This is a genomic window from Flavobacterium defluvii (assembly GCF_900129555.1).
Lineage (GTDB): Bacteria > Bacteroidota > Bacteroidia > Flavobacteriales > Flavobacteriaceae > Flavobacterium > Flavobacterium defluvii.
This window is the reverse complement of the sequence record NZ_FQWC01000010.1, coordinates 57672-149952: the sequence shown is the minus strand read 5'-3', so window position 1 is coordinate 149952 and position 92281 is coordinate 57672. Positions and strand designations below refer to the sequence as shown.

The following is a 92281-nucleotide window of genomic DNA, read 5'->3' as shown; positions in this document are numbered from 1 at the left end:
TGAGTTACGCAAAAGTACAATTTAAAGTCATTTTACACAATTTATCACTAAATAAAACTAAAAAAATTTGTTTTACAACACAGAATCTTTTCTTTCTAATTCTAATTGCTTTAAAATTTGAATTGGATTGTTTGACAGTTGTTCATCAATAAATTCAAATAAAATATGAACAATTCCGTTGCAGCCAAGCTGTAAGCCAAGCTCAATATCATCTTCATTATTAGTATTGTAGGTAATTAATTTGTTTTGTTTTTGATGAATGGCAAGCAGTGCTTTTCGCAAAGCATCGCCTTCCAGACATCCTCCGCTTATAGCGCCCGTGAGTTCGCCATCTTCTGTAACAAGCATTCTCGCTCCGGGCTGACGATATGATGAGCCTTCTACTTTAACAACGGTTGCCAAAGCTGCTTTTTTCCCTGTAGATTCTGCTTTAGAATATGCCTTTAAAATTTCGCTGATTTCCTTCATAAAATAAATAGACATCAATAAATTTTGAATTGATGTTTCGATAGTCTAAAAATAAAAAATATTCTAAACTTAAATGGATTTAGCTCATTTAAGTTTGGAATATTTTGGTTTTGATTCGAGTATTTTTTAAATTCTAAAACTGATTTTATTTTTTTAAATCTAAAGTATAATTCAGTTTTGATTTAATTATTTTTTTATCTCTGTCGAGCATATAAATTTTTGTAGTATCTGAGCTAAGGTAACCATAATACAATTGTTTTTCTAAAGGTTTATCCCAATTTAAAATAAAAATGGTTCCGTTTGGATCGTTTTCCAAACCTCTTTCGGTATTAAAATTTCCCGTTTCAATAAATTCTTTTTCAGGCGATTTTCCTTTATAAATACTAGAAACTTCAAACTTTTGTTGTTCCATAGTTCCGTTTCCCTGGTAAATTTTAAGAACAGTTTGTATTCCGCTGCAATCTGCACAAGGCAGTAAACCTTCATAAACCAAAACATTTCCGCTTGTAGTTTTTTCTGTTTTTACAGCTGTAGAGTCTACTGAGGAAGACTTTGTTTCGTCTTGGTTTTTCTTTGAATTGCAAGATGCAAATTGAATTGCTATTGCTAATAAAACGAATAGGTTTTTCATAATCATTAATTTATTGCTTTTTCAAATATACCAAATTTTCTTACATTATAAAAAGACCCTTTTTAAAATTAATACTTAACAAACTCTAAACGATTATTTCTTACTGTAGTACTTTTTGTATTATGAAGTTTTGTATTTTTATCAATAGCAAAATATTGTATTTAACTAAAATAAAAAGACTAGATGGGAAAATTTGTAATTACTACGAGAGCCAATGGTGAGTTTCAATTTAATTTGAAAGCCGGTAACGGCCAGACCATTTTAACCAGCGAAGGCTACACAACAAAAGCTGCGGCTTTAAACGGAATTGAATCTGTAAAAACAAACTCGCAGGAAGACAGTCGTTATGACAGAAAAGAATCTGCAAGCGGAAAACCATACTTTACTTTAAAAGCTGGAAATGGCCAAATTATTGGTTCAAGCGAAATGTATGAAAGTACTTCGGCAAGAGATAATGGAATCGAATCTGTTAAAAAGAATGCTCCTGATGCTGATACTGATGATCAGACATCTTAATTACAAATTACATATAATTAAAAACGAGGTCCTTAAGACCTCGTTTTTTTTATAAGTGACCAAACTTTTTTTTGTATAGGTTTAGTTCTTCTTCTGTTTTATTTAAAAGTTTTTCGAGAAGCTTTATTTTATCTTCATAAAGCTCTTTTAAAGCTTCATCGTTGTTTGAATTTATTAATATGCTTCCGTTATTACTGTTTCCTTTTACGGTATTAATGTTGTTGAAATATCTTTGACTGTCAAAACTAATTATATCCTCGACGCTGACTTCTAAAATTCGGGCTATTTCTACTAATTTAACGTAGGATAAAATTGTTCTTCCTTTTTCAATTTTGCTATAACCTGCCTGTGTGACACCGAGTTGATCTGCCATATATTCCTGAGTATAATTTTTTAACTCTCTAATGCTTTTTATTTTATTTTTTATTGAAGTTGCCATAAGTTTGATTTGGGGAGGGGCGTGTATAGCTGAAACAGCCGCAACTAAACTTAGGGGGGCATTGCAGCTATATCTTTTATTTGGAATCAAAAAATCTGTTTTATCGTAGGTTGATAAGCCAGGTTTTTTATTTTTTTCTAATTATAATTATAAAACCATAAATCAGAGCAACAACCATAAAAATTAAATCGTTTTCTGAGATTTCATTCAATAGCTGATTCATTCTGATATTTAGTTTTGGGGATTTTTTAAAATTCGTTCGTATTCAAAATGTAAATACTGATCGATTTGTTTTCCGATTATTGGTCGGTCTAAAGCATTGATTTTTACTTTAGTTTCTTTTTTGTAAATGTCTTTTACAATGACAAAATAATCAAATTCGGTTTTATTATGAAACCGTAAAATAATGAGAAAAGTGTAGCAGAGTAAAGCTGGAATTACATAATACAACTCTGTTAATTTGGTAAAAATCATGCAGTAATAAGCTGAAGCTGTAACTGCGATAAAAGAGCTGTTTTCAAAAAGATAGGATTTCTTTTTTTTGAGCAGTCCGAGTTCTACAATTTCATTAAAACTGTACTGCCATTGTTTTGACCCGTACTGAAACTGTACCTGGTCCTGGGTGAGGAAAATGAACATAATAAATAAAAATTAAATCTTTTTAAAGAAAGCTTGGTGAGAGAGTTTCTTTAAAATTGTTTTCGGCTTAAATGAATGTATTAAGAAATGCTGCAGTGGTCAGCAGCACATCCTTTCGCAATATTACGCATAATCACCTTTTTTTTCTTACAAACCAGCTTATAGAATATAACCAGAGGTTGTAATTCAATCTAATTATAAATTTTTACTTATATTTTAATTAACCATTATAACGTTTTACTTACATTAAAAACCATGCAAAAAAGCCACTCCTTTTACGGAATGGCTTTAGAAAAAAAGCAAAAAATTATTTTAAACCTTCGACTCCGTTATGAGTTGGAATAACTTGTTTTATTGTTCCATCCGGATTAAAATCTAATTTATCAATACACACTTCACGATGAAATCCTCCGGCGTCTCCCATTTTTATTCCTGTTGGATATGAAAAACGATGATATGTTATAAACCATTCTTCTTTGTTTGGAATCTGCAATACCGAATTATGTCCTGTTGCATGAATCCCAGCTTCTGGTTTTCCCTGAATGACAATGTTATTTTTGGGAATTTCGATTGGTCCCAAAGGCGATTTTGAAGTTCCGTATCTCACTTTATAATTTGGACTTCTCGTATCGTCTTCACTCCACAAGAAATAATAAATTCCTTTTCTGTAAATTACATACGTTCCTTCGCGAAATGTGTCATCAACCGTAATTACTTTTGTGCTTTCCGGTTTTATCGAAATCATATCTGGATTTAATTCGGCGACAGCCATATAACCATTTCCCCAATACAAATAACTTTTCCCAGTTTTAGGATCTGTAAAAACATCCGGGTCAATTTCCTGACCTCCGTTAACTCCTGCCGGTCTTGCAGCAATTAATGCTTTTCCGCTGTCTTTAAATGGTCCGGTTGGATTGTCTGAAACGGCCACACCTATTTTTTGTGCCGCTGTGAAATAATAAAAATACTGGTATTTGCCTTTTATTTTTTTCTCTACAATACACGGCGCCCACGCATTTCGGTTTGCCCAGCTTACATCTTTTCTAAGATCGAGAATGATTCCTTCGTCTTTCCAATCAGTCAAATTATCGGATGAAAAGGTTTTAAAATAATTGCCCGACCAGCCGTCAAATCCGTCGCTTGTTGGATAGATATAATATTTTTTTGTTTTGTTTGAATACAGAATTTCAGGATCGGCATAATAACCTTCGAGAACTGGATTATTATTGATTTTTGGAAATTTCGCAGGTAATCCCCATTTATTAGTAATTCTTTTTAATTCAGAGCGTGTAATCGGTAAAATCGTTCCGTGACGCGGATTAAAATCCATAGAAATATCATTATCAATAACCTTGAAATTTTCTAAATCGGTAGTTTTTGTAAACTGATATCTTCCTTTTGTGTAAACATCATACATCAGAATATATTCATCTGAATTGTTGAGTTTGAAAACGCTCGAACCTTCGACACCGTGTTTTGTCTGCTGCAGATAATTATCATTTTCAGTCCATTTTCCTGAAGTTAAATCGGTTGTTGTGGCCACTTTTATTCCTGCCGTTTCGGTTTCTGTTTTATAGAAAAGATGGTAAACTCCGTCTTTTTCAATTATATCTCCGTCGATACAGGCTCTTTCTGATTTTGGAACAAATAATAATTTCGGAGCACTTTCTAAACCTGTGAAATCCTTATTCGCGTAAGCGTAATAAATTTTATCAGGACCTCCGGCATACTGCAGACTAAAATAAATTAAATACTTTCCGGCTTTGGTGTCATAAATTGTCTGCGGTGCCCAAACACGTTTTAGGTTTTCATTTCCGGGAAAAGTAGTTTGAATATTCACTACGCTGCTTTTCCAGTTTACTAAATCGGTGCTTTTTAGCAAAACCATCGCACGATTGCTATCCCAGCCTTTTGAAGAAGTCATATCGGTTAACACCATATAAAAGGTTTTTCCGTCTTCGCCGCGCAAAATATGCGGATCGCGAACGCCTCCGGTTGAACTGATTGTTTTGCTGTCTAAAACCGGTTTGTTATCATTAAGATGATAATAATGATAACCATCTGCACTTACGGCGAAACGAACTGCTTCTTCTTCAACAGAATTTCCTGTGAAATAAACAAATAAATAGGCTGTTAAATCTTTCTCGGCAATTGCGGGCGGAATTCCTTTTGTATTCTGGGCTTGTAAAAAATTAAAAATCGATAAAAATAATACAAGGCTAAACTGTGCTTTCTTCATTATTTTTTACTTTTTATTTGATATAAAACGGAACTGTGCGGTTTTAAATCGGCTGTAATTGTTGTTGATGTTGTTTTGGATTTTTCGTTTGTCCACATATTTAAAACTTCAGCAGAACCTGAAATTCCAAGATCAGAAAGATTTACTGAAACATTCTGAGACACTGAATCTGAAATATTAAACAAAGCCAGATAAATACTTCCGTCTTTTGCATTTTTTGAAGTCACGGCAATTTGCCCGTCTTTTTGGAAAAGCTGTTTTACGTCTGTGCTTTCGTTATGCATTTTTACGACATTTTTATTCGTCAATAATGATAATGTAAAAGCGTCGTTGCTTGGTAAATCTCCGCCAAAAAACAACGGTGATTTAAAAATATTGAAAAACGTAATCAGCGTATATTGCTCGTCTTTGGTTAAACGTGTCATTCGGTCTTCACCTCTTTCTCCTCTTATCGAAATTCGGCCAAGCGGAATCATATCACAGTCCGGCCATGTTCCCGGTGCGATATACGGATACCACTTTTGTGCAACATCCATTAAATGTGTAATATGCGGCCAAGTGTCCCAAACGTCGTCTACCATACGCCACATATTAGCGTGTGTGGTTACGTGTGGCGCGGCTTCAATTGGCGTTTCTCCAGGCGAAGTGCTTAAAACAATTTTACGTCCGCAGTTGTCGATCGCATTTCTGATTAAGTTGATTTCGCCTTCGTGATACGGTCTTGACAAATCATCAATTTTAATAAAATCTACGCCCCATTGTGCGTACAATTCAAAAATAGAATTATAATATTCCTGCGCTCCCGGTTTGTCTGCTACAACCGTATAATTATCTTTCAGCCATTCGCATTGCAAAGCTGTTGAATAAACCTGATCTGCCGTAATTCCGTTTGTGCCTTTTATAGGCAGTTTGTCTTCAACGGCTTTTTTTGGAATTCCGCGCATAATATGAATTCCGAATTTTAATCCTTTTTTATGAATATAATCTGCCAAAGGTTTAAATCCCTGTCCATTTTTTGCTGATGGAAAACGGTTTACAGCCGGCAAATATCTTCCGTATTGATCGATTACATAACGTGGATCTGTTTGGTTGTAACCTCCTGCTTTGTCGTTTTCTACAAACCAACGAATATCTACAACGACGTATTCCCAGCCAAATTGTTTTAGGTTCTTTGCCATATAATCGGCGTTGGCTTTTACTTCGTGTTCTTCAACAGTTGGCCCGTAACAATCCCAGCTGTTCCAGCCCATTGGCGGAGTTTGTGCCCATTGTTTGAATTCGTCTTTTTGGAAGGTTTTCTTTTGTGCATTGGCTGAAGTGGTAATTAAAACAACTCCTGCAAACAAAGCAGCTATATTTTTTATCTTCATATTTAATAAATGTAGATTACACATTTTAAATGTAATGAATTATTTTTAAACACATAGAAACATAGATTTCATTGCTTATCAAAGTCTACAGAAAGAAACCAGTTTCTAACACATAGCTTACTATGTTTTTTTGAAATAAGTGAAATACCTAATTTTTTATTCTCAAAATCAATGTTTCTATGTGTTTAAATTTTCTACTTAACGTTAATCGCAACTTCAACCGGTTTTAACCATTGACTAGTAAACGTAACTTTAATAGGCTGGGCTTCTCCAGTAGATTGAACGTATGCCGCAATATGTCCGTGAAATACACGCTGAACATTATCTGTATAGTCTGTCATGTCGCTGTTGTTTCCGGCTTCAAGTCCTAATAAAATTCCCGGGCCGTTTATCGTGCAGGTTACTTCGTTATCTGAAAGCATTACCGGAAGTCCGTTTTGATCTTTTACCTGAACCATTATTTTAGCAACGCCTTTGTCTTTTGAGATTGTTATATTTTTATCAGCAATCGTTAATTCAACTGGTTGCTGCGTTGATGTTATGTTGAATCTACTAACTTCTTTATCATCTTTGCTTAAGCCAATTACTTCTAATTTTCCTGAAGCAAAAGGAATATCCCAATAAATAATTCCGGTTTTTTCGTCGTAAGGTTTCGTTTCGCCCACTACTTTTCCGTTTAATTCTAAACGAGCTTTTGCAGCGTTTGTATAACAAACTACGCGTATTTTTTCTCCGTCTTTGTAGTTCCAGATTGCCCACGCATCTTTAGAAATATCTTTTTCATTTGTTAACGGATAAGTTCCAATATAAGCCATTGGTTTATCTGACCAAAGTGACTGACGGAAATATCCTCTCGGCTTGATAACGCCTGCAAAATCAACTAAACCAGAATAAAATCCTCTTGAAGGCCATCTTCCCGATTCTCCTAAATAATCAATTCCTGTCCATAAAAACTGTCCGAAAATATGTTTGTTGTTTTTTACAGCAAGCCAGGGTTCCATATCATGAACATTTTCACTACCGTAAATTACTCTTTTAGGATATTTCTCGTGATCGCTTTGGTATTTACTTTCTGTATAATTGTATCCTGTAATGTCTAAAGCGCCCGGATATTCGGTTTCGTTAGACATGGCAACTCCTGCTAAACCAGCCGTTGTTGGTCGTGATTTATCGTATTTTTTTACTGCGGCAACTAAACGTTTTGCAATGGCTCCAAGACGCATGGCATCCGGAGCATCTTTTTTGTAACCTCCATAAGCTGCTTGTCCAAAACCGTCTTTTCCTTTATCTAAAACCGGATGCGAATACGGATCGTTTGGATAATCAACTTCGTTACCAATACTCCATCCAAAAACAGATAAATGATTGCGGTCACGACGAACAAAATCTTCTAAATCTTTTTCTGCATATTCTGCAAAAATATCAAATGAACCTTCGAAGCCCGGAGTTCCGTAATTCCAGCCTTCAAGCCATTTTCGTTTTGGAAATTCCCATTCGTCATAAGCCTCATTTAAAACTAATAAGCCTAATTCATCACAAAGTTCATAGAAAACCGGAGCTTGCGGATTATGACTTGTACGAATGGCATTTACGCCAATTTCTTTTAATGTTTTTAATCTGGTTTCCCAAACTTCACGAGGTACTGCCGAACCTAAAACTCCGGCATCGTGATGCAGACAAACGCCTTTCATTTTCATCCATTTTCCATTCAACGCAAAACCATTATTGGGATCGAAAGTAAAAGTTCTAAAGCCTGTTTTGGTTACGGTTTGATCGATTTGTTTTCCATCTTTTAAAACCGTTGTTTTAAGCTGATATAAATTCGGGTTTTCCAAATCCCAGATTTGTGGATTTTTCACGTTTAATTTGGTCGAAATTTTTCCGTTTTGATTTGCTGCAACCTCAACTTTTGAAGAAGATTTTGCAACCGATTTTCCATCTTTCGAAATCAATTCATTTACAACCGTAAGACTTGATTTTGAAGCTGAACCGTTTTCTACATCAACCTCAACATTTAAAGTTCCCGTTCCGTTTTTCACTTCTGGATAAGCATAAACGCCCCATTGTCCGATATGAACCGGATTTGCGTATACCAGCCAGACATTTCTGTAAATTCCTGAACCAGTGTACCAGCGTGAATCGGCACTTTGACTGTGATCTACGCGAACAGAAATGGTATTTTCTCCTCCAAATTTTACATATTGTGTAGCATCATAAGCAAATGAAATATAACCATTTGGACGTTTTCCTAAAGAATGTCCGTTGATAAAAACTTCACTTCTGTTGTAAACGCCTTCAAAGTATAAATAGACTTTTTCGCCGCTTTTGCTCTGCGGAATATTGATTGATTTTCTGTACCAAGCAATTCCACCCGGTAAGTATCCTTGACAGCTTGCCAGCGTTGGGCTTAATTGTCCTTTTACGCTCCAGTCGTGCGGAACGTTTACTGACTGCCATTTGCTGTCGTCAAAACTTGTATTTTTTGCATCTGGAGTTTCCTGAAGATTGAATTTCCAGTTGTCGTTTATTTTTTGTGAATCTCCAAATGATATTTGGCTGAATGCCGATATACATGAGAAGAGAAATACGGGTAATATGATTTTTTTTCTAAACATTTTTTTAAAGGTGCTATGGTGCTGAGATGCTAAGGTTCTAAGTTTTTTGTTTCAGGTTTCAGGTTTTAAGCTGAACTTGAAAATTGGAACGTTCCTTCGACTTCGCTCAGGATGACATTCGTTTGTCAGGCTGAGCGAAGTCGAAGCTTCGTTATACAAATCCGAAACTCTAATATTGAAGTTCTCCAACGAAAGTCACTACTGATCTTGCCGGAATCTCAAGATTATCTATTTTCTGAACATTATTTCTTTTTAAGTTTGAATTTTCAGATGTTACGTAAGGCGTTAATTCATTGTTTTTTAACGTTCCTTTTGATAATTCGAACTTGTATTTTTGAGCAGATTTTCCGCAGTTTACGGCCACTACAATTAGTTTTTTATTTTGAACATCTTTGTAAGCCGTCAGCATTACATCGTTTGCTGCATCTTGTTCATTTTGGTTTGGAATATCAATTCTCTGCATTCCGGGACGTACAAAAAGAGAATAATTTCCTAAAGCCCAAAGCAGTTTTGAATCGTGAAATTCTCCGTCGTTTCTAACATAATTAGGTTCAGTTCCTCCGTTACTTTTTCCATCATCCAAATAAATTAAACCGTCTTTGTAATCTACTCGCGTTATAGATGTCCACCATTGCCATGAAGCGGCGTTGGCAACAGCAATATCGTTGTGAATTAAACGTGCAACAAATAAAGCAGTCTGCATTCCTAAATCTCTTCCTCCGCCCGAACCGCCCGGGATTTCATTTTCTCCCGGATTTTCTAAAATACAGTATTCAGACTGCCAATATTTTAATCCCGGATTTTGTTTGATGCTTGCTGCTATTAATTTTCGGCTCAAAACCTGTTTGTCGATTGGCCAAGTTGTAAAATAGCTGTGACCCAAAATGACATTTTTTACATTGGGAAATTTTGAAATGTTGGTCTTTGTTTTTCCGAAGAAATAATCGATTTGATTGTCTCGTTTTTCGGCATTTACATTTTCATATAAATAGTTGATTTGTCCAGCTTCTGCAATTACAATTTCGGTGCTCATTTTATTGGCTTTGAGCTTTTCCGAAAGTGATTTTGTTAAAGCATAGATTTCGTCGTTTGTTGCTGGTGTTCCTTCCTGACTGTTTGTAGTTCCGTTATTCGACATCCATTCCCATTGCGGCTCGTTTATCGGACTTACATAATCGAATTTGATTCCTTCTTTTTTTTCCAATCCCTGAATACTTTGAACTAAGAAATCGGCAAATTTTGGAATTGCACCATCTTTTAGATTCAGTTTATTCTTTTGAGAGGCAAAAGATAATCCGTTATTGGTCATAGAAACCGGCGGACTATTTGTAAAAATCAGGAACTTTTCAACTCCTCTTTTCTTTGCGGCTTGTAAAAACCATCTTTGCCCTTCTTGTTTGGAAAAATCGTAAGTTCCATCGGCATTCAAAAAACATTCACTTCTTCTCCATTCGTCAGAAACTTTACTGTTTTCGCCTTGTTCTGCACTTCCTGCGCCAAGATTAAATCTCCAGATCGAAAGTCCAATTCCTTTTGGATTTCCTTCAGCATCGATTTCTTTACTGAAAAGTAAATCGGCAATGGCATTCTTTTTTTGCTCTGGCCAATTTTTCCCCACAAACTGAGTTCTCCAGGCATCTGAACCTCCAAAACCGTCCATGGTTTGTACAACATTATCTGTGCTGATGGTAACGGTTCGCTGTGCAAATGACAGCGAACTTGTTATCAATAAAAGCGAGATATATATTTTTCTCATTTATATTTTTGTTTTCAATTATTCTCAAACTTGTCATTTCGACGAAGGAGAAATCTACGCAAGTAACTCCGTAATCTAAATCTCCAATCTTTGGCGAGCTACTCGCGGAGATCCCTCGTTCCTCGGGATGACAAGATTGTAGTAAACCTTTGTTACTTTATCTCTTTGAACCTTTATTTATACGTCCCTACATAAGTCACAACTGCCCTTGCCGGAATTTCAAATCCCGCCGCATCAACTGCAGTTCCTTTTTTCAGACTCAAAGTTTCAGAAGTTGTATAAGGTGTTAATTTACCATCAACTAAAGCTCCTCCGCCAAGATTTAATTTATAGGCTTTCGCCGATTTGCTGATGTTAACTGCAACTACAACTAGTTTTTTATTTGCTGCATCTTTATATGCGGTTACCATTACATCATTCACGGAAGTGGCATTATCTACACTCGGAATTTGCACTCTAACCATTCCAGGTTTTACGAAAAATGAAAAATTTCCTAAAGCCCAAAGCGTTTTTGAATCTCTTATATAACCATCGTTTTTACAATAATCTGCATTTCCTGCTCCGTTACTGGCACCATCATCTACGTGAATTAATCCGTCTTTGTAATCGCCGCGGCTAATGGCTGTCCACCATTGCCATGAAGTAACGCCGCCAACTGCAATATCTGTATTTATAATTCTTGCTGTCCAAAGTGCCAGAGACATTCCTAAATCTCTTCCAGCTCCTGCTCCGCCTGGTAATTCCGCAGTTCCGGGACTTTCAAGAACACAATATTCTGATGACCAAAGGCTGATATTTCCTGCAGCCTGAACTCTCGAAGCAGCTAATTGTCTTGAAGAAACCATTTCGTTTAACGGCCATGCCTGCCAGTAACTGTGTGCAGAAATGGTTTTCTTTACATTGCTTAATCCGCTGATTTTTTTGGCTGAATTGGCTCCAAAGAAATAATCAACCTGGTTGGATCTGCTTTCTTTTCCTGAAACGGTTTTATATAGCGGTTCATAAGCTCCAGCTTCTCCAACCACAATCTGAGCTTCTAATCCTTTTGACTGCAATTTTGGAGATAATGTATTTACAAAACTGTAAATATTAGCATTCGTTGCCGGAGAACCTTCCTGATTTGTTCCGTCCCATTCGTATTGCGGCTCATTAAACGGACTGACATAATCGATTGTTAAGCCTTGTTCAGTTTTTAATTTATCTAAAGAGTTTACCCAGAAATCAGCCAGATCAGGCATTTTTCCATCTTTTAAATTGTAAAATTCTTTGATGGTCGCGTGTGCTTTTCCGTTTTGAGTTAAATACACCGGAGCACTGTTGGCGAAAGCCAATAATTTTTCTACGCCGCGTTCTTTGGCCGCTTTCATAAACCAAACCTGTCCGGCTTGTTTGTTCATGTTATAATTTACACCATCTGTTGTAAAACATTCTGTACGTCTCCATTCATCGGTAATATCGCTGGCATCACCTTGTTCTGCACTTCCAGCGCCAAGATTAAAACGCCATAATGATAATCCGATTCCTTTTGGGTTTCCATCGGCATCAAAATCTTTACTGAACAATAAATCGGCTATTTTATTTCTTTTATCTGAAGGCCAGTTTTTCCCAATAAAATTACACTGCCACGCATCTGAAGCTCCGAAACTTTCCATTGTTTGGAGATTGGCGTCCAGATTAATTTTTAATTCCGTAACTGCAGCTTCTGAATTTGAATTTCCATTATTTTCAGAATCACAGCTAACGAAAAAAGTGTTTGCGAAAAGCAAGCCTGCACACAGCAGACTTACCTTATTTTGTGTTTTAAACTTCATCTTAATAACCAGGATTTTGTTTGATTAAACCGTTGCTTAAGTCGATTTCTAATTGCGGAATTGGCCACAATAAATGTTTCGCCGGATCAAAATTGATTCCTTTATCCTGAGATTCTCTTGTATTTGTAGTTTCATACGGATCTGTAGAATTCAGATTGTATTGTACAAAAGTTCCGTTTGGTCCCATTAAAGATTCGATTACCGGTCTTCCTGTTGTTGGATCTTTTTCACGACGAATATCAAATAAACGTAATCCTTCAAAAGCTAATTCTAAACGGCGCTCTTTGTAAATTTGTCTTAAAAGAGTTGGCCCTGAAATTCCTGTTTTTGGTGCTAACTGAACACGAGCTCTAATGATATTAATATCTGCCAAAGCATCGCCGCCTGTATGATAATTGGCTTCTGCCCTTGTTAAATACATTTCTGCCAGACGAATCAACGGAATGTTTAATGGTAAGTGTCCGTCTTTTTTGTCTAAAGCACGACGTGTAGCAATCGGAATATAATATTTGCGGCAGATACGTCCTGATTTATTATCATTTAAACTGAATTTGTGTGTTGGGTTTAAAACCTCATCTCCATAAGCGGCTTCTCCCCATTTTGTGATGGTGCTTTTGCGGCGAATTTCATCATTTTCAGATAAATAAGCGTTTTCTAAATCGCTGGTTGGCATACACCATCCCCAACCGTCTAATACGTCCTGAGCGTCATTACTCGGGAAATATTTTTTGTCTTCGCCTCTTGCACCTGCCAAAGTTGGTAAAGCGGCTCCTAACGATTTATCTTGTACAGATGAAGATTGTGCTTCAAGAATTGATTCTACTCCGTTGTGGTTATTTACATTCCAGATATTTAAGAAGTTAGCTTCTAATTGAAAAGGTCCTTCTGTAATTACTTTATTTGAATATAATTTGGCATCGGCCCATTTTTCCTGAAATAAAGTTACACGGGCCAATAAGGCGTAAGCAGCCCATTTGTTTATTCTTCCGTCTTTTTTTACCGGTGCGCTTTCTAATCTTGATGCAGCTTCTTTTAAATCGGCTTCGATTTGAGCATAAACTTCTGCCGCAGAACTGCGCTGTAACGTCAAATCGCCTGTTCCTAAAGATTTTGTGTACAACGGAACTCCGCCAAAAAGATTGACTAATTCGTAATAACAGTAAGCACGAACGAATAATGATTCTCCCATGTATTGATTTCGCTGTGCTTCGGTAATAGGCGAATTTGCCATTTTCTCTAAACCAATATTTGCTGACTGAATAGTGTAAAAATGAGCCGTATAAATGCTGTTCATATCTCCCATATTATCTGGCGTAATGATATATTGCGAACAAGGTCTGTGTGCAGAATTATCCTGTCCTGTGTTTCCCATCCAGGCATCATCTGTTGCCATTTCGTTGGTAACTCTCGGCGCTGTTAATGTCCACCAGTCTTTTGCTAATAATAAACGCTGAGTTAATTCATTAGCATAATTTTCGCATTCCTGCGCAGTTTGAAAATAGTTTTCTAAAGTCTGCGTTCCTCTTTCTTCTTTTTCGATAAAATCGTCACAAGAAACTGTAAATGCCGCTAAAGCTATTATAGATACTAGTATTTTTTTCATGATCGTTTTGTATTAAAATGCAACATTAAGACCCATCAGAATTGTTGGCTGTACCGGATAATTCCATCCTCCAAAACCTGATCCTTTTACTCTGTCTCCCGTATTAGGATCTCCTCCGGCAACTTCAGGATCAACTCCTGTATAGTTTGTCCATGTCCATAAATTTTGTCCTGATAATGATATTCTCAGTTTATCTAAACCAAATTTGTTGTAAAATGAATAACCTAACTGAAGGTTTTTCATGCGTACGAAAGAACCGTCTTCTACATAAAGAGATGAGAATTTCGTAAAGTTCTCGTTGTTATCGTCTTTTGATAAACGCGGAACATAGTTTGAAGTTCCTTCTCCGTGCCATGCCATTTGTTCTAATCCGCTTACTTTGTTGGTTAAACTTGCACCGTTGTATAAATCTGAAATATTTTGGTTTACAATATCATTTCCAATACTTGAGTAAAAGTTTGCTATTAAATCAAAGTTTTTGTAACCAAAATTCAAATTCAAACCTATTGTATAATCTGCCCATGGAGAACCAATTTTTGTTCTGTCTTTATCATCCAGTTTTCCATCGCCGTTTACATCTTTAAAACGAATATCTCCAAGCTTTGCATAAGGCTGTAATTTTGTTCCGTGTTCATCAGTATGAGAATTTAATTCTGTTTGATTTTGGAATAAACCATCCGCAACATATCCGTAGAAATATCCCGGTTCTTCGCCTTTTACTGTTAAAGTTCTGTTGCTTGCGCCGTATAGTTTTTCTCCATCAGAAGATAAAGACAGCATTTCTACATTTACAGTTGTAAAAGTTAAATCTGCTCCATACGAGAAATCGCCTTTTTTATCTTTATACGAAATCAATAAATCGATACCGCTTGACTGCATTGAGCCCACGTTTGTCCACATGGTAGAATATCCGGGAAATCCGCTGTAAGTAGGAAATTGTTTTAAGAATAACATATCGTGTGTTTTCTTTTGATAGTATTCTAACGATCCTGAAAGTTTGTTTTTCCATAATCCGAAATCAATCCCAAAACTCACATCTTCTACCGTTTCCCATTTAATATCTTTATTTGCCATTGAAGAAGGATAAGAAGTATCGACAACCTGTCCGTCTATTACATAAAATCCCTGCCCAATATTAGACTGATAAACCGCACTTGGTAAATTTTGGTTTCCTACTTTTCCCCATCCCGCTCTAAATCTTAAATCGCTTAAAACATCTTTTGTTTTCTCCATAAAACCTTCGTTTAAAATTCTCCAGGAAACTGATGCCGAAGGGAAATTTGCCCATTTATTATTGGCCATGAATTTTGAAGATCCGTCACGTCTGAATGTTCCGGTGAAATAATATTTTCCGTCGTAGTTATAAGAAAAACGAGAGATATAAGACATTAATGAACTTGACCAGCTGTTTCCGCCGCTGTTTCTGTTTTTGGTTGCAGCGTTTAGTTCTCTCATCGATTCAGAGTTGTTAGGCACACCTTCTCCATAACCCCAAACATCGTTTCCGTTGTATTCTTCCATTGTATTACCAATCATTAAAGAGGCGTTGTGTTTTTCGGCAAATGTTTTAGTGTATGTTGCTGTATTCTGCCAGGTCCAGTCTACATTATTTGTTGCTCTTCTTTCGATCGTATTTATTTCTGCTTTTTCGTGTGCGGCGTCGATTACGAAATCTGGGGTAAATTTGCTCCAGATTTTATCTCCAACCTCTACAGAAGCCTGTGTACGAATTACTAAACCTTTTATGGGTTCGTATTGTAAATATCCGTTTGTGTTTAAATTATATTGATCTGTATAATCATCATAACGTTTTACGGCTGCAACAGGATTCCATATATACGATGGTGAACGTGCATAAATACTGTATTCGTTTTCTAATCCTGTTAACTGATCGGCAGGTTTGTAAATTGGCGTAATAGGATCAATTTTGTCAAAATCTGCCCAGTTGCCCGGAGCTCCCCAAGTTTCGTAACGCGGGTTTAAAGTAATTCCTGCAGAGAATTTATCTGTAAATTTAAAATCATTGGCAATTCTCATCGTTACTCTTTCCCAGCCGCCTACGCCGTACATAGAATCTGAATTGTAATAATTTATGCTTGCTGCATAAGTGTGTTTGTCTGATCCTCCGCTTACGCCAAAAGAAGCATTTGTAACAGGCGTTCCGGTTCTAATTCCTGCTCTCCACCAGTCTGTTGTTTTTCCTTTGTATTGAGAAGGATTTGGCAGATAATCTGAATATCCGGAATTGTTGTAAGCTGTATTCATGATTGTCGCATAACTTTCGGCGTCGGCCATATTATAGGGATTATTCATGATCTGCATACCTGAACTTAAGTCAAAATTGAATCTTGCTTTTCCAACTTTTCCTTTTTTAGTCGTAATCAAAATAACTCCGTTTGAGGCACGTGAACCGTAAATTGCACTTGCCGAAGCATCTTTTAAAACTTCCATCGATTCAATCTCATTATTGCTCAAGAAATTGATGCTCGTTCCCATCGGAATTCCGTCCACAACATATAGCGGATCTGTACTTAAGTTTACTGTAGAAATTCCACGAATTAAAACTCTTGGCTGCGCGCCCGGACCACCTTGACCTGTAACCTGAACTCCGGAAACTTTTCCCTGCAAAGATTCTGTTACATTGCCAACTGTCATCGTTTGTAATTCTTTTCCTTTTATAGAAGAAATTGAACTTGTTACATCGCTCTTTTTTACAGCGGCATAACCTACAACAACAATCTCGTCCAGGGCCTGACTTGATTCCTGAAGTACAATATTTATTTCTGTTTTCTCAGCAATTGATACTGTCTGAGAAGTAAATCCAACAAATGAAAACTCGATCTGCGAACTTTTGTTAGGAACATTGATCACATAGTTTCCGTCGAAATCTGTTGCTGTCGATGTCGAAGTTCCTTTTACAATTACATTTACACCCGGAATTGGCACATTGGCTTTATCCTTAACGGTTCCTTTTATTTTTATTTGTCCAAATGATACAGCAGTACACAAAAGGGCAATAAAAAACCATATATATTTAAATTTCATATTAAGATGTTTTATTCATTAATGTTGTGAAAGTGTGATAACAAATTATTTTTTTGTTATAAAAACTCTCTCTAACTCTGTATCAAGAACTACTTTATAGACTCCGGCAGCAGCAGGATATTTAGCATTTCCGTTTTCGCCCGGTGACATGGTGCAAATACCATTTTTAATTAATCTCCAAGACGGATTCCACCATTGACCTGTAAAAGTCGCTTCCATAGTTCCTGTTAAGGTATATTCTCCCACTAATTGATAAGGGTTATTTGGATTATTTGCCAAATGCAATCCTGTTTGAACCCAAGCGGTCCATGTATCCCAATCTGCACCCTGAATTCCTCCGCCGCAAACACTCACAAAAGGTCGTCTTAAAGCTTCATCATCATGCCATAGTCCGTTAGCTATATTTGCCCAGACTTTGCTTGAAGGCGTGTATTTTGTGGCCGTATATTTTAAAGTATTTGGATTTACTTTGATAACATAATATCCTTTTGTTGGCAGAATAATTGGTGATGAATTAACATCATCTGCCAATTCACCGGAAGTATTTAAACCAAAACAATGCGGTGCAAAATCTGATTCCTGACCTAAGAAATAAATTTCTTTATTGTCTGAATCTGCATAATATTTGAATTCAAAATCCTGTCCGTTTTTCTCATGAAAATACATCGGTACTCCAACTGCATCTGTCGTAAGATTTGTTCCTTTTGGTTGATCGCATAGATAAATTGCCGGATATTCGTTTGTAGCAACAATATTTACGCTTAAACTTCCTGTGTTCGGAATTGCAAATTTGTCTTTTGCTGTAATTGTCAATACATAATCGGCAGCCGTTACTGGCAGCGTATACGTTTTATTGAATGTATACGATTGCGGTGAACCGGTTAACTGAACAGTTTCGTCGATACCAAGAGCATCACATTTTACCTGAACATAATCGATTCCTGAATCGTCGTTTACCACAAAAATTACAGGCATTTCGTTGCTTGTTGAAAGCAGGATTACAGCTCCTTCTTTTGGCGTAATCATTGTGATAGATGGTGCAGCAAATTCTCCGTCAAGACGTAAATTAATTTCTTCATTTACTTCATTTCCGGAAACGTCTGTAATAGTTAATTTTATTTTGAAAGATTCTGAAGTTCCTCTGTTTGCCGGAACTTCGAAGAAATAACTCAAATCGTATGATTTTAAAAGCGGGTCTGTTGCAAACGAAATTACTTTATCAAGAGATAATTCCGGAATTTGAATTTCGACACTTTTTAATCCTAAGTCGTCAGCCAGAGCGGCTTTGATTTCAAATTTTCGGCTTGGTGCACCATAAATTTCTTTTGTTGATACAACCACCGTAGGATCATCAGAACTTGGAAATTCTGATTCATTATTCTGACAACCGGTAAGAATGGCAAAAAAGGCAAGAAAAAATAAAAATAGATTTTTTTTCATTTTCTTAATTTTTAAGGTTTAGGTTTAGTTAGTTTGTCTTTGCTAAAAGCAAAAGTGGTTTAAAACGCGTAGGTTATTTTTTGAAGTTTTGTTATCTGTTTTTGAGGCAAAACTTACAGCAAATGATTATCTGGTTATTTTCATGTTAAGTTGAGTTTGGTTAATTGTTAGTATATTTTTTCTCTTTTTTTTCTTCTATAATCTTTCTTCTTAATAAGTTTTCCTGTTTGTTATTTAACCCGCAGTTTTTTACGCCGCGGGTATGATAAGTAATATTGTAAAAAACCAACTCTTACTTTAAGTTTAAAAAAGGCTCAATTTTTTAAACTGATAAAAAAACTTATCGAAACAAACACTTATTTAATAGTAATGTGACTAACTCATTACTATTACTGCAAAGAAATGTTTAATTAACACTTTTAAGGAGGGGTAAAATGGAAAAAAAAGGAGGTCAAAATTGCAATTAACCATTATTCAGGGTTAAAAATTACGAACTACAAAAAAATACCTGCATAATTTTAAACATTACATAATTATTATTTTTAACCGCTTTTGTAACTAAAACGTTTGAATTTATACAAAGAAAATACTGTATCTGTTACAAAAGAGTAAAGACAATGAGTAAAGATTGACATTTGGCGGATAATTTATTTGATAATATTAAGATCTGAGTTAAAAGAACTCTTGTATTTTTTTATGTATTCTGATGGCGTCATTCCAAAGAGTTTTACAAACTGCTGCCTGAAATATTTTGGGTCTTCAAAACCAACTTCGGCACTGGCCTGCGTAATATTCATATCTTCGGTAAGCATTAACATAGCTGCTCTTCGAATACGAACCGAACGTATAAAAGCATTTAAAGTCTGACCCGAAATAATTTTGATCTTGGTGTAAAGTGTTCTGTGGCTCATTCCCATTTCGAGCGCAAAGTTTTTAATTGTAAAATCTCTTTTATGAATATTGGCTTCGACAATCTCAATACATTTTTTTAGCATTTCCTGATATTCTACGGGAACTTTCTGCGTGTTTTCTTTTAATGTAATACTATCTAAAAAGTATGTTCGCAAGTTGCTTCGGTTTCGCAATAAAGATTCAACACGTGCTTTGAGAATATCATCATCAAAAGGTTTCATAATATAATCATCGGCACCGTCGTTTATTCCCTGTAAATGTGTTTCAGGATTTTTTGAAGCCGTAAGTAAAATTACCGGTATATGAGACAAGTCATTGCTTTCTTTAATTTTTCGGCACAATTCCAAACCGTCCATTTCTTCCATCGTAATATCGCTGATTACAAGATCCGGCATGTGTTTTTTAGTTAATTTTAAACCTTCTTCTCCATTTTCGGCACTGTAAACGATATAGTTTTCAGAGAATAATTTTATTAGATAAGCCCGGATTTCGGCATTATCATCAATAATTAAAACCGTCCGTTTTTCAGTAAGCATGATTTTTTGGAAATCACTTTCTGAAACTACAATATTTGCAGATGCATTATTTTCTTCGGCATCATCAATTATTAATTCATCAAATAACTGGCTTCTTTTTGGCGCTTCGTTTGTAATTTCAACATTTTCAAAATGAGAGTTTCCTTTGAGAAAAGTCAATTTAAAGATGCTTCCCTTTCCAATTTCACTTTCGCAGCTTACTTTTCCTTTGTGTTTGTCTACGAAATATTTGACAATAAAAAGTCCTATACCGAAACCAGTGCCTATTGAAACTTTTGAATTGATTTGTTTGAATTTTTCGAAAATAACTTCAATATCTTTTTTCTCGATTCCGTCACCATTATCAGCGATTTCAAGGAAAACTTCATTATCATTTTCTGTTACTATAAGATTTATTTCGCCGCCAACTGGCGTATATTTAAAAGCATTTGACATTAAATTGAATAACGAAATCTCAATTTTTTCATAATCGCCTATAATCACAATTTCGTGGTCCGGAATTGTAAAATTATAATCGATATTTTTATCTTTTGCCTGATTTACAAAACATTGAAAAACTTCGTTACAAAGGCTATTTACATTTATTGGAGATAAACGAAGCGAATCGGCATCATTTTCTGCTTTTCTAAAAAGTAAAAGCTGATCTACCAAACTTAAAAGTCTTCTGGCATTACGGTGTGCAATAGCCAAATCACTACCCGAAGAACCATTTTGAACATTTTCTTTCTGAACCGCTTTTTTCAGCGGATTTATTATCAGCGAAAGCGGCGTTCTAAATTCATGCGAAATATAAGTAAACATTGACGATTGCTTTTCGGCGATTTCTTTTTCTTTCTTGCTTTCCAGTTCGGCAATTTTTACTTTATACTTTAATCTCTCTTTGTTTTTATGATAATCCAGATAAAGAAAAAGAATTCCTCCAATTGCAGCTAAATAAAGCGTGTAAGCCCACCAGGTTCTGTACCACGGCGGCAAAACCTGAATCGAAACGAGGCTGACTTCATTATTCCAGCCGCCTTTAAAATTGGTTGTTTTTACTTTAAAAGTATATTTCCCTTCGGGAAGTCTTGAGTAATTTGCTTTTCGGGCCTGCCCCACATAATTCCATTGTTCGTCCCAGCCGTCTAAAAAATAAGCATAATTTATTTTATCGGCATTATTATAATCCAGAGCCACAAATTCTAACGATAATGCGGTTTGATCATATGCCAGTTCAACTTCTTTACCCTTTTCAGCATCTGTTGTAACTTCGACTTTACTCTCTTCAATTGGCTGATTGTTGACATAAAAATCAGTCAGTAAAACATTGTTTCTCTGGTTGAATCCTTTTATCGCTTGGGGAAAAAAGATGTTGAAACCGTTTATGCCGCCAAAAAGAAATTCTCCGGTTGACAACTGAAGTCCGGCATTAAAACTAAACTGATTACTTTGAAGTCCGTCGTTTACAGAAAAATTACGAAAGGTTTTTCTTTTTTTATCAAATCGACAAACGCCATTATAGGTACTCATCCAAAGATTTTCTTCTTTATCTTCCAGTAATCTTAAAATAGTATTGGATGGAAGCCCATCATCTGTTGTAAACCTTTTAAATTTATTCGTTTTTCTGTCAAACAAAAGTAAACCGCCTTCCTGCGTTCCCAGCCAAAGATTTTTGTCTTTATCTTCATGAATACAACGAACAGGATTTCCAATTAAAGTTTTAGTTATCTTTTTAGTATTTTTTTCGATTGAAAATAACGAAGTGTAATTTCCGCCCCAAAGTTTTCCGTCACTCGTTTCTGTGATGGATTGCAGATTGGTAATATTTTTATCAAAAAGCACAAAATTGTTTTGCGTTCTGTCAAAAAGATACAAAGCGCCTTCGTTAGTCGCGCTTGCCCAAATATTAGCTTTCGAATCTTTAAAAACAAACCAAATGTTTTTCTCAACTTGTTTAGTATATGGATTATAACAAGAGAATTTCGTTACCGAATTACTTTGTTTATTGATTCGATTTACACCGCCAGCCCATGTAGAAAGCCAGATATCATTATTAGTATCTCGTATTATTCCCGTAATAAAACTGCTTGAAAGTGCATTGCTGTAGTTTATATAAGTGTTATTTTTTCGATCCCAATATTTTAAACCGGCACCGTCTGTACCAACCCATAAATTCTTTTTTTCATCTTCGCAAAAAGATAAAATAAAATTTTCGGCTGGATCATTTGCATTGTATCGAATACTCTTAAAATATTTTGGCGTATTGCTGAGCATACTAATTCCGCCTCGTAAAGAACCAAACCATTTATTACCTGATTTATCTTCGTACAAACTCCAAACCGAATTACTTTTTGCCAGTTGATTATTTTTAACCGAATTATATGGCACCGCTTTTTTATTGTTTCCAATAACCTGAAAAATTCCGCAGCCATCTGTTGTTAGCCAGATTTCTCCTTTTTTATCTACGAGAATATCGGTAACACTACATTTGTTTGAAAAATAATTTTGAGAAAGAGTTCCGGTTTTGGTATTAAACAGAAAAAGTCCCTCGTCGGTTCCAAACCAAAGATTTCCTTCTGAAGAAAGTTTCATCGCTTTTAAGCCAATAGAAAGCGGAAAAACAACTTGCAGCTTTTGTGAATTATAAGTGTAATTACAAAGCCCGACATTTCGAATATAAACCCAGCTGCCCGATTTATTTTTATTTTCCTGAATGGCTATCGCATCGTAATTATTAACGTTTATTTGATTTCCTAAAACCGTAAGCGGAATTGGTTTCCCTACAAATGAACCATTTTCGAAAGCGACTAATCCTAAGTTTTGAGAAGCAATTAAAAATAATTTATCAGAAACCGAGCGCATCTGATGCACAATATCTTTTAAGGTTTTTGTTTTTCTATCTGGAGAAGAATATTCGACTGCGTGAAATGTTGCCGAAGTTTTGTTGTAAATGCAGACTCCGTTATTTCCTCCAACCCAAATATTATTTCTCGAATCACCTTCGATATTATAAATCGCATTAAACAACAATGATTTTGGATCGTTTATCCGGTTTCTAAAAACTTTAAAACTATAGCCGTCATATCGGTTTAAACCATCGTATGTTCCAAACCACATAAAACCTTCGCTGTCCTGAAATATCGTTGTTATGGAATTATTTGATAATCCGTCTGATATATCCAGAAACTTAACCGGATAATCTTGCGAATATCCCAAAAAAGAAAATCCAAACAGGAAAAGATATAAAACAAAATGCTTCAAAGTGTAATTTTTAAAATACTTGTAAAAAATACAATTATAAGCTAATTTGGTAGTATTTTACAAAAATCACTATATAAAAGTCATATTTCCGTTTTTGTTTATAGGATTTTATCGATGTTATTTTCTTTTAATAAAGGTATACCTAATAATTTTTGCCCTTACGAAGAACAAAGCAGTATCACTAAACATTGATTTAGTAAATAAAATTGCTTTGTTTCTCTCAATAATTTCAATCTGTGCGAATCTGTTCTATATGTAAAATCCTTGAGCCAAATTTTTTTCGTATATTTGAATTTTACAATTCACAAATATGAAATCCCTAAATTCATTTTATCAGGATATTACCGAAGGATCAACTGTTGAACTTAATTCATTACTGCCAAATGATATTCAAAAAGAAATTGGCCACTTTAATGTTTTTGATATAAAAGAACTTTTAGAACGTTTACAAGGAAAATCTCCAATGCCTTATGACAGAAGAGCTTATTACAAAATAAGTTTAATAAAAGGCCACAATAGAGCGGAATATGCTGATAAAGTAATCGAAATAGAAAAGCAAGGATTATTATTTGCAACGCCAAAAATTCCGTACAATTATGTCCCGCAGGATACTAATCAGGGCGGACAGTTTTGTGTATTTACAAGTGAATTTTTATCGAAAAGTAAAAGCGGAATTGATCTGGACGAACTTCCTATTTTTGCTTCAGATGGTTATCCTATTTTTCAGTTATCAGATGAAGAGGTTCAGGAAGTCGCTTTGATTTTCAACAAAATACAAAAAGAAATTAATTCTGATTATATTTATAAATACGATTTAATCAGAAATTATGTGGCTGAACTGATTCACTTTGGACAAAAATTACAGCCCATTACAGCACTTTATTCTAAACACAATTCGGCGGCACGGGTTTCGTCTTTATTTGCTGAATTATTAGAAAGACAATTTCCTATAGAATCTCCGCGACAGCGATTGGAACTTAGAACTGCCAAAGATTTTGCCGCCAGATTGTCGGTACATGTCAATCATTTAAATAAAGTCTTAAAGGAAAATACCGGAAAAACAACAACAGAATTAATAAGCACGAGATTAACAAACGAGGCGAAAATCCTTTTAAAACAAACCGACTGGAATATTTCTGAAATTGCTTATTCACTTGGTTTTGAAGAATTAGCGCATTTTTCTAACTTTTTCAAAAAGCAAACTTCTTTAACACCGATTGCTTTTAGGAGTTAATTTTAGATTGCTGATTTTAGATTGTAGATTGTAGATTACCGCAAAGCTTGTCCTCCTGAGCGGAGTCGAGGGATCGCATGCTAAATCCATGCAGTATGTTCTACGGTGCGTGTCCTTCGACTTCGCTCAGGAAGACATAAAATGAGAATTTAAATTTTTAATTATCAATTTTTAATTTTTAATTTTCATTCCCCTGATTTGAATTTTGCAAACATCGGTTTGATATTTACAATTCCCCACATCTGCTTTGCTCCTACCTTTGTCTTATCAATTTAAAAGATAAAAAAGATGAATTTATCAAACAATAAAATTTTAATAACAGGAGGTGCAAGCGGAATCGGGCTTGGGCTTACCGAACGATTTATTCAGGAAAACAATACCGTAATTATCTGTGGAAGAAGAGAATCGGTTTTAAACGAGGTAAAAGCAAAATTTCCTTCAGTAATTACAAAAGTTTGTGACTTGTCTTTAGAAGAAGAAAGAATCGAGCTTTATAAATGGATCACAGAAAATCATCCTGATTTAAATGTATTAATTAATAATGCAGGAATTCAAAAATGGATGTCGATAACTGATACTGATTTCTACGAAAGTATGAAAGCGGAAATCAGTACTAATATTGAAGCTCCATTACATTTAACTTCCTTATTTATTGAGTTAAAATCTTTGACAACAGTAATGAATGTAACCTCTGGGCTGGCATTTTCTCCTTTTGCAAAAGTTCCGGTTTATTCGGCTACAAAAGCATTTTTTAGATCGTTTACACTTTCACTTCGTCATTTGCTAAAAGCAAAAAACATCGAAGTAATCGAAATTATTCCACCAGCCTTAAATACTGATTTAGGCGGAATTGGATTGCACGATGCACATCCAAGCGTAAGCAGTTTTATAGAGTCTATTTTTGAGCAGTTAAAAGAAGGAAGACAGGAATTGACTTTCGGAACCAGCGAAACAAGATTAAATGCAAGCGCAGAAGAATTAAGAAATCATTTTAATGCAATGCATTCCTAATTAATTTTATTAAACACATAGAGACATAGTTATTGTAAACGCATAAAAGGCATTTCATTTATTTAAACAAACATAGAAATGCGACTAAAAGAAACTTCATTTATCTTAATTACAAACCGCTATGTGTTAGAAACTGTTTCTTTTTCTAATCTTTTTAAATCAAATAATTTCTATGTTTCTATGTGTTTAAAAAAAATCACATTGTGCGAGGTCTTCGACTTCGCTCAGACTGACAAGACAACAAACAACAAACTATCAACCATTAACAATTAACATTTAACAATCAACCATTAACAATTAACAATATAAAAATGGCAGTAAATACAAAAATAGCTCTGGTTACCGGAGGCAGCAGAGGTTTAGGAAAAAATATGGCAATTGCAATTGCTAAAAAGGGACTTGATGTAATTATAACGTACAACAGTAAAAAAGAAGAAGCTGATACTGTTGTAAAAGAAATCGAAAAATTAGGACAGAAAGCGGCGGCACTTCAGTTAAATGTAGCCGAATCGGGAACTTTTGATGCTTTTTTTGAAGCAGTTAAAACAACTTTAAAAAACACATTTAAAACCGATAAATTCGATTTTTTGGTAAACAATGCCGGAATCGGAATTCATAATTCTTTCATTGGAACTACGGAAGCTGAATTTGATCAATTGAGTAATATTCAGTTTAAAGGCCCATTTTTCTTAACGCAAAAAGGACTAAATGTAATGAATGACGGCGGCGGGATTGTAAACATTTCGACTGGTTTGGCAAGATTTTCATTTCCCGGTTATGCAGCTTATGCTTCTATGAAAGGCGCAATTGAAACCTTAACAAAATATCAGGCAAAGGAATTAGGCGCAAGAAAAATCAGAGCCAATGTGGTAGCTCCGGGTGCAATTGAAACTGATTTTGGAGGCGGAGCTGTTCGTGATAATGAGCAATTAAACCAGCAGATTGCATCAGTAACAGCTTTAGGAAGAGTTGGTTTACCAGATGATATTGGGGGTGTTGTTGCCTTTTTATGTACTGAAGATGCTCGCTGGATAAATGCTCAAAGAATTGAAGCTTCTGGCGGAATGATGCTGTAATAGATACAATATTTAAACCCGACAAGTTATTTGTCGGGTTTCTTTTTAAAGTAAATTTGTTACTACTTTTGTGCTAGCTGAATGGTTCTAATCAAATTTCCTTCTGCATCAAAAACAAGATTAAAATTCTTTCCTTCTTTTTTGGCTTTTACTTCATAAGTTTTGTTGTTTTTATCGTCAACAACAGAATATGCTTCTTTTATAGGCACATTTACGACTTTAGCTTTAATCTTAGCTTTTGATTTTGATTTAGTATTCGAAACTGGTTTTGGTTGTTCTAAATAATTAGCATTTAAATAAACTTGTATGTTTTTTGGTAGTTTTGCGCTTGAAATACTCTCTTTATAAGCTTTAAGATTTCCATCACTATCATAAACAGCATAGGCTTGTGTTTTGGCATTAGTAATAAATTTTGCAACAAACCTGATATCGCTGTCATTTTTACCCATTTCCATTGTCCAGTAAGGATTTTTTTTGGGATATTGTTTTGTAAACGCAGCCTTTATTGTTTCTGAGGGCTGCAGCATACTCGTTTGTGCTGATAGAAAACTACAACACAAATAAATCATCATTAAAAAAACTTTTTTCATATCTACATTTCATAAAATTATCCAGTGTAAAAGTAATACTTTTACTACAATAAAATAAAAATTTAGAATAAAAAAACAAAACCCGATAAGAAATAAAATCTTATCGGGTTTGCCGTTTTAAATATAATTGAATTAGTAAGTGTTCTTAATTTTTTTCGATAATGACATCGAAACCACCATTTTGATCGAAGACAACATCATAGAATTTAGAATCTTTTTCTATGCCCACTTCATAAGTTGTTTTATTTTTATCATTTACAACAACTGCAATTTCTTTTATTGCTTTTTGTGAGTAATTTTTCTTTAAATAATTCTGTGCTTTTTGTGGCAGCTGGCTTAACGGAATTTGCTGCTCAAAAGCCTTTAAAACACCTAAATTGTCATAGACCGCAAGTGCTTTGGTATTTTTATCTGTATTGAATTTTGCTTCGTATCTAATTTCATCATTATCATCACCTACATAATCAATTGACCAAACCGGCACCTTGTTTGGATATTCTTTTTCAAAAGTAAATTTTACTTTTTCCGGCGGCGTTACTACTTCATTTTGAGCACTCAACAAACCACTGCAGAATAAAATTATTAGTAAAAGTATGTTTTTCATGATTTGAGTATTAAATTAAACATCAAAACAACGTAATAAAATTATTACTTTTAAAATAATTTCCAAATATTTTTTAATAAAAAGAATATTACTTTTTCAGTCTGTCGGTCAATTCCCTTTTGTAGGTTATTCCAATAGGTAATTTTTCATTTTTAATACTAACAAAATCTTTTTCAGTAGTGTCAATTTTGTCCAAAGCCACAATATAAGATTTATGTATACGCATAAAATTTTTCTCCGGAAGACATTTTTCAAGCTCGGTTGTAGTAATCGAAGCGAGATAAGTTCGTTTTGTAGTATGAAGTTTTACATAGTTTCCAAAACTCTGTGCGTACAAAAGCTGATCTAGTTCGATGTCGATAAAATAACCGTCAATTTTTACAGAAATAGAATTTACTATAGCTTCTTCTTCCTTTGCTTTTACATTTTCTGTTGAAAAAAAGCGGTCAACAGCTTTCAAAAATCTTGGAAAATAAATAGGTTTCAGCAAATAATCAATCACTCCGTAATCGTAACTTTCAAGTGCAAATTCAGAATAAGCTGTGGTTAAAATAGTTTTAGGATGATTGGGAATAATTTTCAATAATTCCATACCTGAAATTTCCGGCATATTAATATCCAAAAACATCAAATCAACTTTATTTTCTCTCAGATAATCCATTGCTTCAATGCCGTTATATCCCTGAAAAACCAATTCTAACTGCGGATTTTGTTTTATATAATTGGCTAAAACATAATGCGCTGCCGGCTCATCATCAACAATAATGCATTTTTTAGGATCTCTCATTACCAAATCTTTTCAACTGCAGTTTTAAATCAACAATATAAGTTTTTTTGTTTTCCTGAATATCGAGTGTATAATTTTTACCAAAAATTAAATTCAGTCTTTCGATCGTATTTTTTAATCCAATTTTGGTAGAAACAACATCCGTTTGTTTTGTCGGAATTGAATTTACAACATGAAGATGAAGCTGTCCGTCTTCAACAGTAATAAAAATTTGAACGAAGCATTTTTCAATCGCACAGGTTCCGTGTTTAAAAGCATTTTCAATAAATGCAATTAAAAGCATTGGCGAAATTTTATAGGCATTTTCGTTGTCGACTTTAGAATCTAAAGTAATATCACAGCGATAGCCAACACGTTCTTTTTCAAGCTGAACATAACTGTTTATAAACTCTAATTCGTCTTCTAAAGATACGCATTGTTTACTGTTACTTTCTAATTGATAACGCATTAATTGTGAAACCTTCATGATTAAATCCGGTGTTCTGTCCGGAAATTCTAAGCTGATTCCGTAAAGCGTATTAAAAGTATTAAATAAAAAGTGCGGATTTAATTGTCCTTTTAAAGAATTCAACTGCATTTGGTTGAAAAGCAATGCTTCTTCTGTACGTTTTCTGTGGATTCTGTAAAATTTAAAAACAATAATTGGACTTAAAATACAAACCAAAGTTCCCAAAACGCTCGCCAGTTGGTACAAATAACTTCTTTGATGCGAGTTTTGATAAAAATAAAGATTTTTAAACATATCCAGCATGGTAATCTCATACAAAACTATCGAGAAAACAAGAACGCCAAAAAGCGTTAAAAGCAGATAAGTAAAGGGACGACGGGTTTTGAATAGTATTGGAAAAAGAAAGAAACGATTGAACTGGGCGTGCATATACAAAATACAGTAAAAGAAAATGCCCATTAATACAGATGTCAAAGAACTAAATAACATCCAGTCGTTTTTTAGGGTATATATGGTGAAGGAAAACGCGACGACGGCAATTTCCTGCCACCACTTGTTATCCAGAATATTATCAAATTTTATGCTCATTTTTTCAACTTAAATAGTTCACAAAGTACGGACAAATATTTAATTATTATTTCTAAAAAATGACCAATTGAATTGGTCATTTTTAATTGCAGTACATCACTAAACCTGACTTTTATCAGCATAAGAGAAATAAATTTGTCGCATAATTTCACACTTGAGTTTATGTATTTCAAAAAAATTACCTTATTATTTTTCTTGATTTTTGCCTCAATCGGTTATTCTCAAACCTTGTCTTTAAAAGAAGCAATAAAAACAGGGCTTGAAAATTACGGGTCGGTCAAAGCAAAAAGCAATTACACCAATGCTTCAAAAGAACTCTTAAAACAAACTCGCCGTGATTACCTGCCGAATCTTAATTTATCGGCACAGCAGGATTACGGAACCGTAAACGGACAAAATGGACCATTATACGGATTTGGTGGTTTAGGAGTGGCTTCATCAGGACTTCCGCTACCTGAACAAAACTGGAATTCGGCTTTTGGCGCACTTTATCTGGTTAACATGAACTGGGATTTTTTCACTTTTGGAAAAACTCAGGAAAAAATCAATTTGTCTAAAATTGATGTTCAGGCTAAAGAAAAAGATTTACAGCAGGAAAAATTCCAGCAGGAAATCAAAATTTCTGCTGCTTATTTGAATTTATTAGCGAGCCAGAGATTGTTGATTTCGCAGCAGAAAAACCTGGATCGTGCCGAAGTTTTCAAAAAGACAGCGGTTGCGAGAGTTAAAAACGGATTATTGGCCGGAGTAGATTCTACATTGGCTACAGCCGAAGTTTCAAAAGCTAAAATAGCTTTAAACCTTGCTCGTAACTTCGTAAAAGAACAAAACAATAAACTGGTTGATTTAATGGGCGTTGCACCACAGGATTTTGTTGCCGATACACTTTTTGTAACGCAGATTCCGAAAGAATTAATTAAGGAAAATGCAGCAACAGACAGTCTGCATCCATTATTACAATACTATAAAACAAAAATTGATTACAGCAATCAACAAGTTAAATTGTACAAACGTTTTTATTATCCAACGATGAGTGCTTTTGGTGTTCTACAAACCAGAGCTTCGGGATTTAAAAATAGTTATGCGACAGACCAGCATGCTTTTAGCAGAAATTACTGGGATGGCGTAAATCCGGATCGTACCAATTATTTGGTTGGAGTTGGAATTACATGGAATTTAACAACCCCTTTTAGATCCAGCAAACAAGTAAGTGCTCAGAAATTTGTTTCTCAGGCTTTACAGGAAGAATATAATCAGGCCGACAGAGAACTGAAATCGCAATTGACTTTTGCTGAAGATAAAATCAAAATTACGCTTGAAAATTATGCCGAAGCGCCAATTCAGGTTGATGCCGCAAAAAGAGCTTACATTCAGAAATCGACTTTATATAAAAACGGTTTAACCGATTTAACTGATTTGACACAAACGATTTACACTTTAAACCGTGCTGAAATCGATCGTGATATTGTCAATAATAATGTATGGCAGTCGTTCTTGCTGAAAGTTGCTGCAACGGGCAATTTTGACTTATTTATAAATGAATTTTAATTATAGATCTCAATGAATTTAATACGCTTTGCACTCCGCAAACCCATTTCCATATTAGTATTGGTTGCGGGTCTATTTTTCTTCGGAATTGGTGCCATCAAAGACATTAAGGTAGATATTCTGCCAAAAATGAATTTGCCGGTTATCTATATTGCGCACCCGTTTGGAGGTTACACACCAGACCAGATGGAGGCTTATTTTGCCAAAAACTACGTAAACGTTTTACCATTTTCTAACGGTATCAAATCCGTAGAAACCAAAAATATTCAGGGGTTAATGATCATGAAATTAACCTATTATGAAGGAACCAACATGGCTCAGGCTGCTGCCGAGTTAAGTGCGCTTTCAAACCGTATTCAGGCGGCTTTTCCTCCGGGAACACAGCCTCCGTTTATCATTCGTTTTGATGCTTCTTCATTGCCAATTGGGCAACTGGTTTTGAGCAGTAAAATACGTTCAAACAACGAATTACAGGATTTAGCCAACGTTTACGTTCGTGCTTCCTTTACTTCTATTCCCGGTTTATTATCTCCGGCTCCCTTCGGCGGAAGCCCAAGAACTATTGAAGTAAACGTAGATCCGGATTTATTGCGTTCGCACAATATGACACCAGATCAAATTGTAGAAGCAATTCGTGTAAACAACCAGACGGCTCCATCAGGAAACGTGCGTATGGGCGATAAAAACTATATTACGCCAACCAACAATACGATTAAAGAAGTTAAAGATTTCGAACAGATTCCGTTATTCAAAGGAAGTGTTCAAAACTTAAAATTAGGTGATGTGGCAACGGTAAAAGACGGTGCCGACATTACAGCGGGTTATGCTTTAGTAAACGGAAAACGTTCGGTATATATTAGTATTGCAAAAGCCGGAGATGCTTCGACTTGGGATGTAGTTCAGAAATTGAAAAAAGAACTTCCTAAAATTCAGAGTACTTTACCGGAAGATGTACAATTATCGTATGAATTTGACCAGTCGGTTTATGTAATCAACTCGGTTAAAAGTTTGATTACCGAAGGTATTATCGGAGCGGTTTTAACGGGATTAATGGTTTTATTATTCTTAGGAGATAGACGTGCCGCTTTAATCGTAATTATGACGATTCCGATTTCGGTTATTTCGGGAGTTTTATTCCTAAAACTATTTGGACAGACAATCAACTTAATGTCTTTATCAGGATTGGCTCTTGCTATTGGTATTTTGGTGGACGAAAGTACGGTTACGATTGAGAATATTCACCAGCATCTCGACATGGGAAAACCAAAAGCACTCGCAATTTGGGATGCCTGTCAGGAAATCGCTTTGCCTAAATTATTGATCTTACTATGTATTTTGGCGGTATTTGCGCCGGCCTTTACAATGGTTGGTATTCCGGGAGCATTGTTTTTACCTTTGGCTTTAGCAATTGGATTCTCGATGGTTATTTCATTCCTGCTTTCGCAGACATTTGTTCCTGTAATGGCCAACTGGTTAATGAAAGGACATGAAAAACACGCACATGGACCGGAAATTACTGATGACGAAGCTGAATTTAATGATTGCGGTTTAACTCCGGAATCTGAACAAAATCTGATTACTCAGAAAAAGGGGTATGTAGAAAGAGAAGACACCAATAACAATGGAAAAATAAGTCTTTTTGAGCGTTTTAAAATTCGTTTTATGAGAACTCTCGACCGCTTATTTGTACATAAAAAAATAACAACGGTTGTTTATCTGGTTTCTGCTATATTACTAGCGGTTACATTGATTACTTTTATTGGTAAAGATGTATTCCCAAAAACCAATTCAAGTCAGTTTCAGCTTAGAATGCGCGCTCCCGACGGAACACGTTTGGAAAGAACAGAAGAACAAGCCATCATTGTTTTGAAAGAATTGAAAAAAATGGTGGGTAAAGAACATATCGGAATTTCTTCTGTTTATGTTGGACAACACCCGTCTTTATTCTCAATTAACCCGATTTACCTTTTCATGGCGGGTTCTCACGAAGCTGTTTTCCAAGTGAGTTTGAAAGATTATGAGGCTGACATGGATGAGTTTAAAGACGAATTTAGAGCCAGACTTAAAAAAGTACTGCCTAATACTAAAGTATCTTTTGAACCAATCGAATTAACGGATAAAGTTTTAAGCCAGGGTTCTCCTACTCCAATCGAAATTCGTATTGCGGGGAAAGACAAAAAACGAAATGAATTGTATGCCAATCAAATCGTAGATAAACTAAAAGCAATATCATATTTCAGAGACGTGCAGATTGGTCAGCCAATTCACTATCCGGCAATGAATATTGATATTGACAGAACCCGTGCTGCCGAATTAGGAGTTGATATGAACGATATTTCACGTTCGCTTGTAGCTTCTACCTCATCATCACGATATACGGAAAAAAATACATGGGTTGACGAAAGAGCGGGATTATCATACAACGTTCAGGTTCAGGTTCCTTTGAATAAAATGAAAAGCAAAACTGATATTGGAGAAATTCCGGTATTAAAGAACTCGCTTCGTCCGGTTTTAAGTGACGTTGCTAAAATTACACCAACTGTAGTAAGTGGAGAAAATGACAATTTAGGGGCCATGCCGTACATTACTGTTACTGCCAACATCAACCAGACCGATTTAGGAACGGCTACAAATGATGTAAGCAAAACAATTAGTTCATTAGGCGAATTGCCGCGTGGTTTGTTCATAACGCCAATTGGATTAAGTACTGTATTGACAGAAACATTAAGCAGTTTACAATCAGGATTATTGGTTGCCGTATTTGTAATCTTCTTAATGTTGGCCGCTAATTTCCAGTCGTTCAAAGTTTCGCTGGTAATTTTAACAACTGTTCCGGCCGTAGTTTTAGGAGCTTTATTAATGCTGACTATTACAGGTTCTACGCTTAACTTACAATCGTATATGGGAATCATCATGTCGGTTGGGGTTTCGATTGCCAATGCCGTTTTATTAGTCACGAATGCCGAACAGCTTCGAAAAATAAACGGAAATGCTTTAGAATCTGCGAGAGAAGCGGCAGCGCTGCGTCTTCGTCCGATTATTATGACTTCTGTTGCTATGATTATGGGTATGTTGCCAATGGCAATTGGTCACGGCGAAGGAGGCGATCAGGTTTCTCCGTTAGGAAGAGCGGTTATTGGTGGATTATTATTTTCTACTTTTGCCGTATTATTAATCCTTCCACAGATATTTGCGTGGGCACAAGAAAAAACAACGACACAATCTGTTTCTTTAGATCCTGAAGACGAAGAAAGCATCCATTATATTTCATCAATAAGTAAGTCGAAAGTTGGAAAGTCGTAAAGTCGAAAGTCATAACACGTTGGGTACAATTATTTTAACACATAGAAACATAGATTTTAGTTTTAAATTAAAAAAGGTAAAAGAAAAAACTAGTTTTCACACATAGCTATGTTTTTTATTAAAAGTGAAATGCCTTATACACGCAAAGAAAAGCTATGATTCTATGTGTTAAAAAAATTACACACAAAGAGTTAAAACATATTCATTATATAAAACCAAAAAATGAAAAATAAAATACAATATAGCGCGCTGTTTTTCGCAGCATTATTTTTCCTGAACAGCTGTAATTCTAAAAAAGAAGAACCGGTTGTGGCAGAAATCGAACCTAAAACAGAAACGTTTCTTTTAGAAAAAGAAAAACTGAGCACAGAATTGCGTTTGCCAGCCGAATTAACCGGTTTTCAACAAGTAGACTTGTATGCAAAAGTGAGCAGCTTCGTAAAAACATTAAAAGTAGATATTGGTTCTAAAGTAAAAAAAGGACAGCTTTTAATTGTTTTAGAAGCGCCTGAAATCACTTCACAATTAGCTGCAGCCGAATCGAGACTAAAATCTATGGAAGCGATTTATGCAACCAGCAAAAGTACTTACAACCGTTTGTATGAAACGAGCAAAGTGGAAGGGACGATTTCTAAAAACGATTTAGAAATGGCAAGTGGTAAAAAGAATTCTGATTACGCACAATATCAGGCGGCAATTGCAGCTCATAAAGAAGTTTCGATTATAAGAGGATATTTAGAGATTCGTGCGCCTTTTGACGGGGTTGTAGCAGCAAGAAACGTAAACTTAGGAACATTTGTTGGTCCGGCAGGAAAAGGATCTGATTTGCCTTTATTAACGATTCAGGAACAGAGTAAATTACGTTTAGCGGTTTCGGTTCCGGAATTGTACACAGGATATTTACACCAAGGCGACGAAATGAGTTTTAACGTAAAATCGTTACCGGAAACTTTTAAAGCTACCATTACCAGAATGTCTGGCGCTTTAGACTTAAAACTGCGTTCTGAAAGAGTCGAAATGGACGTTCATAATACAAAAGGAAATTTATTACCTGGAATGGTAGCCGAAGTTTTATTACCGCTTAACGCAAAAGACAGCACATTTGTAGTTCCGAAATCAGCAGTGGTGAGTTCTGCAGAAGGTTTATTTGTAATTAAAGTGGTAAACCACAAAGCAACAAGAGTTGATATTAAAAAAGGTAGAGAAATCGACGACAAAATCGAAATATTTGGCGACTTAAACCCAAAAGACAAATTGGTTAAAATTGCCAGCGAAGAAACTAAGGAAGGCGATGTCATAAACGAATAACCTGCGTTTAGCCTTCATTTTAGTGATTACCAATTACTGTACGCTTAATGCGGCATTTTAAAATAGTTACTGGTTTTAAAATGCAAAATCTAAAATTTGCCTTGAAGGGCAGTTCTTCTTTAATTGGAGGGACTGTCCTTTTTTTGTTTTAATAAAATCAGGTAAAAGTACTTGGTTGTTGAGATTTGTAAATTGATATTTTTGATAAAGAATAATACGAAATAAACATTCGCTACTTTGTAACGAGTATATAAAAGTTACAGGAAATAGCACGAAAAATACAGTAAAAATTACTTAACTAAAATAACATTTAATAGAAATCAACAAGTATGACAGGTGAAGAATTAGATATAAATTTGCATAGACTTTTGAGACATTTAGACTCAATTAAAGATACATTACCAATGAGTATTTTACTTTTAGAACCTCATAACAAAAAAGCAAATACAAAGTTTAAAGAATTTATTGAAAAAAATGCTGAAGAAATAGAAGATGAAAATGGAAATAAATCTCTATCATTAGAATTTGAACAATCTCGCATTTTTGATCAATTGGCTAAAAATTCTGAAATTTCAAATTTGGCCATGAAAATAATACCTGAAAGTCTATTTGTTTCATTAATATCACAATATGATGCTTTTTTAAATCAGCTATTAAAAACATTATTTAAAATTAGACCAGAATATATAAATAATTCCGAAAGAGAACTTTCGTTTTCTCAATTGAATGAATTTGATTCAATCGAAAAAGCAAGAGAGTATGTTGTTGAAAAAGAAGTAGAAACTATTCTTCGTAAAAGCCATAGTGAGCACTTTGATTATTTAGAAAATAAATTGGCTATTACACTTCGTAAGGATTTACCAATATGGCAAACTTTCATTGAGATTACCGAAAGAAGAAATTTATTTGTCCATTGTGATGGTATAGTTTCTAATCAATATTTAAAAGTTTGTAAAGAAAATAAATGTGATCTAACAGGAATAGAATTAAACAAAAGATTAAACATTTCTAGCGAGTATTTCAACAAAGCATATAAATGTCTTTATGAATTATCAACTAAGCTAACTCATACAATATGGAGAAAATTAATTAAAGAAGATATTGAATTTGCTGACGAACAATTAAATGAAATTTGCTATAATTTAATTACAAATGGTCAATATAGTCTTGCAGATATACTTTTGGATTTTGCTTGTAAACAAACAAAATTTTATAATGATTCTGCAAAAAATTATTATATAGTTAATAAAGCACTTTCAAAGAATTTACAAGGAAAGACAGATATAGCAAAAGAAATAATTGAAAGCAAAGATTGGAGTGCAAGTAGTGATAATTTTAAACTTGCTCATTTAATTATAATGGAAAAATTTGATGATTCTTATTTACTTATGAAAAAAATTGGTAAAAATGGAGAAGTCAATAAAGATCATTATAAAATTTGGCCATTATTTTATAAGTTAAGACAAGAAGAAAAATTCAAAGAGACTTTCAAAGAAATTTTTGAAGAAGACTACACTGTTCTTGAAGTACCAAAACGTCCAATTCAAGAATTAATTGGAGAAGTAATAGAAAATAATCCTAACCTTTTAAAAAAGGCTATTAAAAGCAAGACTGCTAAAAGCAATGTTACAAATTCAGGTTCTAACAAAAAAACTATTCCCAAAAAAACTGTTAAAAAACCAATATCAAACAAACCTTCACTAGCAAAAAAAGAAACAAGCCTTACAGAAATAAAAAGTGATAATCTAAATTAAATCTGCTAAACGATCGCGCAGATATATCTCCGAAACGATAGCGCGGATTTGTAATCCGTGCCTGCAAAGCGAGAAACATATTTTATCTTTCATAACTAAAAACCTCGACTTTTATAAATCGAGGTTTTTACATTTCACAAACTCTACTCCTCACTCAAATAAGGATTCAAAATTTCCGCCAATTGATTGAGCCAATAATAATTGTCTTCAAAATTGGTTAGTCAAATTTGGAGGGTGTCGTGTTGTCGCATTACGGCGAGCGCTAAAATGCAATTTACTTGTCTTAAGATTTTAGTCCTATCTCCTTTTTTTTCAAAAATGAATAATGTCAAAAAGTTGCTCATTGCTTAATTTTAATTTAATATTACACGAGTTAACAAACATTTTTATGAAAACCTTTATCCCTTTACTATTTCTTCTAATACTCACATCTTGCAATAAAAATCATTCAGATGAAAAGTATGAAAAGAAAATAGTCGAAAATAAATATTCAATATTCATTCCAGAAAGTCTAGGAGCAACAGCTGAATTAAATAATATAGCTTCAATACAATTTCAAAATTTAAGTGAAGACTTTTATGTTATTGTTCTAGACGAAACAAAAGAAAGTTTTGCGAATGCTGTTAAAAATAATCCAACAAGTATTAGTCCTGATTTAGAAGGATATTATAATGTTATTGTTAGTCATTTTAAAAAAATAACCCAAAAAGATTTTAAAGTATACGCCATAGAAAAAAAGAAAATCAATTCTTCAAATGCAATTGTATTTTCAATGTCGGGAATGAGCGATAATTATCCTGCATTTTATAGATATGCAATTATTGAAGGTGATCAACGATACTACCAAATCATGTCTTGGACCAATATTCCGCAAGAAAAAAAATATACTGAAAGAATGAATAAAATCATTGAATCTTTTAGTGTTGAAGAAACTAATTCTTCTATAAATAAAAGTCTTCTTGCCAAAGACAAGACAAAAAAGGAAAAATTAGAATTAGAAAAAAACAACTCAACAGAGATTAGCTATGAAAAACCTGATGATGAAATTCAAGAAATTGGCAGCTTATTTAGACCAGAAATTATGCAACAGGAAAAAATTAAACTAAGTAATGGAAAAAGTAATTATCAATATACCTTAACTAATAGTGACTTATTAGATAAAGACCTAGAAAACATAAAAAATCATTCAAAAAAAATCACAATTAATTATTACAATTTATTAAAAAGAACAAACAACCCGTTTAGTTATAACAAAATTATTGTAAAAATAATTCATAGAAATAATAAAATTGATCGTTTTGAATATTCAGAAAAGGATATAAAAAATATTTCAATGTAAAAAAACCTCGACCTTAAAAAAATCGAGGTTTTACATTTTAAAAATCTTACTCCTCACACAAATAAGGATTCAAAATCTCCGCCAATTCATTAAGCCAATAATAATTGTCTTCAAAATTGTTTAGTCCGATTTGGAGGGTTTCGTGTTGTCGCATTACGGCTAAAGCTAAAATGCAGTTTACTTGTCTTAATACTTTAGCCATATCTTCGGGATCTATAATATGGTTAAAAAAATCAAGCAGCCTTGTTTCGGCTTCTTTGGAAAGTGTGTTTGTTTTCATAATTGTCGTAAAATTAGGAATATAAAAACCCTTGCATTTTAGTGTTCCTAATACTTACGACAGTATTTACGGTCGTTTCCGATACCGCACACATTATGCAAGGGCAAATCTTTTTTAATTTCAAAGTCGTAATATTTAGGAAACCCAAATATACGAAAACTGTTTAAAAAGAAAGATTTTTCTTTCAAATTATATATTATTACTATCAAATATAAGAAATCTATTTTCGACAAGTATTTATCGCATTTTTGTCATTTCGAGGAACGAGAAATCTCCACAAGAAACTCTGTAATCTAAATCGATAATCTTTGTCGAGCTGCTTGTGGAGATTTCTCGTTCCTCGAAATGACAAACTGGACGGAAAAGACAATCATTTTTCAGGCTGAGAGAAATCGGATTCCCGCATTCTAAATCGCCAATCTTAATAGAGCTACTTGCTAAGATTTCTCCTCACGTCGAAATGACAAACTGGAAGTAAAAAAGACCAAATACATTTCAGGTCGAGCAAAGTCGAAGCCCGCAATATTTATCAAGAAAAAAAATGCAAGACCAAAATTGATCCTGCATTTTTAATAATTTGATAAATCAAAAGAAAACAACTTTTTACGCTCTCTGACGCTCGTGTATTCCTTCTTTAATTTCTTCCACCATTTTTTTATTAAAAGCGGGTAAATCATTCGGGTTTCGGCTGGTTACTAATCCATTGTCTACGACAACTTCTGAGTCTTCCCATTGAGCTCCGGCATTTTTCAAATCGTTTTTAACAGAAAAGAACGATGTTACTTTTCGACCTTCTAAAACATCGGCATCTACCAGAATTTGAGGTCCATGACAAATAGCGGCAACTGGCTTTTTACTTTCAAAAAACGAACGTACAAAATTTACTGCAGCTTCTTCCCTTCTTAATAAATCAGGATTTATTACTCCTCCAGGCAGCACCAAAGCATCGTAATCTGCTTCATTTGCCTGATCTAATACGACGTCAACATCATATTCGTTGCTCCAATTTCCGTCTTTCCATGCTTTGATAGTTCCAGATTTTAAACTAATGATATCTGCATTCCACCCCTGCTCTTCCAGATAGGCTTTAGGCGATGCTAATTCTGATTCTTCAAAACCGTTTGTGGCTAATATGGCTATATTCTTTTTCATAATTTTAAATATTAAAACATTATTAATTCGATTTAAGTTAAAATTAGTTATTTCAGCCAGCCAGCGAAAACAGACGATGTTAAACCTTTCTTTAATAAAAGTTAATTAATTGAATTTCAATTTATTATTAAAAATTAAATTGAAATTATATAAGATTGAGATCAGTTCGTTTTATTATTTTATACGATGCAATCATACTTTTGTGCCTTTGTAATATTTGCAAAATTAAATTCGACTAAAATTGGAATTGCAGTTATAAAACTTTTTTTTTGTTCTTTATTATATGTAATAAAATATTCAATTTTGTCTTAATATTACATCAGCTAAAAACCAGAAAATAACTTATGAAAAAAATTATTGCTTTACTATTTCTTGTAGTTCTTTCTTCATGCGATCAGAATCATTCGAATGAAAAATTTGAAAAGAAAACAGTCGAAAATAAATATTCCTTATCTGTTCCCGAAAGCATGGGTGTAACAACAGAATTAAATGATGTTGCATCACTTCAGCTGCAAAACCAAATGGAAGATTTTTATGTAATTGTTATAGACGAATCCAGAAAAGATTTTTTGAGCATTGTCGAAAATAAAGTATTAAACACAACTCCGGATCTTGACGGATATTTTAATATCATTTCTGATCATTTTAAACAAGTAACCGAAAAAGATTTTAAAGTATATGATATTCAAAAAAAGAGAATAAACTCTGCAAAAGCTATTGTATTTTCAATGACAGGAAATATCGATAATAATACTGTTTTCTACAGATATGCAATTGTTGAAGGTAAAGAACGCTATTATCAAATCATGTCCTGGACCAGTGCTAGACAAGAAAAAGAATACACCGACAGAATGAACAAAATTATCGAGTCTTTTAATGTCGAAGAAACTGGATATACAAAAGGTAAAAGTCATTTGGCTAAAGATAGAACGAAAAAGTAATAGAAATCCCAAAGCAAATGATCAGAATTGAATTTGAAGAACCTAATGTAGAAATTTGCAATTGCTGTAATAATGAAATTATTAAGTTAACCCGATTTGTGTACAAAGACGAAGATGCATTTGCTATTTATTTTTTAAAATTCACTAAAGGACATGATGAAAAAGTTGTTACCGGAATAATTAGTATTGGTGATTGGGGAACAAATGATGAACCAAAAAATAGATTCGCTTTTCCTTTTAGACTTTGGACTGATGAAAATGATTATCAAGTTGGTTTAATTGACAAAGAAGAATCTCCTTGGAAACAAGAAATATTGGGTTCTATTTTAGACCGAAAAGAAGCATTAGAACATCCATGGATTGATGAAGTTTTTCATATCACAGATCATATTGTAGATGAAGATAAAACAGTAATTGACTATTTTTTTGATTGATTTTCTACCTCAAATCTTTCTTAATTACCAAATATTTCAAATCGGTATTTCCAGCATTTTTGATTCCGTGTTCTACGTTTGACGGACAGTAAAGACTGGTGTTTGGTCCGACAGCTATTGTTTTTCCGTCGAGATAGAATTCGGCGGTGCCTTCCAGAATATAGAAAAGTTCTTCTTCGATGTGTTTGTGAGGTGCGTGTGTTGATTTTCCGGGTTCGACAATACTCATTTTAAGGGTGTTTTCCAGAGTAAAATCTTTATCGGCAAACCAATATTGATATCCCACTTTTGTTTTCGTGGCTTTGTCTAACTCAAAATGATTGACACACTTTTCGATTGTGTATTTTGGTTGTGCGGTTTCTTTTTTGGTTTCCTGAGAATAGGTTTGCTGGAGAAATAAAACTGCAATTGTGGTTTTTATTATGGTTGTTGGTTTCATTTTTTTATTGTTATGTTACGAAAAAATCTCTTTTGTTTAAACTGGACTGAAGTCCAGCCCTACAATATAAATCATTCCTTCGGAATTTTATTCCGCCTTAAAAAAAGAGCCAAAGGCTCGATCTATTTTGTAGAGCTGGACTTCAGTCCAGTTTAATAATCGAATCATTCCGCCGTAATTCTCTAAAAAAAATCACATTGGCTCTTAAAAATCCTTCAGTAAAGGATATACTTTTTTAAACTTGCTGAATGCAGTTTCATATACACTTTTATTTTCAGTATTAGGAAAATAGGTTTGTCCCGTTTTGTTATCATTTGCAATCTCCTCGCCAATTGATTTTAATCCTATCAGAACAGCTCCCCAGGAAGATCCTTCGATAGTTTGCGAAGTTTCAACCTGCATCTGAAAAATATCAGCAACCATTTGGAGCCACAGTTCGCTTTTGCCAAATCCGCCGCTGGCCATAATTTTTGTTTCTTTTCTATGTTCGGCATCCGGAATTAAAATTTCTGTGATTTGGAACAATCCAAATAAAATTCCTTCTAAAGTGGCTCGTACCAAATGTGCTTGTGTGTGGGTAATCTGCATTCCTAAAAGTGTTCCCTGAGCCGAAGCATCCCAAATTGGCGCACGCTCTCCCAATAAATAAGGCACAAAAAGTAGTCCATGAGAACCTGCGGGAATTTTTGCGGCTTCTTCAATAAGAACTTCTAAAGGTTGATCCGTTTTTAGCAGACTTTCTTTTAGCCATTGTAAAATTATCGCACCATTACTAACAGCGCCTAAAACAAGATACTGATTATCTGTCAAATGATAACACTGTGTGCGCATTTGGTCGTCAAGATACGGTTTGTCAATAGGAAGCCGCACTGCTCCGCTTGTACCAATAGTTAAAGCAATACAATTTTTGTTCATGGCGCCTGTTCCAAGATTGGCCAGCGCACCGTCGCCACCACCAATTATATAAAGAAAATCATCAGAAATTCCTTTGCATTGGTGGGTGACCTCGCAAACTGTAGACAGTTGATGAGACTTTATGTTTAAGAAATCTAAAATTTCCTCATCCCAATCTAAAGTATGAATGTTTAACAATCCGGTTCCGGAAGCCATGGAAGTATCTGCATAATATTCATTGGTCAAATGATGCCATATATATTCTTTTATACTGATGAATTTATAAGTTTTGGAAAAAAGTTCAGAATCAAATTCTTTAAACCAGGCAATTTTTGCAAAGGGAGAAAAAGGATGAATTGGTATTCCGGTTTTTTGATAAAAGTGTTTCCCCTGATCTGAATTTTTAAGTTTTTCGGCAATTCCCGCAGCTCTGTTATCTGCCCATAAAATAGCATCTGTAAGTGGTTTTCCATTTTCATCAATAGCAATGACACTTTGCATTGCCGAACTAAAACTGATAAACTGAGGCTGAATTCCGTTTGTAATCTCGTTAATACATTCCTTTACGGCTTGCAAAATTTCGTATGGTTTTTGAACGCTCCATTCCGGCTTGGGATGATACATTTCGTACGACTTATCAATTTGTCGAAGCACATTTCCCTGTTTATCAAAACAAACGGCTTTTGTAGCTGTTGTTCCTATGTCAATGCCAATATACAATGCTTCCATGTTATTTATTTGATCCATAAATTTAAAAGTAATACACCAATTAATCCCATTACTCCTATAATTGTTTCTTAAGCATTTTTGAATTTGTCTCGTAAAAATATTACTTTCTAAATTGAAAAGTCGGCATTTAAAATTTTATATGTTAAATAAATTTATTAAAGCTGCTTAGGAAAATTATAAAAAAGATTATAGTGGAGAGCCGGACTAAACGTTCTTTTGAAAACGGAATTTCTGCTCCTAAAAAAATCTTAACTCAACTTTGCAGAATATCAGAAATAAAAACTACTTTTAAAAACGCTTCAAAAGCAACTTTTTAAACCTTTCTATAATGCTCCCACTTAAAATAAAATTACTCCTTACGTTTGTTATTACTTTAGCTTTTACAAATTTTATATCCGCCCAGACATCAAAAGAAAAAAGCCATTCCATAATAGCAAAAGAGGCAGTTCTCACAAAATTATCAGATCAATTCAGTTTTACAGAAGGACCTGCTTCGGATAAGAAAGGAAATATTTATTTTACAGATCAGCCTAATAATAGAATCATGAAATGGTCGGTTAAGGGCGAACTTTCTGTTTTTATGGAAAATGCAGGAAGAGCTAACGGTTTGTATTTTGATCACAAAGGCAATCTTTTGGCTTGCGCCGATGAAAAAAATGAGCTTTGGAAAATTGACAAGAATAAAAATTATACTGTAATACTAAACAACTTCGAAGGAAAAAGGCTGAATGGTCCCAATGATCTTTGGGTTGATCCAAAAGGCGGTATCTATTTTACAGATCCTTTTTACCAAAGAGATTACTGGACACATACCTCTAAAGAAATAGAGAAAGAATCTGTTTACTATTTATCTTCGGATAAATCCAAAATTATCAACGTTGCGAATGACCTTGTAAAACCTAATGGCATTATTGGAACTTCGGATGGGAAAACTTTATACGTAGCAGATATAGCAGCAAATAAAACGTACTCTTATACAATCGAAAGTAACGGTTCTTTAGGCAAAAAAACGCTCTTTACTGAATCAGGTTCTGACGGAATGACAATAGATGAGTTCGGGAATATTTACTTATGCGGAAAAGGAGTTACCATATTCAATCCACAAGGAGAAAAAATAGCTCATATTGATGTTCCTGAACCTTGGACAGCTAATGTTTGTTTTGGAGGAAAAAAATTTAAAACATTATTCATCACTGCCAGTAAAAGTGTTTATACGATAGAAATGAACGTTCGGGGAATGAAATAATTGATAAATAATCTTCTTATTGTTGTTGTTTATTTCTAATACTTGCCCGATTTGGATAGAAATTTCATTTATTTTTTTTTAGACTGGACTGAAGTCCAGCCCTACAATATTGGTAGAGCCACTGGCTCTTTTTTTTGATAATAACAAGAAAAATTCCGGAGGAATGTCCTATATTGTAGAACTGGACTTCAGTCCAGTTAAGCATAGAATTTTTTTATTTTGTTTTGCTGCATAAAAATTATGAAAATGACAAAATCTTATCAATCTTTCCGACAGCTATCGGAAAAACAGTATCCTTTTGCGGTCTCGTTAAAGAAACTAGACCACAAAAAATACAGTATCGACGGGACAAATGGTCTTGAAAAAACAAAAATGTTCTGCTCCTTAAAAAAATAATACTGATAAAATCTCAATAAAATAAAGGCTTCACAAGAAATTTTAAAAACTCTTATCGCACGATAAGAAAATATTATGATAAAAATATTTTGAAATTCGAAAATCCGCCATACATTTGCCTAACAGTGTTAAACAATTTAATACTCGAATATAATGGCTAGCAAAGATCGAATTTTAAGACAAAAAGAAGAGACAAGAAATAATATTCTTGGCGCTGCTTATGATATCGTAAAAGATGAAGGCTGGAATGGTTTGAGTATGCGTAAAATTGCCGACAGAATCGAATATACTGCTCCTATTATTTATGAATATTTCTCAAATAAAGAAGCAATTTTACAAGAGCTGACTGGTAAAGGTTTTATTAAACTAACTAAAGAGTTACAAACTGCAATAGATAAGTTTGAAAAACCCGAAGATCAATTAGAAGCCATGTGGATGACTTACTGGGACTTTGCTTTTACTAATACTGAAATGTATCAACTCATGTTTGGTGTTCAAATGACATGCTGTGCACAGCGATGTTCGGCTCAGGAGGGACCTTACAAACTATTTACTCAGGTTATTGCTGAAGTTATGAAAGACAGCAACCCGAGTGAAGATATCATAAAACAAAAATATTTTACTTTCTTTTCTGTAATTCATGGCTTAATTGCCATCAACATCATTAACAAAAGTGATATTTTAGAAACAATAAATGCACAGATTTTGAAAGATGCCATTGGTGGTATCATCAAATCTATACAATAAAAAATTTTCAATTTTACTTAACAGTGTAAAATAATTTAAACGGGATAATGTAAAATCCTTTTTTTTATAACGATAACTTAACACTGTTAGAAAATTTAATAAAGATAATTAAAACTCTTTTTTTAGATTTTTACTTAACAACGTTAGATAATTTAATACTGATTAAAGTAGAATTAAAAAGACTCACTGTATGGAAATTTGCGCTCATTTACTTAACAATGTTAGATAATTTAATTTTATTAAATATGAATCCCGAGAATGCCAGAATACCAAAGAATTTAATCCGAGAAAATGTTCAACCAATTAAAACCACTATGAAAATGAAAAATGTAATTATAACCAGTTTTATTCTGGCCTTAGTTTTAAGCAGCTGTGCCGATAAAAATCAGGCACCTACTGCTCCACCTCCACCGGTTTTACCAGTGTTGGCTATTACAAGTGCAAACACTACAACTGACTCTGAATATCCTGCTTCTATACAAGGAACTGTTGATGTTGAAATTCGTCCGCAAGTGAGCGGAAACCTTGACAGAATTTTTGTTGACGAAGGAGCTTATGTAAGCAAAGGACAAACATTATTTAAAATCAATGAGCGTCCATTTCGTGAGCAGTTAAACAATGCTTTGGCAAGTCTTCATGCTGCAGAAGCAGCTTTAATCAATGCCAATTTAGAAGTTGACAAATTGACTCCGCTGGTACAGAACAAAGTAGTTTCTGATTATCAGTTAAAAACAGCTAAAGCTTCTCAAAAAATCGCTGCTGCCAATATCGAACAGGCAAAAGCAATGGTAGGTTCTGCTAAAATCAATTTAGGTTATACAAACGTAACGGCTCCAGTTAGCGGGTACATTGGAAGATTACCTAAAAAACAAGGAAGTTTAGTTTCTGCTTCTGATGTTGAGCCACTTACAACTTTATCAGACGTTCACGAAGTATTTGCTTATTTCTCTTTGGGTGAAACTGATTTCATCAACTTTAAAGAGCAGTATAAAGGAAGCTCACTTGGCGATAAAATCAAAAAATTACCTCCGGTTACTTTGATTTTAGCAGACAATAATGCGTATCCTCAAACTGGAAAAATCGATATGGTTGACGGTCAGTTTGATAAAACAACCGGAGCAATCACGATTAGAGCAACTTTCCCAAATGCAAACGGAACACTTCGTTCTGGAAACACAGGAAAAATCCGTTTAGGATTACAGCACGACGATGCAATTTTAGTTCCACAGTCGGCTACAGTAGAAATGCAGGACAAAGTATTTGTTTTCACTGTAGGGAAAGACAACAAAGTAACTAAAATGCCTATAACAGTTGTAGGTAAAAGCGGAACTAATTATTTAATTAAAGAAGGTGTAAAAACCGGTGACCAAATCGTGTTGAGCGGTATCGACAAACTTCAGGACGGACAAGCGATTCAGCCTGAGAAATCAACTAAAGTTGCCGAAGTAACTAACAAAAAATAATTCTAAAACACAATGTTCAAAATATTTATACAAAGACCTGTACTGGCAACCGTAATTTCCATTTTATTGGTTATTCTGGGAGTATTGGGTTTAACTAAACTGCCTTTACAACAGTTTCCTGATATTGCGCCTCCATCGGTTTTGGTAACAGCGGTATATCCGGGAGCCAACGCAGAAACGGTTTTACGTTCTGTAGCACCTTCTCTCGAAGAATCTATAAATGGTGTAGAAAACATGACGTATATGAGTTCTACTGCCAGCAACGACGGTACTTTGGCAATTACTGTTTTCTTTAAACTTGGAACAGATGCCGATCAGGCTGCGGTAAACGTACAAAATCGTGTTGCTCAGGCAACAAGCCAATTGCCAGCCGAGGTTGTTCAGCAAGGTATTATCACCGCAAAACAACAAAACAGTTTTATCATGGCAATTGGTATGTATACCGATGATGAAGCTAAATACGATCAGACTTTTGTTGCCAACTATGCTCAGATTAATATTATTCCGGAGTTAAAACGTATTCCGGGTGTAGGTTCTGCCAGTATTTTTGGGGGTGTAAAAGATTACTCAATGCGTGTTTGGTTGAATCCTACACAAATGTCAACTTATAAAGTGACTCCAAATGAAGTTATGGCTGCCATTCAGGACAAAAGTCTGGAAGCGGCTCCGGGAAAATTTGGAGAACGAAGCAAAGAAGTTTTTGAATACGTTATTAAATATAAAGGGAAATTAACTAAACCTGAGGATTATGAAAATATTGCTATACGTTCTAATGCAGATGGTTCAGTACTTCGCTTAAAAGATGTTGCGAGAGTTGAACTTGGAGCATATTCTTATAACAGTTTAACTCGTTTAAATGGTAAAAAAGGAATCGTAATTGGGGTTATCCAGTTAGCTGGATCAAACTCAAATGATATTCAGATTGCCATTAACAAAATGATGGAAAAAGCTTCTAAAGATTTTCCAACAGGCATCAAACACAACATTTTCTATAGTACAAAAGTATCTTTAGACCAATCAATCGAACAGGTTGAGCATACATTACTAGAAGCTTTTATACTTGTATTTATTGTGGTATTTATCTTCTTGCAAGATTTTAGATCAACATTAATCCCGGCTATTGCTGTACCTGTAGCAATTTTAGGAACGTTCTTCTTCATGCAGTTATTCGGATTTTCGATCAACTTATTAACGCTTTTCGCATTAATTCTGGCGATTGGTATTGTGGTCGATGATGCCATTGTGGTAGTCGAAGCGGTGCATGCGAAAATGGAGCATAAACGTTTGTCTCCAAAAATCGCAACCCATGAAGCAATGCACGAAATAACGGGTGCTATTATCTCGATTACGCTGGTAATGGCTGCTGTATTCCTGCCGGTTGGTTTTATGGAAGGCTCAACAGGAGTTTTCTACCGTCAGTTTGCCTTTACTATGGCAATTGCAATTGTAATTTCGGCTGTAAATGCCTTAACATTGAGTCCGGCGCTTGCTGCATTATTCTTAAAAGATAATCACGGAGCACACGATCACGATGCGCCTTATGAGAAAAAAGGATTTAAAGAAAAATTCTTCAGTGCTTTCAACAGCAGTTTTGAATCTTTGACTAATCGTTACGTAGGCGGAATTAAATTCTTAATCAGAAGAAAATGGTTAAGCATGGGCGGACTTGCTTTAATTGTTGTTGCTACGATTGTAATGGTAAAAACAACTCCTGCAGGGTTTATTCCAACAGAAGATCAGGGATTTATTGCAATTGCGGTAAATACACCATCTGGAACATCTTTAGACGGAACTCAAAAAGTGATGACTGAAGCTGAAAATACTTTAAAAGCATTAGACGCTTCACGATTTGTAACCGCAATTTCTGGTTTCAACTTATTGACAAATTCTACAAGCCCGTCTTCGGCAGTTGTATTCGTATTGCTTAAACCAAACGAAGAACGCGGCGAAGTAAAAAACATTGACGAAATCATGAATCAGGTTCGTGGTAAACTGGGCGCTATTTCTGGCGGAAGTTTCTTCGTATTCAGTTTCCCAACTGTACCCGGATTTAGTAACGTTGAGGCTTTAGATTTGGTTCTTCAGGATAAAACTGGAGGAAAACTGGATAAATTCAGTGGTATTTCTCAGGAATTTATCGGAGCATTAATGAAACGTCCTGAAATTGCTGTTGCCTTTACATCTTTTAAAGCTGATTATCCTCAATTACAATTGGAAATCAACGATGAAAAAGCAAATCAGTTAGGTGTAAATGTAAAAGACATTTTACAAACCATGCAGGCATATTTTGGTAGTGCTCAGGCATCTGATTTCAACAGATTTGGTAAATATTACCGTGTGGTTGTTCAGGCCGATATTCAGGACAGAGCTGATCCAACAGCAATTGACAGAGTTTTTGTAAAAAACAAAACAGGCGAAATGGTACCAATAAATACTTTAGTAAAACTAACCCGTATTTATGGTTCTGAAACCGCATCACGATACAATTTATTCAATTCAATTTCTATTAATGCCATTCCGAAACCTGGGTTTAGTTCCGGAGATGCTATTAAAGCAATTGAAGAAGTAGCAGCACAACAATTGCCTGCAGGTTACGGGTTTGAATTCTCGGGTCAGACTCGTGAGGAGATTTCGTCAGGAGGGCAATCGGCAACAATATTCTTACTGTGTTTGATATTCGTTTATTTCTTACTTGCTGCACAGTACGAAAGTTACATTTTGCCATTGGCCGTAATCTTGTCAATCCCTGCAGGTATTTTTGGAGTATTCGCTGCTATTGGATTAACTGGAATCGAAAACAACATTTACGTACAAGTTGCGCTTGTCATGCTGATCGGGCTTCTCGCTAAAAATGCCATCCTGATTGTGGAATTTGCGGCACAGCGAAGAAGATCAGGACAAGGATTAATTGCAGCTTCTATCACCGCAGCAAAATTACGTCTGCGACCAATTATCATGACGTCTCTTGCTTTTGTGGTTGGTTTAATACCAATGATGAGTGCCAAAGGTCCATCAGCACAAGGTAACCATTCCATCAGTATTGGGGCAGCCGGAGGTATGCTTTCAGGAGTAATTCTAGGTTTGTTTATCATTCCTGTTTTATTCATCATCTTCCAGCATTTACAAGAAAAGGTTTCTGGAAAACCAGTTGCCGTAATTCATAACGAAGAAAACTAATAAATGGAAAACTATATCACAACCATACTTGTCGCCATCATATTTGGCATCGGATATATATCGTACAGAATCTCAAGAGATCTTGAAACTAGAAAAGATACTTGTACAGAAATTTAATCTGCTAGTGAGATTTAAAAAAATATATTTTAACACATAGAGACATAGAATTGTATGTCTAAAAGAGAGATTAGAAGAAACTAGTTTCAACACATAGCAAAACTATGTGCATTTAAAACAAGTGAAACGCCTTTCTAGAGCCTCAAAAAACTATGTCTCTATGTGTTTAAAAGAATAAACCCAACGGGTAGAAATTTAATAAAAAGACTAATGAAAAATCATATAACCAAAATCGTGACCTTCGCCATTCTGATCACGACCTTAATATCCTGTAAAGTTTCGAAGGATATTGAAACTCCAAAAGATGCATTTCCTGAAAATTTCAGGAATGCATCAACTTCGAGTGATACATCAAGTATTGCTGATGTGGAGTGGAAAAACTTCTTTACAGAAAAAGATATTATCAAGTTAATCGACAGCGCCGTTGCAAGAAACAACGATTTGCAGATTGCCGAAAAAAACATCGAAATTGCACAATATCGTTTTACACAATCTAAATGGGGTAATGTCCCTCAGGTTAATTTGTTTGTAAACGCAAGCACAAGCAATCCGTCTGACAATAGTTTTACAGGATTGAACTTAAATCAGGCCATTGGCGCCAAACATATTGATGATTATTCTGCAGGAGCTTCACTTTCGTGGGAAGCTGATATTTGGGGGAAAATTAGAAACCAAAAGAAAGGAGCTTACGCAGGATATCTTCAGTCTGAAGAAGTTAAAAAAGCATTACAGACGAATATTGTTGCTAATGTTTCCAGAGGATATTACAATCTTTTAATGCTTGATGCGCAATTGGATATTGCCAGACAAAATCTAAAATTAAATGATAGTACTACCAATATTATCAAATTAAAATACGATGCGGGTCAGGTTACAACTTTAGCGATTCAGCAGTCTGAAGCACAAAAATTAAACTCAGCGCAGTTAATTCCTTTATTGGAGCAAAACATTGCGATCCAGGAAAATGCGTTAAGCGTTTTAACCGGTTCTTTTCCAAATGCAAAAGAAAGATCAGTTAAGTTAAGTGCTATTGAAGTAAAACACAATACAGCAATAGGAGTTCCTTCTTCATTAGTAAGCAGAAGACCTGATGTAAAAAGTGCCGAATTGGCTCTTAAAGCTGCCAACGCAAATGTCGGTATCACGAAAGCGGATTTATACCCAGCTCTCAGAATTACGGCTCAAGGCGGCGTAAACTCTTTTGAAACCAGCAACTGGTTCAACATTCCGGCTTCTTTATTCGGAACTGTTGCCGGTGGTTTAACCCAGCCCATTTTCAACAACAAAAGATTGAGAACGCAGTATAATATCGCTGTCGCAGAAAGAGAAAAAGCGGTTTTAGCTTTTAGACAATCTGTTTTGGTTGCCGTTAGCGAAGTTTCGGATGCTTTGGTTAAAGTAGAGAAATTGCAGCAACAGGAAACTTTCCTTAAAGAAAAAGTAAAAACATTACAGCAGGCAATTAAAAATGCCAACCTTTTATTCAAAAACGGTATGGCAGAATATCTTGAAGTTTTAACCGCGCAGGCAAATTTATTGCAAAGCGAACTGGAACTTGCTGATATTAAAAGACAACAGCTTACAGCCAATACAGAATTGTACCGTGCTCTGGGCGGTGGCTGGAAATAATATACCCAATTACCCGTTAATTATTTATTTTTTGAGAGGAAAAGCGCTGTGAGACTTCGGTTTCATGGCGTTTTTTTATTTGAAATTAACCGCAAAGAACGCAAGGTTTTACGCGAAGAACGCAAAGTTTTTTTGAATTTCCCGCAAAGACGCGAAGTCGCAAAGATTTGTTTTTCACGCAGATTTATTTTTTAAAGTGCGCCTCTGCAACTTTGCGAGAGCCATTATTCAGTTTGCATCAAACAAAAAACTTATCTAATTTTAGTCTTTCGCAAAAGCAAAAACAAAATGACATCTGACCAACAGAAATACCTCAATCAATTAAAACAAACCATTGAAAATTACTATCCTATTTCTGAAGAATCATGGAAATTGATTGAAAACATAACAGAATTTCAAACTCTTAAAAAAGGAGAAACAGTATTAGAAAGCGGAGAAATCGCCAAAAACCTTCATTTTATTGCAAAAGGAATTCTGAGAGCTTTTATAACCGATCAGCACGGAAATTTCTACAATAAAAATCTCTTTATGGAAAATTATTTTGCCGATTCTAAAGTTTCCTTAATGCTGCAACTGCCTTCTAATTTTACGATAGAAGCACTTGAAGACTCTGTTATCATCAATCTGAATTATAAAGAATATATTTCACTGATTAATGAAAATGACGATCTCAAAAACTTTTATATTGCTCATTTAGAAAAAAACTGGATTATTGATAAAGAAGAAAGAGAAGTTGCTTTGGTAATGCAAAATGCTACAGAACGATATGGAAAACTATTGGAAAAACATCCAAGTATTGCAGATCGGGTTCCGTTACTGCATATTGCATCGCATTTAGGCATTACGCCAACGCAGTTAAGCCGAATCAGAAAAAGTCTGGAAAAAGATTTGTAAATCAACATATGTAAAGGCTTTCCTGAAAAACTCAGTTTATCTTTGTTTTATAATTCAAACTCGTTATTTACAATGAACAATATAAATCTTATCAAAGACAATATTGATAATCTCACAACTCTTTGGAAAACCGTTGCAGCTCCTCTCCTTTCGTATCATACTGCCGGTTTTTTAGAATTTTCTCAAATTAAAAACTCGGGCTGGCCAAACCGCTTATGGTTTAGAGAAGATATTACCGAAAAAGATTTTATTCAGATTATGGAAATCATGGAGAAAAATCCGGGTTTAGTAATTCCCTATTGGGATATTTTTGGAAGTGATTCTAAAGATCTTTTTGAAAAAAACGGCTTTAAAATCAGAATTGAATTGATGGCCATGGCTTTAAAACTGGGCGAAAAATTTCCACTTCAAAACAATCTCACATTTAAAAGAGTTTTAAATGAAGAAGATGCCAAAACCTGGTCAGATATTTATCCGTTGTCTTTTAGTTATGTAATCAGCAAAGAAACTCTGGTTCATAATTATGAAAATGCCAAGTTTTATTTAGTTCATTTTGAAGAAAAAGCAATTGGAACATTAACTCTTTTTCAAACCGGAAATATTATGGGAATACACGGCGTTGGCGTTATTTCCGAAATGCGTAAAAAAGGTTTTGCAGAAGAAATTATGAAATTTGCCATAAACGAAGCCATTGATGCCAATTGTAATTATGCACAATTACAAGCTTCAGCTTTAGGAAAAGGTATTTACACCAGATTAGGTTTTGAGGATTTGTTTTTGATTACGAATTATCAACTGATGTAAATTTGAAATTTTAAAATTTAGATTCTAATTTGTCATTGCGAGGAACGAAACAACCGCACTAATTATATGCACTATTTAATTTAGCTTATGAGATTGCTTCGTTCCTCGCAATGACATGCTTTGTGTTAAATCTAAAATCTACACTCTAAAATCAAAAATCAAAAATCTTGTCCAAAATGCCCCTAAAATAGTCGCAAATAAGTATTTCATGAGAAAATAAGAATAGTACATTTGTAATACATTAACTAATAACTATTTAAAAATAAACCACATGAAAAAAGCAAAGATTATTTTTTGGATTACAACCACTATTATTTTTCTATTTGAAGGCGTTATGCCAGCATTGACTTCGCAGACAGAATTAGCAAAAGAAGGAATCAGACATTTGGGCTACCCTGAATATTTTGGAAATGCACTGGTTGTGTTCAAAATTCTGGGGGTTTTGATTTTAGTAATTCCATCTGTTCCTAAAAATGTAAAAGAATGGGCTTATGCCGGATTTGGTTTCGATTTTATATTTGCTTCAATCAGCCATTTTGCAGTTGATGGTATTAATTTTCAGTCTTTCTTCCCATTAATCTTTTTAGTTATTTTGGCTATTTCTTATATCTATTATCATAAAATAGAGCGACTTAAAAATATCGCCCTGTAAACTTATAAAATCCGGAAACGATGATAGAAGTTTTCAAAACAAATGTTCAGGAAGTCGAACAATCGATTATGATTGTGGGGAAACTTCTTGAACATTTTCCAAACAGCGCTATCAATTTTGATCTCGAGGACTGCGATAAAATTTTACGTGTTCATGGTTCGGCAATTTCAAATCATAAAATAATCGAAGTCCTTAATTCGCATGGTTTTCATTGCGAAGTACTTCCCTAAAATCACAATTTATTGATTTACATAATATTGCAATAAAAATCGTATTTTTGAGATACTAACATCTAAAACACAAAAAAATGAATTTACCAGCAGAACACCAAACCATAATGCCTTATTTGATTCTTAACGGGGCATCGCAATTTATTGATTTTACAAAAAAAGTTTTCGGGGCTTCGGAAACAAATTCGAAAGCACTTCGCGAAGACGGAACCATAATGCATGCCGAAATTACCTTAAATGGAAGCACTATTATGGTAACCGACGAAACTAAAGACTGGTCTAAACAAACAGCTAACTTATTTGTATATGTTCTTAATGCCGATAAAACGTATATAAAAGCATTAGAAAACGGTGCCGTTTCGTTAATGGGATTAAGCGATCAGGATTACGGAAGAACCTGCGGTGTTACAGATCCGTTTGGCAATGTCTGGTGGATTACCTCTGTAAATTAAATCTAAAAAATCAATAATATGAATACAGATGTTCAAAAAAATATTGTTGAAACATTCAAAAAATTAAATGAGATATTCTCTAAATTTTCTGAAAACGAAATAAATCAAATTCCTTTTCAGGGAAGCTGGACACCTGGCCAAGTTGTACAGCACATTATTTTGGCATGTTCAGGTTATCCTAAATTATTTGGAGGAAAAACAGAAAAAACAACCAGAAAACCAGACGAAAAAATAAAAGATATAGAAGGACTGTTTTTAAACTTTAGCATAAAAATGGATTCACCGGTTTTTCTTATACCTGAAAAAAAAGAATACAGTAAAAATGAACTTAGTCTGGAATTACTAAGAATAGAATCTGAATTACTGGATTGTGCCGAAAAATATGATTTGACACTAACCTGTCTGGACTTTCAGGTACCGGGTTTTGATAAATTTACAATGTATGAATGGATTGATTTTGCACTCGTACATACACAAAGACATACACACCAATTGAATACTATTTTTCAGTACCTAACTAAACTCTAATTGAATGAGATCAAAATCTAATACTATTTTAATTTCTGGTTTATTGGCAGGCACTTTGGATATTCTGGCCGCAATTTTAATTTATTCTGTTATCTTACATAAAACAACAGCCGAAAAAATTCTGCTGTCGATTGCCAGCGGCGTTTTTAAACAACACGCTTACACCAGCGGCGCACAAATGATGGTTTATGGTTTGCTCCTACACTATTTTATTGCTCTGGCTTTTGCTTATTTTTATTATAAAATATATCCTCATGTACCGCTTTTGCGAAAAAATATATTTTTGTCGGGATCTGTATATGGAATTTTCGTTTGGATTGTAATGAACCTGATTGTTCTGCCTGCAGTATTTCCAAAACTTCCATCAAAAGAATTCGATCTCCCATTATTGATTTCAGTTTTAATCCTGATATTTTGTATCGGCATACCAATTGCTTTTATAACTAAGAAGGGTTATGAGTTGTGAATTGTGAGTTGTTTGATTATAACCGTAATTTTAACGCTGAGTTTTTTTACAGGCTGCGTTTTTAATGTTAAAGTTCGAAAAGCTTGATCGACATTGACATAGCTTGCAAACTTCGTGGTTTGATAAAACCCTAACTTATTGAAAATCTTAGCGTGCTTTGCGTTAATACTATGATTAAAACATGAAACGTTAAACCTGAAACAAAAAAGCGAAATCAACACAGTAGCTGATTTCGCTTTTTTATTTAATAAACTAAAATTCTAAACTCTTGTTCTTCCGCTTATTAATGAAATAATAAACAATACTAAGAATATAAAGAATAAAATTTTTGCTATACTGGCGGCTCCGGCGGCAATTCCCCCAAAACCAAAAATTCCGGCTACTATAGCTAGAATTATAAATGTAACTGTCCAACGTAACATAATATTTAATTTTAAATTATAAATATGACTTTTCTGCAAGTCTGATTTGTTTGTATATCAAAGTTCTATTTTACTTACAAAAACCATTAACTCAAAAGGTTGCAATTTTTATCGCAATCAATTAAAAATCATAATTTTATCGATCGCTTTTAGAATTTCAATTTCAACCTTATACAATTCCCACCTAAATGCTTTTGAGTTAATTTTTTGATCGATTGAGTTAATCCTCGCTTTGTTCCCAAGGTAATTTTAACCTATAGAAATTTAGATATGGAAGCAGTAACTACTCAAAACACTTTAGCAACAAAACTTGGTGTCATTTTAGAGAAAACAGATAGGCCCTTTGAAGAAATGGGTGTATTGAATCCTGCCATATATCAAGATGGAAATAATGTTCATATGTTTTACAGAGCTGCAAAAAGAGGAAACTTCTCGACAATTGGATATTGCCGTTTTGAAGGTCCGACAACTTTAGCAGAACGTCATACAGAACCATTTTTTGTACCTGAATATATTTATGAAATTCACGGTGTAGAAGATCCGCGAATTACAAAAATCGACGACAAGTTTTATCTGACTTATGTAACATATGATGGTATTAATGCCTGCGGAGCTGTTGCAGTATCCAAAGATTTGGTTTCTTTTAAAAAGAAAGGGATTATTACTCCAAAATTTATTTTACATGAATTTAAAAACCTAATTCGCAATCATTTGCAAAATCCAGGTATTGCAAGAATATTGGCTTTTAATACCGCTAGAAATTATCCTTTAAGCGAAACCATAAAAGAAAATTTATTGGTTTGGGATAAAAACGTAGTTCTTTTTCCGAAAAAAATAAACGGAAAATTTGTGGCATTACACCGATTGTTTCCTTCAATTCAGATAGTTTCATTTGAAAAGAAAAAAGATCTGACTGTAGATTTTTGGAAAAGTTATTTGAAAAATCTGCCCGAACACATTATGATGGAACCCAAATATGATCACGAAACAAGTCATATTGGTCCGGGCGCTCCGCCAATTGAAACTAAAGATGGATGGCTCTTAATTTATCACGCTGCCGAAAAACGCGAAAAAGGTCTTGTTTATCATGCCTGTGCCGCATTATTAGATCGAAATGATCCGAGCAGAGTAATAGGCAGATTACCAAGTCCAATTATTACGCCATCTGAATATTATGAAAGACATGGTTATGTAAATTATGTTGTTTTCCCAACAGGAACAGCCATTTTTGATGACCAATTATATATTTATTACGGTGCCGCCGATGACAAGATTGCGGTGGCTACTTTGAACCTTAACGACTTATTAACCGAGCTAAAACAGAATCCCAATGAAGACGATATCGAATAAATCAAAAATAGTTTTTCTTTCTACATTTCCTCCAACTCAATGTGGAATCGCAACTTATACTCAAGATACAATTAAAGGAATTACCGATGTTTTTGGTAAATCGATAACTTGTGAAATTTGCGAACTGGTCGATAAGCCAAAAACGAACCCTACACAAGCCTATACTTTAAACACAAAAGAAAAAGCTGAATATGCTAAAGTTGCGCAGCAAATTAATGAAGATGAAAATGTAAAGTTAATTCACATTCAGCATGAATTTGGTTTATTTGGCGGTAACTACGGCGATCATTTACTTGATTTTTTAAATGCAGTTAAAAAACCGGTAACTTATACTTTTCACAGTGTTATTCCAAACCCGAATAACGAATTAAAAACATTTGTAAAATTACTTTTAAGCTACAGTAACTCTGTTTTTGTAATGACAAATCAGTCAAAAGAAATTTTGATTAAGGATTATGATGTTGATGCTGATATCATTACAACCGTACCACACGGAACGCATATAGTAATTTATGAAACTCCGGAACAGGCAAAAGAAAAATTCGGTATACAAAATAAAATCGTTCTTTCTACTTTCGGACTTTTGGGAGAGGGAAAAAATATCGAAACCGGTTTACAGGCTTTGGCCAAAATTGTCGAAAAAGAACCGGATGTATTGTATTTAATTATTGGAAAAACGCATCCAAATTTGATTAAAGATGGCGTCGACGCTTATCGTGATAAACTGGAAGCACTTGTTGATGAATTAAATTTACGCAACAATGTTCGTTTCATTAACCAATATTTAGATACCGAAGAACTGTTAGAATATTTAAAAGCAACTGATATTTACTTATTTACATCAAAAGATCCAAACCAGGCCGTTAGCGGTACTTTTGCCTATGCCATGAGCTGTGCATGTCCGATGGTGGCATCAAAAATCCCGCATACAAGAGAAGTTCTAACTTCAGACTGTGGTATTCTCGTTGATATAGGAAACGTAGATCAATTTGCAGAAGAAACATTAAAATTAATCGCAGATGAGAATCTAAGACATGAAATGGGAATTAATGCATTTACTAAAATGAGAGCTTCGTCTTGGGAAAATGCAGGATTAACACACATGAATACGTATAAAAAACTAATTGAAAATCCATCAGATATTAAATACAGTTATCCGGATATTCAATTAAGACATATCAAAAGATTAACTACTGATCTGGGAATTATTCAGTTTAGCAAAATTTCGATTCCGGATCTTGAATCAGGTTATACTCTAGATGATAATGCACGTGCGCTGATTGCATTTTGTATGCACTATAAACTAACAAGAGACAAAGATGATCTTCCTTATATTTTAATTTACCTGGATTTCATCGAAAGATGCCAGAGACCAAAAGGAGATTTTATCAATTATGTTGATAAAGAAAATCGTGAGCATGTTGAACAAAATGCCGAAGTTAATCTGGAAGATTCTAACGCAAGAGCAATCTGGGCGCTTGGAACTGTAGTTTCTAATGCTGATATTCTTCCGGAAAACATCTCAAAAAAAGCAACAAAATGCTTACTGGATTCTTTAAAATGGGCAGAAAATATTCAATCACCAAGAGCAATTGGCTTTGCTACAAAAGGGTTATTTTTATATCACAATGCCATACCTAATTTATATGTTGCCGCAATTATCAATAAATTAAATGCAAAACTATTAGCAAATTACGAAGATACAGCTACAGAAGACTGGCAGTGGTTTGAAAATTATTTAACATATGGAAACGGAATTCTGCCGGAATCAATGTTGTACGCTTATTTAATTACAAACAAAGCCGTTTACAAAAAAGTTGCTTTAGATTCGTTAGATTTCCTAATGTCTAAAACATTCATTGACGGAAATTTCAAAGCTATTTCAAACCAAAGCTGGTATCACAAAGGTTCAGAGCCGCAACAATATGGAGAGCAGCCGATTGATGTTACATACACAATTCAGACTTTAAATGCATTTTACAATGCTTTTAAAACTCCAGAATATAAACACAAAATGAAAACTGCATTTAACTGGTTTTTAGGTAAAAATCATTTAAATCAAATTATGTACAATCCGGTAAGCGGAGGTGGTTATGATGGTCTTGAAAAAGATAATGTAAACTTAAATCAAGGCGCAGAATCTACTGTGTGCTACTTAACGGCAAGATTATTAATGGAAAAATTTGCACTTTCAGAGTCAAAAGTTATTCCCTTAATAAAATCCAGAACCGGAGTAGCAATCAACTTATAAATAAAATCCAATCAAAGAAATTCCAAATCCGAATTTGAATTTGGAATTTCAAATTTAGGCATTCAAAATTTGGAATTTATAAAAGCAATAGACTGACCAAAATTCTATTAAACCCGGAAAATCCCTTTCTTAATGAGAGGGATTTTTTGTTTTACAGCCATAATTTTTCTTAAAATAAAAATAAATAAATTTGCCTATCTACTAATAGGTAGTATATTTGTATTAAAAATATACAACTATGACAACACGCGAAGTAATTGTAGACAAAGCAGATCAATATATTAGAAACAAAGGGTATAATGCTTTTAGTTTTAAAGATATTTCAAATGATATAGGCATAAAAACAGCATCTATACATTATCACTTTCCAACCAAATCAGATCTTGGCGTAGCAACAATCAAAGAACATATCGCCCGTTGTGAGGCTCTGAAAGAAAGAGTTGCAAATGAATCTCCATTAGTAAAACTTGAGGCTTTTATAGACGTACAGGCACAGATAAAAAGAGAAAATAAAGTTTGTATCGTAGGCTCATTAGCTACAGATTTAAATACTCTTGATGAATCTATAAAAGCTGAACTTCAAAAATTTGCTCAAATTGTAATTAACTGGATTACGGAGATTTTAACCGAAGGAAAGGAACTCAAATTATTTGATTTTGAAATGCAGCCAAGAACAAAAGCCATAATGATTATAACCAATATGGTGGCCATTGTACAGCTTTCAAGACTTACCAGCGATGATGATTTTGATTTGGTAAGAGAAACGATATTAACAGAATTAAGACCTAAAAAATAATGAAAAGAGTAGTAATAACAGGATTAGGAGCAGTAACTCCTATTGGGAATAATGTTCAGGAATACTGGAATTCTTTGATTAACGGAATTAGCGGTGCGGCTGCCATAACAAGATTTGACACGACACAATTTAAAACCAAATTTGCCTGCGAAGTTAAAAATTTTGATGCTTCGCCTATTTTTGAGAAAAATGAAATTAGAAAATATGATCTTTTTACACAATACGCTTTATATGCGGCTCATGAAGCTGTCAAAAATGCCAATATTGATTTTGATTCTTTAAATAAAAACCGAATTGGCGTTATCTGGGGCTGCGGTGACGGAGGTATTTCTACATTTGAAGAACAAATTGGAGAATATATAAAAGGAAACGGAGCACCAAGATTTAGTCCGTTTTTTATTCCGAAAAGAATTGTCAATATTGCTTCGGGCGCTATTTCTATCAAATACGGACTTCGTGGTATTAATTACACAACTGCTGCGGCTTGTTCAGCCAGTAATACGGCCATTATCGATGCGTTTAATTATATTCGCTGGGGAAAAGCCGACATGATTATCAGCGGAGGTTCTGAAGCTTCTGTTTCAGAATCATCAATTGGCGGTTTTAATGCCTCAAAAGCATTGTCTACATTAAATGATGATTATACAAAAGCTTCTCGTCCTTTTGATGTTACCCGAGATGGATTTGTTTTGGGTGAAGGCGCCGGCGTTGTAATATTAGAAAGCTATGAACATGCCAAAAAAAGAAATGCTGTAATTCTAGCCGAAATTGTAGGCGGAGGTTTAGCAGCAGATGCTTATCATTTAACAGGAACACATCCAGAAGGTGAAGGAGCTGTTATAGGAATGGAACTTGCTCTTGAAGAAGCCGGAATTTCTCCAAACGAAATTGATTATATTAATGCACATGCTACTTCTACTCCAACCGGAGATATGAGTGAACTGAAAGCTGTAGAAAAAGTTTTCGGAATAAATCCGAATGCCAATATCAGCGCCACAAAATCAATGACAGGACATTTACTTGGCGGTGCCGGAGCAATTGAAGCCATTGCGTGTATAAAAGCCGTTCAGGAAAATATAGTTCCGCCCACGATAAATACACAAAATGTAGAACCAGAATTTGCAGACAAATTTAACCTCACACTCGGAAAAGCACAATCAAGAGAAGTTAATTATGCCATGAGTAATACATTTGGTTTTGGCGGGCATGTGGCAAGCTCTATATTTAAAAAATTTACAGAATAACGATTATAACATATTTAATTTTTAAAAAAGCTGTCTCACAAGTTGGAGCAGCTTTTTTTATTTTAAAAATTCTCACAACGCAGTATTAGTGCAAATATTGTGATTTAATGAAAATTATATAAGGGTCAAAAAAAGTTTTGTAAAGTATTTTAACAAGTACAGTAGTAACTTTCATATATGAATTAAAAAGCTACAAAAACTGTTAAATAATTGATTTTCAAATTACACCTAACTTAAAAACAAAACATTTTGATTCTCAGCTTAAAAAATACATTCGAACAAATTGGAAACGCAACGGTGTTTGCCAAGAGGTTTTTTAAGGAAGTCTTTATCCCTCCCTATGAGGTAAAAGAGTTTTTGAAACAATGCTATTATATTGGATATAAATCATTGCCTCTTGTTGCCATTACAGGTTTTATTATGGGTTTGGTACTTACACTTCAGTCAAGACCAACATTGGTAAAATTTGGAGCCGAAAGCTGGCTTCCGGGTATGGTGGCACTTTCCTTAATTAGAGAAATAGCTCCTGTAATTACAGCCTTAATATGTGCCGGAAAAATTTCCTCCGGAATTGGAGCCGAACTCGGTTCGATGAAAGTAACCGAACAAATAGATGCCATGGAAGTTTCTGCTATTAATCCCTATAATTATTTGGTAGTAACGAGAATTTTAGCCTGTACATTAATGGTTCCAATCCTTGTGTTTTTTGCAGATGCAATAGGAATTATTGGTGGATATGTTGGAATTAACATTCATGGCGATGTCAATTTCTACCGCTATTTAACACAGATTATTCAGTCACTGGAATTTTTAGATGTAATTCCGGCAACGATAAAAACTTTCTTCTTTGGCTATTTTATAGGAATGATTGGGTGTTACAAAGGATTTAATGCCTCAAACGGAACAGAAAGTGTGGGCCGCGCTGCAAACTCAGCCGTAGTTACAGCCTCTTTAAGCATATTTATTATCGATATGGTTGCCGTACAAATAACCGATTTATTTTTTTAAAGATGATTAAGGAAGAAAAAAATACTCAAACAAAATCAAAAGATAAAAAACAAACTCCAATCATTGAGATTAAGGATTTGCACAAAACTTTTGGCAAAGATAATACGATTTTAAAAGGCGTAAACCTAACTGTAAACAAAGGCGAAGATTTGGTCATTTTGGGACGCTCTGGCTCCGGAAAATCGGTAACTATAAAATGCATCGTGGGATTAATTGAACCCGATCAGGGCGAAATATCTGTTTTTGGAGAAAATGTGCTTAATCTTTCGAAAGAAGAGTTAAATAAAATAAGAGTTAAAATTGGCTTTTTATTTCAAAGCGGCGCCTTATACGATTCAATGTCGGTAAGAGAAAATCTTGCTTTTACATTACGTGCACACAGAAGAGATTTAAACGATGAAGAAGTAGAAAATGAAGTCGCAGATGCTCTGGAAAGTGTTGGTCTGGCCGATGCTATTGACAAAATGCCTTCGGAATTATCCGGCGGAATGCGAAAAAGAATAGGCTTGGCAAGAACACTGATACTAAAACCGGAAATCATATTGTATGATGAGCCAACAACAGGATTAGACACCATTACTTCAAAAGAAATAAGCGAATTAATTCTGGATATCAAACACAAGCAAAAAACCTCATCAATCATTATTACACACGATATGGCGTGCGCTAAAATGACGGCTGATAGAATTATGGTCCTAAAAGACGGTGTTATTCATGCCGAAGGAACTTACGAAGAATTAGAAAAAAACGAAGACGAATGGGTACGCTCATTTTTTGAATAAAAAAGCAAAATAAAATAGTAGAAATCATGGAGAAGCAATCTGGATATACTTGGAAATTAGGAATGTTTGTAACAATTGGATTGTTACTTTTTATAATGGCCATTTATTTTATTGGAAAACAAAAAAACTTATTTGGTTCAACATTCAATATAACATCACAATTTAAAACGGTCAGCGGTCTCGAAGTAGGAAACAATGTACGTTTTTCAGGTATCAATATTGGTACAGTCGAAGAAATCAGATTAATAAACGACTCTTCGGTAGTTGTTTCGATGGTTATCAAGGATGAAGTACGTGAATTTATAAAAACCGATGCCCGTGCCAGCATTGGTTCTGACGGGTTAATGGGTGATAAAGTACTTACTATTTCTCCGGGAATGAAATCTCAAAAGTCAGTTGAAAACAACGGGGCAATTGCTTCTATAGACGGAGTTGAAATGGCAGACCTGATGAAAAGCGTTAAGAAAAGTGTTGACAATATTGGTGTCATTTCTGATGAGCTTGCGATTTTCAGCCATAGTATGAATAACGGAAACGGTGCTTTGGCAAGATTGGTACGAGATGATAAAATGGCCAACAGCGTTTCGAATACGCTTTCGAACCTTGAAAGCGGAACAAAAGGTTTCAGCGAAAATATGGAAGCCGCAAAAAGCAATTTCCTGTTTAGAGGTTACTTCAAGAAAAAAGAAAAAGAGAAAGAGAAAAAACAGGAAGAACTAAAAGAGAAAAAAGAAGAACAGCAGGAAAAAGCGGCTAAAGAAAAAGAAGCCAAAGCCAAAGAAGAAAAAGAGAAACAGGAAAAAGCCAAAGAAGAAAAAGAAAAGCAGGAAAAACAAAAAGCCGAAGACGCAAAAAAAGATGCTGAAAAGAAATAATAAAAATCTGCGCCATGAATACTTCATTTAAAAATATAAGCCTCAAAATTCTCAAATGGACAGGAATAGTAATTGCAGGGATCCTGCTTTTACTTTTTTTGCTTCCAATATTATTTCCCGGAAAAATTGCCTCAGAAGTTAAAAAAATTGCAAACGAACGTTTAGACACCAAATTAGAATTTTCTAAATCCAAACTTTCATTTTTTACCCATTTCCCTTCGCTTACAGTTTCATTAGATGATTTATCAATGACTGGTTCTGCACCTTTTAGTAATGATACTTTATTAAAAGCAGATCAGGTTGCTTTTGGAATAAATCTTAAAAGATTAATCTTCGACAGTGAAGTAAAAATAAACAAATTATATGTTTCTGATGCTTTAATAAATGTAATGGTAAATGAAAAAGGTCAGGCCAATTATAATATTTATGTCGCACCAGAAGATCGAAAAAACGAAAAAGAAGATCCCAATGCACCAGAAGAAGGAACAGCCATAAAACTTGAAAGAATTGATCTCGAAAATTGTCATGTAAAATACAATGACCGTTCTGCCAAAGTTTTAGTCGATGCAAAAGGTTTTAATTACATCGGAAAAGGAAATCTAAGCGATGATATTTTTGATCTTAATACTGATGCTAAAATCGATACTTTGGATTTTTATTATAATAGAACTGCATATCTTAGAAAAAAAGCCGTACGTGCCGATCTAATTACCAGAATCAATACACATGCGCTTTCGTTTATACTTCAAAAAAACGAATTACAAATTAATAAATTGCCGCTAAAATTTACCGGTTTATTTACTATTCTTAGAGACGGGTATAAAATCAATATAAAAGCCGCTTCAGAAAATACAACTGTAAAAGATTTGCTTTCTGTTATGCCGCCAGAATATCTAACCTGGCTTGATAAAACCGAAATTTCCGGACGAAGCGATCTTGTAGTTTCATTTAAAGGTGATTATAATGTTCCAAAAAAACAAAAACCAAATTTAGCTTTTAATTTAAAAATAAAAGACGGAGCGGTAAATTATAAGGATGCTCCAGTTCCGTTAAAGGATTTTCAAATGGATTTGAATGCTATTCTGCCTTCGCTGGATCAGGAACAATTATTGGTCAATCTGCGAACTTTACGATTTAAAGTAGGCGAAAAAGATTATTTCAATGCCTATTTACACAGCAAAGGTCTAAGCGAAATGAACATTAATGCCAGCGTAAAAGGTGCTCTTGACCTTGCCGTTGTCGATGCTGCTTTAGGTTTAAACACAATTGATTTAAAAGGAATTTTAAAAACCAATATTCAGGCACGCGGACTTTTCAGCACTTCAAAAAAATTATTTCCAAAAACTATTGGCGGAATTTCGCTTAGAAACGGATGGTTAAAAACAGACTCCTATCCTAACCCAATTACAGATATAACATTTGTAGCCAATGTTTTAAACAAAGCCGGAACTTATGAAGATTTAATTGTGGCCGTTGCACCTGCTTCATTTGTTTTTGAAGGAAACCCGATGTATGTAAACGCCACTTTATCAGACTTTAGTGATTTAGCATATAATGCTAAAATTAAAGGCGAACTGAATATTAGCAGAATTTATAAGGTGTTTTCTCAAAAAGGACTTGATGTAACCGGATATGCAAAAGCCGATTTGTCTCTTAAAGGAAAACAAAGCTATGCCACAACAGGACAATACAGCAAACTGGATAATCGCGGAACAATTTTGCTGAAAAACATAAAAGCTACTTCAGAATTATTTCCTAAATCATTTTTTATCAAACAGGGTAATTTCCGTTTTCAAAATGAAAAAATGTGGTTTGAAAAATTCAATGCTTCTTACGGAAAATCTGATTTTGATATTAACGGTTATCTTTTAAATACAATAAATTATTTTTTGGAATCACACGGAACTTTGAGCGGTAACTTCAACATGAAATCGAAACTGATTAATGTTGATGAATTTATGGCACTAAAAAAAGGTGAAAATAAAGACCGAAAACTTGAAGTAGAATATGCCCAGGAAGATCATCCAAAAATGAGTGGTGTCGTCATGGTTCCACAAAATTTAAATGTTTCGCTAATGGCAAATGCAGACAAAGTAGAATATAATGGACTGAACTTAAACAAACTTACAGGAAAAGCAGGAATAGCAAAAGGAAGTTTTTATTTAGAAAATGCAGCTTTTAATATCATAGACTGTATTCTTGGAGTCAATGCGACATATAAAGACGAGTCTCCTACTTCTGCACACTTTGATGCTCATTTTACAGCCAAAGATTTTAGCGTTCAGCGCGCTTATAAAGAAATCCCGATGTTTCATGATATGGTTACTGCTGCCGAAAAAGCGCAGGGAATAATATCTGTCGATTATAAAATAAAAGGGGATTTAAACGGAAATATGGGACCTATTTATGAGTCACTCGAAGGAGGCGGAACTATTAATCTGCGTGATGTAAAAATTAAAGGTTTGAAATTATTCGAAAGCGTAAGTTCTCACACCGGACAAAAAAGCCTGGACGATCCGAAAATGGAAGGAATTGAAATCAAATCAAATATTGATAACAATCTTATTTCTATAGAGCCTTTTACATTTAGTGTAGCCAGTTTTCGACCAACAATTAAAGGAACTACAAGTTTTGACGGTCTTCTTGATTTAAGAATGCGTCTGGGACTTCCTCCTGGAGGTATTATTGGTTTTCCTATTGTAATTACAGGAACGCATGAAAATCCAAAAATTAAAATTTTTAGTAAAACAGGACAAAAAATCATTGGAGCTGTTTATGACGAAAAGAATAATAAAGTGATAAAAAAAGAAAAAGCAAGTAAGAAGAAATCCTAATTATAGTGCAATGAAAAAGAAAAAACAAAATGGCGGAAGTGCATTTGAAAGATTTGCTTCAAAAGTATCAAAAGCAGCAGGAAGCACACCAGCTTTTATTGGGGCTTTTGTAATTGTTGCAGCATGGGCAGTTTCAGGACCAATATTCAATTATTCTGAAACCTGGCAGTTAGTTATTAATACCGGAACCACAATCATTACTTTTTTGATGGTTTTTTTAATCCAGAAAGCCCAAAACAAAGATTCGCTGGCGATTCAGTTAAAACTAAATGAGCTGGTTGCTTCAAATGAACTTTCGAGCAACAGTCTGGTTGATATTGAAAACATGACCGAAGAAGAAATGATAATTATTCAAAAATATTATCACCGCCTAGCCGAGCTAGCTAAAAAAGAAGAAAGTGTACGAACTTCTCATTCTGTTGCCGAAGCACATTCGCAGCATGAATACAAAGATAAAAACAGAACCAAAAACCGTACTGCACGAAATACAACTAAAAAATGAAATTACGCTCTACAGAAACCTTCTGGCCTCTAATAAGTGCCATGGACCATAGTTATCCTTCGATTGATTCAGATATTAATACCGAAATTCTAATAATTGGCGGAGGAATAACAGGCGCTTTAATGGCTTATAAATTAATTACTCAAGGAAAAAAAATTGTACTGGTTGACCGCCGCGATATAGCAAACGGAAGTACAGCCGGAAGCACGGCTTTGCTGCAATATGAAATTGATGTTCCGCTGCACGAATTAATAAAACTAAGAGACGAAAAATGTGCTGTAGAAAGTTACAGAAACGGTAAAAAAGCCATTTTTGATCTCCGTAATATAATTGACACGGTAGAAAGTGACTGCGGATTTGAGTTTAAAAAAAGTATTTATTTTACCTCATACAAAAAAGATATTCCGTTTTTAAAAAATGAATTTAAAACTCGTAAAAATTTTGGTTTTGATGTAAGCTGGCTCAATAAATATGAGCTTGAAAAAATGGGATTAAATGCTCTCGCTGCAATAGAATCAAAAACAGCGGCTGTAATGGACCCGTTTAAGCTCGCAAACGACTTAATTTCTTACTGCCATCAAAACGGAATGAAAGTTTATGACAGAACCAATATTACTTCTATCCAGACACCAAAAGGGAAATGCATTGCCCACACCGAAAATAAATTTACCATAACTGCAGATCATGTTGTGTATTGCAGCGGTTATGAAAGTACAGAAACTGTCGAAGAAAAAATTGTAGATTTAAAAAGCACTTATGCACTTGCCTCTGAAGTTGTTCCAGAACTGCCTCCCATTTTAAAAAATGCAGTAATCTGGGATACTGCCTCTCCATATCACTATTATCGCGCAACTGTAGACAATAGAATTATTATGGGCGGCGGTGATGAAGAATTTAGAGATGCAAAAAAACGTGACAAGCTGATTCCAAAAAAAGAATCTTCTTTGGTTCGTCAGTTCAAAAGACGTTTTCCAAATGTAGATTTCAAATTAGATTATTCATGGGCCGGAACTTTTGGAGAAACGAAAGACGGGCTTCCTTATTTTGGAAAACCAAACCCTAAGAAAAATATTCATTATGTTTTAGGTTTCGGTGGAAACGGAATTACCTTCAGCGTAATTGGCATGAACTCAATCGTTGATTCTATAAGAAACAAAAAAAATCCGGATTTGGAGTATTATAGGTTTGGGCGTTGAGAAAAGGTTCTGAGGTTCTGAGGTTCTGAGCTACTAAGATACTAAGGTTCTAAGTTTTTAGCATTAAATTAAAAGAATCTAGAACCTTAGAATCTTAGAACCTTAGTATCTTAGTACCTTAAACAACAAGCTCCATCTGAATATTACAGCGTTTATAAGGTGTTTCTAAGCCAAATACTTTTTCGAAACCCAGTTTGTAATATAAATTTATAGCAGGTTTTAAGATTGTATTACTTTCTAAATAAATCTTTTTTGCGCCGAGTTCTTTGGCAGTTTTTACAATCGCCTGTCCTAACAACCAGCCAATATTTTTTCCTTGTGCTTTTGGAGAAACGGCCATTTTTGCCATTTCAAAATCATATTCCGGGTTGTTCATTTTAATCAAAGCGCAAACGCCAACTGGTTCGTCCTTATATAAAGCAACCAGGATTTTGCCTCCTTTCTTTAAAATATATTCATTTGGATTATCCAGTGCTTTGTAATCAGCTTCTTCCATTTCAAAATAAGTCGAAATCCATTCTACATTTAAGGCTCTGAATGCTTCCTGATATTGAGGTTTATATTCTACAATTTTAACATCTTTGCTTTCGCGGAATTTTTTCTGTTCGCTTACTCTTTTAAACATTGATTTTTGTTCGAGCAAAAATTCCCATTCTTCAAGTGCAGCCCAAAGATTGTGTTTAGATTCAGCAATTAAACCGTCTATGGCAACATCAATATCTTTTAACTGTTGCTGCATGTTTTTTGCAAATTGAAGTCCCTTGTCGGTTAAAACAACATTGTTTTTTCGTTTGTCATCTGTTTTCAGACTTTCCTGTACTAATCCAGCAATAGTCATCTCCTGAATAATCTTGCTTACCGAAGGCTGCGAATGCCCAATTTCATTTGCAATCTCTGTAATAGTCAGTTCTCTTTCTTCTGAAAGTGTATAAAAGACTGGGAACCATTTCGGAACAAAATCTGCTCCATACAACTCATAAATCTTAGAAGCATCATCTGTAATAAATGCCGTCATTAAACGTAAACGACTTCCTAAAGCTGCTTTGCCTACTTTATCAAAAAATTCCATATTATAATTAATTATATAACTAGTTATGCAAATGTATAAAAAAATCTTTTATGTATAAGATTTTTTGAGGTGAAACAAAGGTTCAAAGGTACAAAGGTGCAGAGGTATAAATTAATAAACTTTGCACCTTTGTACCTTTGTAACTTTAAATAAAAAAACTAAGACTCTAAGTTTGGAGCCTCTAATTTTATTTAGAACCTCAGCAACTCAGAACCTTAGTATTTTAGTATATATCTTGCTTAATAGCTAGCGACATTATTTTTTTGAAGGGTCAAAGGTGGAGAAGTATAAAGGAACCAAGGGTTTTCAATCTTTATGATTTACTTCTTTTAACCTTTCTAATTCATTTATAAAACCTTTGAACCTTTGTAACTCAAATCAAGCTGTAATAGCCAGCGGATTCAAATTAAATTTATATTCTTTTGGGCTGCAATTGAATTTTTGTTTAAAGATTTTAGAAAAATAGCTTCTGCTGGTAAAACCAATACAGTATACAATTTCAGAAATATTTAAATCCGAAGTTCTGATTAAAATTTCGGCTTTTAAAACACGCATGTGTGTAATATAATCATTCACAGTTCGGTTATGGATCATTTTAAAACCTTCCTGAAGTTTATTTGGCGAAAGCCCTGATTTTTTGCTTAATGATTTTATGGTAAAAGCTTCTTCCGGGTTTGCTTTTATAATCTCCGAAAGCTCTTTTATTTCTTCCATTTCTCTTAAAGTCAAACAGTTTGTTTCTTTTGAAAAAGCATTTAAATCATCAGTATGCTGCTGAATTTCCATTGCCAGAATAATTCTCAAAATTCCTTCTTTTAATAAATTTCCAACAATTCCGGTTTGTGTTACGGCATTTAACTGCTCAATTTTTTCACTAATTTTTAAATTGTACGAACCGGCATAAAAGAATTCTTCATTAAGGTTTTCCTGAAAAAATGTTTCTCTAACCATTTGGTTCAAAGAATTTGCCTGAGTTGGTTCTGGCTGGTTACCAACAATTATCAAAGTAAATTTTGTCTTTTTGTCTTTTTCAAAATACAAAACATTATCCTGATTTAACTTTGAAGTTACAATCGCAGTCTGAAATGTTTTTAGCTTATGTTCTTCGCCATGTATTCCAAAACTATGTGAAAGATTTCCTTTAGAACAATATGCAAAATACAATGGTGAAGAAATTCCGTTTATTACATTCAGTTTTAAATCTACCGAAAAAGTCATATCAAACTGAACATAAGAAATATTGTCGTTAAAAGAGGCTCCGCTTATAAAACCTTTTGCAAAATTGTTATTTACTTCTAATGTATAATCATCAACGTCAAAAGTTACATTTCCGCCGAAGTTTGCATTCAATTCTTCAAATATGTTTTGAATTTTCTCTGTATGTATAGTAACTATTTTCATTTGTTTTCGATTTAAATTCTGTAACTTTAAATAAGATTTTAAAATCCGTCTTATTACGTTTATAAAGCAATTTCAAAGTTCGCTCAATCGTAAACCAAAAATGTTATATAATTTTCTTCAATTGTTTTATAATTACTTATCAATGATAATTTTAACTCAAACGAAATATTTCTTAATTCAATAAATGAAAAGCTACTCTTTCTCTCCCATAAGTTCAAAAGATTCTAACATATTGATTTTAGGCACAATGCCAGGAACAAAATCTTTAGAACTCAATCAATATTATGGACACAGCCAGAATAATTTCTGGAAATTTCTATTTGCTATTTTTAATGAAGATTTCTCTGCCGATTATGAAACTAAAAAAGCACTTTTATTAAAAAACAAAATTGCTCTTTGGGATGTTTTACAATATTGTGACAGAGTGGGAAGTTTAGACAGCGCCATAAAAAACGAAATCGCCAATGATTTTGAAACGTTTTTAAAACAGCATCCTAAAATACATACCATATTATTTAACGGACAAAAAGCGGCAGCTTTCTTTAAAAAGTATGTTCATTTAAAAAAAGACTACAGACTTATTACACTTCCATCGACAAGTCCGGCAAATGCGGGTAAATCTTTTCAGTCAAAATTAGATGAATGGAATATTATCAGCTCTTTATAGATAAAAATAACCGCAGATTCACGAATTATTGAGAACTTAACGAAAAAATCATGAATTCGTGACTATAAAAAAATCTAAATATTGAAATAATATAACTTTTGAACTTTAAAATATAACACGAAATTTCTCAACATGCTATAATTTTACAATCAAGAAATCAAAGCCATAGTTTAGAAAGATTAATGAGATTTGAGGCTTTTTAAAAAAATTATAGATATTACTAAGACAAACTTATTACAAGTTTAGATTATAAAGAGAACATTGGTTATGTTAGTTTATTTTTGAGAAAAAAGCTATTCTAAATTTTTAGGGTAGCTTTCTTTTTTTACTTTTAATACAAATATTCCAATTATGAAAATTCAAACTTACTACAATCATATCCGATTTTATACTCCGCACCATTTTGTGTATTACCCGGTTTTAACGGTGTTTTTGGCCTTTAGTATTTATTTTGCCTTTACGACAAATGATTGTCTTATCTGGTCATTTATAAGCGTTGTTTTTGTGTTTCTATTCTTTCTTGCTTTTATGCTTAGACAGCATTATGCGCTTACATTACAAAACCGCATTGTACGTCTGGAAGTTCGTTATCGTTATTTTACCCTTACCGGAAAAAGACTGGAAGAATTTGAACATAAATTAACCGACGATCAGATATTTGCGCTTAGATTTGCACCCGATGATGAAATTCTTCCGCTTCTTGAAGATGCATTAAAAAACAATCTCAGCGGAGATGCTATAAAAAAAGCAATCGTTCACTGGCGCGCAGATTATAATAGAGTTTAGGGAATTTAGATTTTAGATTCTTCTTTTGGCTTTTTATAGTTAAACAAAATGTAGAACAAAAATAAATCTAACCATACAATTGCTAAGACAATAAAAAATATGTCTATAATATTCGGATGCAGGTAATTGGGATGATAGAAATAACGATCAAGCGTTTGGAATTTTTCGTTTAAAACTTTTCTATCAAAATTATTTTCGATTCCGTTTAAACGTCTTTCCTTATTTTTAGCATATTCAAAAACCTGCAAAGTCAATCTCTTCGGATCAATACTAGATTCGATATTATATTTTTTAAATAAACTATCCAGTTTTTGAAAGTGATTTTTTAGCGAATCCTGCTTAAATTTATACAACAAATTATATCGCTTTACTGCCGCATCATATTGCTGTTTATCGATTGGCAAATCATTTATTGGTTTGTAAAGTGATTTATTTTCAAGGAAAATACAAATTTTATCGTCGTATTCCGGATTTACTTCTACGCCTTTAAAAATAATTTGTGTACTGTCGCCAATAACCTTTTTTTTGATAATTCTCTCTTTTACAATATTGATATCAAGCCCTGTAAAATTAAAAACAGAATCTGTTTTTTCAGAAACTTTATTAAATGTTTCTGTAAGTACTTTTAGTGTATCTATGCTGTAATAAGTTGTTTCAGAACCAAATTGGTCGTGATATAGCAATACTTGCTTTTCTTCTTTTATAACCGGATAAGGTTTTGGATATAATATATTTTCGAAATTAAATAATTTCTCAGAATAATAAGACGTGTAATTGTATAAGAACGGATGTAAAACATTTAGTAATTCTTTGTCTTTATTATAACTTTTTTCCGGTAATTCACTTTTTAATTTTGCATTTTGGCCAAAACTAAAACTGATAAAAAATGTTACAGATGCAAAAGATATAAGCAAAAGAACAAAACCAATCTGAAGCATTTTCGCAAAAGAATACTGCTGCCTTGCATGATTATTAAGTAAAAAAATCAAAAAGAAAAACAAAAAGATACAGGTCACGAAAAAATGCGAAATAGAAATATCATCATAAAACTTAAACCTGTAAAACTCCGAATAAATATCTATTTTCTTAATTCCTTCAAACGTAAAATAGCCGTATAAAAAATAGGCTAAATGAATTACTGCTAAAATTATAAAAGACTTAATGAAGTATTGTTTTAAGGTTTTGTTCATATCAAATGGTTTATACTCAAATATAAACAATAGCAATGACAATAACAAAATTCAATTTCAATGACAATTTCAATGACAATTTCAATGACAAAATTTAATGGCAATGGCAAAATTCAATTTTAAATTTAAATCATTGCTATTTGATATTGCTAATGTTTTTGCCATTATATTAACATTTGTATCATTCTTACAAAAATAAAAACCATACATATTTGAAAATCAAAATAATAAACTAAATAAACAGTAAATTAAACGTTATTTTTTCCTACCTTTAATTGTTAAAATTTCATTAATAAACCTAAAAATCAATCTTATGAAAAAATTAGTTTATTTTTTGATTATTCCACTTTCCTATTTTTCGATCAACGCGCAAACAACAGCCGAAATAACAGAAGATAATATCTTAACTATAAAACAAAATAATTCTGATGAACTCCAGGATTACAGTGCCGAAGACCTGCCCTGGCACGGACGGCGTTTTAAAGTTACAGCAGGAGGATTTTTCCCTATAAATAATACCGAAGTTGAAGTGAACGGAACAAATGGGAAAATTGGAACTGATATTGATTTTGAACGGGATTTAGGTTTCCAAAATAATACGGTTTCTTTTTTTGGAACTTTTGAGTGGCGTGCTTCGCGAAGATCACGTTTTAATCTGGAATATTTTTATCTAAAAAGATCTTCAGAAAAAACGCTTGAAAAAACAATTGAATTTAAAGATCATACTTATCCGGTCGATGCGCGTATTTCTGCATTTATGGATAACGAAATGATACGATTTGCTTATGGATATGCTATTATTTCTAAGCCCAAATATGAACTTGGTTTATTAATTGGTGCTCATATTATGCTTGCCGATGTTGGTATACAATTACAAGCAAACACCCAGGAGTTAGAATATCGCGATGCTGTTAATTTTACGGCTCCACTACCCGATATTGGAATCTGGGGTGAATTTGTGCTTGGAAAAAAAGTCGGTCTTTATGCTAATGTGAATTATTTTGCTCTCAAAATTGATGATATCGACGGCCGCATTATAAGCTACAATTTATCTGTTTTGTATAATGTCTATAAAAATTTTAGCCTAACGGCGGGTTATACAGGTTTAAACATTAGAGTCGATGTAACAAGACCCAAAATTGATGGTTTCTTTAAATGGGGTTACAACGGTCCTACTTTAGCCGCAACGTATAGTTTTGGAAACCATGTAAAATTCTACAAACATTGAGTTTTTGTTACAGGTTTAAAGTTTCAGGTTTCAGGTTCCTATAGGGATCTAAAAGTTTAACCGCAAAGTTCGCTAAGTTTTTAATGCAAAGCACGCTAAGGTTTGTTGATAAGCTGCATTTACAATGCTAAAGCTCGCAAAGCTTTAGCAACACAAAGCTTTGCGAACTTTGCCGTTTTATAAAACCTTACATATAAAAAAATCTTTGCGTGCTTTGCGTTAAAAAAATCATGCGCATACATTTAAATGAACTTATATAACTTATATGGTTTAAGAAAAAAAACAAACCCGATACCTTTTTCAAGATATCGGGTTCATCCACTCAAACTTAACTCAAAAATAAACTAAACTAACTTATTTATCGATTGGAGTAAATTTTATAGCTGTTCCTCCACCAGCTGCCAATTTGATATTTAAAACGGTTTGGTTATTTACCTTTTGTTTTGAAATGGTAACAGGATAAGGATTTGTTTTATAGTTTGCTCCTGCTCCATCTGCATAGATTTCTGCTTCGTATTCTTTTCCTTTGTCTAAGAAAGATAACGTTACTTTTAGATCTCTCGCATCTTTGTTTGTAATAGAACCTAAATACCAGTTTTTCTCGTCCCAGTCTTTACGAACGATTGTGGTGTATTCTCCAATTTTAGAATCCAGAACTTTTGTATCTGACCAAGTGCATGGAACATCTTTTATGAATTGAAATTCAGGTTTATCAACATAATTTTCAGGTAAATCTGATGCCATTTGCAACGGACTGAAAATGATTACATACAATGCTAACTGATTTGCTAAAGTTGTTTGTACTCTTGCTCCGGAAGGTGTTTTATAATCAAAATTAAAATTCCCCGGTGTGTAATCAAACGGTCCCGAAAGCATTCTTGTAAACGGTAAAGTTGTTAAATGCTGAGGCGTATTTCCACCGTCAACAGACCACGCATTGTATTCCTGACCTCTTCCGCCTTCCTGAGACATAAAGTTTGGATACGTACGCTGAATTCCGGTTCCTTTTATCGGCTCGTGATTGTCGATCATGATGTGATATTTGGCTGCCGTTTCGATTACTTTTCTGTAATGACGAGACGCATACTGGCTGTCGTGCCATTCTTTTTTGTCCAGATATTTGTTTACATAACCTGTTTTGACAGAATTCACACCCATTTTTTGATACAATTTAAAGGCATCTTCCAGCTGGCTTTCATAATGTTTAGAAGCGCCAGCTGTTTCATGATGACCTATTAATCGAACATTTTTTATGGCAGCATATTTTGTGATTTCTTCCAAATTAAAATCTGGATAAGCTTTTACAAAACTAAATGCTTTGCCATCGGCAGTCCAGTCGCCATCCCAGCCCTCGTTCCAGCCTTCTACCAGAACGCCGTCAAAATTGTTTTTCGCAGCAAAATCAATATATTCTTTTGTATTTTTTGTTGTAGCACCGTGTTTGGGTCCTTGCCCCCAGGTGAATTTTTCTAAGTGCATTCCCCACCAGATTCCAATGTATTTAGATGGTGTAATCCACGAAAGATCTTCAATTTTTGAAGGTTCGTTTAAATTCAGCATAATTGTTGAAGTCGCAACTTCTCCCGGAGTTTTACCCACAACAACGGTTCTCCAAGGTGTTTTAAAAGGTGTTTCAGCGTATACTTTTACACCATCTGCCCACGGCACTAAATCACTTTTGTATTGTTTATCACTTGTTTTTAAAAGTGTCATCGAAGCAAAATCTGTTAAGTTGGCTTCGTGAATCGCCACGTATAAATTCTCTTTTGTTTCAAAAGTTGCCGGAGTATTTATGGTATCTGTTTTGCTGATTGGTGTTTTGCGGTATTCACTTTCGTAATAACTGTTTTCGCGGTGTACCGGAATCCACCAAACGTCATTATTTGATTTGAAAGTGAATTGTGTGATTTCGTTTGAAATTTTCACTTTTCCTAAATTCGGCTGTTTTGGAAATTCATATCTAAATCCTACTCCGTCATCAAAAACCCTGAAAATAATATCAACTAAACGCTCTTCTCCTTTTGCTTCTTTTAAGTGAACAATCAATTCGTTATGGTGATCACGAACTTTTTTGAATTCTCCCCAAGGCTGTTCCCAGGTTTCATCAGCAGATTTTTCTTCGGTAGAAACCACTTCAAAACCATCTGTCATTTTTTGAATTCCCTGAAATTCAAATCCTAACAATGAAGGTTCTATAACAGATTTTCCGCTGCTTGTAAAACTGTATTGAGGCTGCCCGGACTGCGTTAATTCAAAGGTGAGTTCCGTTACTTTTCCAGGCGAATTGATTTTGTATGTTTTTTTAGTACCAGCACTGCAGGCGTAAATTAATATTGACGCTAAAGCAATTATACAGTATCTATATCTTATGTTTTTCATTATTTAATTGTATTAATTACAACTCTTATTTTATTTCGTTTATTAACTGTTTTGCTTTTGCTGGCTGCATAGAAACAAAATAATTAAAAGCCTGATCCAGTTTATTCTGAGCTTCGGTATTACCTTTCTTTTCTACGCGCAGATTATACATTTTGCTTATATCCGGAAACACAGATTCGGTGTTTTTAACTCCGGCAAATGCTTTTACTTTTTCGATGTATGTGTAACCAAATTCTACTGTTGGTTCGAACATAGTTCCTTCTCCAAAGTCATTCCAGGTAATTAACTGCAGGTAGTTTAAATTGGCATTTTTAGCCAGAGAAAGTGTTTCGTCGAGCGTTGCCCCGTTGTTGTGGTCAATTGTCCATCCAATCGCTGCTCCGCCTCCGCCTTCGGCATAAAAATCTTTAAACCCAGGATAAGCACTTCCTATTGCTACAGAAAGTTTTGGTTTTGTATTGGTATAAAAATTTGTTAGATATGTACTGTTTTTATAAACCCACGCATATTCTCCAGATGCATTTGCTCCGGCTTCTACAGATTGGTCCCAAAGGGTTAAAAAGGTAGGTTTAGTAGTTATACTATTGAAAACGTTTGTCCATTCGGCAGGCGTTTGCAATACAATTGGTCCAAAATTCAACAACAATGGTTTTCCGTTTACTTTGATGTAGTTTGCATCATCAAAATAATTTTTCTCCATATAAGCCAAATCTGTTTTTGCTGCACTGGTTACAGAAATTGCTTTTCCCGCATTGACAACATTTGTTGTAACTCTGTCTTCGTAAACAATGGCATATTCTAAACCAACTTTATCCAGCATGGCAATAAGCTGCTCTGTATTTTCTTTTACCATGCGGTAATCGTTAACGTCATAAGTTCCGTACCAATCGATTAAAACACCATCAATTCCTGAATATTTCATCAATAATAAATGATTTTCAATCACATTTTTGTCTCCCGAATGATATGGCCCGATAAGCGGATAATAATAAGAGGCTATTTCTCTGCGATTATTTGCACCTATAGTATTTGGATTTTTGTTTGCCATTGTCCAGTGGTATCCCCATTTTTTATCGGCACTGCTTTCATTGGTTTCAAACCAGGGCATATAGTGTACATAAATTTTGGTGCTGTTTGTTTTTTCAATTGCAACCGGTTTAAGCACTTCTGGTTTTACTGGTTCTTCGGGACTTTTGTCATCGCTGCTGCATCCGGAAACGACTACAAGATTCATTATCCCAAAAAACAATAATGTGATATATCTTTTCATATTGATGTTTGTTATTTTATTTTTTGCTGCAGATTATAGCAATTAAAAAAGTTTCTATGCTATAAATATGTCAGCCTTCCACGACTAACCAACATGGAAGACTGACATTCAGTTCTAATTTACCGGGTACCCAGGATTTTGTACCAGGTTTTTATTTGTTGTTAAAACTGTACTCGGAATTGGGAAAATTGCTCTGTAAGCAGGCGTTGTTCCTTTTTCCCACCATGGCTGGAAGAAAGTTCCAAAACGAATATTATCGGTTCTTCTTCTTCCTTCAAAAGTGAATTCTTTAAGCAATTCCTGATCTATAAAGTTAAGATCGATTGTTGCCGGCATTTCTTCTCCGGCACGGGCTGTAACTTGTTGTACAAAAGGTTTTGCTAAATCCGGAGAGCCTAAACGAACGTAACATTCTGCCTGCATCATTAAAATTTCGGCATAACGAATTACTACTAAATCGTGATCGCGTTCCCATGTTTCTCCGGCTTTCATTTCATATTTTCCTAAACGAACACCTTCGTTTTCTTTAGCATCAGTAATACTTGTAACTTCTTCTGTATAGGTTAATGGTTCTCCATTATCCATTGTTATTACAGTTCCTGTTGCTAAATTGATCTGATCTCCTGCGATCATACATTTCTTTCTTTTGTCTGTATCGGCAAAAGCTGAATAAACTCCCGGCTGTGCGCACATTCCGTTGGCACTCCAAGGATAATCTCCAACTGGAGAAATTGTCAATTTATGAAGGTAGTGACATGACATTGAGTTCATGTAGTTTCCAACAGTTCCTGCTTTTGAATCGTAAGGAATTGCGAAAATAATTTCAGGAGATTTCTCATTTTGTGTTGCAAAATTGGCAAAGAAATCCGGAGCCAGTGTATAACCTGAAATTTTTTGGCACATGTCGATACAATCCTGCCAGCGCTCTACCCCTATGAAAGCTTTTGAGTTAAGATATAATCTTGCTAAAAGTGCATACGCCACATTTTTTGTCATTTTAGAATACACTACATTTCCAGTTAAATGCGGGATTGCGTCTGTTAATTCTTTTTCAACAAAATCATAAACTTGTTTTCTTGTAGAGTTTGAAGGCAAAGCTGTGTCTGCAAAGTTTACTACGATTGGCACATTTCCGAATAGATCTAAAAGATTGTAATAGTAATAAGCTCTCAAAGCTTTTAATTCAGCATAAATTGGTGCTTTTGCATTATCTGTCAATGACGATTTATCGATTTGATAAATGATAGAGTTGATTTTTGCAATTCCGGTGTAGTTGTAACGCCAGGCCGAAAGAATCATACGGTTGTCTGCTTTCCAGGTATGTCTCTGCGCATCCTGATATTGTCCGCCATCGTACCAGTTTGTTCCTCTGGTAGGGATTGTAGCTTCATCAGAAACGGTTTCATTCAAAAAGAATACGTATTCGCAGGTTGGGTAATTGTTTGAAATTCCATCAGCGAAACCTCTTAAAGAAGAATATGCTCCTCCAACCAATGCATCAATTTCTTTTGGCGTATTTCCAAAATTTCCATCTTCTACTCTATCATATAACTGTTCGTCCAAATCCGTACAAGATGATATCGTAAAAAGCATGCTTACTAATATTGCTGCTGTTATTTTGATTTTCATTTTTTATATTTTTGAGTTAATCGCTTAGTTATTCAGCGTGAAATTTAATCCAACAGAAATTGTAGTTGGTCTTGGATAATTGTTGTATTTATCGATACCAGGCGCTGCTAATCCTGTTTGGTCAACACCATCCTGAGCATTTAAACCAATCTCCGGATCTACACCTTTGTAACCTGTAATTACAAACAAATTTTCTCCCATGATGTACATTCTTAATTTTGAATTTTTGAAACCTAACGGCATTGTGTATCCAAGAGAAAGTGTCTGTAATCTAAAGAAAGAAGCATCTTCGATCCAGTAATCAGAATATTTAGGAGAAGAAGTAATGCCGCTTCCTAAGAAATCATCCGGTACATTGTAAGATGGTAATCTTGTTGGATCGTTCAGCATCATGTTTGTAGCGTTTAAAGCTTTTTGTCCAAACATTCCGTAACCTGTAACACCAAGATCAAAATTTCCGTAAGTAAAATTCATTCCGATACCCATAGTTAAATCTGGCTGAATATTTCCTAAATCTGTTTTATCAGCATCAACTAAAGCACTTTCTGCCACAACATTTCCTGCTGCATTGTAGTACTGAATTTTTCCGTTTGCATCAAGACCGGCATTTCTGAATCCCCAGAAAGTTCCAACTGGATATCCTTCTGCAATAATTTGAGAATACTGACCAGACATACCTGCTAAACCGTGTAATGAACCGCTGTAAATAACATCAGTTTTATACGTTGGATTTGATAATTTTTCGATTTTTTGAACGTTGTGTCCCAATGTTAAATTAGCATTCCATGTAAATTTATCTCCTCTTACGATATCAGCATTCAAAGTAAGCTCAACTCCTTTGTTAGACATTTCACCCACGTTTGCCAGCATTGTTCCCACTAAATATGGAGGCTGAGGCACTTCGTAAGTGTATAATAAATCGTGAGTGTTTTTTTGGTACCATTCAAATGATCCTGTGATTCTGTCAAAAAGACCAAAATCGATACCCACGTTTATTTGTCTTGTAGATTCCCATTTCAAATCAGGATTTGGGTTTTGTTTAGGAGAATAAGCTAAGCTCCATGTTCCTGTAACCGGATCATAGTAACTGTCATTTCCAACTCCTAAGATTGAAAGTGATTTGTATTCACCAATTCCGTCCTGGTTACCTGTAACTCCATAACCTACTCTTAATTTTAAAGATCCTAACCAGTCTTTTGTACCGCTCATAAAATCTTCGTTAGAAATTTTCCATGCTGCAGATGCAGATGGGAAAGTTCCCCATTTATTGTTTTCTCCAAAACGGCTTGATCCATCACGTCTTACTGTTGCAGTAAGCAGATATTTTCCGTCGTAATTGTAATTTGCACGAGCGTAGAATGAAACAAGGTTTGATTTTCCTTTATAAGAATAAACATCTCCTAAACGATAGTTGTAACCTGCACCTAAATTATTGTAGCTAAAAGCATCTGTTACGAAACCTGAACGCTGTGCTCCAAAACCTTGGTAAATATTTTCAAGATAAGAATAACCTGCCAATGCGCTGATATTATGTTTATCGATAACTTTTGAATAGTTTACATACAGTTCACCTTGTGCGTTTGTATATTCAGCGTAAGTTCTTTGTGCATAACCAGCTTCAGTTCTACCTTCCATAATAGCGTATGTTGGTTTGTAAGTTCCGCCTGCTACTGCATTGTGTTCTAACGAAATATTAGCAACTGCCTGAAAATCGTTTAAGAATTTAACTTCAGTTTTAAAATAACCTAAAAGTCTGTGTCTTTCGTTATCAACTGTTCTGTTTGTTAAAATTTCAACCGGATTTTCGTAGATATTTCCTCCTACAGATGTAAAGTTTCCATTAGCATCATAAACCGGAATTGTTGGGTTTAAGTTGTAAGCACGCTCAAAAATTCTGTAATCGATTGGGTGCCATTTGTCGATATTGGCAAATAAACCAACATCAAATTTTACATCTTTATTGTCTCCAAGAAATTGGTAAGCACTTACGTTTCCGCTGATTCTTTCTAAACCAGATTTTTTAATAACTCCTTCGTTATTTAAATATCCGATAGAAGTTCTAAAACCGCTGTCAGCTTTTCCCGAATTGATACTTAAAGTATGAGATTGAGAAACTGCAGTCTGCTCGATAGCTTTTTGCCAGTTTGTATTTCCACCATAATCAACAGCGTCCATGTTTCCTGTTTGGCGAACATAACCTCTCCATTGATTGGCAGATAAAAGATCTAAATTATCATTAACATAACCAATACTTGATGAACCGTTATATACTACAGAAACACCTTTTGTTCCTGATTTTGTTGTAATAATAATAACCCCGTTTGCTCCTCTTGAACCATAAATAGCGGTTGCAGAAGCATCTTTAAGAACGTCAACCGATTTAATATCTGAAGGCTGAACTACATTGATATCAACACCGGCAATTCCGTCAACTACAATAAGCGGACTGTTGCTTGCTGTTAATGAAGTTCCTCCACGTAAACGAATTGTTGAACCTGCAGCAGGATCTCCAGAAGGACGAATGATATTTAATCCGGCCACTTTTCCCTGTAAAACCTGCTCTGTAGAAGAAATGGTTCCTTTTACTAAATTATCAGATGTTACTGTAGAAATTGCTCCCGTTAAATCAGATTTCTTTTGTGTTCCGTATCCAACAGAAACCACCTGAACTTCGGCCAATTGATAACCGTCATTTTGTAAACGAACTTCTAATTTTGATGAAGCTGCTGTGATCTGCACTTTTTGAGTGGTTGAACCGATGAATGAAACTTCGATTGTACCTCCTACGGCTACCTCAAGACTAAATTTCCCGTCAAAATCTGTAGTCGTTGCATTTCTAGTTCCAGACTCTATTACCGATGCGCCCGGCAATACAGTACCTGTATTGTCATAAACGGTACCCGTTACCAGCTTTTTTCCCTGAGCAAACATTCCTGCCGAAATAAAAAGCATGAAAATCATGAATACCAGCGATTTAGTAGTCCACATTTGATGCAGGACTATTCTTTTATTTTTACTATTCATTAGAATGATGTTTTAATTTGATAGTGAATTATTTGTCTAAGGTTTTAAGCGGAATCGTTGTGTCTGAAATTGTTTTGTCTTTGTTGTCTTTAACTAAAACATGAATTTCACTTAAAACAGGAGAATCCTTAAGTTCTGAAACCAAATTGACAAATCCTTTTATCTCTGCAGTACCTCCGCTAAACTCACCAGAAATTGTTTTTGCACCAGCTGTAATAGTATAAATTAATTTGTTTACACCCGGCTCGTTGTTTTTTCTGTAGATTCCTAAGAAATCTTTCTGGCTGATTTGTAAAGGGAAAAATCCAAATACCGGCGGCGGTGGCGGTACATAAGCTCCTGCATATAAAACCTGATCCGGAATTGTTCCTGCCCAGTTGTCTTTTACCATAAGGAAAACTAAATTTTCCATTACGTAACCATCTGGTGCATTGTAGTATGTTTTTGGAACTAAATCCATTTTGTAGAATCCGTTTCCTAAGTCTTTTAGTTTGGTTTTTTCAACAATGTCCGGTAACCATGCCTGATATTCTTGTTTAATATCCCAATTGTTTAATCCACTATGAAAGTGAACGCTTGTAGCATCAGCAAATCCGGGTGCTAAATTGGCATTAAATAAAATACTTACACCTTTATCCAAAGTTGGTTTTGTTGGATAAGCTCTGATTAACTCATTTGCAGTGTAAAAAGATGAAAAATCAGTATATGGCATATTGGCCACGTCACTTTGTTTAGATCCGTTTTTGTTTTTTAAACGAAACCAAAATCCTGCACTTGCTGCAATCTCTTCAGGAGTTTTAGAAAAATATAAAGTTGGCGTAAGAGTAAAACTCCACATTTTATTTCCTTCATAGTGCAGTTTTGCAAAATCAGATGAGTTTTCCCAGTTTCCTGCATCCGGTTCAGATGGAGACCAAATCCAGATATATAAATCTTCATTTTCTAAAAACGTAGTTCCAGAAAGGTCAAAGTACCATGTAACCTGCTCATCATATTTGTACACAACCGGAAAAGATGACATCGGTCCAACAGCTCCTGCGGCTTCTTGTGCCTTAGTAAAATTAGGAGCCATCAAAAGGGCAAGTAAAATTGTATATAGAATTTTTTTCATATTACTTCTTAGTTAATAGCATTTAATTTGAATACATAAGTCACAAACGGAGTTCCTCCTGAAGAATGCACTAACTGAAATTCCATTTCGTCATTGCTTCCAGGAACTGATGTTACTCTAAGTTCGTCTGTTTTTTGAGTTTTTGCAGCGTCGCTGTACAAGTAGATTTTTACTGCGCTTGCATTGGTTTGCTGAAAATCTGAGCTTAATGCCCAATACCCTTTTGGTGCAAATAAAGGCGGAACATTGCCTGTTACTTCATAACTTGTTGGTCTGTTTTTTTCGTCTACGCTAAAATTAATTTTAAAATCTTCGTAGTTAAAAAAAGTACTCAAGTTTTCTTCACTTGGTTCGATCTTATTTGCCTTTGCAAATTCATCAACCATTTTCAGATTTGTTAATCCCCAATTTCCATTTACTTTTTCATAAATCGTAATCGGATCAACGTAGCTTCCATCTTCTGTATTGTCGCAGCCAATTGCGAAAAAACACATAAACAGAGCTAACCAATAATAACTTTTACTTCTCATAAATTTTTGGTTTTTGTTAGTTTTTCATCCCTTAAAAAGGACAGTACGAAGCTAGATGTTAAATAAATCTAAAAAAAAATATCTGTAAAAAATCAAGATGAATTTCAAACGTTTTCGTAATTAAAATATTGATTATCAATAGTTTAAATTTTAGTAAAAAACATAAAAATCAAGGTCTTGTTTAGATGAAAAACGTTGTGTAAATAATGGTAAATATGACAATATGAAAATTTTATGTGAATATTTTTTCAGTATACATATATATAATTGCTTTTTATTGTATAATTGCAAATTATTAGAGTACTTTTAACATTTTAAGACCCACTCAGAGACTTATATTGCAGTGCTTTAGAAGAAAATCATTAAAAAAGCTGCTCACGATTTTCTAAAACTGCTAATCATCAGTTTTTAATTAATTTTGCTTTAAACGAATTAACTCAACCATAAATTATCTTACCCTAAAACCACAACCAAACCATGCAAAAAATATTTGTACTGTATTTTTTCATTGCGGGTTTTTCTCTAACTGCGAAAGAGACAAATCCAATTCTTGAAGAATTAGATAATGTACTGCTCAAAAAAGAAGTTTACTTAAAACAGAAATATCGCAAAATTGAAGCGTTAAAAAGAAATGTTTCAAAATTTACTGTAAGTCAAAATAATGAAGACCTTTACAATACTTATATGTCGTTGTTTGAAGAATACAAATCATTCAAATACGACTCTGCCTATTATTATTTAGAAGAAGCAAAAATCAAAGCCAAGGTTTTAAAAGATCCTAAATATTTGGCAAAAAGCCGAATTAAAGAAGGTTTCGTTTTACTTTCATCAGGATTGTTTAAAGAAGCCATTGATACACTAAATGTAATCGACGATCAAAAACTCGATCAAAAAAACAAATTTGAATACTATAATATTAAAGCCCGCGCTTATTATGATCTAGCCGATTATAATCGCGATCAGCGTTTTAATATTCATTATGTACAGCAGGGAAATCATTTTCTGAAAAAGGCTCTGGAATTAATTGGAACCAATTCTAATGAATATTGGGCTGCCGAAAGTCTTAAACGTTTAAAGCAGCAAGACTGGCGAGGCGCTGAATTTGCTTTTAGTTACTGGATTAACAATTACGATTTACCTCCGGATTATTACGGAATTGCAACCTCAAGTCTTGGTTATATTTATTCAGAAAGAGGTTATACAAAAAAAGCAATTCATTATCTCGCACTCGCCGCCATTGCCGATGTTAAAAACGCGACTAAAGAAACGGTTGCGCTTCGAAATCTGGCCAATGAACTCTTTAAAATGGGTTATCTGGACAAAGCGAACGAATATATTAATATTGCAATGGATGACGCTACTTTTTACAACGCCAGACATCGTAAAATTGAAATCTCGTCGATATTGCCTATTATTGAAAAAGCGCAGTTAAACAACGTAAAAGATAAAAATGACAAATTAGAAAGGATTATTATTCTTTTGACGATTTTAACACTGATAATCGTTTTGTTTTCAATAATTATTTTCAAGCAATTAAAAGAAAAAAATAAAGCGAGAAAAATAATGGCTTCATCATATGCCCAGCTTCAGGAAATGAATATAAGTCTGAGTGAGGCAAATGCAATTAAAGAGGAATATATTACGTATTTTATTAAGGCAACTTCTGCTTTCATCAATAAGATTGATCATATTCAGAAAAGTACGCTGCATAAAATCATTACAAAGAAAACCGATGAAGTTATTGCGAGTTTAAAACGTTATAATGTAAAAGAAGAAAGAGAAAATCTTTTCCATCAATTTGATGAAATCTTCCTGAAATTATTTCCAACTTTTGTGACCGATTTTAATAATTTATTTCCTAATGATCATAAATGTATTGTAAAGAAAGGCGAACTTTTAAACACGGAACTTCGCATTTTTGCCTTATACCGATTAGGAATACAAGACAGCAGTCAAATGGCTGAATTTCTGGAACTTTCTGTAGCTACCATTTATACGTATAAAACCAGAATTAAAAGTAAATCGGACTTTAAAGATACTTTTGAAGAGAAGATTATGGCGATAAAGACTATTTAAGGTTTTGAGATGCTAAGGTTCTAAGGAACTAAGTTTTTTTTACACAATCTTGTCATTTCGACGAAGTAGAAATGACAAACTCTAACTAAAATTTTAAATTAAAAACGGCCACGAATTCACGAATTATTTAAATACAAATTCGTGAATTCGTGGCCGTTTTATTTTATTTACTCAGCAGATTCTAACTGCAATATCATATTTTGGTAATATCTACTTAGTGAAAACAATTGCTCTGCAAATATCATAATGGCCAGCGGAATGAAGAAAAAAATGGTTAGATCTCTTTCGTATAAAAAATACGTGGTAATCATAAAAATTCGAGTGTATTCAAGGTAATAAATCCATTTTCTTTGTTCTAATATGGCTCCGCAGTTTATTAAAGTGATAATAACAATCGACAATACAAAAATCTTATCATACGCTTCTAAAACATCAAAATAATACGTAAAAACAGTCAGCAATAAAGTGCAGACTCCCAATTGAATATAAAGGTAATTTCTAAATCGAAGTCTTTGATGCGGATTGCTTTTATCTTGTAGAAAACGTTTTTCTAATGTTGGACGAATATCCTGATCCATGTGGGCGGGACTTCCAAAAACGGCTTTCCATCTGGCTTTAAAACCTTTTGAACGTCGCCATAATTCATATATTTCAAAATAATAATGAAAATGCTGCCAAAGGAAGCTATAACTTTTTAGCGGATGAGTTAATCCGTATTTTGGTTTTTCTTCTTCTGTCTGGAAAGTTCCAAAAAGACGATCCCAAAAAGTAAACATATCGCCGTAATTTTTATCAAGGTATTTTTCATCAGAAGCATGATGAACTCCATGAACAGAAGGTGTTACAAAAACATATTCGAGCCATTTTATTTTACCAACTAGCTGTGTATGGGTAAAGAAAGAATAAGCACCGTGAACAATGAGCATCGTAATTACCATTGTGGGATGAAAACCAACGAACGGAAGCACACACCAAAATCCCGTTCGGATTATGGCCTGAAAAGTGGTAATCCTGGCAGCGGCCGTAAAATTAAATTCTTCACTATGATGATGTACAATATGTGCTGCCCAGAAAAAATTGACTTCGTGCCCTAATCTGTGATACCAATACCAGACAAAATCTGTGGCAAGAATTAAGGCAATCCAGACTAAAAAATTACTCGGAATTTCAAAAATCCTGTAATCGTCATAAATCAAATAATACAATTGATAGAAGCTTGCGGCAACAAACAAATTAATCAACCGTTCTGCAATTCCAATACTGATATTCGATACAGAACTTTCATAATTAAAAATTTCAGGTCTCTTTTTTCGTTGTGCAAGCTTATATTCCAGAAATAAAAACAGGAAGAAAGCGGGCATTGCAAAGGCAAGAAAATTAATGTTTTTCATTTTTAAAAATTACTTTAATATTGATATGAACTAAAAAAAAGACATTTTCATCAGTCAAAAAACGTATTTAACTGATGAAAATTATCTGATTTTTATTTTAAAAAATTTAATTCTGCTTAAATTTTGGAGCCTCTAAAGCTACTTCTTTAACAGATTGTGTTTCAGCTACTTTTTTCAGCGCAATTATGTAAGCCGCAATTCTCGGACTTACGTCGTATTTTGCTGAAACTCTAAATACCGTTTCAAAACCTTTTTCTAAAATGTCTTCTAAACGTTTATTTATTTGATGAATTCTCCAGGATTCCAAAAGTGAATTTTGAAGCCATTCAAAATAAGAAACCGTAACTCCGCCGGCATTTGCTAAAATATCCGGAACCACTAATACATTTTTACCTTGCAAAATTTCATCAGCATCAGAAGAAACAGGTCCGTTTGCCGCTTCAATGATTATTTTAGCACGAACATCATTTGCATTTTTCTTTGTAATAACATCTTCTTTTGCAGCCGGAATCAAAACATCAACATCTAAAAACAATAATTCTTCATGTTTTATAGCTACTGAATTTGGATATCCTTTTATCGTTTTATTATTAAGATTATAATATAATATCAATTCCGGAATATTGATTCCATCCGGATTGAAAAACGCTTCCGAAACATCACTTACCGCAACTATCTTAACTCCTTTTTCATATAAAAACAAAGCCGAATGCAAACCAACATTTCCAAATCCCTGAATCGCAGCAGTTGATCTTGCCGGTCTGATTTTTAATTTTTCAAGCGCCAGCAAAGTAATAATGCTTACACCTCTTCCGGTTGCTTCTACTCTTCCAAGCGAACCTCCGGAATGCAAATGTTTTCCGGTTACTACGGCGTGAATTGTTTTTCCGTGAACTAATGAAAATTCATCCATCAGCCAGCCCATTTCGTCTGGTCCAGTTCCCATATCCGGAGCGGGAACATCTTTTTCCGGACCAAAAATATCGGCTAAAGCTTTTGTATATGCTCTTGTAATTCTTTCTAATTCTGTTTTAGAAAGCGTTTTTGGATCGCAAATAATGCCGCCCTTTGCACCTCCAAACGGAATTCCTGTTACGGCAGATTTCCATGTCATCCAGGCTGCCAGTGCTTTTACCTCATCGAGATTAACGGCATTGTCATAACGAATTCCTCCTTTTGACGGACCTAAAGCCGTATTGTGAATTACTCTGTATCCTTCAAAATTCTGCTCGCTTCCATTATCTAATGTTATAGAAAAATTTACCACAATTTGTTTTTCCGGACGCTGCAGCTTTTGTCTAATAGACTCATCTAATTTTAAAATATCGGCTGCTATATTAAACCTGTCAATCATAGATTGAAAGGGATTCTGTTTTATAATTTCTGCACTCATAGTATTTATTTTTAATTTTTTGGATTATCAATTTGGGTTTAATAAAATGTTTTGTTCTAAATAAAATCAACAGCAGCACATGCAACACGGAATTTTGGTCTGGCAGCAATGCATCATCGTATGTATGTTTCTATTTGATCTCATTTTATTTTTATTTTAATGGTTCCTAAAAAAAGCCTTTCATGGTGCATGAAAGGCTAAAAAAAAATAACTAACAAGTACTTTCTCTATTAACGCCATTTCATCGCACGGGTCGACATGCAGCACATCGTCAAACTGCACATAAACGGGATGATATTTTGGACATAGTTTTTCATTGTTATTGCAAATCTATAAAATATTATTTATAAATTCTATAGAATTAGTCGAGTTTATTTTATAAAAATATAAAATTAACATTAAATCCATTGTAAATTAATGATTTAAGAGATTAAAAAAAACACTAAAATTGTGATTTTACGATAAAAACAATAGCGATTAGAGCTAAAATCAGTCCTAAAATATTAATTTTAGATAGTTTTTCTTTGAAGAAAAGTAGTCCAACAAGACTTCCTAAAACAATCACACCCATGTTCATTCCTGCAAAAACAGTTGATGGATTTTCGGCGAAAGCCTTATGTGCCTTTAAATAAAATAATATATTTCCGAAGTTGAAAATCCCGACTAAACCTCCAAAAAGGATATTTTTATAATTGAGTTGGACTTTTTTAATGGCAGCATCATAAACCACAATAAGCAAAGAAACTGCCAATGAAATATCAAAAACGATAAACAAAGAAGTTGTATAAGGCAAAGCAGTAAAAAGTGCAATTTGCTTAAAAAGAATATCGATAATCCCGAAACCTAAAAAAACTGCTGCGGGATACATCCATTTGTTTTGATCGTTTCCTGATTGTTTTTTTAAGATGAATAAAAGTGCTATAAATCCTATTATCAATCCGATAACTTTATATGAATTGAATTCTTCTTTGAAAATCAGCCAAGCTGCAATTATCGGAATAAACAGAGACAAACGCTGTGCAGCATCTGTTTTTACAATTCCCATGTGTTTTATTGAAGTAAATAAAAACAGAAAAACGATTGGCAGTAAAATACCAACTGCAGTATAAATATTCCAGGGCGCATCGGCATGAACTACATTTAAATCCGGGCTAAAGGTAAAATAGCAAAGTAATATTGCCATTATATAATTAAAAGCTATAATCTGAATTGGATTTGCATTGTATTTACGGGTTATTTTGAAGATTACACCAACCGTAACACTGCACAAAATGCTTAGAATAAGAAATAACATAGAATTAAATTTTGTTTACAAAATTAGTTTTTTATAATATCTGGTTTGCTATAAATCTTTGTC

General features: G+C 34.2%; 71 protein-coding genes. 37 read left to right on the top strand and 34 right to left on the bottom strand.

All coding sequences use genetic code 11. The features are described from left to right. Window positions 1–72: 72 nt before the first annotated feature. Complete coding sequence (locus BUC29_RS18955; RefSeq protein ID WP_244160853.1) at window positions 73–483, bottom strand: XdhC family protein; 411 nt, start codon at window positions 481–483, stop codon at window positions 73–75. A gap of 130 nt (window positions 484–613) precedes the next feature. Then, complete coding sequence (locus BUC29_RS18950) at window positions 614–1099, bottom strand: copper resistance protein NlpE N-terminal domain-containing protein (protein ID WP_073417786.1); 486 nt, start codon at window positions 1097–1099, stop codon at window positions 614–616. A 183-nt stretch (window positions 1100–1282) separates the two neighbouring features. Here BUC29_RS18950 and BUC29_RS18945 point away from each other — a divergent pair, with 183 nt between their 5' ends. Continuing rightward, window positions 1283–1615: a YegP family protein gene (locus tag BUC29_RS18945; protein ID WP_073417784.1), complete on the top strand. Its 333-nt coding sequence runs from the start codon at window positions 1283–1285 to the stop codon at window positions 1613–1615. Between the two features lie 49 nt (window positions 1616–1664). Here BUC29_RS18945 and BUC29_RS18940 read toward each other — a convergent pair whose 3' ends face one another. From BUC29_RS18940 to BUC29_RS18890, 11 genes are all read right to left on the bottom strand, one after another. Next, entirely contained in the window at window positions 1665–2054 is a 390-nt protein-coding gene (locus BUC29_RS18940; protein ID WP_073417782.1) for a helix-turn-helix transcriptional regulator, read from the bottom strand. A 231-nt stretch (window positions 2055–2285) separates the two neighbouring features. Continuing rightward, entirely contained in the window at window positions 2286–2693 is a 408-nt protein-coding gene (locus BUC29_RS18935; RefSeq protein ID WP_073417780.1) for a hypothetical protein, read from the bottom strand. A gap of 307 nt (window positions 2694–3000) precedes the next feature. Further along, window positions 3001–4932: a glycoside hydrolase family 43 protein gene (locus tag BUC29_RS18930; RefSeq protein ID WP_073417778.1), complete on the bottom strand. Its 1932-nt coding sequence runs from the start codon at window positions 4930–4932 to the stop codon at window positions 3001–3003. Continuing rightward, window positions 4932–6302 (bottom strand): glycoside hydrolase family 27 protein, encoded by a 1371-nt coding sequence (locus BUC29_RS18925; RefSeq protein WP_073417776.1) that lies wholly within the window; start codon window positions 6300–6302, stop codon window positions 4932–4934. Before BUC29_RS18925 ends, BUC29_RS18930 begins: the two co-directional genes overlap by 1 nt. Window positions 6303–6496: 194 nt before the next feature. Next, window positions 6497–8917 (bottom strand): glycoside hydrolase family 2 TIM barrel-domain containing protein, encoded by a 2421-nt coding sequence (locus BUC29_RS18920; RefSeq protein ID WP_073417774.1) that lies wholly within the window; start codon window positions 8915–8917, stop codon window positions 6497–6499. Window positions 8918–9086: 169 nt separating this feature from the next. Continuing rightward, window positions 9087–10673 carry a glycoside hydrolase gene (locus BUC29_RS18915; protein WP_073417772.1) on the bottom strand — a complete coding sequence of 529 codons (1587 nt, stop codon included), beginning with the start codon at window positions 10671–10673 and terminating at the stop codon, window positions 9087–9089. A 173-nt stretch (window positions 10674–10846) separates the two neighbouring features. After that, complete coding sequence (locus BUC29_RS18910; protein WP_073417770.1) at window positions 10847–12484, bottom strand: glycoside hydrolase; 1638 nt, start codon at window positions 12482–12484, stop codon at window positions 10847–10849. A 1-nt stretch (window position 12485) separates the two neighbouring features. After that, on the bottom strand, window positions 12486–14087 hold the full coding sequence (locus BUC29_RS18905; RefSeq protein WP_073417768.1) for a RagB/SusD family nutrient uptake outer membrane protein: 1602 nt from the start codon (window positions 14085–14087) through the stop codon (window positions 12486–12488). Window positions 14088–14099: 12 nt separating this feature from the next. Continuing rightward, window positions 14100–17132: a SusC/RagA family TonB-linked outer membrane protein gene (locus BUC29_RS18900; RefSeq protein ID WP_073417766.1), complete on the bottom strand. Its 3033-nt coding sequence runs from the start codon at window positions 17130–17132 to the stop codon at window positions 14100–14102. 45 nt (window positions 17133–17177) lie between these two features. Beyond that, window positions 17178–18572: a hypothetical protein gene (locus BUC29_RS18895; protein ID WP_073417764.1), complete on the bottom strand. Its 1395-nt coding sequence runs from the start codon at window positions 18570–18572 to the stop codon at window positions 17178–17180. A 647-nt stretch (window positions 18573–19219) separates the two neighbouring features. Beyond that, window positions 19220–23260 carry a two-component regulator propeller domain-containing protein gene (locus tag BUC29_RS18890; RefSeq protein ID WP_244160851.1) on the bottom strand — a complete coding sequence of 1347 codons (4041 nt, stop codon included), beginning with the start codon at window positions 23258–23260 and terminating at the stop codon, window positions 19220–19222. 310 nt (window positions 23261–23570) lie between these two features. Here BUC29_RS18890 and BUC29_RS18885 point away from each other — a divergent pair, with 310 nt between their 5' ends. From BUC29_RS18885 to BUC29_RS18875, 3 genes are all read left to right on the top strand, one after another. Beyond that, entirely contained in the window at window positions 23571–24494 is a 924-nt protein-coding gene (locus tag BUC29_RS18885) for a helix-turn-helix domain-containing protein (protein ID WP_073417762.1), read from the top strand. A 288-nt stretch (window positions 24495–24782) separates the two neighbouring features. Continuing rightward, window positions 24783–25505: an SDR family oxidoreductase gene (locus tag BUC29_RS18880; RefSeq protein ID WP_073417761.1), complete on the top strand. Its 723-nt coding sequence runs from the start codon at window positions 24783–24785 to the stop codon at window positions 25503–25505. 311 nt (window positions 25506–25816) lie between these two features. Continuing rightward, window positions 25817–26581, top strand: a complete 765-nt coding sequence (locus BUC29_RS18875) for an SDR family oxidoreductase (RefSeq protein WP_073417760.1) — start codon at window positions 25817–25819, stop codon at window positions 26579–26581. A gap of 62 nt (window positions 26582–26643) precedes the next feature. Here the strand turns inward: BUC29_RS18875 and BUC29_RS18870 are convergent, their stop codons facing one another. The 4 genes from BUC29_RS18870 to BUC29_RS18855 all read right to left on the bottom strand — a co-directional run bounded on the left by BUC29_RS18870 (window position 26644) and on the right by BUC29_RS18855 (window position 29598). Further along, a complete protein-coding gene (locus BUC29_RS18870) occupies window positions 26644–27171 on the bottom strand; it encodes a hypothetical protein (RefSeq protein WP_073417758.1) in 528 nt (175 codons plus the stop codon). Window positions 27172–27316: 145 nt separating this feature from the next. Beyond that, window positions 27317–27775, bottom strand: coding sequence for a PepSY-like domain-containing protein (locus BUC29_RS18865; RefSeq protein ID WP_073417756.1), 459 nt, complete (start codon window positions 27773–27775; stop codon window positions 27317–27319). A gap of 88 nt (window positions 27776–27863) precedes the next feature. Beyond that, on the bottom strand, window positions 27864–28562 hold the full coding sequence (locus tag BUC29_RS18860) for a LytR/AlgR family response regulator transcription factor (protein ID WP_073417754.1): 699 nt from the start codon (window positions 28560–28562) through the stop codon (window positions 27864–27866). Further along, entirely contained in the window at window positions 28549–29598 is a 1050-nt protein-coding gene (locus tag BUC29_RS18855; protein ID WP_073417752.1) for a sensor histidine kinase, read from the bottom strand. The genes BUC29_RS18860 and BUC29_RS18855 overlap by 14 nt, the downstream gene beginning before the upstream one ends. 162 nt (window positions 29599–29760) lie before the next feature. On the opposite strand from BUC29_RS18855, the gene BUC29_RS18850 reads away from it, so the two are divergent. From BUC29_RS18850 to BUC29_RS18825, 5 genes are all read left to right on the top strand, one after another. Next, window positions 29761–31146: a TolC family protein gene (locus BUC29_RS18850; protein WP_073417750.1), complete on the top strand. Its 1386-nt coding sequence runs from the start codon at window positions 29761–29763 to the stop codon at window positions 31144–31146. Window positions 31147–31158: 12 nt separating this feature from the next. Then, entirely contained in the window at window positions 31159–34449 is a 3291-nt protein-coding gene (locus tag BUC29_RS18845) for an efflux RND transporter permease subunit (RefSeq protein ID WP_073417748.1), read from the top strand. Between the two features lie 222 nt (window positions 34450–34671). Continuing rightward, entirely contained in the window at window positions 34672–35757 is a 1086-nt protein-coding gene (locus tag BUC29_RS18840) for an efflux RND transporter periplasmic adaptor subunit (RefSeq protein ID WP_073417746.1), read from the top strand. Between the two features lie 329 nt (window positions 35758–36086). Further along, window positions 36087–37511 (top strand): hypothetical protein, encoded by a 1425-nt coding sequence (locus tag BUC29_RS18835; protein WP_073417744.1) that lies wholly within the window; start codon window positions 36087–36089, stop codon window positions 37509–37511. A 388-nt stretch (window positions 37512–37899) separates the two neighbouring features. After that, window positions 37900–38850 carry a hypothetical protein gene (locus BUC29_RS18825; protein ID WP_139260552.1) on the top strand — a complete coding sequence of 317 codons (951 nt, stop codon included), beginning with the start codon at window positions 37900–37902 and terminating at the stop codon, window positions 38848–38850. Window positions 38851–38896: 46 nt separating this feature from the next. Here the strand turns inward: BUC29_RS18825 and BUC29_RS18820 are convergent, their stop codons facing one another. Both BUC29_RS18820 and BUC29_RS18815 read right to left on the bottom strand, forming a co-directional pair. Next, on the bottom strand, window positions 38897–39130 hold the full coding sequence (locus BUC29_RS18820; protein WP_073417738.1) for a hypothetical protein: 234 nt from the start codon (window positions 39128–39130) through the stop codon (window positions 38897–38899). Between the two features lie 603 nt (window positions 39131–39733). Next, window positions 39734–40282: a type 1 glutamine amidotransferase domain-containing protein gene (locus BUC29_RS18815; RefSeq protein WP_073417736.1), complete on the bottom strand. Its 549-nt coding sequence runs from the start codon at window positions 40280–40282 to the stop codon at window positions 39734–39736. A gap of 344 nt (window positions 40283–40626) precedes the next feature. Here BUC29_RS18815 and BUC29_RS18810 point away from each other — a divergent pair, with 344 nt between their 5' ends. Together BUC29_RS18810 and BUC29_RS18805 are read left to right on the top strand one after the other, a co-directional pair. Continuing rightward, a complete protein-coding gene (locus tag BUC29_RS18810; RefSeq protein WP_073417734.1) occupies window positions 40627–41223 on the top strand; it encodes a hypothetical protein in 597 nt (198 codons plus the stop codon). Between the two features lie 17 nt (window positions 41224–41240). Next, window positions 41241–41657: a hypothetical protein gene (locus BUC29_RS18805; RefSeq protein ID WP_073417731.1), complete on the top strand. Its 417-nt coding sequence runs from the start codon at window positions 41241–41243 to the stop codon at window positions 41655–41657. A 4-nt stretch (window positions 41658–41661) separates the two neighbouring features. Here BUC29_RS18805 and BUC29_RS18800 read toward each other — a convergent pair whose 3' ends face one another. Both BUC29_RS18800 and BUC29_RS18795 read right to left on the bottom strand, forming a co-directional pair. Beyond that, window positions 41662–42096 carry a cupin domain-containing protein gene (locus tag BUC29_RS18800; protein WP_073417729.1) on the bottom strand — a complete coding sequence of 145 codons (435 nt, stop codon included), beginning with the start codon at window positions 42094–42096 and terminating at the stop codon, window positions 41662–41664. Between the two features lie 204 nt (window positions 42097–42300). Next, on the bottom strand, window positions 42301–43737 hold the full coding sequence (locus tag BUC29_RS18795; RefSeq protein WP_208610055.1) for a gluconokinase: 1437 nt from the start codon (window positions 43735–43737) through the stop codon (window positions 42301–42303). Window positions 43738–44047: 310 nt separating this feature from the next. Here BUC29_RS18795 and BUC29_RS18790 point away from each other — a divergent pair, with 310 nt between their 5' ends. The 12 genes from BUC29_RS18790 to BUC29_RS18735 all read left to right on the top strand — a co-directional run bounded on the left by BUC29_RS18790 (window position 44048) and on the right by BUC29_RS18735 (window position 56520). Further along, window positions 44048–44965, top strand: a complete 918-nt coding sequence (locus BUC29_RS18790; protein ID WP_073417727.1) for an SMP-30/gluconolactonase/LRE family protein — start codon at window positions 44048–44050, stop codon at window positions 44963–44965. Window positions 44966–45514: 549 nt separating this feature from the next. Further along, the gene (locus tag BUC29_RS18785; RefSeq protein ID WP_073417725.1) at window positions 45515–46108 is read left to right on the top strand and encodes a TetR/AcrR family transcriptional regulator; all 594 of its coding nucleotides are present in this window, start codon (window positions 45515–45517) and stop codon (window positions 46106–46108) included. 245 nt (window positions 46109–46353) lie between these two features. Next, window positions 46354–47571: an efflux RND transporter periplasmic adaptor subunit gene (locus BUC29_RS18780; protein WP_073417799.1), complete on the top strand. Its 1218-nt coding sequence runs from the start codon at window positions 46354–46356 to the stop codon at window positions 47569–47571. Window positions 47572–47583: 12 nt separating this feature from the next. After that, window positions 47584–50748 carry an efflux RND transporter permease subunit gene (locus BUC29_RS18775; protein WP_073417723.1) on the top strand — a complete coding sequence of 1055 codons (3165 nt, stop codon included), beginning with the start codon at window positions 47584–47586 and terminating at the stop codon, window positions 50746–50748. 327 nt (window positions 50749–51075) lie between these two features. Then, on the top strand, window positions 51076–52494 hold the full coding sequence (locus tag BUC29_RS18770) for a TolC family protein (protein WP_073417721.1): 1419 nt from the start codon (window positions 51076–51078) through the stop codon (window positions 52492–52494). Between the two features lie 288 nt (window positions 52495–52782). Then, complete coding sequence (locus BUC29_RS18765) at window positions 52783–53388, top strand: Crp/Fnr family transcriptional regulator (protein WP_073417719.1); 606 nt, start codon at window positions 52783–52785, stop codon at window positions 53386–53388. A 72-nt stretch (window positions 53389–53460) separates the two neighbouring features. Then, window positions 53461–54192 carry a GNAT family N-acetyltransferase gene (locus BUC29_RS18760; RefSeq protein WP_073417717.1) on the top strand — a complete coding sequence of 244 codons (732 nt, stop codon included), beginning with the start codon at window positions 53461–53463 and terminating at the stop codon, window positions 54190–54192. A 271-nt stretch (window positions 54193–54463) separates the two neighbouring features. After that, window positions 54464–54844: a DoxX family protein gene (locus tag BUC29_RS18755; RefSeq protein WP_073417715.1), complete on the top strand. Its 381-nt coding sequence runs from the start codon at window positions 54464–54466 to the stop codon at window positions 54842–54844. Window positions 54845–54864: 20 nt separating this feature from the next. Then, window positions 54865–55074 (top strand): hypothetical protein, encoded by a 210-nt coding sequence (locus BUC29_RS18750; RefSeq protein ID WP_073417714.1) that lies wholly within the window; start codon window positions 54865–54867, stop codon window positions 55072–55074. Between the two features lie 77 nt (window positions 55075–55151). Next, the gene (locus BUC29_RS18745) at window positions 55152–55526 is read left to right on the top strand and encodes a VOC family protein (protein ID WP_073417713.1); all 375 of its coding nucleotides are present in this window, start codon (window positions 55152–55154) and stop codon (window positions 55524–55526) included. Window positions 55527–55544: 18 nt separating this feature from the next. Next, entirely contained in the window at window positions 55545–56054 is a 510-nt protein-coding gene (locus tag BUC29_RS18740) for a DinB family protein (protein ID WP_073417712.1), read from the top strand. Between the two features lie 4 nt (window positions 56055–56058). Next, entirely contained in the window at window positions 56059–56520 is a 462-nt protein-coding gene (locus BUC29_RS18735) for a DUF1440 domain-containing protein (RefSeq protein WP_073417711.1), read from the top strand. 260 nt (window positions 56521–56780) lie between these two features. Here the strand turns inward: BUC29_RS18735 and BUC29_RS18730 are convergent, their stop codons facing one another. Beyond that, entirely contained in the window at window positions 56781–56942 is a 162-nt protein-coding gene (locus BUC29_RS18730) for a DUF1328 domain-containing protein (RefSeq protein ID WP_073417710.1), read from the bottom strand. 270 nt (window positions 56943–57212) lie between these two features. Here BUC29_RS18730 and BUC29_RS18725 point away from each other — a divergent pair, with 270 nt between their 5' ends. The 10 genes from BUC29_RS18725 to BUC29_RS18680 all read left to right on the top strand — a co-directional run bounded on the left by BUC29_RS18725 (window position 57213) and on the right by BUC29_RS18680 (window position 69780). Then, window positions 57213–58292 (top strand): glycoside hydrolase family 130 protein, encoded by a 1080-nt coding sequence (locus BUC29_RS18725; protein WP_073417709.1) that lies wholly within the window; start codon window positions 57213–57215, stop codon window positions 58290–58292. Continuing rightward, a complete protein-coding gene (locus tag BUC29_RS18720) occupies window positions 58273–60543 on the top strand; it encodes a glycosyltransferase (RefSeq protein ID WP_073417708.1) in 2271 nt (756 codons plus the stop codon). The genes BUC29_RS18725 and BUC29_RS18720 overlap by 20 nt, the downstream gene beginning before the upstream one ends. Window positions 60544–60781: 238 nt before the next feature. Then, window positions 60782–61339 (top strand): TetR/AcrR family transcriptional regulator, encoded by a 558-nt coding sequence (locus BUC29_RS18715; RefSeq protein WP_073417707.1) that lies wholly within the window; start codon window positions 60782–60784, stop codon window positions 61337–61339. After that, window positions 61339–62583, top strand: coding sequence for a beta-ketoacyl-ACP synthase II (gene fabF / locus BUC29_RS18710; RefSeq protein ID WP_073417706.1), 1245 nt, complete (start codon window positions 61339–61341; stop codon window positions 62581–62583). The genes BUC29_RS18715 and fabF overlap by 1 nt, the downstream gene beginning before the upstream one ends. Window positions 62584–62832: 249 nt before the next feature. Continuing rightward, window positions 62833–63591 (top strand): MlaE family ABC transporter permease, encoded by a 759-nt coding sequence (locus tag BUC29_RS18705; RefSeq protein ID WP_073417705.1) that lies wholly within the window; start codon window positions 62833–62835, stop codon window positions 63589–63591. A 2-nt stretch (window positions 63592–63593) separates the two neighbouring features. Beyond that, the gene (locus BUC29_RS18700) at window positions 63594–64373 is read left to right on the top strand and encodes an ABC transporter ATP-binding protein (RefSeq protein ID WP_073417704.1); all 780 of its coding nucleotides are present in this window, start codon (window positions 63594–63596) and stop codon (window positions 64371–64373) included. Window positions 64374–64399: 26 nt separating this feature from the next. Next, window positions 64400–65248, top strand: a complete 849-nt coding sequence (locus BUC29_RS18695; RefSeq protein WP_073417703.1) for an MlaD family protein — start codon at window positions 64400–64402, stop codon at window positions 65246–65248. A 14-nt stretch (window positions 65249–65262) separates the two neighbouring features. After that, the gene (locus BUC29_RS18690; RefSeq protein WP_073417702.1) at window positions 65263–68082 is read left to right on the top strand and encodes an AsmA family protein; all 2820 of its coding nucleotides are present in this window, start codon (window positions 65263–65265) and stop codon (window positions 68080–68082) included. A gap of 10 nt (window positions 68083–68092) precedes the next feature. Continuing rightward, complete coding sequence (locus tag BUC29_RS18685; protein WP_073417701.1) at window positions 68093–68584, top strand: low affinity iron permease family protein; 492 nt, start codon at window positions 68093–68095, stop codon at window positions 68582–68584. Continuing rightward, entirely contained in the window at window positions 68581–69780 is a 1200-nt protein-coding gene (locus tag BUC29_RS18680; protein ID WP_073417700.1) for an NAD(P)/FAD-dependent oxidoreductase, read from the top strand. Before BUC29_RS18685 ends, BUC29_RS18680 begins: the two co-directional genes overlap by 4 nt. 118 nt (window positions 69781–69898) lie before the next feature. Here BUC29_RS18680 and BUC29_RS18675 read toward each other — a convergent pair whose 3' ends face one another. Beyond that, the gene (locus BUC29_RS18675) at window positions 69899–70849 is read right to left on the bottom strand and encodes a bifunctional helix-turn-helix transcriptional regulator/GNAT family N-acetyltransferase (RefSeq protein WP_073417699.1); all 951 of its coding nucleotides are present in this window, start codon (window positions 70847–70849) and stop codon (window positions 69899–69901) included. 378 nt (window positions 70850–71227) lie between these two features. Further along, window positions 71228–72250, bottom strand: a complete 1023-nt coding sequence (locus tag BUC29_RS18670; RefSeq protein ID WP_073417698.1) for a helix-turn-helix domain-containing protein — start codon at window positions 72248–72250, stop codon at window positions 71228–71230. A gap of 184 nt (window positions 72251–72434) precedes the next feature. On the opposite strand from BUC29_RS18670, the gene BUC29_RS18665 reads away from it, so the two are divergent. Both BUC29_RS18665 and BUC29_RS18660 read left to right on the top strand, forming a co-directional pair. Then, on the top strand, window positions 72435–72917 hold the full coding sequence (locus BUC29_RS18665; RefSeq protein WP_073417697.1) for a DNA-deoxyinosine glycosylase: 483 nt from the start codon (window positions 72435–72437) through the stop codon (window positions 72915–72917). Window positions 72918–73268: 351 nt separating this feature from the next. After that, window positions 73269–73703 carry a DUF6526 family protein gene (locus tag BUC29_RS18660; RefSeq protein WP_073417696.1) on the top strand — a complete coding sequence of 145 codons (435 nt, stop codon included), beginning with the start codon at window positions 73269–73271 and terminating at the stop codon, window positions 73701–73703. Window positions 73704–73708: 5 nt separating this feature from the next. Here the strand turns inward: BUC29_RS18660 and BUC29_RS18655 are convergent, their stop codons facing one another. Continuing rightward, entirely contained in the window at window positions 73709–74893 is a 1185-nt protein-coding gene (locus BUC29_RS18655; RefSeq protein ID WP_073417695.1) for a hypothetical protein, read from the bottom strand. 313 nt (window positions 74894–75206) lie between these two features. Here BUC29_RS18655 and BUC29_RS18650 point away from each other — a divergent pair, with 313 nt between their 5' ends. Continuing rightward, window positions 75207–76121 carry a hypothetical protein gene (locus BUC29_RS18650; RefSeq protein ID WP_073417694.1) on the top strand — a complete coding sequence of 305 codons (915 nt, stop codon included), beginning with the start codon at window positions 75207–75209 and terminating at the stop codon, window positions 76119–76121. Window positions 76122–76475: 354 nt separating this feature from the next. Here BUC29_RS18650 and BUC29_RS18645 read toward each other — a convergent pair whose 3' ends face one another. The 6 genes from BUC29_RS18645 to BUC29_RS18620 form a co-directional block, all read right to left on the bottom strand. Beyond that, a complete protein-coding gene (locus BUC29_RS18645; protein WP_073417693.1) occupies window positions 76476–78500 on the bottom strand; it encodes a glycoside hydrolase family 97 protein in 2025 nt (674 codons plus the stop codon). A gap of 25 nt (window positions 78501–78525) precedes the next feature. Then, a complete protein-coding gene (locus tag BUC29_RS18640) occupies window positions 78526–79770 on the bottom strand; it encodes a glycoside hydrolase family 99 protein (RefSeq protein WP_073417692.1) in 1245 nt (414 codons plus the stop codon). A 114-nt stretch (window positions 79771–79884) separates the two neighbouring features. Further along, window positions 79885–81399: a RagB/SusD family nutrient uptake outer membrane protein gene (locus BUC29_RS18635; RefSeq protein ID WP_073417691.1), complete on the bottom strand. Its 1515-nt coding sequence runs from the start codon at window positions 81397–81399 to the stop codon at window positions 79885–79887. A gap of 24 nt (window positions 81400–81423) precedes the next feature. Continuing rightward, window positions 81424–84423, bottom strand: coding sequence for a SusC/RagA family TonB-linked outer membrane protein (locus BUC29_RS18630; protein ID WP_084538682.1), 3000 nt, complete (start codon window positions 84421–84423; stop codon window positions 81424–81426). 28 nt (window positions 84424–84451) lie between these two features. Then, on the bottom strand, window positions 84452–85534 hold the full coding sequence (locus BUC29_RS18625) for an antibiotic biosynthesis monooxygenase family protein (RefSeq protein WP_073417689.1): 1083 nt from the start codon (window positions 85532–85534) through the stop codon (window positions 84452–84454). A gap of 8 nt (window positions 85535–85542) precedes the next feature. Beyond that, window positions 85543–86064 (bottom strand): DUF5004 domain-containing protein, encoded by a 522-nt coding sequence (locus BUC29_RS18620; RefSeq protein WP_073417688.1) that lies wholly within the window; start codon window positions 86062–86064, stop codon window positions 85543–85545. 477 nt (window positions 86065–86541) lie between these two features. Between BUC29_RS18620 and BUC29_RS18615 the strand changes: the two genes are divergently transcribed. Beyond that, window positions 86542–88140: a DUF6377 domain-containing protein gene (locus BUC29_RS18615; RefSeq protein ID WP_073417687.1), complete on the top strand. Its 1599-nt coding sequence runs from the start codon at window positions 86542–86544 to the stop codon at window positions 88138–88140. Window positions 88141–88307: 167 nt separating this feature from the next. On the opposite strand, the gene BUC29_RS18610 is transcribed toward BUC29_RS18615, so the two are convergent. From BUC29_RS18610 to BUC29_RS18600, 3 genes are all read right to left on the bottom strand, one after another. Continuing rightward, entirely contained in the window at window positions 88308–89531 is a 1224-nt protein-coding gene (locus tag BUC29_RS18610) for a sterol desaturase family protein (RefSeq protein WP_073417686.1), read from the bottom strand. Window positions 89532–89637: 106 nt separating this feature from the next. Further along, a complete protein-coding gene (locus BUC29_RS18605) occupies window positions 89638–90924 on the bottom strand; it encodes a Glu/Leu/Phe/Val family dehydrogenase (RefSeq protein ID WP_244160850.1) in 1287 nt (428 codons plus the stop codon). Window positions 90925–91366: 442 nt separating this feature from the next. Continuing rightward, window positions 91367–92218: a DMT family transporter gene (locus tag BUC29_RS18600; RefSeq protein WP_073417685.1), complete on the bottom strand. Its 852-nt coding sequence runs from the start codon at window positions 92216–92218 to the stop codon at window positions 91367–91369. Between the last annotated feature and the right edge of the window lie 63 nt (window positions 92219–92281).

Bases quoted from the DNA above. Each gene is read 5' to 3' on its own strand.
- BUC29_RS18770 (WP_073417721.1), top strand. From the start codon at position 51,076: ATGAAAAATCATATAACCAAAATCGTGACCTTCGCCATTCTGATCACG.
- BUC29_RS18745 (WP_073417713.1), top strand. From the start codon at position 55,152: ATGAATTTACCAGCAGAACACCAAACCATAATGCCTTATTTGATTCTT.
- BUC29_RS18735 (WP_073417711.1), top strand. From the start codon at position 56,059: ATGAGATCAAAATCTAATACTATTTTAATTTCTGGTTTATTGGCAGGC.
- fabF (WP_073417706.1), top strand. From the start codon at position 61,339: ATGAAAAGAGTAGTAATAACAGGATTAGGAGCAGTAACTCCTATTGGG.
- BUC29_RS18610 (WP_073417686.1), bottom strand. From the start codon at position 89,531: ATGAAAAACATTAATTTTCTTGCCTTTGCAATGCCCGCTTTCTTCCTG.
- BUC29_RS18625 (WP_073417689.1), bottom strand. From the start codon at position 85,534: ATGAAAAAAATTCTATATACAATTTTACTTGCCCTTTTGATGGCTCCT.
- BUC29_RS18925 (WP_073417776.1), bottom strand. From the start codon at position 6,302: ATGAAGATAAAAAATATAGCTGCTTTGTTTGCAGGAGTTGTTTTAATT.
- BUC29_RS18700 (WP_073417704.1), top strand. From the start codon at position 63,594: ATGATTAAGGAAGAAAAAAATACTCAAACAAAATCAAAAGATAAAAAA.
- BUC29_RS18810 (WP_073417734.1), top strand. From the start codon at position 40,627: ATGAAAAAAATTATTGCTTTACTATTTCTTGTAGTTCTTTCTTCATGC.
- BUC29_RS18690 (WP_073417702.1), top strand. From the start codon at position 65,263: ATGAATACTTCATTTAAAAATATAAGCCTCAAAATTCTCAAATGGACA.
- BUC29_RS18825 (WP_139260552.1), top strand. From the start codon at position 37,900: ATGAAAACCTTTATCCCTTTACTATTTCTTCTAATACTCACATCTTGC.
- BUC29_RS18835 (WP_073417744.1), top strand. From the start codon at position 36,087: ATGACAGGTGAAGAATTAGATATAAATTTGCATAGACTTTTGAGACAT.
- BUC29_RS18620 (WP_073417688.1), bottom strand. From the start codon at position 86,064: ATGAGAAGTAAAAGTTATTATTGGTTAGCTCTGTTTATGTGTTTTTTC.
- BUC29_RS18820 (WP_073417738.1), bottom strand. From the start codon at position 39,130: ATGAAAACAAACACACTTTCCAAAGAAGCCGAAACAAGGCTGCTTGAT.
- BUC29_RS18855 (WP_073417752.1), bottom strand. From the start codon at position 29,598: ATGAGCATAAAATTTGATAATATTCTGGATAACAAGTGGTGGCAGGAA.
- BUC29_RS18930 (WP_073417778.1), bottom strand. From the start codon at position 4,932: ATGAAGAAAGCACAGTTTAGCCTTGTATTATTTTTATCGATTTTTAAT.
- BUC29_RS18720 (WP_073417708.1), top strand. From the start codon at position 58,273: ATGAAGACGATATCGAATAAATCAAAAATAGTTTTTCTTTCTACATTT.
- BUC29_RS18675 (WP_073417699.1), bottom strand. From the start codon at position 70,849: ATGGAATTTTTTGATAAAGTAGGCAAAGCAGCTTTAGGAAGTCGTTTA.
- BUC29_RS18945 (WP_073417784.1), top strand. From the start codon at position 1,283: ATGGGAAAATTTGTAATTACTACGAGAGCCAATGGTGAGTTTCAATTT.
- BUC29_RS18685 (WP_073417701.1), top strand. From the start codon at position 68,093: ATGAAAAAGAAAAAACAAAATGGCGGAAGTGCATTTGAAAGATTTGCT.
- BUC29_RS18860 (WP_073417754.1), bottom strand. From the start codon at position 28,562: ATGAGAGATCCTAAAAAATGCATTATTGTTGATGATGAGCCGGCAGCG.
- BUC29_RS18695 (WP_073417703.1), top strand. From the start codon at position 64,400: ATGGAGAAGCAATCTGGATATACTTGGAAATTAGGAATGTTTGTAACA.
- BUC29_RS18755 (WP_073417715.1), top strand. From the start codon at position 54,464: ATGAAAAAAGCAAAGATTATTTTTTGGATTACAACCACTATTATTTTT.
- BUC29_RS18880 (WP_073417761.1), top strand. From the start codon at position 24,783: ATGAATTTATCAAACAATAAAATTTTAATAACAGGAGGTGCAAGCGGA.
- BUC29_RS18950 (WP_073417786.1), bottom strand. From the start codon at position 1,099: ATGAAAAACCTATTCGTTTTATTAGCAATAGCAATTCAATTTGCATCT.
- BUC29_RS18785 (WP_073417725.1), top strand. From the start codon at position 45,515: ATGGCTAGCAAAGATCGAATTTTAAGACAAAAAGAAGAGACAAGAAAT.
- BUC29_RS18670 (WP_073417698.1), bottom strand. From the start codon at position 72,250: ATGAAAATAGTTACTATACATACAGAGAAAATTCAAAACATATTTGAA.
- BUC29_RS18680 (WP_073417700.1), top strand. From the start codon at position 68,581: ATGAAATTACGCTCTACAGAAACCTTCTGGCCTCTAATAAGTGCCATG.
- BUC29_RS18905 (WP_073417768.1), bottom strand. From the start codon at position 14,087: ATGAAAAAAATACTAGTATCTATAATAGCTTTAGCGGCATTTACAGTT.
- BUC29_RS18845 (WP_073417748.1), top strand. From the start codon at position 31,159: ATGAATTTAATACGCTTTGCACTCCGCAAACCCATTTCCATATTAGTA.
- BUC29_RS18780 (WP_073417799.1), top strand. From the start codon at position 46,354: ATGAATCCCGAGAATGCCAGAATACCAAAGAATTTAATCCGAGAAAAT.
- BUC29_RS18645 (WP_073417693.1), bottom strand. From the start codon at position 78,500: ATGAAAAACATAAGATATAGATACTGTATAATTGCTTTAGCGTCAATA.
- BUC29_RS18765 (WP_073417719.1), top strand. From the start codon at position 52,783: ATGACATCTGACCAACAGAAATACCTCAATCAATTAAAACAAACCATT.
- BUC29_RS18650 (WP_073417694.1), top strand. From the start codon at position 75,207: ATGAAAAAATTAGTTTATTTTTTGATTATTCCACTTTCCTATTTTTCG.
- BUC29_RS18750 (WP_073417714.1), top strand. From the start codon at position 54,865: ATGATAGAAGTTTTCAAAACAAATGTTCAGGAAGTCGAACAATCGATT.
- BUC29_RS18920 (WP_073417774.1), bottom strand. From the start codon at position 8,917: ATGTTTAGAAAAAAAATCATATTACCCGTATTTCTCTTCTCATGTATA.
- BUC29_RS18805 (WP_073417731.1), top strand. From the start codon at position 41,241: ATGATCAGAATTGAATTTGAAGAACCTAATGTAGAAATTTGCAATTGC.
- BUC29_RS18870 (WP_073417758.1), bottom strand. From the start codon at position 27,171: ATGAAAAAAGTTTTTTTAATGATGATTTATTTGTGTTGTAGTTTTCTA.
- BUC29_RS18885 (WP_073417762.1), top strand. From the start codon at position 23,571: ATGAAATCCCTAAATTCATTTTATCAGGATATTACCGAAGGATCAACT.
- BUC29_RS18940 (WP_073417782.1), bottom strand. From the start codon at position 2,054: ATGGCAACTTCAATAAAAAATAAAATAAAAAGCATTAGAGAGTTAAAA.
- BUC29_RS18635 (WP_073417691.1), bottom strand. From the start codon at position 81,399: ATGAAAATCAAAATAACAGCAGCAATATTAGTAAGCATGCTTTTTACG.
- BUC29_RS18800 (WP_073417729.1), bottom strand. From the start codon at position 42,096: ATGAAACCAACAACCATAATAAAAACCACAATTGCAGTTTTATTTCTC.
- BUC29_RS18935 (WP_073417780.1), bottom strand. From the start codon at position 2,693: ATGTTCATTTTCCTCACCCAGGACCAGGTACAGTTTCAGTACGGGTCA.
- BUC29_RS18760 (WP_073417717.1), top strand. From the start codon at position 53,461: ATGAACAATATAAATCTTATCAAAGACAATATTGATAATCTCACAACT.
- BUC29_RS18630 (WP_084538682.1), bottom strand. From the start codon at position 84,423: ATGAATAGTAAAAATAAAAGAATAGTCCTGCATCAAATGTGGACTACT.
- BUC29_RS18865 (WP_073417756.1), bottom strand. From the start codon at position 27,775: ATGAAAAACATACTTTTACTAATAATTTTATTCTGCAGTGGTTTGTTG.
- BUC29_RS18775 (WP_073417723.1), top strand. From the start codon at position 47,584: ATGTTCAAAATATTTATACAAAGACCTGTACTGGCAACCGTAATTTCC.
- BUC29_RS18605 (WP_244160850.1), bottom strand. From the start codon at position 90,924: ATGAGTGCAGAAATTATAAAACAGAATCCCTTTCAATCTATGATTGAC.
- BUC29_RS18895 (WP_073417764.1), bottom strand. From the start codon at position 18,572: ATGAAAAAAAATCTATTTTTATTTTTTCTTGCCTTTTTTGCCATTCTT.
- BUC29_RS18665 (WP_073417697.1), top strand. From the start codon at position 72,435: ATGAAAAGCTACTCTTTCTCTCCCATAAGTTCAAAAGATTCTAACATA.
- BUC29_RS18910 (WP_073417770.1), bottom strand. From the start codon at position 12,484: ATGAAGTTTAAAACACAAAATAAGGTAAGTCTGCTGTGTGCAGGCTTG.
- BUC29_RS18840 (WP_073417746.1), top strand. From the start codon at position 34,672: ATGAAAAATAAAATACAATATAGCGCGCTGTTTTTCGCAGCATTATTT.
- BUC29_RS18655 (WP_073417695.1), bottom strand. From the start codon at position 74,893: ATGAACAAAACCTTAAAACAATACTTCATTAAGTCTTTTATAATTTTA.
- BUC29_RS18850 (WP_073417750.1), top strand. From the start codon at position 29,761: ATGTATTTCAAAAAAATTACCTTATTATTTTTCTTGATTTTTGCCTCA.
- BUC29_RS18875 (WP_073417760.1), top strand. From the start codon at position 25,817: ATGGCAGTAAATACAAAAATAGCTCTGGTTACCGGAGGCAGCAGAGGT.
- BUC29_RS18790 (WP_073417727.1), top strand. From the start codon at position 44,048: ATGCTCCCACTTAAAATAAAATTACTCCTTACGTTTGTTATTACTTTA.
- BUC29_RS18725 (WP_073417709.1), top strand. From the start codon at position 57,213: ATGGAAGCAGTAACTACTCAAAACACTTTAGCAACAAAACTTGGTGTC.
- BUC29_RS18900 (WP_073417766.1), bottom strand. From the start codon at position 17,132: ATGAAATTTAAATATATATGGTTTTTTATTGCCCTTTTGTGTACTGCT.
- BUC29_RS18660 (WP_073417696.1), top strand. From the start codon at position 73,269: ATGAAAATTCAAACTTACTACAATCATATCCGATTTTATACTCCGCAC.
- BUC29_RS18795 (WP_208610055.1), bottom strand. From the start codon at position 43,737: ATGGATCAAATAAATAACATGGAAGCATTGTATATTGGCATTGACATA.
- BUC29_RS18915 (WP_073417772.1), bottom strand. From the start codon at position 10,673: ATGAGAAAAATATATATCTCGCTTTTATTGATAACAAGTTCGCTGTCA.
- BUC29_RS18740 (WP_073417712.1), top strand. From the start codon at position 55,545: ATGAATACAGATGTTCAAAAAAATATTGTTGAAACATTCAAAAAATTA.
- BUC29_RS18615 (WP_073417687.1), top strand. From the start codon at position 86,542: ATGCAAAAAATATTTGTACTGTATTTTTTCATTGCGGGTTTTTCTCTA.
- BUC29_RS18640 (WP_073417692.1), bottom strand. From the start codon at position 79,770: ATGAAAAGATATATCACATTATTGTTTTTTGGGATAATGAATCTTGTA.
- BUC29_RS18715 (WP_073417707.1), top strand. From the start codon at position 60,782: ATGACAACACGCGAAGTAATTGTAGACAAAGCAGATCAATATATTAGA.
- BUC29_RS18955 (WP_244160853.1), bottom strand. From the start codon at position 483: ATGTCTATTTATTTTATGAAGGAAATCAGCGAAATTTTAAAGGCATAT.
- BUC29_RS18730 (WP_073417710.1), bottom strand. From the start codon at position 56,942: ATGTTACGTTGGACAGTTACATTTATAATTCTAGCTATAGTAGCCGGA.
- BUC29_RS18815 (WP_073417736.1), bottom strand. From the start codon at position 40,282: ATGAAAAAGAATATAGCCATATTAGCCACAAACGGTTTTGAAGAATCA.
- BUC29_RS18600 (WP_073417685.1), bottom strand. From the start codon at position 92,218: ATGTTATTTCTTATTCTAAGCATTTTGTGCAGTGTTACGGTTGGTGTA.